This is a genomic window from Azonexus hydrophilus, assembly GCF_038368255.1.
Lineage (GTDB): Bacteria > Pseudomonadota > Gammaproteobacteria > Burkholderiales > Rhodocyclaceae > Azonexus > Azonexus hydrophilus.
The window spans coordinates 3217212-3330583 of sequence record NZ_CP151406.1; the positions used below are offsets into that span (position 1 = coordinate 3217212).

Here is a 113372-nt window from a genome sequence, read left to right on the forward strand (position 1 = left end):
AGCGGGTGACGCCCAACGGGGCCTGGGCGGATTCGGCGAAGCTGACCAGTTCCCAGGCGTCCTGCTGTTGCAGCAAGGCGCGCGCCAGCTGATTGTTCAGCGCATGGCCGCCCTTGTGCGACGAATACGCGGCGAGCAGCGGATGGCCGAGCAGGTAGAGGTCACCGACGGCGTCGAGAATCTTGTGTTTGACGAACTCGTCGCCATAACGCAATCCGTCCTGGTTGAGAACGCGGAATTCGTCGAGGACGATTGCATTTTCAAGACCACCGCCCAGCGCCAGGCCGTTCTCGCGCAGGTATTCGACTTCCTGCATGAAGCCGAAGGTACGTGCCCGCGACACTTCACGGACATAGGACTGCTCGGCGAAATCAACCACCGCCTGCTGCGCCGACTTGTCGATGGCAGGGTGATTGAAGACGATGGAAAAACTCAGGCGATAGCCGTCATACGGCTCGAAACGCGCCCACTTGTCGCCGTCCTTGACCTCGATCGGCCGGGTGACGCGGATGAATTTCTTGGCGGCATTCTGTTCTTCGATGCCAGCCGACTGGATCAGGAACACGAAGGGCGCCGCCGAGCCGTCAAGAATGGGCACTTCCGGGGCGTCGATGTCGATCCAGGCATTGTCGATGCCGAGGCCACAAAGGGCCGACATCAGGTGTTCGATGGTGCCGACCTTGACCCCGTCGCGCTCCAGGCAGGAACACATGCGGGTGTCGCCGATCAGGACCGCTTGCGCGGGAATATCGACAGGTTCGGGCAGGTCAACGCGACGGAAGACGATACCGGTATCCGGTGCGGCCGGCCGCAAGGTCAGATTGACCTTGACGCCGCCATGCAGACCGACGCCCGAGGCGTGGATCACAGTCTTCAGCGTACGTTGCTTGAGCATTATTGTTTTAAGTCTTTGAATGATTGGGGAAGGCGGCGCATTTTAACACAATGCGCCGCCGCCCTTTTTCAGAGAGAGTTTTTGTTACAGATCAATCGGCCTGCTTTCTCAGGAAAGCCGGGATGTCGTAACGATCAACACCGCTATTGGCCAGCGCTTCGACGGTAACGTTGCGCTTGCGCACGACGGCCGGGACGTCGGCAATCTGGTTGTAGTCGATGGCCGGACCGCTGTTGAAGGCGACGGCATCGTGGGTACCGGTGGCCACCGCTTCGACCATCGGCGTGTTGATGACTTCGAAGGTCTGACGCTTGGCGGCTGCCTGGCCGAGACCGGTGGCGACCACGGTGACACGCAGCGCATCGCCCATCAGTTCGTCGTACACCGCACCGAAGATGATGTGTGCGTCGTCGGCAGCGAAGGCCTTGACGGTGTTCATCACTTCGTTGACTTCCTTCATCTTCAGGTTGCCCTTGGCGGCGGTGATATTCACCAGCACGCCGCGCGCACCGGACAGGTTCACGCCTTCGAGCAGCGGCGAAGCAACCGCCTGTTCGGCGGCGATGCGCGCGCGATCGACGCCGGCAGCGGCAGCCGAACCCATCATCGCGCGACCCATTTCACCCATCACCGTGCGCACGTCTTCGAAGTCGACGTTGACCAGGCCCGGGTAGGTAATGATTTCGGCAATCCCGCCAACGGCGTTGCGGAGCACGTCATCGGCGGCCTTGAAGCAGTCGTCGACATCGGCATCGTCACCCATGACTTCCATCAGCTTGTCGTTGAGGATGACGATCAGCGAATCGACATGCTTGGAAAACTCGATGATGCCGGCTTCGGCCGACTTCATCCGCTTGCCGCCTTCGAAGCTGAACGGCTTGGTCACCACGCCGACGGTCAGGATGCCCATTTCACGGGCGATCTCGGCGACCACCGGCGCGGCGCCGGTACCCGTGCCGCCGCCCATGCCGGCGGTGATGAAGGCCATGTGCGAGCCTTCCAGCGCCGCGCGGATCTCGTCACGGTGCGCATCGGCGGCCATCTTGCCGGCTTCCGGCTTGGCCCCGGCACCGAGGCCGGTCTTGCCCAGCGACAGCTTCGACGATGCAGCATTGCGTGCCAGCGCCTGGGCGTCGGTATTGGCGGCGATGAATTCGACGCCGTTCACCCCTTCACGGATCATGTGCTCGATGGCATTGCCGCCGGCACCGCCCACCCCGAACACCTTGATGATGGTGCCGAGCTCTTCTTCCTTCTCGATGATTTCAAACATGACGACCTCCTCTGAAAAAACTGTTCAATGACAAATCAAAAATTCTTGGAAAACCATTGCTTCATGCTGGAGAAGACATCCTTGATGCCCTGCTTCTCCTGAATCTTCTGCCCCCGCTTGCGCTGCGCCTGCGCTTCCAGCAGCAGGCCGTAGGCCGTCGAGAAGCGCGGGTTCTGGACGACGTCGGACAGGCTGCCGTCGTACTTGGGATTACCCAGGCGCACCGGCATGTGGAAGATTTCCTCGCCCAGTTCGACCATGCCCGGCATGGCGCTGGCGCCGCCGGTGAGGACGATGCCGGACGACAGGACTTCCTCGAAGCCGGCGCGGCGCAGTTCGTGCTGGATCAGCTCGAATAATTCCTCGACCCGCGGCTGGATCACGTCGGCCAGCGCCCGGCGGCTCAACTTGCGGCTGGGCCGGTCGTCGACGCCAGCGACATCGAGGTTTTCCGAAATCTCGGCCAGTTGCGCCAGGGCGCAGCCGTACTTGCACTTGATGTCCTCGGCTTCACGCGTCGGCGTGCGCAAGGCCATGGCGATGTCGTTGGTGATCTGGTCGCCGGCGATGGGAATCACCGAGGTGTGGCGAATCGCGCCCTGCGTCCACACGGCGATGTCGGTGGTACCGCCACCGATGTCGATCAGGCAGACGCCGAGGTCCTTCTCGTCCTCGGACAGCGTCGCATAGCTCGAAGCCAGCGGCTGCAGCACCAGGTCATTGACCTCCAGACCGCAGCGACGCACGCACTTGACGATGTTCTGCGCCGCCGACACGGCGCCGGTGACGATGTGCGTCTTCACTTCCAGGCGCATGCCGCTCATGCCGATCGGCTCGCGGATACCGTCCTGGCCGTCGATGACGAATTCCTGGGTAAGGATGTGCAGGATTTCCTGCTCGGCCGGAATCGGCATCGCCCGCGCCGTCTCGATCACGCGCTCGACATCGGCCTGGGTGACTTCCTTGTCCTTGATCGCCACCATGCCGTTCGAGTTGAAACTCTTGATGTGGCTGCCGGCAATCCCCGTGTACACATGGCTGACCTTGCAGTCGGCCATCAGCTCGACTTCCTGGATGACGCGGCTGATCGTGTGCACCGTTTCCTCGATGTTGACCACGACCCCCTTCTTCAGCCCGCGCGAATCCTGCGAACCCATGCCGATCACGCTCAGCCGTCCTTCGTGGTCGAGATCGGCGACCAGCGCGACGATCTTCGACGTTCCGATATCCAGGCCAACCACCAGATCCTTGTTGTCCCTGCTCATAGTCTTACTTTCCCTTCCCCTCGCCCGCGACCTTCATCGCGAAACCGTTCGGATACCTCAAATCCACGACCGTCGGCAGCACCGGCAAACCGGCCACCATCGACGGATACACCGCCACGAAACGCTCCAGGCGCGGCCCGACCGGCGACTTCGGATGCTCCCGCCCGATTTCCACCCGCATGCCGTTTTCCAGCTTCAACTGCCAGGCCAGACGCGGCGACAGCGACAACTGGACAGCCCGCTCGCCCACCCCGGCCAGCGCCTCGTTGAATGCGGCAAAGCGCTCCAGCACTTCCCGCCCCGTCCCCGGTGGGCCGGACAGCAAGGGCAAGGCGCGCATCTCGCTTTCCGGCAGCAGGGCGGCAAAAACCTCGCCATGGCTGTTCACCATTTCCGCGTAGCCCTCGCCCCAGCGTGCCACCGCCTTGTGCTCCTCGACCGCCACTTCGACCGTCGCCGGCCACACCCGGCGTACCTGCACCCGCCGCACCCAGGGCAGTTGCTCCAGCGCCAGGCGTACCGCTTCGAGATCCAGACTGAAGAAATTGCCACGCAGCGCCGACGGCAAAACCTGCTCCACCTCGCCGCGGCGTACATGCTCCAGCGGCGCCACGAACACCACCTGCTTGACCGGCAACGACGGCACGCGCACCAGCCAGACCGCCCCGGCGGCCAGCAAGGCGGCGGCGGCGACCAGCATCAGCAGGTCGGCCAGCGCGGTCAGCAGTTGGGGTTTGTGCCACATTCATCGTCTCAGTCGTTGGCCGCCAGTTCGAGGACGCGACGCACCAGTGCCGGGTAGTCCATGCCGGCCGCCCGGGCGCCCATCGGCACCAGCGAGTGATCGGTCATGCCCGGCGCGGTGTTCACTTCCAGGAAGTAGTGATTGCCGTCCTCGTCCATCAGAAAATCGACGCGCCCCCAGCCGCGGCCGCCCAACATGCGGAACGCTTCCAGCGCCTGGGCGCGGATCTGCATTTCCTTGGCTTCCGGCAGGCCACAGGGGCACAGGTATTGGGTGTCGTCGCGGTTGTACTTGGCTTCGTAGTCGTACCACTCCGTCGCCGGCTCGATCTTGATGATCGGCAGCACTTCGTCGCCGACGATGCCGACCGTGTATTCGCCGCCCATCACGCCCTTCTCGGCGATCACCAGCGGATCGTGGCGGGCCGCTTCTTCGTAGGCAGCCTTCAGTGCGCCCGGCGTCTTGACCTTGGTCACGCCGATCGACGAACCTTCGCGCGCCGGCTTGACGAACAGCGGCAGGCCGAGTTCTTCCTCGATGTCGGCGAAATCGGAATCGGCTCTGAGCAGTGCGTATTCCGGAATCGGCAGACCGGCGGCCTGCCACATCAGCTTGGTGCGGAACTTGTCCATGGCCAGCGCCGAGGCGAGCACGCCGGAGCCGGTATAGGGGATGTGCATGACTTCGAGCGCGCCCTGGATCGTGCCGTCCTCACCGTGGCGGCCGTGCAGCGCGATGAAGGCGCGGTCATAGCCCTTCAGTGCATCAAGCGGCTGCTCGGCCGGATCGAAGGCGTGGGCATCGATGCCCTGGCCCAGCAGGGCGGCCAGCACGCGCGAACCGCTGTTCAGGGAAACCTCGCGTTCGGCGGAAGTTCCGCCGAAGAGGACTGCGACCTTGCCGAAACCGCTCATTTGCCTTCCACCAGTTTGCCGGGCACCGCACCGATGGAACCGGCACCCATGGTCAGTACCACATCGCCATCGCGGGCGACATCCATGATCGTTTGCGGCATTGCCGCGATATCTTCAACAAATACCGGCTCGACCTTGCCGCCGACGCGCAAGGCGCGCGCCAGCGAACGGCCGTCGGCGGCGACGATGGGCGCTTCGCCGGCGGCGTAGATTTCGGCCAGGCACAAGGCATCGACCGTCGACAACACTTTGACGAAATCCTCGAAGCAGTCGCGGGTGCGCGTGTAGCGGTGCGGCTGGAAGGCCAGCAGCAGGCGGCGACCGGGGAAGGCGCCGCGAGCGGCAGCGAGCGTTGCCGCCATCTCGACCGGGTGGTGGCCGTAATCGTCGACCAGCGTGAAGCTGCCACCGGCCGGCAAGGCGACTTCGCCGTAACGCTGAAAGCGCCGGCCGACGCCCTTGAACTCGGCCAGTGCCTTGACGATGGCCGCGTCTGCGACGCCGACTTCGGTGGCGACGGCAATCGCCGCCAGCGCATTGAGCACGTTGTGCATGCCCGGCGTGTTCAGCGTGATCTCGAGACGCGAGGTCGTGCCATTGACGCGGACGCAGGTGAAGCGCATCTGGCCGCCGTCGGCGACGACGTTCTCGGCGTAGAAATTGGATTCCGGGCTCAGCCCGTAGGTGACGATCTGCTTGGCCACCTGCGGCATGATCGCGCGCACGTTGGCGTCGTCAGCGCAGAGCACGGCGACGCCGTAGAACGGCAGGCGATTCAGGAAATCGACGAAGGCGCCCTTGAGCCGCTCGAAATCGTGGCCGTAGGTCTCCATGTGGTCGGCGTCGATGTTGGTAACCACCGAGATCACCGGCGACAGGAACAGGAAGGATGCATCCGACTCGTCGGCCTCGGCCACCAGGAAATCGCCGCTGCCCAGGCGGGCGTTGGCGCCGGCGGCATTCAGGCGGCCACCGATGACGAAAGTCGGATCGATGCCGCCTTCGGCCAGAATGCTGGTGACCAGGCTGGTCGTCGTCGTCTTGCCGTGGGTGCCGGCGATGGCGATACCGCGCTTCAGACGCATCAGTTCGGCCAGCATCTGGGCGCGCGGGACGACCGGGATGTGCCGGGCACGCGCCGCCATCACTTCCGGGTTGTCTTCCTTGACCGCCGTCGACACGACCACGGCGTCAGCGCCGGCAATGTTCTCTTCGGCGTGGCCGATGGTCACGCGCACGCCCTCGCCTTCGAGGCGGCGCGTCGTCGCGCTGGCGGCGATATCGGAGCCCGTCACCGTGTAGTCGAGGTGGGCAAGCACTTCGGCGATGCCGCTCATGCCCGAACCGCCGACGCCGACGAAGTGGATGTGTTTGACCTTGTGCTTCATTTGGCAATTTCCGTACAGAGATTGACCACGTCCAGCGTGGCCTCCGGCTTGGCCAGGCTGCGGGCCTTTTCCGCCATTTCCTGAAGCTGGCCGCGCGAGTAGTTGCGGATCAGGGCGATGGCTTCCGGCGTCAGTTCGCTTTGTGGCAGCAGGAAGGCGCCGCCGACATTGACCAGGAAACGGGCATTGCCGGTCTGGTGGTCGTCAACCGCATGCGGGAAGGGGACCAGGATGCTGGCCACGCCGACCGCTGCCAGTTCCGCCACAGTCAGCGCCCCGGCCCGGCAGATGACCAGATCGGCCCACTCGTAGGCGCCGGCCATGTCCTCGATGAACGGCACGCAGTGCGCCTGCACCCCGGCCGCCGCGTAGGCCGCCTTGAGCGCGTCGATATGCTTTTCGCCGGCCTGGTGGACGATCTGCGGCAACTGGTCGGCCGCGAGCAGCGACATGCCCTTGGGCACCGCCTCGTTGAGCGCCTGGGCGCCCAGACTGCCGCCGATGATCAGCACACGCAGCGCGCCCTCGCGCTCGGCAAAGCGCTCGGCTGGCGGTTTCACGGCGGCGATTTCCGGACGCACCGGATTGCCCAGCCAGATGCCCTTCTTCAGCACCTCCGGGAAACCGGTGGCGATACGCTCGGCAACACCGGCGAGCACCTTGTTGGCCAGCCCGGCGACCGAATTCTGCTCGTGCAGCACTAGCGGCACGCCCGCGAGCGCCGCCATCATGCCGCCCGGGAAGGTGATGTAGCCGCCCATGCCGAGGACCACATCCGGCCTGACCTGACGGATCGCCTGCCAGCCCTGCCAGAAGCCGCGCAGCAGGTTGACCGGCAGCAGCAGCTTGCGCAGCAGGCCCTTGCCGCGCAGGGCGGAGAACTTGACCCAGACCATCTCGAAACCATGCTGCGGCACCAGACGGGCCTCCATACCCTCGGGATTACCCAGCCAGACGACCCGCCAGCCGGCGTCGCGCATCTTGTGGGCGACGGCCAGCGCCGGGAAGATGTGGCCGCCGGTGCCGCCGGCCATGATCATGATGGTTTTGCTCATAGTTTTCCTCCCCGCATGAGTTGCCTGTTCTCCCAGTCAACCCGAAGCAGGATCGCCAATGCCACGCAGTTGGCGAGGATGCCCGAGCCGCCGAAGCTCATCAGCGGCAGGGTGAGGCCCTTGGTCGGCAGCAGGCCGACGTTGACGCCCATGTTGATGAAGGACTGCACGCCCAGCCAGATGCCGATGCCCATGGCGACCAGCGCCGGGTACAGGCGGTCGAGCTGCACGCACTGACGACCGATGGCGAAGGCGCGCTGGACCAGCACAGCGAACAAGGCGATTACGGTCAGGACGCCGACGAAACCCAGTTCCTCGCCGATCACGGCAAGCAGGAAGTCGGTATGCGCTTCCGGCAGGTAGAACAGTTTCTCGACACTGGCGCCGAGTCCAACGCCGAACAATTCACCGCGACCGAAGGCGATCAGCGAATGCGACAACTGGTAGCCGCGACCGAAGGCATCGGCCCACGGGTCCATGAAGCCGAAGATGCGGTCGCGCCGGTAGGGCGAAACGATGATCATGATCGCGAAGGCGATCAGCAGGCCGACGATCAGCAGCGCGAACATGCGCGCCTTCAGCCCACCGAGGAAGAGGATGCCCATGGCGATCGAAATGATCACGACGAAGGCCCCGAAATCCGGCTCCTTGAGCAGCAGGATGCCGACCAGCGCCATCGCGCCGAACATGGGCAGGAAGGCCTGCTTCAGATCGTGCATGACATTGATCTTGCGGATCGTGTAGTCGGCCGCGTAGAGCACGGCGAACAGCTTCATCAACTCGGACGGCTGCAGGTTGGCGAAGCCGAGCGGCAGCCAGCGGCGGGCACCATTGACGTCCTTGCCGATGCCGGGAATGAGCACGATCGCCAGCAGCACGACGCCGATCATGAACAGCACCGGCGCATATTTCTGCCACACCGTCAGCGGCAACTGGAAGGCGACCGCGCCGGCGACCAGGCCGATGCACAGGAAAATCGTGTGCCGGATCAGGTAATAGGCCGGCTGGTTGTTGGTGAAGCGGCCGGCCTCGGCAATCGCGATTGATGCCGAATAGACCATCACCAGCCCGCCGAGCAGGAGCAGCAGTGCCGACCACAGCAGGGCGTGGTCGATTTCGGCCAGTTGCTGGCGCGGCGAGTCGAGCGCGGACAGCATCATGGCTTCAGCCCTCCGACCGCATCGATGAAGGCTTGCGCGCGGTGCGCGTAGCTGCGGTACATGTCGAGGCTGGCGCAGGCCGGCGACAGCAGCACGCAATCGCCGGATTCGGCGCGGGCGGTCAGCCAGCGCACGGCGGCTTCCATGTCGCCGACGATGCAGGTCGGCACGCCGCAGCCTTCGACGGCCATGCCGATCGCCGCAGCGTCGCGGCCGATCAGCGCGACCGCGCGGCCGTGCTCGGCCAGTGCCGCCTTGAGCGGCGAGAAATCCTGGCCTTTTCCGTCGCCGCCGAGGACGATGGCGACCTTGCGCCCCATGCCCTCGATCGCCGCCAGCGTGGCACCGACGTTGGTGCCCTTGGAATCGTCGACATACAGCACGCCGCCGATCTCGGCGACGGTTTCAACCCGGTGCGGCAGGCCGCGGAATGCCTTCAGCGGTTCGATCAGGCGCTGCGGCACGACACCGACAGCCTCGCACAAGGCCAGCGCGGCCATCGCGTTGGCGGCGTTGTGCAGACCGCTCAGTTGCAGGTCGGCGAGCGCGACCAGCGCCTCGCCGCCGCGCACGATACTGCCGTCGGCCAGTCCGAAATCGGTCCCGCGCGGCGCCGCATTGAGGCCGAAAGTGATCATCTTGCGACCGCAGCGACCGTTGGCCATCGACCAGTCGTCGTCGCGGTTGAGGATCATCGCGCCCTTACCCTGGAAGACGCGCGACTTGGCCGCCGCGTACTCGGCCAGGCTGCCGTTGTAACGATCGAGATGATCTTCCGAGAGGTTGAGCACGGTTGCCGCGGCGGCATTCAGGTGATGCGTGGTTTCCAGCTGGAAGCTCGACAGTTCGACCACCCAGACCGCAGGCAGATTGCCGGCGTCCTGCGCATCCATCAGCGCGTCGAGCGCCGACGGCGAGATGTTGCCGCAAGCGATGGCCGGCACACCGGCGCCATTGAGCAGGTGGGCGGTCAGTGCCGTCGTCGTGGTCTTGCCGTTGCTGCCGGTGATGGCGACGATCTGCGAGCCCGCCACCTGCGCGCGCACGCCGGCAGCGAACAGTTCGATTTCCGAGATCAGCGGCAGGCCGCAGCCGGCTATCGCCGGCGTCGCCTTGGCCACGCCCGGCGACAGGGCGACGACTTCGCAGCCGGCGAAGGTGGCAGCCGAGAAAGCGCCGGCGAGCAGCTCGGCGCCCGGGGCGACGGCCTGCAGCGCATCGACGTTGGGCGGGTTGTCGCGCGAGTCGGCGACCCGGACGCACGCGCCCTGGCGATGCAGCCATTTGGCCATCGCCAGTCCGGACTCACCGAGCCCGATCACCAGAACGCGTTTGCCCTTGAGTTCCATTTAGCGCAGCTTCAAGGTCGCCAGCCCGATCAGGACCAGCATGATGGTGATGATCCAGAAGCGGACGACAACCTGCGTCTCCTTCCAGCCCGTTTGTTCAAAGTGGTGGTGCAGCGGCGCCATGCGCAGTATTCGCCGGCCCTCGCCGAAACGTTTCTTGGTGTACTTGAACCACGACACCTGCAGCATCACCGACAGCGTCTCGACGACGAAGACGCCGCCCATGATCAGCAGCACGATTTCCTGGCGGACGATGACGGCGACGGTACCGAGCGCAGCGCCGAGCGCCAGCGCGCCGACGTCGCCCATGAAGACTTCGGCCGGGTAGGCGTTGAACCACAGGAAACCGAGCCCGGCGCCGGCAATCGCGCCAAGCAGGATGCATAGTTCGCCAGCGCCCGGCACGTAGGGAATCAGCAGGTACTTGGCATACACCGCGTTACCGGTGACATAGGCGAAGATCGCCAGCGCGGCGGCGATCATCACCGTCGGCATGATCGCCAGACCGTCCAGGCCATCGGTCAGGTTGACCGCGTTGCTGGTGCCGACGATGACGAAATAGGTCAGCGTGATGAAGCCGACGATGCCGAGCGGATAGGCAACGCTCTTGAAGAAGGGCACGATCAGTTCGGTCTGCGCCGTCGACGTCGCCGAGAAGGCCAGGAACAGGGCCGCGCCGGCGCCGAGCACCGACTGCCAGAAAAACTTCCAGCGGCTGGCCAGACCGTTCGGATCACGGTAAACGACCTTCTTCCAGTCGTCGTACCAGCCGATGATGCCGAAGCCGAGCGTGACGACCAGCACGGTCCACACATACTTGTTGGACAGGTCGCCCCACAGCAGCGTGGTGATGCCGATGGCGATCAGGATCAGCACGCCGCCCATGGTCGGCGTCCCCGACTTGACCAGATGCGTCTGCGGACCGTCGGTGCGCACCGCCTGACCGATCTTCTTGGCGGCCAGCCAGCGGATCACGCGCGGGCCGGCGGCGAATGAGATGAGCAAGGCGGTCATCGTCGCCAACACGGTACGCAGCGTGATGTAGTTGAAGACATTGAAAAAGCGAATGTCCTGCGCGAGCCATTGGGCTAAGGCCAGAAGCATCAGCGGTCCTCCCCGGAAGCAACGGCCAGCGCGTCGGCCACCCGTTCCATTTTCATGAAGCGCGAGCCCTTGACCAGTACGGTGGTGTCCGGACCCAGTTCCTTGTCGACCGCGCCGATCAGCTTGTCGACATTGCAGAAGTGACGGGCGCCGTCGCCGAAGTTGCGCACGGCCTGCTGGCTGGCGTCGCCGAGCGCGAACAGACGGTCGATGCCCTGGCTCTTGGCGTAGCCGCCGATCTCGTCGTGGTACTGGCCGCTGGCCTCGCCGATTTCGCCCATGTCGCCGAGCACCAGCACCTTGCGGCCGATGGTCGCGGCGAGCACGTCGATACCGGCGCGCACCGAATCCGGATTGGCGTTGTAGGTGTCGTCGAGGATCTGCGCGCCGTTACGGCCCTGGCGCAATTGCAGCCGCCCCTTGACGCCAGCGAAGGCGGCCAGGCCTTCGGCCACCGCCGACAGCGGCAGGCCGGCGGCGAGACAGGCGGCAGCGGCAGCAAGCGCGTTGCAGGCATTGTGGCGACCGGGAATGGCCAGCGTGAATTTGACCTCACCTTCCGCCGCATTCAGCGTCACTGCGGTTTCCAGGCCGTGCTGGCGCACGCTGGCGCGGACGTCGGCCGGCTGGTCGATGCCGAAGCTGCGCACCGGCTGCTCACCGACCTGCTCGCGCCAGAAGCCGGCATAGGCGTCGTCAGCGTTGATCACCGCAACACCGTCGGCCGGCAGGCCGGCAAAGATCGTACCCTTCTCGCGGGCCACCTCGTCAAGGCCGCCCATGCCTTCGAGGTGGGCACGCTGGGCGTTGGTCACCAGCGCCACCGTCGGTGCGCCGATGCGCGTCAGGTAGCCGATCTCGCCGGGATGGTTCATGCCCATCTCGATCACCGCGGCGCGATGCGTGGCGTCGAGACCGAGCAAGGTCAGCGGCAAGCCGATGTCGTTGTTGAAATTTCCGCGCGTGGCCAGCACCGCATCACCGAATGCCGCCTTGAGGACGGCGGCGATCATTTCCTTGGTCGTGGTCTTGCCGTTCGAACCGGTCACCGCGATCACCGGCAGCGAAAACTGACTGCGCCAGGCCGCCGCCAGGCGACCAAGCGCCAGCCGGGTGTCGTCGACAAGCACGGCCGATGCGCCGGCCGGAACACGAGCAGCATCGGCAACGAGCAGCGCGGCGGCGCCCGCAGTCACAGCTGTCTCCAGAAAATCGTGGGCGTCGAAACGCTCGCCACGCAAGGCGATGAACAGTTGACCGGGCGCCACCGCCCGGGTGTCGGTGGAAACGCCGGCGATCCGGCGATCGGCACCGAGCAGACGACCGCCGACGGCAGCGGCGACTTGCGAGAGTTGCCAGGCGATCATGCGGCCACCTCAGTTCCTTGGCGACGCAGGTTCAATGCCGCCTGCGCTTCGGCCATGTCGGAGAATGGCAGGCGCTGACCGCCGACCTCCTGATAGTCCTCATGCCCTTTACCGGCCAGCAGGATCACGTCGGCATCGGCAGCTTCGCCGATGGCGCGGCGGATCGCCTGCGCGCGGTCGGGCTCGACCTCGGCGTGTACCATGCCGCCCAGGATGGCTTCGATGATTTCTGCCGGCGATTCGCTGCGCGGGTTGTCGCTGGTAACCATGACGCGATCAGCACCGGCTTCGGCGACACCACCCATCTGCGGGCGCTTGCCCTTGTCGCGATCGCCACCACAACCGAAAACCACCGCCAGCTTGCCACCGCGCACGTCAGCCAGCGGCCGCAGCGCCCCCAGTGCATTGGCCAGGGCATCTGGCGTGTGCGCGTAATCGACGACCACCAGCGGCTCACCGACACCGCCCAGACGCTCCATGCGCCCCGGCGGCGGCGTCAGCTCGGACAGACGGCGACCGATCTCGGCCGGCATCACGCCGGCGTCGTGCAGCACGGCGGCGCAGGCGAGCAGGTTGGAGACGTTGTAGCGACCGACCAGCGCCGTATCGACCATGGCCCGGCCGTTCGGCAGCACGATCTCGAAACGCTGGCCGAAAGGCGTATCGACAATGTTCTCGGCCCGCACCAGCGCCGGAAAATCGCGACGCGGCGGCTGCGCCGAATAACCGATGGCGCGCATGGCCGTCGTTTCACGCATCAGATGCACGCCGAAATCGTCGTCCAGGTTGATCACTGCGGTACGCAGACGCGGCCACAAAAAGAGCTTTTCCTTGGCGGCGGCATAGGCTTCCATGCTGCCGTGGTAATCGAGGTGATCGCGGGTCAGGTTGGTAAACACCGCGACATCGACACGCAGACCGTTCATCCGCCCTTCCTCGATGCCGATCGAACTCGCTTCAAGCGCGCAGGCTGCGGCCTTGCGGGCGCGGAAATCGGCCAGGTAACGCATCAGCGTCGTCGCTTCCGGGGTGGTGAAACCGGTCGTCGTCAATTCCTCCGGGAAACCCGCACCCAGCGTGCCGATCACCGCGCAGGGACGCGGATAAACTCGACCAAGGCACTGGCTGACCGTGGTCTTGCCATTGGTGCCGGTAATCGCGATCAGCGACATGCCCTCGCTCGGGTGCGCGTAGATCGCGTGCGCCAGCGGACCGGCCAATGGCCGCAGGGCCTCGGCGGCAAAGTTGGGCACCGCCCACGCCGGATTCCAGACGAATTCGCCGCCCGGCTGCCAGACCACGGCCCGCGCCCCGCGCGCCAGCGCGTCGGCGATATAGGCACGACCGTCGGCCAGATCGCCGGGATAGGCCAGGAACACGTCGCCCGGACGCACTTGCCGGCTGTCGTCGGCAATGCCGGTCGGCTCGATGCCGAGACTTTCCAGACGATCGAGAATTTCACGCGGCGTCATCACATCCGCCCCTTGTCTTCATTCAATGCAGCCACCTGGACCGGCGCATCGGGCGCGACGCCGAGCGTACGCAAGGCTCCACCCATCACGCTGGAAAACACCGGACCAGCGATCTGGCCACCGTAGTACTGCCCCGCCGACGGCTCGTCGATCATCACGGCGACCACCAGGCGGGGATTGGAAATCGGCGCGATGCCGACAAACGAGGCGATGTACTTGTTGGCGTACACGCCACCTTCGAGCTTGTGCGCGGTGCCGGTCTTGCCGCCGACCCGGTAGCCCGGCACGGCAGCCTTCAGCGCGGTACCGCCCGGCATCACGACCAGTTCCAGCATGGCCCGCAATTCCCGTGCGGTCTGCGCGGAAAACACCGGCTGACCGCGAACCACCGGCGCATCGACGCGCAGCAACGAGGCCGGCACGATGTCGCCGTCACGCGCAAACACGGTATAAGCGCGCGCCAACTGGATCAGGCTCATCGAAATGCCGTGACCGTAGGACATGGTCGCCTGCTCGATCGGCCGCCAGTTCTTCCACGCCCGCAGACGACCGCCGACCTCGCCCGGGAAACCCAGTTGCGGCGACTTGCCGAAGCCAAGATTGTCGAACATCTCCCACATCGCCTCGGGCGGCATGCTCAGGGCCATCTTGGTGGTGCCGACGTTCGAGGACTTCTGGACGATCTGCGCCACCGTCAATTCCTTGTGCGGATGGATGTCGCTGATCACCGCACGGCCGACGGTGATCCGGCCCGGCGACACATCGACCACGGTGTCGTAGCGGTATTTGCCCTTTTCCAGGCCAAGGGCCACGGTGAACGGCTTCAGCGTCGACCCCGGCTCGAAGGTATCGGTCACCGCGCGGTTGCGCAGTTGCTCGCCGGACAGGCGGGCGCGGTTGTTCGGGTTGTAGGTCGGCCAGTTAACCAGCGCCAGGATCTCGCCGGTGCGGGTATCGAGCACCACGACCCCGCCGCCCTTGGCCTTGCTCTCGGTCACCGTCGCCTTCAGGTGGCTATAGGCCAGATACTGGATCTTGGAATCGATGGCCAGCACGACATCGCTGCCGTCGCGCGGCGGGCGGGTCGCGCCGACATCCTCGATGATGTTGCCGCGCCGGTCGCGAATCACCGTGCGCGCCCCGGCACGGCCCAGCAAGGCTTGCTGGAAGGCCAGTTCGACGCCTTCCAGACCCTTGTCGTCCACGCCGGTAAAGCCGACCAGATGGGCGGTCATCTCGCCGGCCGGATAGAAGCGGCGGTATTCCTTTTCCTGGTGGACGCCGGGCAGCTTGAGCGCCGCGATCTGCTCGGCGACCTGCGGCGGCACTTGGCGTTTGACGAAGACGAAATTCTTTTCCGAAGCCAGGCGCGCATCGAGTTCGCGCGGTTTCAGTTCGACCAGTTCGGCCAACTGGCGCTTCTGCTCGCCACTCATGGTCCGCGCATCGGACGGGATCGCCCAGATCGAGCGCATCGGCGTCGACACCGCGAGCATGTCGCCATTGCGGTCAGTCACCTTGCCGCGCGAAGCGGAAATCTCGATGTCGCGCAGATAGCGGGAATCGCCTTTTTCCTGCAGGAAATCGTTGTTGATCACCTGCAGATAGAAGGCGCGCATCAGCAGCACCAGGAAGGCTGCCATCAGCAGCAGGCCGACCATGCGCGAACGCCAGCCCTGCAGGGCCAGCGCCAGGATCGGGCTTTCCGTGTAGCGATGCCCGCGCTGCGGACGGCGGCGCACGACCATCAGCGCACCTCCCCGACCGGTACTGGCCGCGACACCTGGTGCAGCGGGGGCACCACCATGCGCAGCCGCTCGCGGGCAATCTTCTCGACCCGCGGGTGCGTCGCCCAAGTCGACATCTCGATCTGCAGCTGGCCAAACTCGATATCGAGCTGGCGCACCTTCTCCTGTTCCGCCTCGAGGGCCTGGAACAGCTTGCGACCGCGATGCTGCGAGGTGACCACGGCCAGCGCACAGAACACGACGACGAGCAGGAGAAAGAGATTGAGACGGAACATCAGACCTTCTCCGCGACCCGCATCACCGCGCTACGCGCGCGCGGGTTTGCCGCGACCTCGGCGGCACCCGGCTTGATTGCCTTGCCGATCAGGCGCAGCTTGGGCTGCGGCAACTGGTCGGCGCGCAACGGCAGCCCCTTGGGCAGGGAATCTGCAGTCGACTGGGCTCGCATGAAGTTTTTCACGATGCGGTCTTCGAGCGAATGGAAGGAAATGACGACCAGCCGGCCACCGGGCTTGAGTAGTTCAAGCGCCTGCGGCAGGACTACCTCCAGCTGGCGGAGCTCTTGATTGATATGAATCCGTAGAGCTTGAAAGCTGCGCGTCGCCGGGTCCTGCCCTGGCTCACGGGTGCGCACGGTCTCGCGTACGAGGGCCGCGAACTGAGCTGTTGTGACAATTGGTTGTTCGCCCCGAGCAGCCACAACCTTCTTTGCAATCTGGAAAGCAAACCGTTCTTCGCCATAATTTTTGATGACCTCCGTAATTTCCCTCAATTCGGCCCGCGCCAGCCATTCGGCCGCCGTCTCGCCCTGCGTCGTATCCATACGCATGTCGAGCGGCGCGTCATAGCGGAAGCTGAAGCCACGCTCCCCGTCGTCGATTTGCGGCGACGACACCCCTACGTCCAACAGAATTCCATCGACCGACGCCACGCCGGCCTCGGCCGCCGCCTCGGCCAGTTCGCCGAAGGCCCGGTGCACCAGCTGAAAGCGCCGGTCAGCCACGGCCGCCCCGGCAGCAATCGCCTGCGGATCGCGATCGAGCGCAACCAGACGACCGCCATCGCCAAGCGCCGACAGAATGCGCCGGCTGTGGCCGCCCCGCCCGAAGGTGGCGTCCACGTAAACACCGTCTTGTTTGATTGCCAGGGAATCCACCGCCTCGTCGAGCAGCACCGTGACATGGGCGCCGCCGGAACTCACAGCACAAGGTCCCCGAGACCGGCCGGCAGGTCGCCCGTCAGCGCCTCAGCCGCGAGATCGTTCTGTTGCTGCCAGCCCGTCTCGCTCCAGATTTCGAAATGACTGCCCATACCGACCAGGTACACGGTCTTCTCGAACTGGGCATAAGTGCGCAACTCCGGCGCAATCAGCAGACGACCGGCGGAATCAGGCGCTTCGGTACGAGCATTACCGACCATCACGCGCTTGATCGCTGCCGCCCGCGGATCGAGGCTGGACGCCTTCAGGATCTGGTCGCGGATCGGCTGCCAGGCGGGCGCGGGGTAGAGCAACAGGCAGCGATGCGGGTGCGCGGTCAGTACCAGCGAGCCCTCACCGGCCGCGAGCAGGACGTCACGATGCCTTGCCGGTATGGCAAGCCGTCCTTTCGCATCCAGATTGAGTGCCGCAGCCCCCTCGAACATCCCCGTTTACCCACTTTTCAACACGTTTACCCACTTTAGAACAACAAAGCAGGCGCGTCAATAGAAAAACCGGGAATTTTTTCTTACACAACAATGACTTAGCGGGGTTTCCGGAGAGATTTTTGTAATCAAAAAACCCTTAAAAATCAATACAAGGAAAACACTAGTTAAAGTGAAACATCAGGAGTTTTGCACAGCCGACCGCAACCCGCATGACATGGCGGCCAGAGGTTTTTTGTGGGGAAAAAGAAACGGCATGCGCCGTTCCCGAGGAACGGACACATGCCGCCGATGCGAACCCCGAAGGGTTGAAAAAAACTTACTTCTGCTGCTTCAGCTTCTGCTCCAGCACATTGAGCGGTACCGCACCGGGCACCCGCTCGCCGTCGGCGAAGAACAGGGTCGGCGTACCGGTGATATTCAGACGCCGCGCGTACTCCTGGTTACGCGTGATCGCCGTGGTATCGCAATTATCGCGGCCGCCCGGTGTCTTGCCGTCGAGAATCCAGTCATTCCAGGCCTTGAGGCGATCAGCGGAACACCAGATCTGACGCGACTTCTTCAGCGAATCCTCGGACAGGATGGGCAACAGGAAGGTGTAAATGGTCACGTTCTCGAGTTTCTGCAGATCCTTGGCCAGACGCTTGCAGTAACCACAATTGGGGTCCTCGAAGGTGGCCAGCACGCGCTTGCCGTCGCCCTTGACCTGCTTGATCGCCTGCTCCAGCGGCAGATCGGAGAACTTGATCGCGGTCAGTTGACGCAAACGTTCATCGGTCACATTGCGATTGTTCTTCAGATCGATCAGGTTCATCGCATGCGGCGAACGGATCACATCGCCACCGATCAGCATCGCCGTCACCTTGTCGTCGGTATAGAACAGGTTACCGTCGGCGTAGATCTCGTACAGGCCGAAATAGCCGGAACGGGTGACGCTTTCAACCTTGATTCCCAGCTTGGCTTCCACCGCCTTGCGGATCTCGGCTTCGTTGGCATTGGCCGAGCAGCCGATGGCCAGCAGCGACAAGAGGAAGGCAGACAGGGTTTTGACCAGCATTCGATTCTCCTAAATGGCCCCAAGGGCATAACGGACCAGAAAACTCTTGGCCACGGGCAGACGGTCAGTCAATCCCAGGCCCAGGTTGCGCAAGGGGCGCAGTACCGGCGACCGACTGGCGAACAGCCGGCGCAAAGTGTCGGTTGTCGTCTGCAACAGATGGATTTCCTCGCGCCGGGCGCGCTGATATCCCTGCAGGAAACGCAACTGACCGATATCTTCCCATGGCCCCGCAGCCAGCAAGCGATCAGCCAGCTCGCGGGCATCCTGGAAGCCCAGGTTGATGCCATGGCCGGACAGCGGATGAATTCCGTGCCCGGCGTCGCCGACCAGGGCCAGCCTCGGCGCGACGACTTCCGGCACCCGCATCAGGCGTAACGGGAAAGCTGCCGGCGGCGTGACCAGCTCCAGCGCCCCGAGCACATGACCGCCGGCTTCGGCAACACGCTGCGCGAAAGCCTCGGCAGGCAGGGCACACAAGGCATCCGCCGCTTCGTCCGGGGTAGACCAGACGATGGAAATACGGTTCCCGGGCAGCGGCAGCCAGGCCAGCACGCCGTCGTCCCGGAACCACTGCCAGGCGATGTTCCGGTGATTTTTTTCGGTCGAAAAATTGGCGACCACGCCTTTTTCGCCGTAATGACTATTGATCGCCGACAACCCGGCGCTTTCACGCACCCAGGAGTCGCGACCATCGGCGCCGACGAGCAGCGGCGCGGCAAGAACCTGGCCGTCCTCAAGGCGCAGCAGCGCCGCTTCCTCGCGAAACTCGAGCGCCGCCGGACGCTGCCCGACGAACAGTTGCAGATTGGCCTGGCGCTTGAGGTTCTCCCACAGCTCACAAGCCATCAACGACGACTCGAGGATGGTGCCGAGATCGGGCACCCCGGTCTGGAATGCCGAAAACTCGAGCGAGCCCCCGGCATCGCCGCGTATCTGCATGGCGCTGATCGGCGCCACGCGTGCCGGATCGAGGTGTTTCCAGACGCCGATTCCATCCAGGAATTCGGCATTGGCCGGGCTGATCGCGTAGATGCGCGCATCCCAGCCCTCTGGACGCTGCGGCGGCCGCGTCTCGACCAGGGCAATGCGCAAGCGACTGTTGCGCAAGGCAACGGCGAGGCTGGCACCGGCCAGACCACCGCCGACGATGATCAGATCAAAGTGTTGCATGCCGTACCCGGCCGAGGCGTATTCGCGGCTCAGGCCGCTTCGCCGGCACCACCGCCGGGCTTGCCACCCTGACGCGGACGACGATTGTTCTTGGTCCGCGGACGATGCTTCTTCTGCTGCGCGCCGGCTGCCGGACCGGCATTGCCGCCACCGACGTGGCCACCACCGGGCTTGTTGCCATGCCGCGGCTGGTTGTGACGCGGCTGCCCACCGCCGCCAGACTGCGATTCACCGCCGGAAATGCGGTTCCCCGGGGCCAGCTGGATTTCCAGCTCGATGATTTCGTCCCACACTTCGTCGCTGCGGTCCCGTTCCGGAACCGAAAGCAGTTCGCGGAGCCGGCGACGCATGTCCAGCGGCTGGAATTCCGGCTGCTGCACCTCGACGGGCGGGTTTTCGGTCGACTCGGCCTCAGCCGGCGTGTCTTCGATCTGGATGTCGCTGTTCGGATTGTTCATTGCAAAGTAAAAAGCGGAGTCCGTCGATGACGGCCCCCGCATTGGTTAAAACTGCGATTATTTCTTCTTGGCAGCGCTTTTCTTGGGTGCGACGGCTGCTTTGAATGCCGTCCCTGCCGTGAACTTCGGCACTGTCGTGGCCGGAATCTTCAACGTTGCCCCCGTCTTCGGGTTCTTGCCGGTGCGGGCAGCGCGCGGTGCGGACTTGAAAGTACCGAAACCGACGAGCGTCACCGACTCGCCCTTGGACACGGCCTTGACGACCGCGCCGATGATGGCCGACAGCGCTTTGTCTGCGGCGGCCTTGGTAATACCAGCTTCTTGTGCAGCAACTTCGACCAGCTCGGATTTATTCATCTAAGTGCCTCCTGTTACTTCAATCAAGTTAAGAAAACTGGCCGTTCTAACGGCAGCGGGATAAAAGTAGCACACCTTTTCGGGTTCGTGTTGGCCCTTCTGCCCCTATCCACGCCATTCAGCGGGTTTTTTTGCGTCCCGGACAATCCGCAGTTGCCTTAACGATTGACAAAAATAGCCCTCAACTATGTACCATATTTAAGCAATCAATTGGATCAATAAGGTTTGCCATCCTAATATTGCTTCCGTTGCAAAACCCAACCCACACAGGAGAAACCGAATGTCGCTCATCAACACGCAAGTTCAACCGTTCAAGGCCCAGGCTTTCCACAATGGCAAGTTCATCGAAGTGACCGAAGCCAGCCTGCAGGGCAAGTGGTCCGTCCTGATTTTCATGCCGGCAGCCTTCACCTTCAACTGCCCGACCGAAATCGAAGACGCTGCCAACAACTACGCCGAGTTCCAGAAGGCCGGCGCTGAAGTCTACATCGTCACCACCGATACGCATTTCTCGCACAAGGTCTGGCACGAAACCTCGCCGGCCGTCGGCAAGGCCCAGTTCCCGCTCGTCGGCGACCCGACGCACCAGCTGACCAACGCTTTCGGCGTGCACATCCCGGAAGCCGGCCTGGCCCTGCGCGGCACCTTCGTGATCAACCCGGACGGCGTGATCAAGACCATGGAAGTGCACGACAACGCCATCGCTCGCGATGTTGCCGAAACCCTGCGCAAGCTGAAGGCTGCCCAGTACGTCGCCGCCCACCCGGCTGAAGTCTGCCCGGCCAAGTGGAAGGAAGGCGAGAAGACCCTGGCTCCGTCCCTGGACCTGGTCGGCAAGATCTAAGCCAAGCCCCACGAAAACCCGCCGCGCCTCCGGGCGCGGCGCGGATTTCACCGCAAAGCAGCCACCCGGCTGCTTTCCAGTGCAGTCCATAAAATACGAATCAGGGAGAACACCATGCTCGACGCCGCCATCAAGGGCCAGTTGAAGGCCTACCTCGAACGCCTGCAACGCCCGATCGAGCTGGTCGCCACGCTGGACGACAGCGCCAAGAGCGCCGAAATGCGCGCCCTGCTCAACGACATCCTCGACTGCTCGGCCAAGGTCAGCCTGCGCGAAGACAACGGCAGTCAGCTGTGCCCGTCCTTCGCCGTCGGCATTCCCGGCGAAGCGCCGCGGATCCGCTTCGCCGGCCTGCCGATGGGCCACGAATTCACCTCGCTGGTGCTGGCCCTGCTGCAGACCGGCGGTCATCCGCCCAAGGTCGAGCAGGCGGTCATCGACCAGATCAAGGGCCTGGAAGGCCATTTCAATTTCGAGACCTTCATCTCGCTGTCCTGCCACAACTGCCCGGACGTCGTTCAGGCGCTCAACCTGATGGCCGTGCTCAACCCGAACGTCACCAGCACGATGATCGATGGCGCACTGTTCCAGGACCGGGTCAATGAACTGCAAATCATGGCCGTGCCGACGACCTACCTGAACGGCGAGGAGTTCGGTGCCGGGCGCATGCTGATCGAGGAAATCCTGGCCAAGGTCGATACCGGTGCCGCCGCCCGCGCCGCCGAAGAACTGGCCGCCAAGGCAGCCTTCGACGTGCTCGTCGTCGGTGGTGGTCCGGCTGGTTCGGCCGCGGCCATCTACGCCGCCCGCAAGGGCATCCGCACCGGCGTGCTGGCCGAGCGTTTCGGCGGCCAGGTGATGGATACGCTGGGCATCGAAAACTTCATCTCGGTCAAGGAAACCGAAGGACCGAAGCTGGTCGCCGCGCTGGAGCAGCACGTCAAGGCCTACGAGGTCGACGTGATGAACCTGCAGCGCGCCGCCAAGCTGATCCCGGCGGCCGAAGAAGGCGGTCTGGTCGAAGTGCAACTGGAGAACGGCGCGTCGCTCAAGTCGAAGTCGGTGATCCTGGCCACCGGCGCCCGCTGGCGCGAAATGAACGTGCCCGGCGAGAAGGAATACAAGGCCAAGGGCGTATGCTTCTGCCCGCACTGCGACGGCCCGTTGTTCAAGGGCAAGCGTGTGGCGGTGATCGGCGGCGGCAACTCCGGCGTTGAAGCGGCGATCGATCTGGCCGGCATCGTCGGCCACGTCACCCTGCTCGAATTCGGCGACGCGCTGCGCGCCGACGCCGTATTGCAGAAGAAGCTGTACAGCCTGGCCAACGTCACCGTGATCAAGTCGGCGCAAACCACCGAAGTCACCGGCGACGGCCAGAAGGTCAACGGGCTGGTGTACAAGGATCGCGTCAGCGGTGAGGAAAAGCGCGTCGAACTCGAAGGCATCTTCGTCCAGATCGGCCTGTTGCCGAATACTGACTGGCTGAAGGAGACGGTCGAGTTGTCGAAGTTCGGCGAGATCGTCATCGACGCCAAGGGCCACACCTCGGTCCCCGGCGTATTCGCCGCCGGCGACTGCACGACGGTGCCGTACAAGCAGATCATCATCGCCATGGGCGCTGGCGCGACGGCTTCGCTCAGCGCCTTCGATCACCTGATCCGCAACTGACCGGCTAATCGCCGGAAGCGAACGGCCGACTGAGCAGTCGGCCGTTTTTCATTGCGCGGCGAGCCGCCACAGGGAAGTGATTTCCCGCGCCCGCGCGGCGTGCAGCGGATCGCTACGGTCCTGCGCCTTGCCATGCGTCGGCCGGGTATCGATGCGATCAAGCACGCGCAGGCCGGCCCGACCGATCCAGTGCAGCAAGTCGTCGCGGCTGCGCAGCCCGAGGGGCTCGGCAAGATCCGACATGATCAGCCAACCCTCGCCGCCTGGCGCCAGGTGTGCCGCCAGGCCGTCGAGGAAGCCGCGCAACATGTGCGAATCGGGGTCGTAGACCGCGTATTCGACTGGCGAACTCGGCTGTGCCGGCAGCCACGGCGGATTGCAGACGACCAGCGGCGCCCGGCCATCGGGAAAGAGATCGGCCTCGACAACGCTGACTTTCTCAGCCAGGCCGAGTCTTTCGATGTTTTCCGTGGCGCAGGCCAGCGCCCGCGGCGCCATGTCGGTGGCGACGACATTCAGGCCACGACGGGCAAGCACGGCGGCGAGGACGCCGGAACCGGTGCCGATGTCAAAAGCCAGATCGCAACCCGGCGGCAACGGCGCCTGCGCGACCAGGTCGACGTATTCGCCGCGCACCGGCGAGAAGACGCCGTAATGCGGGTGGATGCTGCCGCCGACGGCGGCCACCGGCACGCCCTTCTTGCGCCATTCATGGGCGCTGATCACCGCCAGCAGTTCGCGTAGCGCAAGCACGCTGTTGCTGCCATCGGGCTTGCCCCAGGCTTCGCGGCAGGCCGGCCGAACGTCCTGGGCACGACGCAGCGGCAGCTTGTAATCGGGGCCAAGCGGCACCAGCAGACGGGCGAGCAAAGCGGCACGCTGCCCCTGGCGCTGGCGGTGCGCGGCAAAACTGCGCTCGTCACCCGCCTTGAAAGCGAAATGGCGGTCGGCGCGGCGAGTCAGTTCCTGTATCAGTCGCCGGCCATTCATCCAGTCGCCGCGCCAGAGCAAGGCACAACCGTCGCGCAGGGCAGCAAACGCCGCATCGGCGGTCAGGCTGTCGTCGACAACTTCCAGCAACTGTGGCGGCGCCAGGCCGGCTTCGGAGCGCCAACGGGCGCGGCGGGTCTGGCCGTTCTCCGGCCATTCGATGAGGGGATTCATGGACAGCATTGTAAGTGGTGGAAAGCCGGCCGATAAGCCGGGTTCTGTTCCCCTCTTGCGAGGTTCGGCAATCATTCCTCTAGGCCTGCCGTCACCGACAGGCTCAAGCAACCTACCCGGAAGCAGCGCGGGCCACGCCTCAGCTTCCCTATTTGGTCTTGCTCCGGATGGGGTTTACCAAGCCGTCCGCCGTTACCGTGGACGCGGTGAGCTCTTACCTCGCCGTTTCACCCTTACCTGTGCCCATGGCGCGGGTTTCCCCGCCCCATTTAAGGACTTTGCCGCCGCAAGCGGCGTCAAAGCCCAGGGGCCATCGGCGGTCTGTTCTCTGTTGCACTTTCCGTTGCCTTCGTCTTGCGACTTATAGCACCCAGCCGTTAGCTGGCATCCTGCCCAATGGAGCCCGGACTTTCCTCCCGACACTTGCGTGTCCAGCGATTGCCTGGCCGACTTTCCGGGGCGGATTATACGCGCCGCAGAGCGTTCAATACGGCAGCAGGCGATAAAGGCGTAATTCTATGCATTGCGGTGGATTGCCGTCGGCCTCGCGCCGGGTTTCCAGGCGGCGCTCCGAATGCGCCAGATCAATGGCAAAGCGGGCGCGGTACAACTGGGTGATCTCGCTGGAGATTTCAGGAAAGCGGTCGTCGGTTTCGCCTTCTTCCGGGTCTTCTGCGGTCAGCAGGAAAACCGGGCAATTTTCCGGCGTCAGCCGGCGCAGGTGTTCGACATAGTCGCAGCGCGCGCTTTCCGGCAGCGCAGTCAGTGCGGCGCGGTCGTAGACGGCGGCGATGGTACCGAGATGTTCTGGCGTTAGCGCAAAAAAATCGCCGCAGTAGATGCGGATGGCGCCGTGCTGCCACAGCGTCAGCGGCCCGAGCGCTGTCTGCGTCGGCGTCAGGCCCAGTTGGCCGAAGAAATCTCTGACGGCAACCGGGCTCAATTCGCAGCCGATCACCTGGTGCCCCTGTTCGGCCAGCCAGACCAGATCGAGACTGCGCCCGCACAGTGGCACGAAAACCGTACCCCCTGGCGGCAGGCCGAGGCTGGACCAGTAATGCGCGAGCAGCGGATTGACTGCCGCCTGGTGAAAAGCCATCCGGCCATCGCGCCAGGATTGCTGCCAGAGTTCGTTGTCGGGGCTGCTCATGGCGGTCCTTGGCGGGAAACCCTGAGACTAACACCGTTTCACGGGTCACCCGACCCGATCAGGCGAAGTCGAGCGGCAGCGCGGTGCGGTCGACCACCTTGCGCAGCACGAAACTGGTGTGCACGCCGGTGACGCCCTGGATGCGGGTGATCTTGTTGAGCAGCAGATCCTGGTAGGCGTCCATGTCGCGAACCACCACCTTCAACTGGTAGTCCGACTGCTGGCCGGTGATCAGCAGGCATTCGAGCACTTCCGGGATTTCACTGATCGCCGCTTCGAGGTTGGCGAAGCGCTCCGGCGTGTGCTGGTCCATCGAGATGCCGATCAGCGCCATCAGCGTCAGGCCGAGCTTCTTTGCGTCGAGCAGGGCGCGGTAGCCGGCGATCAACCCGGCCTCTTCCAGCGTACGCACCCGGCGCAGGCAGGGCGACGGCGACAGGCCGATGCGGTCGGCCAATTCCTGGTTGCTGATCCGCCCATCCTGCTGCAGGACGGCGAGAATTTGCCGGTCGTAACGATCGATCGTTAATTGATTGCCCATGATTTTTGATTCGCGCAATTTTCTGCCAATTTGGTTGCAAATCATGCCACAAAACGCAAGCACCTGCCGGGCGCTTTTGCTTAATATTTCGCCATCGCAACAGTTTTCCGGAGCCGCTCCATGTCGCAGCAGAAATCGTCCAAATACACGTCCTTCCCGCCGGTCGGCCTCATCGACCGCCAGTGGCCGAGCCGTGTCATTGACCAAGCACCAATCTGGATGAGCACCGATCTGCGCGACGGCAACCAGGCCTTGTTCGAGCCGATGAACGCCGACAAGAAGATGCAGATGTTCAAGACGCTCTGCCAGATCGGTTTCAAACAGATCGAGATCGCCTTCCCATCGGCCTCCGAAACCGAGTTCGGCTTCGTCCGCCGGCTCATCGAGGAAAAGCACATTCCCGACGACGTCACCATCGAAGTCCTCACCCAGGCGCGCGAGCACCTCATCCGCCGCACTTTCGAATCATTGAAAGGCGCGAAACAGGCCATCGTGCACGTCTACAACGCGACCTGCCCGACCTTCCGCGACTTCGTCTTCGGCATGAGCAAGGCCGAAGTGGTGAATATGGCGGTCGACGCGGTCAAGTTGATCAAAACGCTCGCCGAGCAGATGCCGGAAACGAAGATCACCCTCGAATACAGCCCGGAATTGTTCACCGCCACCGAACTCGACTTCGCCAAGGAAGTCTGCGACGCGGTCACCGCCGCCTGGGGCGCGACGCCGGACAACAAGGTCATTCTCAACCTCCCGACCACGGTCGAGATCGCCACACCCAACATCTACGCCGACCAGATCGAGTGGATGCACCGCAACCTCGAACGCCGCGACAGCGTGATCATCAGCCTCCACCCGCACAACGACCGCGGCACCGCCGTCGCCGCCGCCGAACTCGGCTTGATGGCCGGCGCCGACCGTGTCGAGGGCTGCCTCTTCGGCAACGGCGAGCGCACCGGCAACGTCGATCTCGTCACCCTCGCGCTCAACATGCACACCCAGGGCGTCGATCCCCTGCTCGACTTCTCCGACATCAACGCCGTCGCCCGCACCTACGAACACTGCACCCAGCTCCCGATCCATCCGCGCCACCCGTACGTCGGGGATCTCGTTTTCACGGCCTTCTCCGGCTCCCACCAGGACGCCATCAAGAAGGGGTTTGCCGCTCAAAAGGCGGATGAGACTTGGTCAGTGCCTTATCTCCCGATCGACCCGGCCGACGTCGGTCGCTCCTACGATTCGGTGATCCGCGTCAACAGCCAGTCGGGCAAGGGCGGCATCGCCTACCTGATGGAGACCGAGCACGGCGTGGTCATGCCGCGCCGCCTCCAGGTCGAGTTCTCCGGCGTCGTCCAGCGGCACACCGACACCCACGGCGGCGAAGTCAGCGCCGACGACATCTGGAATCTCTTCAGCCAGACTTACCTCGACGCCGGCGACAGCATCCGCTACCGCGAACACCATTTGTTCGAGCACGGTCCGCAACAGGGCATCCGCCTCACCGTTGATATCGGCGGCACCACGCACGTGCTCAGCGGCGAAGGCAACGGCCCGATCAATGCCGCCATGCACGCCCTGGCGAGCGCTGGCATCCAGGCCCAGGTACGCAGCTACGAGGAACGCTCGATGGTGCCGATGGGCGAGGATGGCAACGCCCGCGCCTGCGCCTTCATCGAAATGGCCGCCAGCGGCCGCGGCGAATGCTACGGTGCCGGCATCGACGGCAACATCGTCACCGCGTCGATCAAGGCCTTGATCAGCGGCATCAACCGGCTTGGCGTCAGCGCCCTCGACGCCGCCGCCTGAAGCCCCCGGGCGCTTGCCGAGGCTTCGGCAAGCGCCTGAATTACCGGGTTTTTCTTGCCAAAGCCCGGCTCAGCGCGTAAGATACGGCCACTTTACGACGCCACGCTGGCGTCAACGTCATCGTTCTGCTGCGCCAAATGCTGTCCCCCTGCCGCCCTCGCCTAGCGCGATCCCGGTAAGCCGAACCGCCCATTTCTCCGTTGCATAGCGCCGTCCCACCGCCCGTTTCCGTAGCCTGACCCGGCCTGCGCGACGCGCTGCACATTCTGGAATTGCATGGTTCGCATACAGTTTGCGATCGACCTCAACTACGCACTGAACTCCCCCGGCGCCGATTTCGTTTTCAACATCCACGCCGCCCAGACCGCCAGTCAGCACATCGTCAGCGAAGACCTGCAGATCAATCCGCAGCTCATCCCGGCGATCCAGACCGAGCCGCAGACCTGCGCCCGCTTTCTGCGCCTCAACGTCGCCACCGGCCCGCTCCATGTCGCCTACCGGGCCATCCTCGACATTGACCAACACATCGGCAACCCCGACGAAATTCCCGAAACGCCGGTCGACCGCCTGCCACTGTCGGCGCTGACCTACATTTACCCCAGCCGCTACTGCCAGTCGGACCGCCTGGCGACGCTGGCCATGACCGAATTCGGCCACCTGCCCAAGGGCTATCGTCGGGTCGAAGCCATCTGTGCCTGGGTCAATCGCCAGGTTGCCTTCCGCCCCGCCAGCACCAGTTCGACGACGTCGGCGATCGACACGATGGTCGACCGCGTCGGCGTCTGCCGCGACTTCGCCCATCTGATGATCGCCATCTGCCGCGCGCTCAGCATCCCGGCGCGGTTCACCACCGGCATCGACTACGGCGCCGACCCGGCGCTCGGACCGACCGACTTTCACGCCTACGTTGAAGTCTTTCTCGATGGCCACTGGTACATCTTCGACCCGTCGGGCACCGCGATTCCGATGGGTTTCGTGCGTATCGGCACCGGCCGCGATGCCGCCGACGTGTCCTACGCCACCATTTTTGGCAGCGTCAGCTCGCCGCCGCCGCTGATCTCGATCAGCGCCATCACCGAAAACGGACGTCCGTGGGAAATACCGCGCCGCCGCCCCGAAGCCCTATCCACCGATGCCACGGTCGACCGGCAAGCGAAATCCCCAATCAATCTCTGAAGGAGCAGCACACATGGCCAAAGAAGAACTACTCGAAATGATGGGCGTCGTCGAAGACGTCCTGCCCGATGGACGCTTTCGCGTCACGCTGGAAAATGGACACCAGATGATCGCTTACACCGCCGGCAAGATGAAGAAGCACCACATCCGCATCCTGCTCGGCGACAAGGTCAGCCTGGAGCTGTCGCCTTACGATCTGACCAAGGGCCGGATCACCTTCCGTCACCTGGAAACGCGCAGCGGCAGCACGCCGCCCCCGCCGCGCCGCCGTCACTGAGCGACATCACTCGTCCTTGTCGGCCGACGCTTCGGGCGTTTCGGCAGCAAAGACGAGTTCGCCGTTGCGCACGCGGAAAACGCCGCGCAATTCGCCCATGCCCTCTGCCGGTTCCTCGTCCAGCCGGGCCCAGGCGGTACAGGTCTGCGATTCGGTCGCGTACATGCGCTTGCCGACCTTGGCGATGAACGCCCCCGACGGCACCTGCCAGATTTCCACGCGCGTGTTCTCGGTCCCGGCCCCCAGGCTGTGCCGGCGCAGGCAGGCCGGCATGCGCGAGACGACCAGCCAGAGATTGACCTTCTTGTCCCAGAACAGCGGCTGCTCGCGAACCAGCGCCAGGTAATGCTCACGCGTGCCGTCGATGTCCATCGCCGCGCGGTCATCCACACAGGCATTCAGCAGGGGGATGGCCAGCAGCAGGGTGAGCAGGGCACGCAGACGCATGATCTTTTTCCTCAGCGCATTTTCCAGGTCAGCGACTCACCCGCACGCAGCGGGACGATGTCGTCGGTCGAGACATAAGGATAGCTCGCCGGCACCGTCCATGTCTCCTTCATCAAGGTGACGGTGTCGGTATTGCGCGGCAGGCCGTACCAGTCCGGACCGTTGAAGCTGGCAAAAGCTTCCAGCTTGTCGAGCGCCCCGGCATTCTCGAAGGCCTCGGCATACAGTTCGATGGCGGCGTAGGCCGTGTAGCAGCCGGCACAGCCGCAGGCAGCTTCCTTGGCACCCTTGGCGTGCGGCGCCGAATCGGTGCCGAGGAAGAATTTCGGATTGCCGGAAATCGCCGCCGCCACCAGTGCCTCGCGATGCGTCTCGCGCTTGAGTACCGGCAGGCAGTACCAGTGCGGGCGCACGCCGCCCTGGAAGATGGCGTTGCGGTTGTAGAGCAGGTGGTGGGCGGTGATCGTCGCCGCGACGTTGGCCGCGGACGAGGCCACGAATTCGGCGGCGTCCTTGGTGGTGATGTGCTCCATCACCACCTTCAGCTTCGGAAAACGCTGCGTCAGCGGCAACAGCACGGTATCGATGAAGACCTTCTCGCGGTCGAACAGGTCGACCGCCGGATCGGTGACTTCGCCATGCACCAGCAGCGGCAGACCGACGCGCTCCATTTCGGCGAGCGTCGCATCGGCCTTGCGGATGTCGATCAGACCGGCATCGGAATTGGTCGTCGCACCGGCCGGATACAGCTTGACCGCCTTGACGAAACCGGACGCCGCCGCCTTGGCGATTTCCGCCGGCTGCATGTTGTCGGTGAGGTAAAGCGTCATCAGCGGCTCGAAAGCCATGCCGGCCGGCAGTGCGGCCAGGATGCGGTCACGGTAGGCGGCTGCCAACTCGACCGTCGTCACCGGCGGCTTGAGGTTGGGCATGACGATGGCCCGGCCGAACTGGCGGGCGGTATGGGGCAGCACGGCGGCCAGCGCTTCGCCGTCGCGCAGGTGGAGGTGCCAGTCGTCGGGGCGGGTCAGGGTGATTTGCATGAGGTCTCTCGCTTTTTATTTCCCGGATTTTATCAGCCCAAGGCCGCCGCTACCGCGCGAAAACTGGCCAGCCCGGCTTCCAGGTTCTCGATGATCTCGCCGGCCAGTTCATCCGGTTCCGGCAGATTATCGAGGTCGGCCAGGCTCTTGTCCTTCAACCAGAAAATATCGAGGCTGGTCTTGTCGCGGGCAAGAATCTGCTCGTAAGTGAACTTGCGCCAGCGCCCTTCCGGATTGTCCATCTCGTGCCAGGTTTCGCTGCGCTCGTAGCGGTTCAGCGGGTGGTAGCAAGCCACAAAATCCTGCAAATCTTCAAAGCGCAGCGGCTTCTTTTTCAGCGTGTGGTGGATGTTGGTCCGGTAGTCATAGACCCACACTTCCTTCGTCCACGGCTCGGCGCGCGCCGGCTGGTTGTCGAAGAACAGCACGTTGGCCTTGACGCCATTGGCGTAGAAAATCCCGGTCGGCAGGCGCAGGATGGTGTGCAACTCGGTGGTTTCCAGCAACTTCCGGCGGACCGTCTCGCCCGCGCCGCCCTCGAACAAGACGTTGTCCGGCACCACCACGGCGGCACGGCCGGTCGTCTTCAACAGGCTACGGATGTGCTGCACGAAATTGAGCTGCTTGTTCGAGGTCGTCGCCCAGAAATCCTGGCGGTTGTAGGTCAGGTCGTCGCGGTCCAGCTCGCCGTCCTCGTTGGTGAACACCATGCTGCTCTTCTTGCCGAAGGGCGGGTTGGCCAACACGTAGTCGTAGCTCTCCGGCGGCGGCGCGATCAGCGCGTCGTTCGGCGAAATCGGGCTGTCACCGTCGATCTCGCCGATGTTGTGCAGGAACATGTTCATCAGCGCCAGCCGGCGCGTGCCGGCGACGATCTCGTTGCCGAAGAAAGTGTCGTGCTTGAGGAAAGCCCGCTGCTCGCTGTCCATGCCGGGATAGGTATCGACCAGGAAATCGTAGGCAGCGAGGAAGAAACCGCCCGTGCCGCAGGCCGGATCGGCGATGGTCTTGTTCGGCAACGGCCGCACACACTCGACCATCGCCCGGATCAACGGCCGCGGCGTGAAATACTGCCCAGCGCCCGACTTCGTATCCTCGGCGTTGCGCTCCAGCAAGCCTTCGTAGATGTCGCCCTTGACGTCCGCCCCCAGGGTCACCCAATTGGTCTCATCGACCATGTCGATCAGGCGCGACAACTTGGCCGGGTCCTGAATCTTGTTCTGCGCCTTGGTGAAAATCTGCCCGAGCAGCCCCGGCTTGTTGCCCAGCTCGCGCAGCACCGTCACGTAATGCACCTCCAGCGCCGCCCCGCGCACCGCCTTCAGGCTGCTCCAGCCCAGGTTTTCGGGAATGCCGATCTTGCGGTTGTACGGCGGTCGACCGTACTCGTCGGCCATCTTCAGGAAGATCAGGTAAGTCAGCTGTTCGAGGTAATCCCCATAGCCGACCCCGTCGTCGCGCAGCGTGGTACAGAAGCTCCAGACACGGGAGACGATGGTTGCGGTTGCGTTCATCAGAAAAAAACCTTCATGAATCAAGAGTTTTTACGGAGCAAAAACAAGCTAACCAATTGATTTTTTTGCAATCAATACCAAACAGTTGCGTATTCCTGCGCCACAGAATCAAAACACGATCAAGAAACTAAGCCCACCCTGGAACATAGCCTGCTCTCGGATGCTCAGGATCGGCAACCCGGATCAGATTCGCCTCCTGTGCATGTTTGATCACCGCGCTTGCCTGTGCTGCGTTCTTGCTGGCAATTCCCAAGCGAGCGCACAGTGTGGCGTTTTTCATCTTGTCACCGCTCAGGAATTTGAACACCGCGTGGAAGTAACACGCTCGAACGCGCTCGTCAGGCGACATGTCAGCAAACATTCGCGGTCCATACAGAACGACCTGCGTCGCGTGGTTTTCGGCACGGAACCATGGTGCTGGAAGCTGGTGCAATTCGACCAGCTCAATCACCTTGTCCAAACCGCTCCCCTGCTCCTCACAGAAATTCATCCGCCGCATCAAACTGGCCAGCGCCTCGTTGCGTGAACGTGGCGGCAAATCCACCATCCGGTCAGTTTGAACCAGCGGAATCCCCGGATTGCTGATCTCCATCCGGTCGCTGAACAACTCGATCAGCGGCCCCGCCCCGGTAATCGTCATATCCTGGTGAATCATGGCGTTGGCGACAAGCTCACGTATCGCCAACTCGGGAAACATCGAATGCGACTCCCGTAGCGCAGCTCCGATGTGCTCGTTCTTCGGTTGCAGATCATTCAGGTAAGCAACCAGCCCCTCGAAGCCCACCGCATAGCCCTTTTGACCATCATGGCGATGCTTGACCGTCGTCGCCCGTGTCTTGCCTTCGTAGGCCACAAAACGGATCGCCTTGCGGGAAATCCCATCGTCGAACTCCGACAAGCGATTGGCGAACAGAATGGCCCCCAGATTGGTGATATTCCAACGCTCACCCACATCCTTCGCCACCAGCCGATCTGCCACCAACTTCTCGAAAATACCCTGCCGGTTATCCGGCAACGGCTGCTTGGTCAGACGGAAATACTGGCTGTAGTCCAGTAGCGCCAGCACATCGTCGCCCGAAACATACTGGCGTGCGATGCCGCCCTCCCAGCGATAGGGGCGCATGCGATCAATCAGTGCTTGGTAACGCTCGGGGTAATCCGTCAGCTTGGGCGTTGCGCTACCGATCCGGATGTAAGGCGTTCCGTTGAAGCAGACTGGCGCCCCGGTCGCGGCCGGGATCTCCAGCAGAACGACCCTGCCGTCGGGATGGCTGATCTCTCTGAACGTAAAGGCAATGCTGGGCTGCAAACGTTGCGCCAGCCAGAGCTGCAAGGGCTGTTTCCCGATTTTCTCCGACTCGGGGCGAAAGCTCGTACCCATCACCCGATGACTACCATCCTCGATCCCCCACAGCATGAAGGCCGTCTCCCGTCCCACCATACGGGCCGCATTGGATAGCGCGGAACAACGCAAGCCGATCATCTCCGGATCGGCATTGTTCGCCTTGAACTCCAGCCACTCCATTTCGTCGGGCTGGGCACGGAGTTCATTCACAAGATCTATATCACGAGCGCTTTGCATGGATCGTCTTCCGTCTTAAACCCACTGGCCGGCAGTTCGTGCAAATTTTGCACACACTGTGTGCAAAATCTCCAAATTCAGAACCCGGCTCATCGTTGGCTGCTGGCAGAATGGCCACGGCGGGCCGGTTTTTCGGTGCCACGCGCGGCGCGGATGCGTTCGAGCAGGGCGGTGGCGGGTTCGTCGTTTTTGTCCTGTTTGACCAGTTGACCGCAGAAAGCCTTTTTCAGGATGGACTGGCGCAGCGCGTCGGCCTGTTGTAGCGCGGTGGCGAGGGTTTGGTCGAGTTGGTCGGCTTCGGAGAGTTTGGATTCGAGAACCCGAACAATCTGCTCCTGCTCAGTGAGCGAGCAGAGCGGAACAGGAAAACCTTGAATGTCATCAAGCCCCAAACCGGCTTTGACAGCCCCTTTTGTTTGTTTCCCCAAATGGTGCAAGCCGCCACTTTGTGAAGTGACGTAATAGCCAAAGTACTTTGGTGAATAGCCCTTAGTTGGTCTCACAAGAGCAATATGCTGATTCACATACGCTTCGGCCAGACGAGGTGCGATTGCAAACATTCCCAAATAACCAGTGATGGAAAATAAGAAATCACCTTCTTGGACTTTAGTTCTTAACCCTTCGGCGCCCAACGGAGGGCGCACAAACTGAATTTTTTCCGGCGCAAGATCCAAAGCCAAAGAATCGAAATCCAGATTCGTTATTCGCAAAAATAACGCGCCAGAGTCAGAGTAGTAAGGAGCCCACCCCCTTGAGCCGCTGGTGACGAACTCGAACAAATATCCCGACTTGATCCACTCCCATCCCTCCGGCAATTCAGGCAACTCGGCGAGTTCTTCGGGGGTGAGCGGTGGCAGGGGCTTGGGGGGTTTGGGTTTGGGGCCTGCTTGGCCGGCGGTTTGCCAGTCGGCGAGTTGTTGCTGGTAACGGACCTGGCGTTCGCGGGCGATGCGTTGTTGCAGGGCGGCGGCGGTTTCGAGCTGGTCTGCGTGGGCGGCGCGCCAGGCGGCGGTCAACTTGCCTTCGAAGGCATTTTTGAGCAGCGACTGGCGATAGACCTTGAGCTGTTCGCGGGCGGTTTTCAGGCTGGCCACGCCCTGATCGAGTTCGGAAAACAGTTCCTCGATCTTTGCGACGATGCGGTGTTGTTCGGGGAGCGGAGGAATCGGCAGCAACGATTTCGCAAGATGCTGGTAGTGCCGTGCGTAGCCGTTGTTTGGAATCTTGGTAACGAGATAGCGGACAAAATGTTCCAGCAGCTTTGGCAAAATACAGGAGCTCGGCTGAAGAACCTTTACACCGTCGGCACCCGGAGCAAACGCTGTGTTGACCAATTTCACTACGCGAGTGTGGTCCCCAAATACGATGGCTGGCAGCTCGCAATCAACCACCATCGCAGCATCATCGGTGTAACCGCCAACGTAGTCTTGCCCTTGGTCGAAAACGGGAAATTTTCCGTTCGGAAGATAGTTTTTCTGCGGGATTTTCTTGTCCGTAAGGGTGACGTTACGGACGGCCTCGCTGACTGGCAGCAACACCCATGAGGCTGGAAATTCCCCCATCACGCCACCAACGCCTCATTCAGCTCATCCAGCAACGGGTCCATGCCCTCGCCGAACAGTTGCCACATTTTCCCCAGCCCGCCCTGGGCGTCGAAGGGGCTGTAGTCGAGGTCGCTGCGGTCGACGTGGCAGGAGTGGGCAATATGGTCGCGGAGCATGCGTAGCCAGTTCATCTGTTCTTCGTTGAATTTATCGGCGCCGCCGGCGTGGTGCTGCATGATCCAGGTCTGGAAGTTCTTGCGCACAGTGTCGGCGAACGGGGTGATCTTTTCATCCAGCCCGCAGACGCGGCGGATCAGGGCGACCAGCGCGGTCAGTTCCTGTTCGGGCGGGGCGCCATTGTAGCTGTCCAGTTGGCCGTAGGCTTGCCAGATGCGCAGCGGGGCGAGTCTGGGTTTGTCGGCCTTGAGCTTGTCGAGCACCTGGCGCACGAGCTTCAGCGTGACTTCGCGCCGTCGCCAGGGCTGGGCGAAGAAGATGCTCAACGCTTCAATCTCGTCCCGATTCGCGGCCAGCCAGTCGGCGAACTCGCCGGTCAGAGCTTCGGCCTGGGCGGCGCTGTCCTGGCTCCAGCCGGCGTAGGTGACGGTATCCAGGGTGTCGTGGTCGATGGTCTGTTCTTTTTCGCGGCGGATGGTGTCGATCAGTTCGATGAATTCGCCGTTCAGCAGCGCCGCCGCTTCGCCGACCAGTTGCTGCTGGGCTTTGTCGCGCAGCGTGTCGCCGGGGTCGTTGCCGATGGGTAATCCTGCCAGTTCAAGGGCGCGGGCTTCGATCAGGTCGCCGTCGATGGCGTTGAACAGTTTGCTGACCAAGTGACTGAGTTCGACGCCGCCGGCCGCTTCGCGCAGACGGCGCTGGTCGTCGGCATCGAGTTGTTTGTTGAGCCGGGCCAGCCGGCCGGCCAGCGAGGAGACGCTATCGGTGTCGCAGGCGCCCATCAGGATGCCCATGGCGAGGTCTTTGAGCGGCACGCCGGGCTTGGTGATGAGTGGCTGGCTGGCGGTTTTGAGCGATCTGGTGACGCCGATGGCGTCGACGATGACGTAGTGAGTCTTGGCGGTTTTGGCGCTGGGGGTGACCTTCTTGAGGTCGTCCATGTCCAGCGTGCGGGTGCCGCGGCCTTTCATCTGCTCGAAGTAGTTGCGGCTTTTGACGTCGCGCATGAAGAGCAGGCATTCGAGCGGCTTCACATCGGTGCCGGTGGCGATCATGTCGACGGTGACGGCGATGCGCGGGTGGTATTCGTTGCGGAACTGGGCGAGGATGGATTTGGGGTCCTCACCTTCCAGCACGCTGCCGTCGGCGAGCTTTTTGTCCTGCGCGGCGCGGTAGGTGACTTTCTTGCAGAAGGCGTTGCCTTCGCCGAACTCCTCGCGCACGGTCTGGATGATGTCGTCGGCGTGGCTGTCGGTCTTGGCGAAGATCAGGGTCTTGGGCACTTCATCGCGGCCGGGGAAGATGGTCGGCAGATTGTCGCGGAAGGCGCGGACGACAGTGCGGATCTGGTCCGGGTTGACGATGTCGCGGTCGAGTTGTTTGGCGGTGTAGGCGGCGTCTTCGTCCTGCTGTTCCCAACGCTTCTTGCGGGTCAGGCGTTCGCGCTTTTCGACCTGCTGCTGGGCAGCGAGGATGCCGCCTTGCTGGCTGACCTGGGTGTCGATCAGGTAGATTTCGTTGCCGACATTCACCCCGTCGGCGACGGCTTTTTCATGGCTGTAGTCGCTGACCACGTTCTTCTTGAAGAAGCCGTAGGTGCGGTTGTCGGGCGTGGCGGTGAGGCCGATCAGGCTGGCATCGAAGTAGTCGAGCACCTGCTGCCAGAGGTTGTAGATGCTGCGGTGGCATTCGTCGATGAAGATGAAATCGAAGAACTCGGGCGGGATTTTGGCGTTGTAGGCGACGGGCGGCGGGGCTTTCGGCTGCGTCAGCTCGGCCGGGTTGATCTCTTCGGCGGCTTCGTCGAGTTCCTTGTCCTGTAGCAGCGAGTAGAGGCGCTGGATGGTCGATATGCAGACGTCGGCGCCCTTGTCGACGAAGCTGCTCTTCAACCGCTGGACGCTGTAAAGCTCGGTGAATTTGCGGTTATCGTCGATGGGCACGTAGGCCATCATTTCCTGCTCGGCTTGCTCACCGAGGTTTTTGGTATCGACCAGGAAGAGCACGCGTTTGGCGTCAGCGTGCTTGAGCAGGCGGTAGATGCTGGTGATCGCCGTATAAGTTTTGCCGGCGCCGGTGGCCATCTGGATCAGCGCGCGCGGCCGGGCTTCGCGGAAGGATTGCTCCAGATTCGTGATGGCGGTTTCCTGGCAGTCGCGCAGGCGGAGTTCTTTTGCGGGCTGGTGCCCGGGGTTGAGCGGCGGCAGTTCGGCGAGGCGGGCGCGCAGGCTTTTGCCTTCATTCAGCCAGTCGCTCAGGGTTTCCGGGCGGTGGAAACTGAAAATTTCCCGCGAGCGCGGCTTGGGGTCGCGGGCGTCGGTAAAGCGGGTAATGGCGCCGGTAGCTTCGTAAAGAAATGGCAGCGGCGCTTTGTTGTTCACCCACTTCAGTTTGGCTGCCGCATAGCCTTCGGTCTGGCTTTCGTGCACGGTGAGATGCTGGCCTTCTTCCTCACGCTTGGCTTCGATGACGCCGACCGCCTGCTTGTCGATGAAGAGCACGTAGTCGGCGGGGCCGACGTCGGTTTGCCATTCGCGTACGGCAACCCCGCTAGCAGCGCTGAAATTGACCTTGCTCTTCGCCTGAACGACCCAGCCGGCGGCGCGCAGTTGTGCGTCGATACGGTCGCGGGCCTGTTGCTCGGGGTTCTGGTTCTCGGTCATGCGCAAGTGGCGGATTCGGGCAATACCCGCATCATAACCGAGCTCATGGGCTCAATCTGCCGACTTCAGCGCCAGGGCGCGCTCGTACAGCGCATTCTTCGCTTCGCCGCTGATCGCTGCCGCCAGTTTGGCCGCTTGTTTGGTGCCCAGGCCTTCGTCGAGCAGCAGCTTGAGTACGCGCTCACCTTCGCCGCTGGCGGCATCGGCGGGCGCACCGGAAACGATCAGGACGAATTCGCCGCGCTGGCGATTGGGGTCGGCCTTGAACCATTCGAGCGCACCGTTCAGCGGCAGGGCGTCGATGTTTTCAAACAGCTTGGTCAGTTCGCGGGCGACCACCAGCGTGCGTTCGCCAAACACTTCCGCCATCTCGGCGACAGTGTCGAGCACGCGGTGCGGCGCCTCGTAGAAGACCAGTGCGTAGGCATGCCCCGCCAGCGCTTCAAGCGCCTGCCGGCGCTGCCCGGCCTTGCTCGGCAGGAAGCCGTAGAACAGGAAGTGCTCGTCGGTGAGGCCGGCGGCGGACAGCGCAGTGGTCGCCGCGCAGGCGCCGGGCAGCGGCACGACCTGGCAACCGGCAGCACGGACGGCAGCGACGATGCGCGCGCCGGGGTCGGAGATCCCCGGCGTACCAGCGTCGGAAATCAGCGCAACAGCTTCGCCGGCCTGCAGCTTGTCGACGATGCGGGCAGCCGCTTCGTGTTCGTTGTGTTGGTGCGCTGGCAGGGTTCTGGCGCGGGCGCCGAGCTGCTTGAGCAGTGGCGCACTGTGTCGGGTGTCCTCGCAGGCGACCCAGGGCACGGCGCGCAGGACGTCCTCAGCCCGGCGGGTCAGATCGGCGAGGTTCCCCAGCGGCGTCGGCACGACGTACAATGCCGCAATCAATTCATTTGTCATTTTCTGCGATGCGGACAAAAACCAACGATACCACCGTGGCGCGCGGTCGCGAAGCCGAAACACTGGCCGCAGCGTATCTCGAAGGCTGCGGCCTGCGCCTCATCGCGCGTAATTTCCGGGTGCGCGGCGGCGAGATCGACCTGATCATGCGCGACCGCGCAACCCTGGTCTTCGTCGAAGTCCGCCAGCGCAGCCGCAGCGATTTCGGCGGCGCCGGCGCCAGCATCACCGCCGCCAAGCGACGCCGCATCGTGCTCGCCGCCCGCCACTGGCTGGCCTGGCGGGGCGATTGCGCCTGCCGCTTCGACTGCGTGCTGATCGACGGCGAACGTCTGGAATGGCTACGCGATGCGTTTACTGGCGACGCTTAGTCTCGCGCTCTGGCTAACTGTCGCCGAAGCGCAGTCCATCCGCCTGCTGATCCAGGCCTCGCCGCTGGCCGGCAGCCAGTACTATGCGCTCGGCACCTTCTGGTCGCAGATCCGCGTCGGTGACGAACTGGACCTGGTCCGCGAAGCCGACAACCGTCACGATGCCCGCGCCATCCGCGTCGACTGGCAGGGCCACCAGCTTGGCTATCTGCCCCGGGTCCAGAACCGGGCGCTGTCGGCAGCGATGGACAAGGGCGAGCGCCTGCGCGGGCGTGTCGCCAGCCTGACCGAGCATCCCGACCCGTGGCGGCGCGTCATCGTCGAGGTCTACCTCGAGCTGTGATGTAGAATCATGCACTCCCCATCACGAAGACCCCGTTCCATGGATTTGATTGCCCGCGTCGCCCAGCATTTCGAAGACAGCGCCCAGACCAAGCTCAATGCCGTCGATGCGATGTCGGCACCGATTGCCGCCGCCATCGAGACGATGACCGCCTGCCTGCTCAACGGCAGCAAGATCCTGGCTTGCGGCAATGGCGGCTCGGCCGCCGACGCCCAGCATTTCGCCGCTGAACTGGTCGGCCGTTTCGAGGCCGAGCGCCAGGAACTGGCGGCCATCGCCCTGACCACCGACTCGTCCATCCTGACCGCAGTCGGCAACGATTACGGCTTCGCCCACGTCTTTTCCCGCCAGGTCCGCGCCCTCGGCCACGCCGGTGACGTGCTGCTGGCCATCTCGACCTCAGGCAATTCCGGCAACGTCATCGAAGCGATCAAGGCCGCCCACGAACACGACATGCGCATCATCGCGCTGACCGGCAAGGGCGGCGGCGAGATCGGCGAAATGCTGCGCGACGACGACATCCACCTGTGCGTCCCGGCCGACCGCACCGCGCGCATCCAGGAAACGCATCTTCTGATCATCCACTGCCTGTGCGACGGTATCGACGCACTGCTACTTGGAGTCGAATGACATGAAAAACCGCCTCAGCCTTTCCCTGATCGTTCTTGCCCTCGCCATGCCAGCCCTGCAGGGCTGCTTTCCGGCCGTCGTCGCCGGTGCGGCCGTGGGCGTGATGAGCATCCACGATCGCCGCTCGACCGGCACCCAGGCCGACGACGAAACCACCGAATGGCGCGCCCGCGCACGTATTCCCGCGCAATACAAAGAGACATCACGGGTCAATTTCACCTCCTACAACCGTCGGCTGCTGATCACCGGCGAAGTTCCCAACGAGGACGCAAAATCGACCATCGAAGCAGAAGCGCGCAGGATCGAGGGCGTCCGCGAGGTATACAACGAACTGGTGGTTGGCCCGATCTCGACCTTGGGGCAACGCAGCAACGACTCCTTCATCGACTCCAAGGTCAAGGCCCGCCTGGTCGACAGCAACCAGATTTCGGCCAATCACATCAAGGTTGTCACCGAGCGTGGCGCTACCTACCTGATGGGCGTGGTCAACGAGCGTGAGGCCAAGGTGGCGATTTCCGTCGCCCGCACCACGGCCGGCGTGCGCAAGGTGGTCAACATCCTGGAAGTACTGTCGGACGAAGACATTCGCCGCCTCGACGAACAGGCACTCGGCGCCCGCAAGACGGCCCCGCTGACGGCACCAGTCGAAGCCCGCTGATCTGGAGCAATCACCAGCATGAATCTGGAAAAAGTCGTTTTCGGTTTCTTCATCGTCCTCGCGGCGACCCTGAACTTCGGCTTTTTCCTCGGCGACATCGACCGCCCGGAATTGCACCACGTCTATGAACTGGCGGCGGCACTGGTCGTCAGCCTGATCGCCACCGCGCTCAAGTTCGGCGACCGCACGCAGATCGGCGCCATCCACCTGGCCACCAGCCTGGTCGCCGACCTGCAACTGATCGCCGCCGCCGTCACCTGGGGCGTTGCCGTGCATGTCACCGGCGAGGGCATGACCGCCTCGGTCACGTCCAGCGTCGTCTCGCTGTCCGGCGGCGCGCTGTTCGCCAACGTCGTGTCGGTCATCCTGCTGATTGTGGAAACCGTGATGCTGCGCCGCTGACGCGGAGCCAACGGTGGTCAACAGCACCTTCTTCCTGGTCCTGCGGCGCATGCGTGCGCCGATCATCCTGCTGATCGTTCTCTACGCGATCTCGGTCTTCGGCCTGACGCTGGTCCCCGGCGTCGACGGCGACGGCAATCCGGCACCGCCGCTATCCTTCTTCCACGCTTTCTACTTCATCAGCTATACGGCGACGACCATCGGCTTCGGCGAAATCCCGAATGCCTTCTCCGACGCCCAGCGACTGTGGGTCATCGTCTGCATCTACCTATCGGTGGTCGGCTGGTCATACGCGCTGATCACGCTGATCGCGCTGCTCCAGGACAAAGGCTTCCAGAACACGCTGACCACCAGCCGCTTCCAGCGCCGCGTCCGCCGGCTCAAGGAACCCTTCTACCTGGTCTGCGGTTGCGGCGAGACCGGCGGGCTGATCTGCCGCAACTTCGACCGCCTCGGCCAGGCCTTCGTGGTGCTGGAAAAGGACGAACTGCGCGTCGAGGAACTCGACCTGCTCGACTTCAAGACCGACACCCCGGCGCTGGCCGCCGATGCCAGCCTACCCGACAACCTGCTGCTGGCCGGGCTGCAACACCCGAAATGCCGTGGCGTACTGGCCGTCACCAATGACGAACACGCCAACCTGGCGATTGCCATCGCCGTCCACCTGCTCGCGCCCAAGCTGCCGATCATCGCCCGCGCACGCAGCCCGTCGGTGACCGCCAACATGGCGTCGTTCAACACCGACCACATCATCAACCCCTTTGAGCGTTTCGCCGAGCACCTGGCACTGGCGGTCACCGCGCCCGAACGTTTCCGCCTGATCGAGTTGCTGACCAGCCTGCCGGACTCGCCGATCCCGGCCCCGCACCGGCCGCCGCACGGCCACTGGATACTCTGCGGTTACGGCCGCTTCGGCCAGGCCGTCGGCGAGCGCCTGCAGGCTGCCGGTATTCGCCTGAGCATCATTGACCCGACAGCGCCCGGCGGCGACGAACGCATCGTCGGCGACGGCACCGAAGCCAGAACCCTGATCGCCGCCGGTATTGCCGACGCCTCCGGCATCATTGCCGGCAGCGACAACGACGTGAACAACCTGTCGATCGCCGTCACCGCCACCGAACTCAAGCCCGATCTGTTCGTCGTCACGCGCCAGAACCAGGCCGCCAACAGCGCGCTGTTCCAGGCCTACGGCCCGGAATTTGCGATGGTGCCAAGCCACATCGTTGCCCACGAGTGCATCGCCATCCTGACCACCCCGCTGCTCGCCCGTTTCCTCAACGAATTGAGCAAGCGCGACGAAAGCTGGTGCCATGCGCTGGTCGAACGCTTGCAAGGTCTGTGTAACGGCCTGACCCCGACGGTCTGGAGCATCCGCCTGAACGCCTCGGAAGCCCCTGCCGCCCGGCTGTCGTTGATGCGCGGCCGGGCCTTCAACCTGGCCGAAATCCTGCGCGACGACAGCGACCGCAGCCGGCAATTGCCCGTCATTCCGCTACTGGTCGAGCGCAGCGACCGGATTCACCTGCTGCCCGACGACGACTTCGAGCTGGCCGCCGGCGACCAGTTGCTGTTCGCCAGTTCGCTGCCCACCCTCAACCGCCTCAAGCTGACGCTGCAGAACGCCAACGAAATCGACTACGTGCTCGACGGCAAGACCCATTCGGGTAGCTGGCTGTGGGAGAAGATCGAAGCCTGGCTTGCGCCTCAGAAGCCGGCCACCGAAGGTAGCCAGGTCGCCAGGAAAGGCAGCAGCGAGATGGTCAACACCCCGAGGAAAATCGCCAGCGCCGCCGGCAGCACCGACACCGCCACCTCGCGCAGCGACTTGCCGAACATCGCCGACGAGAAGTAGAGGTTCATGCCCGACGGCGGCGTCAGGTAGGCGAGTTCCAGATTGGCCAGGAAGATGATGCCGAAATGCACCGGGTCGATGCCGTAGGCCAGCGCGATCGGCAGCAGCAGTGGCACCAGGACGACGATGGCGGCGTAGATTTCCATCAGCGCACCGGCCAGCAGCAGGAACAGGTTGAGCGCGATCAGGAAGGTCCATTTGTTGGGCAGCACCGACTGCACCCAGTCGATGGCGCGGTCCGGGATGCCGGCATCGACCAGGAAATTGGTCAGCCCCAGCGCCATGCCGAGGATCAGCATGATGCCGCCGATCACCTGCGCGCAATCGACCAGCGCGCGCAGCACGCCGCGAAAATCGATCTCGCGGTGCAGCAGCGATTGGGTCAGCAAGGCATAGGCCGCCGTCAGCGCCGCGCTCTCGGTCGGCGTGGCAAAGCCGCCGACCAGCGAACCCACCGCCACCACCGGCGCCAGGATTTCCCATTTGGCCGCCCAGGCGGCGCGACGGGCGACAGCGAAATCGGGGCGTGATGGCGGTACCGCCGCCCGCTGTTCGCCACGGCGCAGGAAGCCGCCGACGACCAGCAGGAAGAAGATCATCACCAGCGCCGGCAGGATGCCGGCCAGGAACATGGTGTTGATCGGCACGCGGGCGATGATCGCGTACATGATCAGGGGCACCGACGGCGCCAGCAGCACGCCCAGCGCGCTGGCACTGGTCACCAGACCGATGCCGCGGCGCTCCGGGAAACCCGCTTTCATCAGTAGCGGCAGCAACAGGCCGCCGAGCGCCAGGATGGTCACACCGCTGCCGCCGGTCAGCGCGGTGAAGCAGGAGCAGAGTACGGCGGCGGCCAGGGCCGTGCCGAGCACGCCGCCGCCGAACAACGCGGTGAACAGCGCGCCGAGGCGGGCAGCGGCGCCGGTACGGGCAAACACCAGACCAGCGAGAGTGAACAGCGGCAAGGCCGGCAGCGAGGGATTCACCGTGATCTGGTAATGACTGAGCGGCACCGCCGCCAGCGGCTGACCCTCGCTCCAGAACAGGGCCAGCGCCAGCCCGCCGAGCACGGTGAACACCGGCGCGCCGCACAGCAACAGGAGCAGCAGACCGACGGCGAAGGGCCACAGCGCCAACATCTGGCCGTCGTACTGCTGGGCGAACAACCAGCCGATGGCAGGCAGCGCCAGCAGCGCAGCGATCCGCCATGGCAGGCCAGCCTCCAGGCGCCAGCCGAAGCGCGCACCGAGCAGCAGAAAACCCAGCGGCATGGCGAGCATGAACCACCAGCCGGCAATGCCGTGGGCGATGTCGCGCGGCATCTCCATTTCGGCCAGGACAAAGGTCGCGCTGGCCTGCGCCAGCATGCCGCAGAGCACGGCCGAACCGGCCCGGGCGTAACGCCCGGCCCAGCGGCGCAGGCGTTCATCGCGGGCGGCGGCGAAACCGGCGCCAAGCGAAGTCAGGTGGTTGCCGCGCTCAGCGACCAGCGCACCGAACATGGCCAGCACCAGGCCGGCGTGCTGGACGAAGGACGGCGCGTTGGCGATGCCGACGCCGAACAGCGGCCGAAGGACGATCTCGACCAGCGGCATGGCCAGCATCAGCGCCAGCGCGGCGGCCGCGAGAACAGCGTCGAACGACGCCAGACGAGCCAGCGCCTTCATCGCTCAGCGCTTGCCGGCACGGAAATCCTTGAGATGTCCGACGACCTCGTCGAAGGTCGCCGCCGGCACCAGGCGACCGCGAATCTGCGGGTAGAGGCGTTCGGCCAGCGTGTTCCAGGCCTGCATCTGGGCAGCGTCGGGGGCATTCACGGTCAGCCCGCGCTTCTGCATCGCCGCCACCGCCTCGTCGACTTCCTTGCGCGCCTGGGCACGGATTTCGGCACCGGCTTTGGCGCCGGCTTCGCGCACCGCCTGCTGGGTGGCCGGGCTCATCGCGTCCCACGACTTTCTGGTGACGATCAGCGCGCCGACGATGGGCGCCCAGTTGAGGTCGAGCATGTTGCCGGCGGTGTTGTAGATCTGCGTCGCCAGCGCGAAATAGGGCGTGGACGGAACGGCGTCGATCATCCCGGTCTGGATCGCCGGCAGGATGTCGGCGGTTTCCAGCGGCACCGGCGTGTAGCCGAGGCGCTTCATGATTTCCTGCTGCTCGGCCTCGCCGCCCCAGGCGAAGAACTTCATCGACTTGTAATCGTCGGGATGGCGCGCCGGCTTCTTCGAGAAGAAGCGCACCCAGCCGGCGTCGCCCCAGGCGAGCACGACGAAACCCTGATCGAGGAATTTCTTCTCCATCGCCGGGCGCATCTTCTCGCGCACGTAATCGACCTCTTCCCAGCTACGGAACATCAGCGGCATCGCCTGCAAGGCGGCAATCGACGGCTCGATCTCGCGCAGGCCGACCACCGACATCAGCGCTCCCTGCAACTGGCCGATGCGCATGCGCCGCACCATGTCGGTCTCGCCACCCTGGCTGCCGTCGGGATAGACCAGGTAACGACCGCCGCCCTGAGCCTTGCGCCAGGCTTCGCCCAGGCCCATCAACTGGCGGTGGTAGAGCGAATTTTTCGGCGCCAGCGTGCCGATGCGCAGTTGCTGCTCCTGGGCGGAAGCGACAGGCGCCAGCAGCGACAACAGGCTCCCCAGGCAGAGGACGGCAAGCAGTTTCTTCATGATTTCTCCGGGTCAGAACAGGTCGGGCGCCTGTTCGAGCAGCCAGGCCGCACGGCGGCGCATGACTTCGTTTTGCAGCGTCAGCGGGCTGCCGGCCGTGTCGCGCACGGCCAGCGCCTGGCGCAACAGGGTTTCAAAGCTTTCGCGCTGGCCCGCCGGCAGGGCGATGCTCTCCGCCTTGGCGACGAAAACGGCGGCGCTGCCACCAGCCGCCCGCGCGATGGCGGCGTCGAACCAGCGCGCCGCCAGCGCCCGGTCGCCGCCCGGACGCGCCGCTTCCAGCGTCGCCCGCAGGCTGGTCAGGGCGCCGTTACCCCAGTCGGGGTCGGCGGCCTCGGCCACGGCGGCGAGGCGGACGACCAGCGGCAAGTCGGCAACGATTTCAGGATCGTCCTTGGCCAGCGCGATCCAGCTGCCCCAGGCGGCGGCAGCCCAGTAGGCGAGACCGGTATCGCTTGCCGGCAGCGTCACGCTCGCCGACGGATCGGCCAGCGCTACAGCGAAGCCGGGATGGCGAATTTCCAGCGCGCGCAATGCGTGCCGGCTGGCCCGCTGGTAGAGGCCGGCAGCCCGGCGGCGTAAATGGTCGGCAGCGGCCAGGTCGTCGCGCTCGACGCGGTCGGCCTCGAAAGCGACGAAAGCGTAGGCGTATTCGGTCATGCGCGCGGCCAGGCCTTCGGCCAGTGCGGCATGGCCAGGCTGTTGCGCGAGCACGGCTTCGGACAACTTGAGGTAGAAAGGTGCGGCATCGCGCGCCAGTTCGGGGTCGTTTTCCGCCCCCTGGCTTTGCCCGGCAAGCTCGTCGGCCAGGCTGGTGATCACCAGCGCGCGCGGCGAACAGGCGCTCAGGGCAATCGCCGCCAGCAGGCAGAGGCAAGTTAGCGACAGGGAACGGGCGGCGATGATCATCGCGACAGCTTAGCCGGGCGATGTTACGGCGCCGTTACCACTGTAACAATGCGTACCCATTCGGCAATTCGCCGCCGATCCGGGGCACAATGAAGGCCTTGCCTCACCTCCAGCCGCGATGACCCAGATTCTCCCCCTCACCGCCCTGCTCCTCGGTGTCGCCCTGCTGCTGCTCGGCAGCGGCCTGCTCGGCACGCTGCTCGCCGTGCGCGGCGGCATCGAAGGTTTCGACAGCCAGACGCTGGGCAGCATCGGCGCCATGTACTTTGTCGGCTTTCTGGCCGGTACCTATCTCGGGCCGATGATGATCCGCCGCGTCGGCCATGTGCGTGCCTTCGCCTTCTTTACCGCCGCCATCGCCTGCGCCGCCCTGCTCCACGAACTGCTCGCCAACCCCTGGGTGTGGGGGCTGCTGCGCCTGATCACCGGGATGGGCATGGTCGGTCTTTACACGACCATCGAAAGCTGGCTCAACAGCCATGCGGCACCGGCCCAGCGCAACCGCATCTTCGCCACCTACATGGCGGTCAATCTCGGTTCGCTGGCGCTGGCGCAGCAATTGCTGCACTGGAGCGACCCGGCCGGGCACGTGCTGTTCGCGCTGGCGGCGCTGTCGATCTGCGCTGCCGTGATGCCGGTCGCAGCGACGCGGCTGGCTCAGCCGGTGGTCGAGGAAGTTCACGGCATCGCCCTGCGCACGCTCTTCCAGCGCGCGCCGGTCGCCTGTGCCGCCGGCCTGCTCTCCGGTTTCGCCCAGGGCGCCTTCTGGGGCCTGGCGCCAGTCTGGGCCGATACCAGTGGCCTCGGCCACAACGGCGTCGCCTGGTTCATGACCGTCGCCATCATCGGCGGCGCCGCTTTCCAGTGGCCGATCGGCATCGTCACCAACCACCTGGATCGCGGCCACGTGATCAGCATCATCGCGCTGATCGCCGCCGTACTCGCTGGCGGCCTGTTGCTGGCGTCGGCCCACGGCCTGTTCTGGATACTGCTGGCGGTTTTCGCCTACGGCGGTTTTGCCTTCGCCATGTACCCGCTGGCCGTCGCCCGCATGATGGATCGCCTGGAAAAACCGGAAATCATCGCCGGCTGCGCCAGCCTCTTGCTATTGCATGGCGTTGGCGCCAGCATCAGTCCCTTCCTTGCTGGCACATTGATGCATCACTTCGGTCCGGCCGCCCTGCCGGCCTGGTTTGTCGGCACCCAGTGCCTGCTGGCCGGCACCGCCTGGTGGCTATCGGCCAGAGCGCCGGCTGATATCGAACATCAGACCCCGATGACGCCGATGGTGCGCACCACCCCGGCGGTCATCGAGATGCTGGAGCCGGTACCGACTGCGGCGGAGCGCTGAGCGACTCATCACCCGGCAGCAGATGCAGGGTGCGAGTCGGGAAGGCGATTTCGGCGCCGTGCGCGCTGACGATGTCGGCAATCTTGAGCAGCACGTCCTGCTTGATTTCGTGATACGCGATCCAGTTCGTGGTCCGGGTGAAGGTGTAGACCAGGATGTCGACCGACGAAGGTCCGAAAGTATCGAGATTGACGATCATCGTCTGCGTTTGCTCGATTTCCGGATGCGCCCGCAACATGACCTTGATGTCATCCACGATGCGGGCGACAACACCCATGTCATCGTAGCGTACGCCAATGTACTCCTTGATCCGGCGGTGGCTCATGCGCGACGGGTTTTCGACCGCGATCTGGGTGAAAATCGAATTCGGCACGTACAGCGGACGCTTGTCGAAGGTACGGATGCGCGTCAACCGCCAGCCTATGTCCTCGACCGTACCCTCGATCGCCTTGTCCGGCGAACGAATCCAGTCGCCAACGGCAAATGGCCGGTCAAGATAAACCATCAAGCCGCCAAAGAAATTGGCCAGCAGATCCTTCGCCGCAAAACCGACGGCGATGCCGCCGATCCCGCCGAAGGCCAGCACGCCGGAAATCGAGAATCCCAGACTCTGCAGGCCGACCAGCGTGGCCGTGATCAGCACCGATACCCGCAGCAGTTTGCCGATCGCGTCGACGGTCGTCCGGTCGACCGCCTCGCCACGCTCAAGCTGACGCTGCATGATGGCCGCCTGCATGTTGGCGATCAGGCGAACCAGGAACCAGGTCAGACAACCGATGACGCCAATCGTACGCAGCGGACCGACGGCCTCGAACACGGGGGCATCGGCTTCGCTCTGGACGATGCGCGCGGCGAACGCAAGGCCGACAATCCAGGCCAGCAGCGGCAAGGGCCGGCGCGCTGCATTAACCAGCGCCTCATCCCAGGGATTGGCCGTCTGGGCGGTACGGGCGGCCAGTCGGTCAAGCAGGCGGCGGAGCAGGAAATTGCCGACCACGACCACCGAAACCACCAGGAAAACCTGCACGACGAGCGTCAGTGTCGCGTCGCCGCCGGTCAGGCGGCTCAGCCAAGCGTCGAGTTGTTGCATGAACGGGAGACCTTGATACGAAACAGGCGCAGTTTACCTGCGCCGGATGAACGGAAAATGAAGACTCAACTATTGCCTGGTACCGCAGCAACCGCATCAAGGAACTCTCGCCCCCAGCGATCGATGTCGTTGTTACAGACAATCTCGTTCAAACCGCGTAGCCGGGAATCACGCTCGACCGGGTCCATTTCGATGGCCTGGCGCAAGCGCTCGCGCAGGTCGGCCGGATCGTGCGGATTGGTCAACAGGGCGCCGTGCAGTTCGGCGGCGGCACCGGCAAACTCCGACAGCACCAGCACGCCGCGCCCACCGGTCTGCCCCTGAGTGGCGACATATTCCTTGCACACCAGGTTGAGGCCGTCGCGTAGCGGGGTGATCCACATCACGTCGCTTTCCGCATACCAGGCGACCACTTCCTCGAAGGGCAGCGGCCGGAAGAAGAAGCGGATCGGCGACCAGCCGACTTCAGCGTAGTGGCCGTTGACCCGGCCGACCGCCTGTTCGATCTGCACCTGTAGTTCGTCGTAGATGGTCATTTCCTTGGCCGCCGGCACGCAGACCACGACCAGCGAGACTTTCCCGCGCATTTCCGGATTGCGTTCGAGCAGATCGCCGAAAGCCCGGATCTTCTCCAGCGTGCCCTTGGTGTAGTCGAGGCGCTCGACCGACAGGACCAGACGTTTGCCGGCAAATTCGTTACGGATCGCCGCCCGCCGACCCGGTGTCTTCGGATGTTGCAGCGATTGCCGGATACGGCCGAGATCGAGACCGACCGGATGCGCCCCCAGGCCGATCTGCCGGCCATGCACCTCGATCCGCGTGGTCATCGTCTCCAGACCGACGGCGCAGCCATAAGTCAGGTAGCGCGGCGCGCAGGCGCGGCGTTCGAGAATCTGCAGCGAAGCGACACCGGCGGCGACATCGACGAAGTTCTCCGCCTGGCGCGGAATGTGGAATCCGATGTAGTCGCACTGTAGCAGGCTGCCGACGATTTCGCGGCGCCAAGGCAGGACGTTGAAGGCATCGGCCGACGGGAAATAAGTGTGGTGGAAGAAGGCGATCTTCACATCCGGGCGCAGCTCGCGCAGCACCGCCGGCACCATCCACAGGTTGTAGTCATGTAACCAGATGGTCGCGCCCTCGGCCGCTTCCGCGGCGGCGCGCTCGGCGAACTTGCGGTTCACGGCGAGGAAGACCTGCCAGTCTTCCTCACGGAATACGGCGCGCTCCCAGAAGGTATGGAGCGTCGGCCAGAAGGCTTCCTTGGAAAAACGCTTGTAGAAGACGTCGACCTCATCCTTGCTCAAGGCCACCCGCGCCGCCAGCAGCCCCGGGTAGGCTTTGGCGTCAACGGTGGTATGCACCTCGAACGGCGGATCGTTTGCCTCGTCGTGGATACTCCACGCAACCCAGGAACCGCGCCGCCCCGCCCCAAAAAAGGAAAGCAGAGTGGGAATGATGCCGTTCGGTGACTTCGGCCGGCGCTGCACAATCCGCCCGTTGATCCGGTGCTCCTCGTAGGGCAGGCGGTGATAGACCATGACCAGTTCGGCCGGGCCGCGCTCGGCGCTGACCGTCGCCGCGTCGAGATAACCCGGCTGGAGCAGCGAGAAATGGACAATCGCTTCCAGGATGCCACCGCACCCTGGCTCGCTCGCATGCAGCGTCTTTGGCAGATCGGCGGTGGCCGCCAGCAGGGCCGGTTCCGAATCGCCGACGCAGACACCCTGGAAACCGGCTTCGTACATTGCCAGATCGTTGAGCGTGTCACCGGCCACCAGTACCTGATCATCGGCGACGCCAAGCTGGGCGACCAGCGCGCGCAGGCTGCTGCCCTTGTTTACGCCGGCCGGCAACAGGTCGAGATAGCGGCTGGCCGAATAGAGCACTTCGCAATCGAGCGCGCGCGCCACCTCGATCAAGGCGGGAGTCACCGCATCCTGGTGACAGAAATAGGAACAGCGCCGCTGCTGCGGTACTTCCTGACGCTCCAGCTCGGGAAACTGCGCCATCGCCTCGGCCACCGCCCGTTCACCGGGCCAGCGCAGGTCGATATCGGCCTGCAACGGCTGCACCGGCTGCAGCGAAGCGCCTTCGACGATGGTGCCGCCGACATCGCAGATGATGTAGTCGGGTGTCGGCACCAGCGGGTCGGCGAGCAGCGGCATCACCGCCTCCAGCCCGCGCCCGGTGACAAACACCAGCTGGATGTCCTGGCTGCCGGCAATCAGTTGATAAAGGGTCTGGCGGTGTTCCGCCGAACCGCCGAGAAAGGTTCCGTCAAGGTCGGTGGCCAATAGCATTGCGTCACTCCCGGACGCCCCCCGGAGCGGCGAAACCACAGGACATCAACAGCAAAAAAACCGTCGCACCCTGAGGTGCGACACGAACAAATTACATTGATAACCAATGCAATTTGCCGCCGCGTCAAACATTGTAACAAGCCATCTATATGATTCAAAATATAATTTAAACAAAATCCTATTTATACAACGCAAACTTGATTTGAAAATCAACCAATAAACCAAGCAAACAGGAGAACAACATGCTACCCAGCGACCCGGGGTCACTACACAATCTGCTCCAGCAATTCGCCACCCCGCTGCGGATTGCCACCATCTTCACGCTGGCCCTGTTCTTTCAATACCTGATCAACCGCACAGCGCCAAAATTCCGCGAACTGATCGCCAGCCGTCAGGAAAACTTTGAGGGAGCGCAGCGGGTTCGCACGCTATCGCGCGTACTCCGTTACGCCCTGACGGTGATCCTGAGCGTGGTCACCGGTCTACTGATGCTGGGCGAACTCGGCATTTCGGTCGCGCCGCTGCTCGGCGCCGCCGGTGTCGCCGGCATTGCCATCGGTTTCGGCGCGCAGAGCCTGGTCAAGGATTACTTCACCGGCTTCTTCCTGCTGCTGGAAAACCAGATCCGCATTGGCGACGTCATCGAAGCCGGCGGCAAGACCGGCGCCGTCGAGGAATTGACCCTGCGTTACCTGCGCCTGCGCGACTATGGCGGCAACGTCCATTTCGTCCCCAACGGGCAGATCACCGTCGTCACCAATATGTGCCAGGGTTTCGCCCATGCGGTGATCGATCTTGGCGTCGGCTACGGTGAAAATGTGGACCGAGTCATCGCCGTCATGCAGGACATTGGTGACGAATTGAGCAACGACCCGGCGTACGCCAGCAAGATACTGGCGCCGCTGGAGATCGCTGGCGTCGACCAATGGGCTGCTTCGTCCATCGTCATCCGCGGCCGCTTCCGGGTCGCCCCGGGCGAGCAATGGGGGGTGCGCCGCGAATACCTGCGCCGGGCCAAACTGGCTTTCGACCGACTGGGCATCGAGATACCCTTCCCGCACGTCAAGGTGGTCGACGGCGGCAAACCTGCCGTCGCCTGAATCAGGCCGCCAGCATCCGGCGCAGCCCGCGCCACAGGCCGCCCATCAGCGGCAGCTTCATGTACAACTCCTCGCCGGTGTCCCAGTAATCGCGATGGTGGCTGACCTTGCCGGCGGCGTCGAACTTGAGGTGGGAGACGCCGCGCATCAGTTGCGTCTCGCCTTTGCCCCAGAGCCGCACGCGGAAACTGAATTCCCACACCAGCATGGCACCACCGGCATCGCTGACAGTTTCAGTGACGACGAAGCGCGGCTCGCCGACCTGGGTGAACATGTGGCGGAAGATGCGTTCGATGGCCGGCAGGCCGCGCACCTCGTTGAACGGGTCCTTGAACCAGGCGTCGTCGGCGTAGAACTCGGCGAAGCGGCCGACGGTCTCCGGGGTCAGCGTATGGTAGAAGTCGATCAGGGCATCCAGCTTCATGTCAGCCTCCGGTGAAACGACGGATGAGGGGGAAATACCAGCGGTCGGGCAGCAGCGAGAGCAGCTTGAGGACGCGGGTGAAGCGCTTCGGGTAGTGGATTTCGAAAGCGCCGCCGGCCAGGCCATCGAGCGTTGCCTGCGCCGCCGCCTCCGGCGTGAGCAGCGCCGGCATGGCGAAATCGTTCTGCGCCGTCAGGCGGGTGGCGACGAAGCCGGGATTGATCGCCCAGACACCGATGCCGCGCGGCGCCAGGTCGAGGTACAGGCATTCGGCGAAGTGGATCAGCGCCGCCTTGCCCGGACCGTAAGCCAGCGCCTTGGGCAGGCCGCGGTAGCCGGCAACGCTGGCGACGAAGGCGATACCACCGCCCGGGCGCAGTTCGGGCAGGACGGCGGCGCTCAGGCGCAGGGCGCCATTGAAGTTGACCTCAAGCAGACGCTCGGCCGCCGCCAGGTCGAAGTTGTCGGCGCCCATCGGCAGGTAGTCGCCGGCCAGGTAGACGACCAGGTCGATGCCGCCCCACTCGCGGCAAAGCTCGGCGGTGGCGGCAGCCAGGGCAGCGGCGTCGGTGACGTCGCAGGGCAGGCAGCGGGCGCTGGGGATGGCCAGCGCCGCCAGCGCCTCGGCGCGCCGGCCGCTGAGCGCCAGGCGGGCGCCGTGCGCCGCCAGCAACTTCGCCAGCGCAGCACCGATGCCGGTCGAGGCGCCGAGCAGCCAGACCCGCTTGCCCGACCAGTCCTTGATTCGCGGATTACCTGCCATGTCGCGGCTCAACGCTTGGTGAAACTCAGCGTGACTTCGCCGAGGTGGAAACCCCACTTCGACATGCGCGAGCGGTTGAGCATCACCTTGTCGTCGATCAGGAACATCCAGTCGTCGAAATCGACGTGGTACACCTTGCCGTCGACCGGCAGCGCCAGCACGTAGCGCCAGCGCAGCGCATTGCCCGAGACTTCGCCGATGGCCTCGCCGACGACGTCGTCGGCGGTGCCGATGTAGCGGCCGTCGGGCTGCCGGCGCAGCGTCCACACCCGGCGCGAAGTGCTGCCGTCGGACCAGGTGAAATGCTCGTCGAGCACACCGGTATCGCCCTGCCAGCTGGCATCGATGACGACATGGAAGCGCTTCTGCACGGCGCCGTCACGGCCCTGGAACATGCCCCAGGCGTCGAGCTTGCCGGAGAAATACTGTTCGAGGACCAGGCGCGGTTGCTCGGCCCGGTAATGTTCGACGCCGGGCGTGGCGCAGGCGGCCAGACCCAGCGACAACAAGGCAGCAGCCAGTAGTTTCATGATTCGACCTCCAGTGAATTGCGCCAGCGCCACAACAGGATGGCGGCCAGCGCCTTGAACAGCAGCGGCAGCAAGGCATAGGCCAGGATCAGGGCGGTTTGCCCCTGATCGCTGCCCGGCCGGTAATCGAAGACGCCGAGCAGCGGCAGGGCGATGCCGGCGGCCAGCGCCAGATTGAGCTTGGCGAAGAAGTTCCACACCCCGAAACAGGCACCCGAACGCCCCTGGCGCTCGCCAAGGTCGGCCGCCAGCGCCGCCGGCAGGGCCAGGTCGGCGCCTAGCGCCAGCCCCGACGCCACACAGACGACGGCGAACAGCGCGACATCGCCCGGCCCGAGCAGGCCGGCGCAGGCAAAGGCGAGCATGGCCAGACCCATCGCCAGCAACCAGGCGCGCGGCCGGCCGATGCGCGTCGACAGCTTCAGCCACAGTGGCAGCGACGCCGCCCCGGCCAGGAAGTAGGCAGCCAGCAGCGGACCGCTGGCGCTCTCCGCCTGCAGGATGTCGGCGACGAAGAACAGGAATAGCGTCGCCGGAATCGCCGCGGCGAAGCCGTTGCAGATGAAGACCAGCAACAGCCGGCGGAAGGCGGTATCGCGCAGCACCGCGCGCAGTGCCGGCAGCAAGGCGCTGCTGACCGCCACCCGTGGATCACCTTCGCCAACCCGGGCCAGGGTGACGCCGCCGGCAAGCACCAGCAGCACTGGCAGGACCCAGGCCAGACGGGCGATGCCGTCGTTGAGCGCGGCCGCCAGCAGGGCCGGCAGGGCGGCGGCGACGAGCACGCCGAGCAGGCCGAAAGCCTCGCGCGAAGCGACCAGCCGGGTGCGCTCCGGCGCGTCGTTGCCGACCGCCGCACCCCAGGCCTGGTAGGCGACGGTGGCGGCTGAGAAGCCGGCGTAAGTCAGTAGCAGGCTGGCCAGCAGCCACGGCGCAGCGTGCTCTACCGGCGGGTTGAGCAAGGCAACGAAGCCGAGACCAAAAGGCAGCAAGGACAAGGCCACCATGCGCCGACGCGACACCCGGTCGGCCAGCCAGCCCAGCCAGGGATCGATGCCGGCGTCGAGCAGGCGGGCAAGCAGCAGGATGCCGCCGAGCAGACCGAGATCGAGACCGGTGACATTGGCGTAGAAGGCCGGCACATGGACATACAGCGGCAGCGCGGCGAATGCCAGGGGCAGTGCCAGCAGGCCGTAGGCCAGGGTCGGCAGCGGACGCATCTCAGCCCCGGCCGAGCAAGGCGGCGCGCAGGGCCGGGGCGCTGCTGCGCGGATCAAGCCAGATGCCGAAGAAGGCACGGGCGAAGGCCGGATCGCGCACGGCACCGATCAGGGCATCGTTCTGATAGAAATAGGCGCCGTCATCGCGCCACACGCCGAGCAGGTGATCACCATCACGCACGTCGGGGAAAATCCGGCGCATGGCCTGATCCCAGACGGACAACTGCGCCTCGTCGGCAACCAGGCGGCGCATCTCGGTCGTACTGGCGTCGGCGATGGCCAGACCGGAGAGCTTGCGCCGATAATCCAGGCGCAGCGCCAGTGGCGGGCCGTCGGGAACCTCACCGGTCCACAGGGTGGCGTCGTAGACGTGAAAGCCGAAGCGGCGGAAACTGCCCTGACCGCGCGGACGCAAGCCCTGCATCGGGCTGGCAGTGCCGAGCAGCGGCCAGCACAGTGCCGCCAGCCCGGCCAGGAGCAGACTACGCCGGCGCATGGCCGAGCTCGAACTGGACGACATCGATGTTGCCGGCCAGGAAACCGGCCTCGCAATAAGCCAGGTAGAAACGCCACAGGCGACGGAAACGCTCGTCGAAGCCCTGCTGGCGGATGGCCGGCCAGTTGTGCTCAAAGGCCTGGCGCCACTCGGCCAGGGTACGCGCATAGTCGCGACCGAAGGCAAATTCGTCGTTCACCACCAGCCCCTGCCGGGCTGCGGCGGCACGGAAAGCGGTGCGCGAGGGCAGCATGCCGCCGGGGAAAATGTACTGCTGGATGAAGTCCGTTCCCTTGCGGTAGTCGGCGAACAGGTCGTCGGCGATGGTGATGCTCTGGACCACGGCTTTTCCGCCGGGCTTGAGCGCGCCGGCCAGTTTGGCGAAATAGGTCGGCCACCAGCGTTCGCCGACCGCCTCGAACATCTCGATCGAGACGACGTGATCGAAGCGCTCGTTCAGATCGCGGTAATCCTGCAGGCGCAGGTCGGCTTCCGGCACCCGGTTCTGCGCCCAGGCCAGTTGCGCCGGCGACAGCGTCAGCCCGGTGAGCGCCAGTCCGTCGTTGCAGGCCATATGGGCGAAGCCACCCCAGCCGCAGCCGATTTCCAGAATTTGCTGGCCCGGCTGCGCCTGCAGGCGGTCGAGGATGCGCCGGTACTTGGCCCGTTGGGCGCATTCCAGGCTGCCATCGTCGGCGTCGCGGTAAATCGCCGCCGAATAGCTCATCGTGCGGTCCAGCCACAGGCGGTAGAAATCGTTGCCCAGATCGTAGTGGGCGAGGATGTTGCGCCGGCTACCGCTGCGGCTGTTACGGTTGAGCAGATGACGAATTCGGGCCATCAGCAAGGCGCCCCAGGAGCCGTAGACGGCTTTGCGCAACGTCTCCCGGTTGCCGGCCAGCAGCGCCAGCACGCCGCTCAGGTCGGGGCTGTCCCAGTGGCCGTCAAGATAGGCTTCGGCCAGGCCGATGTCGCCACGGGCAAGTACCCGGCTGAACATCGCTTCGTCGTGCACCTGCAGGCTGACGCCGCTGTCGCCGTCGCCGAACAGGGTATTGCTGCCGTCCGCCAGGCGGATTTCGAGCAGGCCACCGCGCAGGCCGGCGAGCAGCTCGAATACGGTGCGGGTGTCGCGGGCCGGCCGGCGGCCGCCGCGCAGGGTCAGGGTTTCGTTCATTTGCTTGTCTCCTGAAGTAGCGGGCCCTTGCTGCCCGGGTTGGCGCCGACGAAGGGCACGCCCTTCAGCCACAATTTGAGCGCCTGCCAGTGAATGCGGAAAATGACGCCGGCCGTGAGCAGCGGCATGCGCAGGAAGTTGCGCAACAGGCTGCCCGCCCGCCAGCCCTGCGGGCGGCCGGAAATCGAGGTGAGCAGCAGGTCGCCGTCGGCGTCGGCGTAGTCGATGCGGGCCACCTGGGTATCCCGGTCAAGGCGGAAACGAAAGAGGTAGCTGCCTTCGACCTCGCAGAACGGCGAGACGTGGAAGATTTTGGCGGCGTGCAGTTCGGCACCGTCGGCCAGCGGCCGGCCGTGGTCGTGCAGCAGGTAGCTGTGATGACCGCCGAAGGTGTTGTTCACTTCGGCGAGGACAGCGATCAGCGCGCCGGCGCGGTCGCGGCAGTACCAGAAGCTGACCGGATTGAAGACGTAACCGAAAACGCGCGGGAAGGTCTGCAGCACGATCTCGCCGTCGTCGGGCAGGCCGTGCTCGCGCAACACCCCTGTGATCCACGGCAGCAGCGGCGAACCGTCGCGCGGACCGTAGTCCGCGCTGCGCAGCGACAGGATGTTGCGGCGGTCGACCGAGAAGATGCCGCAGTCGCACTCGCCCAGTCGGCGCACCGGCAACTGGAGGTAGAACACCGGATAGACGAAGGCGTTCACCGCCGGTCGCAGGCGCCGGTGCATGACGTGGCCGAGGAAGAGTTCGGGCGAGCCGCGCATGATGACCTCAGGCCGTCTCCGTTTCGGCCAGCATTTCGGCGACGCTACCCTGCCAGGGCGCCTGGACGCCGAGCGCATTGGCAACGCGCAAGGCCGACTTGAGGCCGTCCTCGTGGAAGCCGTAGCTGCCCCAGGCGCCGGCCAGCCAGATGCCGTTCTCGCCCTGGACCTCGGGCAGCCTTTCCTGGGCGGCGATGGCGGCGGCGTCGAACACCGGGTGGGCATAATCGAACTCGGCCAGCACTTTGTCCGGCGCCGGCTCGCTGACCGGGTTGAGGGTCACCACCACCGGCGTCGAGAAAGGCAGCGGCTGCAGCTTGTTGATCAGGTAGGAAACGCCGACCGGCTGCTCGCCCGGCGCGCCTTCGCCGGCAAAATAGTTCCACGCCGACCACAGCGAACGCTGGCGCGGCAGCAGGGCCGGATCGGTATGCAGGATGGCCCGGTTCGGCTGGTAGCGGATCGCCGCCAGCACCTCGCGCTGGGCGTCGCTGGCGGTGTAGCCGAGAATGGCCAACGACTGGTCGCTGTGGCAGGCCATCACCACCTGGTCGTAATGGTCGCTGCCGTGCGCATGCGTCACCCTCAGGCCGGCGGCTTCTCGCGTCACGGCGCTGACCGGGCAGGCGACACGGACGTCGGCGAGCTGTTCGGCGAGCTTGCGCACATAGGTCCGGGCGCCGCCGCTGACGGTGCGCCAGGCCGGCCGGTCGAAAATCTGCAGCAGGCCGTGGTTGTTGCAGAAACGGACGAAGGGCCCGAGCGGCATGGCGCGCATCTGGCCGGTCGGACAGGACCAGATGGCGGCCGCCATCGGCAGCAGGTACCAGTCGGCGAATTCGCGCGAATAGCCGCCGGCGTCGAGAAACTCGCCCAGGCTGCGCGAATCGCCGGGATGCGACAACAGCCAGGCGGTGCTCTCGCGGTTGAAGCGCAGGATGTCGCCGAGCATGCGCCAGAAGGCCGGGCGCAGCAGATTGCGCTTCTGGCCGAAGACCGTGGCCAGGTTGCTGCCCGCCCATTCGAGTTCGGGCTTGCGCAGGCTGACCGCGAACGACATCTCGGTCGCCACCGAATCGACCCCGAGCAGGGCAAACATGGCGATCAGGTTGGGATAGGTACGCTCGTTGAAAACCAGGAAACCGGTATCGACCGGATGCGTGAAACCATCCACGGTGACGTCTACGGTATTGGTGTGACCGCCGAGGTAATCACCCGCCTCGAACAGGGTCACGTCGTAGCGGCGCGACAGCAGCCAGGCGCTGGCCAGTCCGGAAATGCCGGCGCCGACGACGGCGATACGCTGACGGTTCATCCTGTCCATGATCGCTCCTCAGGCATTGCTGCCGTGCAGTTCCGCGTAGGCGGAGTGGTTGTGGATCGACTCGAAATTCTCGGAAATCACCCGCCAGGATGCGACCCGCGGTTCCTTCATCAGGCGCAGGGCGATGTCGCGCACCAGGTCCTCGACGAACTTCGGGTTGTCGTAGGCGCGTTCGGTTACCCATTTCTCGTCCGGCCGCTTGAGCAGACCGAACACCTCGCAGGACGCCTCTTCCTCGGCGATGCGCACCAGTTCGTCCAGCGACATCAGGGCGCGTAAATTGACCGACAGGGTGATGTGCGAGCGCTGGTTGTGCGCACCGTAATCGGAAATCTTCTTCGAGCAGGGGCAGAGGCTGGTCACCGGCGCGGTGATTTCCATGCTCAGGGTCGGGTAGCGCCCTTCCTGCTTGTCGACGATGAAAGCCGCGTCGTAGTCGAGCAGGCTCTCGGCGCCGGAAACCGGTGCCGCCTTGCGGATGAACCAGGGGAAACGCATTTCGATGCGGCCACTGCTGGCCTCAAGGCGCATCAACATTTCTTCGAGCATGCGGAACAGGCCGTCCTGGCTGACCACGCCACGCCCGGCTTCGAGCAGCTCGACGAAGCGCGACATATGGGTTCCCTTGACGTCGGCAGCCAGACCGACGGTCATGGCTATGGTCGCCACGGTGGCCAGCACCGAACCATCGGCCGACTGGAACTGGATCGGATAGCGCAAGCCCTTGACGCCGACGTTCTGGATCGCCAGAAAACGGGTATCCGGGCTGGACTGGACATCGGGCAGGAAGATTTTTTCCGGGGCGTTCATGCGTTTTCTCCAAATGGGTCGCAAGGGTGAACAAAAACTGGGGCTAACCGCTATTTTGTCCTGGACAAAAACAAGCTTTGTTCGTAAGATAGTCAGCAAATCGATCAATGTCAACTGTTTGCCTAACATTTGTTCAGGACAAAACAATGAACTCCCCGAATTTCAATATTGCCGCCGTCGAACGCGAAACCGGACTTTCCAAGGATGTCCTGCGCGTCTGGGAACGCCGTTACGGCTTTCCGTCACCGGAACGCGACAGCACCGGCGAACGCCAGTACAGCGCCGAGCAGGTGGACCGCCTGTGCCAGATAAAACGCCTGATGGACCGCGGCCACCGGCCCGGCAAGCTGATTGCGCTACCGACCGAGGAACTCGCCGTCCTCGCCCCGCGCCACGCGAATGTTGCCGGTGAACCGGCGGCGAACGCCGACGCCGACGACCTGGCCGCGCTGATTGAGCTGATCCGCCGCCACGACGCGACCGGCTTCACCCAGGCCATGCAACAGCGCGTAGCCCGCCAGGGCCTGCAGCGTTTTGTCCAGGACACCATTGCCCCGCTGTCCTGGCAGATCGGCCAGGCCTGGGAAAGCGGTCGCATCGAAGTTTTCGAGGAACACCTGTTCACCGAACTGAGCAAGCGCCTGCTGCGCCAAAACATCGCCGCGCTGCCGGCCGGCCGGGGCCATCCCCGCATCCTGCTGACCACGGTGCCCGAGGAACAGCATGTGCTCGGCCTGCTGATGGCCGAGGCCCTGTTCTGCCTCGAAGGCGCGGAATGCATCCCGCTGGGCACGCAGATGCCGCTGATGGAGATCGTCCGCGCCAGCGAGGCGCACGCCGCCGACATCGTTGCCCTGTCCTTCTCCAGCGCCTTCCCCGCACGCCAGGTCGCTCCGTTGCTGCAACAACTGCGTGCCCTGCTGCCCAGCGAAATCTGTCTGTGGGCCGGCGGCGCCGGGGTACAACGGACCGCCGCCATCCCCGGCGTCAGTCTGCTGCTCAGCCTGGACGACGCGCTGCAAGCCCTGCACAGCCGACAGCAAATGGGCGTTTGAAACCCGACATCGTGTCGCATCGCCCACGGAGAAAATCCGACAAATAGACTGCCACAGTCGCCGAATCCCGCACCCGGCAAGGCATTGAATTATCGGTACATTCTTTGCTTATTCATGCTTTCCTAAAAAAATGCGCCCAGCCCGGGCGCATCAAAACGAGGAGGCAATCGGGATGGCGCTTTACAAGGGAATCGAGATCGACCCGTCGCTGAGCGGCTGCGTGCGTCACATGCAGGGGGTCGAGGACTATCGCGAAGTACTCGGCGGCCTGCAGGCGACCTGGGACACGCTCGGCCTGCTCGGCCAGCTGACCGGCGCCGCCACCGAAATGGCCGGCACCCGCGAAGCCTTCCAGCAGCTGACCGGTGACCTGCTCAACCACCTCGGCCGCGAGACCCTGCGCAAATCGGTGGCCGAACTGCGGGCCAAGGCCCAGACCAGCATCGACATCCTGGTCCGCAACCTGTTCGAGCGCACCGCCGACATCGGCTTCCTGTCAGCCGACGACGACATCCGCAATTTCCTGCTCGGCGAAGACGCCAGCCCCGCCCCGCTGCAGACCCGTTTTCGCGAATATGTCGAGAAATACTCGGTCTATGCCGACATTGTCCTGTTCGCCCCCGATGGCCGCATCCGCGCCCGGCTCAACGAACATCCGGGCGAGACTTCCTGCCATCCGCTGATCAGCGAAGCACGATCGACACCGGCCAGTTATGTCGAATATTTCGGCGAGACCGATTTCCTGCCGGCCGGCAAGCAACTGATCTACGCCTACCGGGTCGAGGACGACGGCGGTAACTGCCTCGGCGTGCTGGCGCTTGCCTTCCGGCTCGCCGACGAAATGCAGGGTATTTTTGCCAACCTGCTCGACGACGGCGACCTGAGCCTGCTGGCGACGGTGGACACCAGTGGCGAAGTGGTCGCCAGCTCGTCGCCGATCCAGTTGCCGCCGGGCACCCGCCTCGAACAACGTCTGCTCGACGCCGGAGGCGAAATCATCCGTCTGGCTGGCCGCGAATACCTGGCCTTTGCCCGCCCGGCGCACGCCTACCAGGGCTACCCCGGCCCGGGCTGGCTGGGTCTGGCGCTGATTCCGCTGGAGTTCGCCTTCGAGCGCAATGAAACCAAATTGCTGCAACACATCGACAGCCAGACGCTGGCCAACGTCACCCGTCACCCCAGCCTGTTTTCCGAAGCCTTGCAGACCATCCCGGCCCGCGCCGAGCGCATCCAGGAAGACCTCAACCGCTCGGTCTGGAACGGTTCGGTCCGCCAGGTCGACGCCAGCCAGGGCAATGCCGCTTTCGCCAAAACCCTGCTCTGGGAAATTTCCAATACCGGGCGCAAAACCCAGTCCATCTTCGAGCAATCGATCGGCAACCTGCACCAGACGGTGGTTGCCGCGCTGCTGCAGAACGGCGTGTCGCGGGCGGCGTTTGCCATCGACGTGATGGACCGCAATCTCTACGAGCGCGCCAACGACTGTCGCTGGTGGGCGCTCAACGCCAGCTTCCGCCAAATACTCTCCGAACCCGCGCTGAGCCCGGCGCAGAGTGCACAATGCTCGGAAATACTGCGTTACATCAATGGCTTGTACACCGTGTACACCAACCTCATCCTGTTCAACACGCAGGGCCAGGTGGTTGCCAGTTCGGCCGACGACAGCGAGTCCCTGGTCGGCAGCCGGCTGCACGAGGAATGGGTCGGCCGCTGCCTGGCCATCGACAACTCGCGCGCCTACGTCTTCTCGCATTTCGCGCCGAGCGCGCTTTACGCCAACCGGCCGACCTACATCTACGCCGCTGCCATCCGCGATCCCGGCAACAGCAAGGTGGTCGGCGGCATCGGCATCGTTTTCGACGGCGCCCCGCAGTTTTCCGCGATGCTCCACGATGCCCTGCCCCGCGACGCCAGCGGCCAGATCGTCGACGGGGCCTTCTCGGCCTTCGTCCGCGAGGATGGGCGCGTGATTTCCTGCACCGATCCGCGTTACCCGGCGAACAGCCTGTTCCCGCTCTCCCCGATGCAGCGCAAGCTCGGCCGGGGCGGCCGCTGCGCCGACATCGTCAACATCGACGCGCAGTATTACGCCGTCGGCACCGCCCAATCGGCCGGCTACCGCGAGTACAAGACCAGCGACGGGCAGGTGGACGACATCCTGGCCATTTCGGCCTTCCCGCTCGGCAGCGTCGCTGTCGGTGAGGCCGCCCCCACCCGGAGCAGTCGCAACAGTACCCAGGGCCGCACACGGCGCGTCGGCAACGGCAACGACCTGCTCGAAATCGCCACTTTCTACATCGGCAAGCAATGGCTCGGCATCCCGACCAACGATGTGGTCGAGGCCATCGACACCGAGGAACTGACACCGGTCTTCGGCGGCAAGAGCGACCTGGTCGCTGGCGTCCGCATGTACCGCGGCAACCTGATCTCGGTGCTACACCTCGAACGCCTGCTGACACCCGGCGCCGACATCCCCGAGCGGGCGCGCCAGATCATCGTGGTCCGTACCCATGGCAAGAGCTGCCTCGGCCTGCTGGTCGACGAACTGGGCGAAATTCCCGAAGTGGCCCGCGAGGAAATCCAGCCGGTCAGCCACATGGCAGCCGCCGGAGACACCCTGACCATCGGCGTGGTCGAAGGCATGCGCCGGGCCGGCGACCGTCACGGCATGCTGTCGATCATCGGCGTTGACCGACTCTGTCGGCGCATCGGCTGCCACTGCCCGGAACAGGAACCGGCCCGCCTGGTTGCGCTGCCGGGCGGCTGAGCGGGGGTACAATGCCGGCCTCAGCCGAACATTGTCCGCCATGAACTACTCGTCCCCCGCCTTCGAAAACAAGATCTGCCCGCCCGATGAACTGGCGCAGCGCTGCGCCGAACTGGCCCGGCCGCTGGTATTCACCAACGGCTGCTTCGACATCCTGCACCGCGGCCACGTCACTTACCTGGCGCAGGCCGCAGCCTTGGGAACGAGCATGGTGGTGGCGCTCAATACCGACGCCTCGGTCAAGCGACTGGGTAAAGGCGACGACCGCCCGGTCAATGCGCTGGCCGACCGGCTGGCAGTCATGGCGGCGCTCGAATGCGTCAGCCTGGTCACCTGGTTCGACGAGGACACGCCCTTGCAGCGCATTGTCGACTGTCGTCCCGACATCCTGGTCAAGGGCGGCGACTGGCCGGTGGACAAGATCGTTGGCTGCAACGAAGTACGCGGCTGGGGCGGGACGGTGCATTCCATCCCGTTCATCCATCAGAAATCGACGACGGCGCTGCTCGAGAAGATCCGCCGCCTGTAGCCGGCGTCTTACTGAACGACCTGGCCGCCACGGCCAAGCATGGCGAAGTCGACGTAGGTCGAGCCAGTGCGGTCGCTGGCCGAAAAATCGAGGCTGTAACCGCCGAGATCAAGCTTGCGGATCGCCGCCACCGCCTTGCCGGCTTCGGCTCCGCTGGCGGCCCCCTTGCGCAACGCAGCAACCAGCACCTTGGCGGCGATGAAGCCCTCCATCGAACGGGCGCCGAGGTCGGCGTGCTTGCCCTGCCCCTTCAGCTTGGCATACTCGCGCACCAGCGGCAGTACCGACTTGCTTTCCGGCGGCACCACCTGCGAGAAGGCGAAGCCGCGAGCAACTTCTGGCCCGAGCTTGTCGAGCAGGACTTTCGAATCGATGATGGAAAGACCGTAGATCGTCGCAATACCACCGCGCTCGCGGTACTGACGCACAAATTCGACCGCCGCCAGCGTCGTCGCCCCGAGGAAAATCGACGCCGGATTGGCCTTCAGCATCGACTCGACAGCGCCCTCGACCTGGGTCGTATTGCGCTCGTAACCGGCACGCGCAACCAGTTCGATGCCCCACTTGCCCGCCTCGGCTTCGGCGCCAGCGAGCACGTCGTCACCCAGTGCATCCTTCTGGAAAACCAGACCGACACGCTTCTGGCCGACCTGGCCAAGCTGCTGGAAGAGGCGCGAAATCTCGGCCCGATAACCGGCCTTGACGATGAAAATTGACGGTTTCCCGGTCACCGAGCTGGCGCCGGACACGGCACCGACCAGGGGCGTGCCACTACGCGCCAGCGCGCCGTCACGTACCAGGGCTTCAACGTTATTGGTACCGACACTGCCGATGAAGGCGACCGGCGCCTCGCGCTCCAGACTTTCGCGGACCAGGCGAACCGTGGTTTCGGGATTCTGGCCATCATCGCGGCTGACAAAGCGCAGCTTGGCACCGTTGATACCGCCAGTGGCATTGACGTGATCGAAATAGAGCCGGGCGCCAGCGCCAATGGCGCGGCCGGTGACCCCCTGTGGGCCGCTCAGCGGCGCAACCTGGACCACCAGAAGATCCTTGGCGGCTGCAACCTGAGCACCTGACAGCAGAAAGAATTGTGCAGCGACAAGCCGCACGAGGAAGACGAAGGCACGCATGGAGTTTTCTCGGGCAACTCACCGCGATTGCGGCGAGCTATCCCGATGACGGGAAAAATGACCCGGTAATTATCCACGCCAAGAGTTACCAGCCAATTACGGAAACCACCTAGGACGCCCAGCCATTGCGCGTAGGCTTGAACAGTTTCCCAACGGCGACCGGCAGCAGGCTTATGCGCCCAACGCCTTCTTCAGCGAAGCGACTTCCTCTTCCGATTCCTCGACGATGGAAGCCAGGGTGTCGGCGTCGAACAGGGTGTCGAGCATCGAGGTGTCGACCGGCGCGTCGTAGGCCGGATCGCGCCAGCAGGACGTCCGGTTGGCGATCTTGTTGGCCACGTAGAGGACGTCGGACAAGGTCCGGATGTCCTTGATCTCGCGATCGTTTTCGTGCTCCTGCACGGCCAGCAGTACCGACTCCGGCGAGCCTAGCGCCGACAGCAGGGCATGGCCGATGTTGTCGTGCCAGCCGACCAGCAGGGCGTGCAGTTCGGCCTTGTCGGCGATCAGTTCCGGGAAGCCGGCGGCGCGCGACATCAGGTAGAAGACACCGATGTCGTGCACCAGGCCGGTGAACATCGCCTCGTCGCCGTTGATCTTGGCCATCTTGCGTGCCAGCACCCGGGACAGCGCGGCCACATGCGCGGTGTGTTCCCACAGGCGCTTCGAGATTTCCTCGAACGGCTGCATCTGCTTGGATTTGAGCAACTGCTCCATGGCCACGGCAAACGACACCGTACGCACCGCCTCCATGCCGACCCGGATGATGCCGTTCTTGACGTCGGCGATCTCGCGTCCGGACGGATTGAGCGCCACCGAATTGGCCATGCGGATGATCTTGGTACTCATCAGCGGCTCGGCACCGACCAGCTTGGCCAGCTGGTCGACGTTCAGGTTCGGATCCTTCAGTGCAGTACGCACCTGGAAGGTGATGTCGAGGAAGGTCGGGAAGGTGATCTCGTCGCCAGACAAATCCTTGGCGATGTCTTCGAGAACCTTGAAGGTGATGGCTTTGCTCATGGAGAGGCCTCGTTGCTGGGGCTCAGAACGGGATGTCGTCACCCAGATCGTCGAAGGAGGGTTTCGGCTTGTTCTTCGGCGGCGCCGGGGAGTAATCGGTCGGCTCGTCGTAACCGCCGCCACCGCCCTGCGAAGCCGGCGCGCCCATGCCCTGGCGCGAGCCCAGCATCTGCATTTCGGTACATTCGATTTCGGTGGTGTAACGGTCCTGGCCGTCCTTGTCCTGCCACTTGCGGGTCTTGATGCGGCCTTCCAGATACACCTGCGAGCCCTTGCGCAGGTACTGACCGGCGATTTCGGCAAGCTTGCGGTAGAAGACCACGCGATGCCATTCGGTGATTTCGCGCTTCTCGCCGCTGTTCTTGTCCTTCCAGCTTTCCGTCGTCGCCAGGCGGATGTTGCAAACGGCGTCGCCGCTGGCCGTGTAGCGGGTTTCGGGATCGGCACCGAGATTGCCGACGAGAATCACCTTGTTGACCGAGGCCATGTTCCTGTCTCCTAAGCAGTTTGTCCCGCCGGCGCCGGGCGCCGCTGCGGAAAATTCATCGTACCGGCAACGACCAGCCAGATCAGGGCGAGGACGGTGCAGGCGGAAAACACCGCATTATCACCGAAATGCTGCGCAATGGTGCCCCCGGCTGCTCCGCCGATGAACAGGCCGATCGCCTGAGTGGTGTTGTACACGCCCAGCGCCGCGCCTTTGGCGGCCGGCGGCGCGGTGCGCGAGACCAGCGACGGCAGCGTGGCTTCGAGGATGTTGAAGGCGACGAAGAACAGCAGCAGCCACAGGCCCAGCGCCCACAAGCTGGCACTGAACAGGAACAGGCCGAGCTGGACGCAGGCGGTCAGGGCAATGGCGGCGAGGAAGATCGGCCGCATCTTGTCCTTCTTTTCGGCGGCGATGATCGCCGGCACCATGATCGCGAACGAGGCCAGCACGGCCGGCAGGTAAACCTTCCAGTGTTCCGGGGCGGCCAGGCCACCCCGGCTGAGCAACGCGTGCGGCAGGACGACGAACATCGCCATCTGGATCATGTGCAGCGTGCCGATGCCGAGATTGAGCTTGAGCAGGTCCGGATTGGTCAGCACGGTGCGCAGCGGCAGCTTCTGCTGGCCGACCGGTTTCGCCACCGCCGGCACGGCCTTGAGCAGCAGGACGATGGCCGCCAGCGCCAGCACGCCGGTCAGCGTGAACAACCCGCCCATGCCGACCCAGCCGTAGAGCAGCGGCGCGCCGACCAGCGACAGCGCGAAGACCAGGCCGATCGACGAACCGATCATCGCCATCACCTTGGTCCGGTGTTCCTCACGCGTCAGGTCGGCGGCCAGCGCCGTCACCGCCGCCGAGATCGCGCCCATGCCCTGGAGCACGCGGCCGGCAATCATCCAGTGCATGTCCGGCGCCCAGGCGGCAATGAAGCTGCCCAGGGCGAATATCAGCAGACCGGCGATGATCACCGGCTTGCGCCCGACGCGATCCGAGGCCATGCCGAAGGGAATCTGGAATACCGCCTGGGTCAGGCCGTAGGCGCCGAGCGCCAGACCGACCAGCATCAGGTTTTCGCCGCCGGGCATGGTCGCCGCGTGCACGGAAAACACCGGCAGGATGAGGAACAGGCCGAGCATGCGCAAGGCGAAGATGGAAGCCAGCGAGGCGCCGACACGGCGTTCCTGCGGACTCATGCGATCGGAAGGGGAAGACATCGTTATAGGTGTTGTTGCATCGCAGCGAAGCGGCAATATTAGCAGGTTTGCCGAAGCCACCCCGAGCGGCGGCCGGGTTATAGTTGCGTCTATCGTTTCGTCATTTCCCCGTTTTGAACAAGGAGTGCATATGGCAGACAACAACGACGCCTTCCGTCAGGGCATGGCCGCCGGCCTGGTCGCCCTGAGTCTGGGCACCGCCGGCTGCAGCCACACGATGTCGGCAATTTTCGATGCCCCGGAACCGCCGCCGATGGTCGAGGAAGCAGGCGCACCGGCACCATCCGTCGCCCCGCAGTCAGTGGAAGCGACGCCCGCCGCCCCAGCGCCCGCGCCGGTCGCAGACCCCGCGCCACCGCCCGACAACAGCCTGGCGCTTTTCCTCACCGGCTGGCGTGACGCCTGGGCCGGCCGCGATGTCGCCGCCTACCTGGCGTACTACCACCCCGATTTCAAAGGCAACATGGTCAGCCCGGCGCAGTGGCGCAGCGCCCGCCAACGCATCATCGGCCGCGCCGGCCAGATCGAACTCGAACTCGGCCAGCCGGAAATCCGCCGCGAAGGCGCCGACCGTGCCTGGCTGACCTTTGACCAGCGCTATCGCTCGCAGGCGCTGAGCGACCAGGGAATCAAGCAGTTGCAACTACGTCGGATCGACGGTCGCTGGCTGATCGAGCAGGAAGTCTTCACCCCGCGCCAGCGCTGAGCCCACGGAAGGCTGTACATCCATACAGCCTTCCGTGCAAAACACGCCGCTTTTGCGTATAGTTGCCGCTCCCCAACCCACGCAAAAAAGACGGCGATGGAAACCCTGCGCATCCGCGGCGCCCGCACCCACAATCTCAAGAACATCAACCTCGACCTGCCGCGCGATCAACTGATCGTGATCACCGGCCTGTCCGGTTCCGGCAAGTCCTCGCTGGCGTTCGACACGCTTTACGCCGAGGGCCAGCGGCGCTACGTCGAATCGCTGTCGGCCTACGCCCGGCAGTTCCTGCAGTTGATGGAAAAGCCCGATGTCGACCTGATCGAAGGTTTGAGCCCGGCGATTTCCATCGAGCAGAAGGCGACCAGCCACAACCCGCGCTCGACCGTCGGCACCGTCACCGAGATCCACGACTATCTGCGCCTGCTCTACGCGCGCGCCGGCACGCCCTACTGCCCCGACCACGACAAGCCGCTGGAAGCGCAGACCGTGTCGCAGATGGTCGATCACGTGCTGGCGCTGCCGGCCGAAACCAAGCTGATGATCCTGGCGCCGGTCGTCGCCAACCGTAAAGGCGAACAGCTCGACCTGTTCGCCGAACTGCGCGCCCAGGGCTTTGCCCGCGTGCGCGTCGACGGCACCGTGTACGAACTCGACGCCGTGCCCAAGCTGGCCAAGTCGCAGAAGCACAACGTCGATGTCGTCGTCGACCGCCTGAAGGTGCGCGACGACATGCGCCAGCGCCTGGCCGAATCCTTCGAGACCGCGCTGCGCCACGCCGAGGGCCGGGCCATCGCGCTGGAGATGGATTCCGGCCAGGAACACCTGTTCTCGGCCAAGTTCGCCTGCCCGGTCTGCTCGTACGCGCTGCAGGAACTCGAACCGCGCCTGTTCTCGTTCAACAACCCGATGGGCGCCTGCCCGAAGTGCGACGGCCTCGGCGTCATCCAGTTCTTCGACCCCAAGCGCGTGGTCACGGCGCCGCACCTGTCGCTGGCCGCCGGCGCGATTCGCGGCTGGGACAAGAAGAACCAGTTCTATTTCCAGATCATCGAATCGCTGGCCGAGCACTATGATTTCACGGTCGACACGCCGTTCGAGCAACTTTCCGACGACGTCCGCCAGATCATCCTCTACGGCTCCGGCAGCACCGCCATCAACTTCCGCTACGCCAACGAGAAAGGCACGCGCTTCGACCGCAGCCACAGCTTCGAGGGCATCATCCCCAACCTCGAACGGCGTTACCGGGCGAGCGACTCCAACGCCGTGCGCGAGGAGCTGTCGAAGTACATCAGCAATTCGACCTGCCCGACCTGCAACGGCACCCGCCTGCGCGTCGAGGCCCGCCACGTGCGCGTCGGCGACAAGACGCTGCACGAGATCAGCCGCCTGCCGCTGGGCGAGGCGCGCAACTACTTCAACTGCCTGCAGCTGCCCGGCCATAAAGCGCAGATCGCCGACAAGATCCTCAAGGAAATCACCGCCCGGCTGACTTTCCTGATCGACGTCGGCCTCGATTACCTGTGCCTCGAACGCTCGGCCGAGACGCTGTCCGGCGGCGAGGCGCAGCGCATCCGCCTGGCTTCGCAGATCGGCTCCGGCCTGACCGGCGTCATGTACGTGCTCGACGAGCCGTCGATCGGCCTGCACCAGCGCGACAACGACCGCCTGCTGCAGACGCTGCGCAACCTGCGCGACATGGGCAACACCGTGCTCGTCGTCGAACACGACGAGGACGCCATCCGCACCGCCGACTACGTCATCGACATCGGCCCCGGCGCCGGCGTGCACGGCGGCTCGGTGGTCGCCGAAGGCACGCCGGCGCAGGTCGCCGCCAACCCGGCCTCGCTGACCGGCGCCTACCTGTCCGGTGTACGCGAAATCGCCGTGCCGCAGAAACGCCGGCCGCCAAACCCGGACAAGCAACTGCAGGTGGTCGGCGCCTACGGCCACAACCTGCGCGACGTCACGCTGGAGATTCCCGGCGGGCTGTTCACCTGCATCACCGGCGTCTCCGGCTCGGGCAAATCGACGCTGATCAACGACACGCTCTACGCCGCTGCCGCCAGGCACCTCTACGGTTCGACCACGGAACCCGCGCCGCACAAGGAAATCCTCGGTCTCGACCTGTTCGACAAGGTGATCAACGTCGACCAGTCGCCGATCGGCCGCACGCCGCGCTCCAACCCGGCGACCTACACCGGCCTGCTGACGCCGATCCGCGAACTGTTCTCGCAGGTGCCGGAATCCCGGGCGCGCGGCTACGGCCCGGGCCGCTTCAGCTTCAACGTCAAGGGCGGCCGCTGCGAAGCCTGCCAGGGCGACGGCATGATCAAGGTCGAGATGCACTTCCTGCCCGACATCTACGTGCCCTGCGACGTCTGCCACGGCAAGCGCTACAACCGCGAGACGCTGGAGATCCAGTACAAGGGCAAGAACATCCACGACATCCTCGGCATGACCGTCGAGCAGGCACGCGAATTCTTTGACCCGGTCCCGGTCGTCGCCCGCAAGCTGCAGACCCTGGTCGATGTCGGGCTCTCCTACATCACCCTCGGCCAGGCGGCGACCACGCTGTCCGGCGGCGAGGCGCAGCGGGTCAAGCTGGCGCTCGAACTGTCCAAGCGCGACACCGGCCGCACCCTGTACATCCTCGACGAACCGACCACCGGCCTGCACTTCGCCGACATCGAACTGTTGCTGAAAGTGCTGCACCGCCTGGCCGACCACGGCAACACCATCGTCGTCATCGAGCACAACCTCGACGTGATCAAGACCGCCGACTGGATCGTCGACCTCGGCCCCGAAGGCGGCGGCGGCGGCGGCCGCATCCTGGTCGCCGGCACGCCGGAACAGGTGGCGAAATGCAAAGCCAGCCATACCGGCCGCTTCCTCAAGCCGCTGCTGGAAAAGAAAAAGTGAGCGATTACAGGGAATTCAAGGGCAAGCAGGGTCTCGTCCGGCTGTTCAACGCGCTGGGCTACTCGCGCGACGGCCTGACCGCCGCCTGGAAGAACGAGGCCGCCTTCCGCGAGGAAACCTTGCTCGCCATCGTCGCCATCCCGCTCGCCGTTTTTCTCGGCGAAACCGGCGTCGACCGGGCGCTGATGATCGGCAGCATCCTGCTCATCCTGATCGTCGAAATCCTCAACTCCGGCCTCGAAGCCGTGGTCGACAAGGCCTCGCCGGAAAAGCACGAACTCGCCAAGCGCGCCAAGGACATGGGCAGCGCCGCCGTGCTGCTGTCGCTGGTCAATGCAGCGACAGTCTGGGCCTGCGTGCTGTGGCCTTAACCCTCGGCTGACGCCGCCTCGTCGCTTGGCTCAGCAGCGGCAAGCAGCCGGGCGACGACGAGTTTTGCGTCGGCGTAGATGTCCTGCGGGCCGAAGCGTTTTTCCAACCGCTCGATTCCCCGGCTCAACGACGGCGCCAGCCGAACGCCGATTTCTTCCAGGCTCAAGCCGGAGCGATCCAGCGACAACAACAGATCGCGGGACGAAACGTCCCGAACGCCATTTTCCAGCAGCGCGTAAAAGACACTACGCGAGATGCCGAAATGCGCCGCCACCCGGTTGCCGACGGCATGTCCCGAAGTCGGTCCATATTGCCGCCAGAAGAAGACGATCAAGCCAATCACGGCCACTAGGCCAAGCACACCGGGAAAGTAACCCAAAGTCAGACTCCTTGTGAATCACGCAGATTGGCAATCTGCTGCTGGGGAAAGTATATGTCAGGAGATGCGGCGCGCCTAAGCGGTGGGAGACAGCACCACCAACCGCCCCTGCAGCACGAACCACACCGCCAGCTTGAGCGGCTGCGGCTCGTCGGCGAACAGCGCGGCGTAACGTTCGAGCTGCGGGCGGAAGCTTTCGGCACGGTCAGCGAGTTCTTCCGGCGCGGCGCGCACGGTCTTGTAGTCGACGATCCAGCGCACGCCGTCAGCGATGAATACGCGGTCGATCACGTGCTTGATGGTCAGTTCGCCATCGCGGCTGGTCCATGCCTGTTCGGCGGCGCCGCCGGGATGGTCGGCGAGCAGCCAGCGGCCGGTGGCGGAGGTCAGCGTCGTTTGCAGCGCGCTCAGCGCTTCGTCGGCGCCGGCTTTGGCCTGGCTGGCGTCCAGGCCCTGGGCGCTTAGCCAGCGCTGCCAGCCGTCGACCAATCCGGGCAAACGCTCGGGGGGCCAGGCGGCGAGGCCTTGGCGGACGATCAGTTCGAGGCAGCGATGCACCAGCGTGCCGACTGCTGCTTCCGGCGTGGCGGCGGTTGCGGCGTCGGCCGTGTCGATGCGGTTGGCAGCCGGGCGTGACGGGGGTCGCGCCAGTTCGGCCGGTATCGCCGGCTCGGCCAGGCGCAACAGCGGCGGAACGAAGGTCGAGCCATCCTCGGCCGGGACGATGTCGGCCGGCGCATCGCCGGCCAGCGCTGCGGCGAAAACGGCCTGGCCGACGACCGGCCAGAGCAGGCGCAAGAAGCTGCCGGACGGCGGCTGACGCAGGCCGTCGTCGCTCTTGTCGCTGAGTTCGGCGACGCCAACCAGATGCAGGCGGCGGATCGCCCGGGTGGCGGCGACGTAGAGCAGGCGCTCGGTTTCGTGCGCGGCGCGGGCGTTTTCCAGGCGGCGCAGGGTGTCGTAGACGGTCGGCTCGTCGGCGCGTTCGCCGCGCGCGCGCAGCGGCGCGACCAGCAGGCGCTCGCGGCCGTCGGCGCCGAGCACTTCGTCCCAGAGCAGCAGCGGGCTGTCGTTGTTGCCGGTGTCGCGATGCAGGCCGGGCACGATCACCGTTTCGAACTCCAGCCCCTTGGCCTTGTGGATGGTCATCATCTGCACCGCGTCGCCGAGCGGGTCGGCCGGCGCGTAGAGTTCGCCGACACGCGCGGCGAGCGTCTCGGGGTCAAGGCGGTGGGCGGCGGCAAGCTGTTCGACCAGGGCGAAGAAGGCCTCCACATCGGCCAGCGCCGCCGGCGCTTCCAGGCAGCGCGGGCCGCCGAGCATCAGCCAGACGCCTTCGAGCCAGCGCCGCGGCGGCTGGCGGTCACGCTCGGCCAACGCCAGGCCGACGACCTCGCGCAGATGCTGCAGGCGTTGGCGACCGTCGGCGCTGAGCGCGGCCAGCCGCGCCTCGTCGTTGATCAATTGCCAGACGGTGCGCTGTCGGTCGTTGCCGGCGAGCGCGTGCAGGTCGGCCAGGGTCAGCCCACACCACGGCGCGCGCAGGATCGCCAGCCAGTGCACGCGGTCGGCGCGGTGGCTGAGCGCACGGTAGAGGCTGAGCAGGTCCTGGATGTGCTGGCGCTCGGCCAGGCCTTCAATCTCGACCGCCTGGAAGCGCAGTTCCGGCGACTGACGGCGGATCGCCTCGACCAGGCCGTCGAGGTGGCGGCGGGCGCGCACCAGCACGGCGATGCGGCCCTGCGGGTCGGCCGCCCGGGCGGCGCGGATCAGTTCGAGCGTCAGCGCCGCCTCGGCGGCAGCGCCGTCGCCGCGCTCGAACACCGGGTGCAGGACGACGCCGCTGTCGGCAACCGCCGTCTTGGTCGCCGTCGATTCGGCGTAGCAGACGGCGCCGGCGGCCGGGTCGTCGGCCGGCGGAAAAATCGCCGGGAAGGCGCCATTGACCCAATCGACGATGGCCGGGTGGGAGCGGTTGTTGCGGTACAGGCGCAGGTGTTCGAGGCGCAGGTCGCCGATGCCGCGGGCGCGGACGTTGAGGAAGAGCCCGACGTCGGCCTTGCGGAAACGGTAGATCGACTGCATCGGGTCGCCGACGACGAACAGCGTGCGTCCGTCGTCCGGCGTCCAGCCGCGCATCAGCCGGGCGATCAGGGCGACCTGGCCGGGGCTGGTGTCCTGGAACTCGTCGACCAGCAGGTGACGGATGCGGTAGTCGAGCGCCTGGGCGAGGTCGGTCGGCGCCTCGTCGTCGCCAAGCGCCAGCCCGGCGCGGGCGGCAATCTCGATGAAATCGACTTCGCCGGCTTCCTGGAAGGCCAGCCACAACTGGCCGGCGGCGAGCCGGAGCAGGCGCGAGAAGTCTTCGACGGTCGACCACTCGGCGTCGCTCAGCACCGGTGCCGGCAGCCCGCCGATACCAGCGAGCGCGGCTTCCAGCCCGGGCACGTCGGCCAGTTCGGCGAGCAGGCCGGCCATCGCCGTTTTCTGCTCGGCGAATTCCTTGCCGGCCGGGAAACCGACGTTCTTGTTCAACGCCTTGCGGAAACCGCCGTCGGCGGTCAGCAGCAGGCCGGCCAGCGCGCGCCAGGCGGCGAGGTCGGCACTGTGCGGGCATAAAGGCTGCTGCCAGTCGAGCAGCGGCGCCAGCACTTCCGGCGCGTTGGCGGCGGCGAAGCGGGCCAGCGGCGCCAGCCGCGCCTGCCAGGCGGCGTCGAGCAAGGCGGCGGCGCGCGCCAGCTCGCGCTCGACCAGCGCGGCGAAACCAGCTTCGACCTCGTCGCGCAGGACGCCGCCGTCGACGCGGGCGGCGTGCTGCAGCCACTGGTCACGCCGGCCGAGCATGCTCACCAGCAGGCGTTCGAGACGACCGGCGTCGTTGTCCATGAAGGCCAGCGCTGCGGCGACGACGGCGGCGTCGGGCGTGTCGGCCTCGACCATGGCCAGCGTCCGCCGCGCCGCCGTCGCGTAGTGCGCCTCGGCATCGTCGGTAACCGCCGGCTGAGCGCCGAAGCGGGAGAGGAAAGGCATCTGCCGGGCCAGCCCGGCGCACAGCGCGTCGAGCGTGGTGACGCGCAGCCGGCCGGGATGCGCCAGCAGGTTCCAGCCCAGCTCGCGGTCGCGGGCCAGGACAGCGAGCGCCCACTTGCGCGTTTCAAGCTTGTGCGGCGCCAGCTCGCCGGCGTCGCAGGTGGCCGCTTCGAGGCTGCCGAGGATGCGGTCGCGCATCTCGGTCGCCGCCTTGTTGGTGAAGGTCAGCGCCAGCACTTCTTCCGGTGCGTCGACGATGGCCAGCAGGCGCAGCGTGCGCTGGGTCAGCAGCTCGGTCTTGCCGGCGCCGGCCGGCGCTTCGACGATGAAGGAAGCGAGCTCGAGTGCGCGCCGGCGGGCTGCGGCGTCCTCTTGCAGGCGATCAGCGATCAGGTCGCTGCTCATCTCAGCGCTTTCCCGGCAGCGCCTGCAGCGTCATCTGCGTTTGCGCACGAACGTCGCCGAGCCGGCGCGACCAGGGTTTGCCGGCGCGCAGGGCCGCCGGCAATTCCGGCATCGCCCGGCGGGCCGCAGCGACATCGGCAAAGCGCCCGTAAAGCAGCGCGTACCAACGCTGCCCGTCGCGCTCGAAGGTCAGCAAGGCCAGCTCACGCTGCCAGGGATGACGCCGGGCGACAGCCCGCGTCTCGGTCTGGCTGATCGAGGCAAAAACCTGGATCGTTGCCGCGTCGACGGGTGCAGCCAACCAGGCGGCGGTGGCCGGATCGCCGGCCGGTGGCACCGGCTGAGCCGAGATCCGTTCGGGTTCGGGCGGTGGGTTCACCGGTGCTTCAACGACCGTTGGCGGGGCGCTGACTGCAGCCATTTTCGGTTCTGCCGGCGGCACCTTGAGCTCGGCGGCCGGCGGCGGCGCGTCGGCGACAAACCCCAGCGCAGCCGCCCGCTGGTAGTAACTTGCCGCACTTTCACCGGCTTGCGCCGGAACCAGTTCGGCGGCCAGCAGTTCGGCGAGGTTGAACAGGGCCGCCGGATGATCCTGGCGACCGGCCAGTCGCCACCAGTGGGCCGCGCCGGCGTAATCGGCCTGGAACATGTTGAGGTAGTTGCCCAGGTTGAACTGCGCCTCGGCATGGCCGGCCTCGGCCGCCTTGCGCAGGTATTCGAGTCCGCGCGCATTGTCGGGCGCAACGCCCTCGCCGGCAAAATATCGCAAGGCCATCCGGTAATCCGCGCCCGGGTCGGCGACCACGCTGAGACGCGGCGTCTCGGCCCCGGCGGGCAAAGCCAGCCCCTGCGCCAGCGCGAAAGCCGGCAACAGGCCGACGAAGAAAAACAGGGTGCGGATGATGGCCATCGAAACTCTCCGTGGATTCGGCCGGTATTCTAAAGCCCGTTGGCGCCAGCGGCGCGCTTTTGCATGCCTTTGTCTTTTCTCGGGGAAGCGGGCACGGCGGCAAAACCCGGTGCTACAATCTGCTGCACCGCACCAAACCCTTGCCCCGAGACGGTCATGCACCCGCGCCTGATACTCGCCGAACTGGAAGAACACCCGCTCCGCCAGCGCCTGAACAACGAGTTCCACGCTCGTCCATCGACCGCGCTGAGCGGCGCCGTACTCGTCTCGCACCTGGTCTTCAAGCACGCGGCGACGACCGCCGAGGCGGAACGGGCCAACCTGTCGAAGCTGTGCCAGGGCCACGTCTGCAACTCGATCGACAGCTCTGACTCGCACCTGATGATCGAAACCGGCGCCTTCCGCATGCGCTGGGAGTTGCACACCGAGTTCTCAACCTACACCTTCTATCGCGAACTGACGCCGGGCGAGACGCTGCACCCCGACGTCACCGCCTTCGACGCGGTGCATCCGGAGTGGTTGGGCGGCATCCCGGGCAAGCTGATGGTAGCAACCCATGTCGAGCTGCGATCGACCGCCGAAATCAGCCCGGAATCGGTCCTCGCCGGTCTCTCGCCGAGCGGTCGGGCGCTCGGTGGCGCCCGCGTCGCCGACGACGCGGCCTGGGTGTTCACCGATTTCAAGATCGACAACGGCTTCTCGCGCTTCCTCGTCCTCAACGACGGCATGACTCAGCGCCAGGCCGGCCGCACCGTGCAACGCCTGGTCGAGATCGAGACCTACCGGATGATGGCGCTGCTCGGCCTGCCGGTGGCCAAGGAAGTGGGCGCCTGGCTGTACACCGGCGAGAAGAAGCTGGCCGAGCTGATGGAACGCATCGGCGAGGCCAAGAATCCGGAGGACGAGCGCAGCGTTCTCGCCGCACTGTCGGCGCTGGCTGCCGACGTCGAGAACTCGGTCGCCCGCACCACCTTCCGCTTCGGCGCCTCGCGCGCCTACCACGGGCTGGTCGCGCAACGCATCGAGGAACTGCGCGAGACGCGCATCCCCGGCCTGCCGACGCTCTACGAATTCATGCAGCGCCGCCTGCTGCCGGCGATGAAGACCTGCGAGGCGATCAGCCGCCGTCAGGAAGAACTGTCGGCGCGCGTCGCGCGCAACAGCCAGTTGCTGCGCACCCGTGTGGACATCGAACTCGAGCGCCAGAACCAGGAACTGCTGACCCAGATGAACAGCCGCGCCAAACTGCAGTTGCGCCTGCAGGAAACGGTCGAAGGCCTGTCGGTGGTGGTGCTCACCTACTACGGATCGCAACTGGTGCAGTACCTGGCCAAGGGCAGCAAGGACCTGCACCACCTCAACACCGACGTGATCACCGCCGTTTCGATCCCAGTCATCGCCGGCCTGGTCGCCTGGGGCACCCGGCGCATGCGCCGCAAGCTCGCCGCCGAGGAAACCGGCGGCCACTGAGTCGATTCAGCCCGCCGGTTTGGCTGCTGCCATCGCGGCCGGCAGGTCGGCCAGGGTCAAGGCCACCAAATCCGCATCGACCCGTCCCTGGTCCACCAGTTCCTGCATGAATGCCGCAACTTTTTCCGCCGGCAGGCCGGTGCGATACGGACGGTCCTGGGCCATCGCCTGAAAGATGTCGGCGACGCGCAGTATCCGGGCTTCCAGGCACAGGCGCTCGGCGCTCACCCGGAAGGGGTAACCGTCGCCGCCGGGTGACTCGTGGTGATACGCCGCCCACAGCGCAATCTCGTCAAAGCCGGGAATCGGCTTGAGTATCTGGTAGGTCTCGAAGCTGTGCGCATTCATCACCTTGCGCTCGCGCTCGTCGAGTTTGGCCGGCTTGTCGAGGATTTCGTCCGGCACCCTCAGCTTGCCGATATCGTGCAGCAGACCGGCAATTTCCAGCTGCTCGCAACGCGCCACCGGCAGGTCGCAACGTTCGCCCAGCCAGCGGGCAAGCCGGGCGACACCGAGCGAATGTTCGGCGGTGAACGGGCTCTTGGCGTCGACGATGCGCGAGAAGATGGTCGCCAGTTGTTTCAGCTCACCGATGTTCATCACATGGCGGCGCCCGCGCGTGCGCATGTCGTTGAGGTAGGTCTGGATGCTGCGCGGCTCCAGGTTCAGCCAGAAGGATTCCGAGCGCGACGCTTCAAGGAACAGATCGACCAGTTCAGGCGCGAAAAAACTGCCCGAGCGCGCACTGATTTCACCCCGGATACGCTCGGTATGCATCAACAGGCTGCCGTCAGCGTAATGCGGCGCGGACAGCGCATCGACCCGGTCGACGAGGTAGATCAAGTTGGCCTGCAGGAGCACCTGCCGGTCGTGGTCGCGCTGGACCAGGTCGGCCCAGTGCGTGTGGTGCAGACGAACGGGCTGCGCCATGTCGGCCAGCGGCGCGAAATCACGCAGCAGTTCGTAGCCGGTCAGACAATGCTTCTGCGAGCTCTCCCAGTCGAATTCCTTGACCAGATGACCATGGGTAACCGTAGACGAGACACCGATATCGTGCAGCAGGCCAAGGTCGAAGATGAAACGCGTTTCCTCATCGCTCACCCCCTGGCTACGCAAACACTCGGCGGCCATGATGCCGACGCGCTTGCCGTGCGCCAGATCGTCGATACCGACCAGATCGAGGGCATCGGACAGGGCGTAGATGACGGAACGGAGATCGGCGCCAAGGAGCGCGTGAGGGTGGTGTGTGCTCATGGGAAGATTATGCATCAATCGCTGCCCGGTGCCTTGGCCGCGCCCCTCCCTTATAATTCGCCCTTTGATCTTTCGGGACCACGACCGTGACCGCTCCGCTTTTCGAATCTTCCATCACCAGCCTGCCGCTCCTGTCCAAGGGCAAGGTCCGCGACATCTACGCGGTCGACGCCGACAAGCTGCTGATCGTCACCACCGACCGCCTGTCGGCCTTCGACGTCATCCTGCCGGACCCGATTCCGAAGAAGGGCGAAGTCCTGCAGGCCGTCGCCAATTTCTGGTTCGACAAGCTCGGTCACATCGTTCCCAACCAGCTCACCGGCGTCGATCCGGAATCGGTGGTGGCTGAGAACGAACGCGATCAGGTGCGTGGCCGTGCCGTCGTCGTCAAGCGCCTGAAGCCGCTGCCGATCGAAGCCGTGGTCCGTGGCTACGTGATCGGCTCCGGCTGGAAGGATTACCAGCAGACCGGCGCCATCTGCGGCATCGCGCTGCCGGCCGGCCTGAAGATGGCGCAGAAGCTGCCGCAGCCGATCTTCACGCCGGCAACCAAGGCGGAAGTCGGCGATCACGACGAAAACGTGTCCTTCGATCAAGCTGCCGCCAACTGCGACGCGACGCTCAACGACATGCTCAAGGGTACCGGCAAGACCGGCGCCCAGCTCTGCGCCGAAGCGCGCGACGCGGCCATCCGCCTGTACCAGGAAGCGTCCGACTACGCGGCGACGCGCGGCATCATCATTGCCGACACAAAGTTCGAGTTCGGCATCGACGCCGCCGGCACGCTGCACCTGATCGACGAAGCGCTGACCCCGGATTCGTCGCGTTTCTGGCCGGCCGACCAGTACGCCGAAGGCAGCAACCCGCCGTCCTACGACAAGCAGTACGTCCGCGATTACCTGGAAACGCTGGACTGGGGCAAGGTTGCTCCCGGGCCGAAGCTGCCGGCCGAAGTCGTCGCCCGGACCAGCGCCAAGTACATTGAGGCCTACGAAAAGCTGACCGGTAAAACACTGTAACAAAGCGCCGGGAACCGTTCCCGGCCGCCGCAGTCCGACAGGTGTGTCTGATTCGACCGAGGAGTCCAGCCATGCACACCGTCTTTTCCACCCCTGGCGACAGCGCTGTCGCCATCCGCCGCATTGATGCCCGTGCCCCCAGCCGCTGGCTGGAGGCCGCCTGGCAGGACATCCGGCACAACCCCCTGCCCTCGCTGGCCTACGGCCTGCTGTTCGCGCTCGGCGGCGACCTGATCCTGCTCTCGCTGGTCAGCCATCCACACCTGCTGACTTTCGCCATTTCCGGTTTCTTCCTGGTCGCCCCGCTACTCGCCGGCGGCCTGTACGAACTCAGCCGGGCCCGCGAACAGGGCGAGAAACCGCTGTTCATCGAATCGCTGCGCGCCTTCCGGCGCAACGGCCAGTCGCTGGCGCTGTTCGGCCTGCTGCTGGCGTTGACCGCGCTACTGTGGGAACGCTTCACGGCGATTGCCTTCGCCCTGCTCAGCGGCGGCGGCGCCTTTGCCGGCAGCGCGCTACTCAGTGAAATCCTGATCGGCGGCGAACACCTGGCCTTTGTCGCCACCTGGGCTATCGTCGGTGCCCTGCTCGCCGCCTTCGTCTTTTCGCTGGCCGTCGTCTCGGTACCGATGATCATGGACCGGAACTGCGATCCGGTCACCGCCATGACCACCAGCCTGCGCGCGGTCGCCGCCAACCCCGGCCCGCTGGCACTGTGGGCGGTGTTGATCGTGATCCTGACACTGACCGGCTTCGCCACGCTGCTGTTCGGCCTGATCGTATTGATGCCGATGCTCGGTCATGCGTCGTGGCACGCTTACCGCGAGCTAGTAGAATAGGACGCTGACGCCAATAACCCGGGGCGGCCACGACCGCCCCTTTTTCTTGCCCCCGGACCATCATGACGACCACCAATCCCCTGCTCGATTTCACCGACCTGCCCCGTTTCGACCTGATCCAGCCGGAACACGTCAAACCGGCGATCACGCAATTGCTGGCCGACGGCCGCGCCCTGGTCGAACGCCTGACCGCCGACGGCACACCCGCCACCTGGGCCGACTTCGCCGGGGCCCTGAGCGAAGGCCTGGAAGGTTTCGGCCGCGCCTGGGGTGTCGTCGGCCACCTGCATTCGGTCAACGACGTGCCGGCCTGGCGCGAGGCGTACAACGAGATGCTGCCGGAAGTCTCGCGCTTCTACACCGAACTCGGCCAGAACCTGAAGCTGTTCGACAAGTACCGGGCACTCAAGCAGAGCCCGGAATACGCCACGCTCTCCGCCGAGCGCAAGAAGATCGTCGATAACGAGATCCGCGATTTCCGTCTCGGCGGCGCCGAACTGCCGGAAGACCAGAAACCGCGCTTCCAGGCGATCATGGAAGAGTTGTCGCAGCTTTCCGCCAAATTCTCGGAAAACCTGCTCGACGCGACCAATGCCTTCGCCGAGATCGTCACCGATGAAGCCCTGCTCGCCGGCCTGCCCGACTACGCCAGGGATGCCGCCCGCGAAGCCGCCGAGAAAGCCGGTGTCGAGGGCTGGAAATTCACCCTGCACGCGCCGTCCTACGGCCCGCTGATGCAATACGCCGAAAACCGCGAGCTGCGCGCGCGCATGTACCGCGCCTACGCCACCCGCGCCGCCGAGATCGACAACGGCTACTCGAAGCCGGAATGGGACAACGGCCCGCTGATCAAGCGCATCCTCGAACTTAAGGCCGAGGACGCGGCCATGCTCGGCTTCAACAACTTCGCCGAGGTCTCGCTGTATACCAAGATGGCCGATACGCCGGCGCAGGTGCTCGACTTCCTGCGCGACATGGCGAAGAAAGCCAAGCCCTTCGCCGAGAAGGACATCGCCGAACTGAAGGCCTTCGCCCGCGACGAGTTGGGCCTGGCCGACTTCCAGCCCTGGGACGCCGCCTACGCTTCCGAAAAGCTGATGCAGGCGCGCTACGCCTTCTCCGAACAGGAAGTGAAGCAGTACTTCACCGAACCCAAGGTGATCGCCGGCCTGTTCCAGGTCATCGAAAGTCTGTTCACGGTCAAGGTCAAGGAAGACAAGGCGCCGGTGTGGCACGAGGACGTGCGCTTCTACCGCATCGAGACGCCGGCCGGCGACCTGGTCGGCCAGTTCTACCTGGACCTCTACGCCCGCGAAACCAAGCGCGGCGGCGCCTGGATGGACGAGGCGCGCTCGCGCAAGCGGGCGGGCGGCGGCATCCAGAAGCCGATCGCCTACCTCAACTGCAACTTCGCCCGCCCGGTTGGCGGTAAACCCGCGACCTTCACGCACGACGAAGTCATCACCCTGTTCCACGAAACCGGCCACGGCCTGCATCACCTGCTGGCGCGCGGCGAGGAGCTGGGCGTTTCCGGCATCCACGGCGTCGAGTGGGATGCCGTCGAGCTACCGTCGCAGTTCATGGAAAACTACTGCTGGGAATGGGACGTGCTGCAGGGCATGACCGCCCATGTGGAAACCGGCGAACCGCTGCCGCGCGCGCTCTACGACAAGATGCTGGCAGCGAAGAATTTCCAGAGCGGCATGATGACCGTGCGCCAGATCGAATTCTCGATCTTCGACATGCGCCTGCATTACGAATTCGACCCCAAGGGCGACAAGACGGTGATGGATGTCATCGACGAAGTCCGCCGCGAAGTCGCCGTGCTCATTCCGCCCGAGTGGCACCGTTTCCCGAACAGCTTCTCGCACATCTTCGGCGGCGGCTACGCGGCCGGCTACTACAGCTACAAGTGGGCGGAAGTGCTGTCGGCCGACTGCTACGCGGCCTTCGAGGAGGCGGGCGACCCGTTCGACCCGGTGGTCGGCAAGCGTTTCCTCGAGGAAATCCTGTCGCGCGGCGGCGAACGGCCAGCGCTCGACAACTTCAAGGCTTTCCGCGGCCGCGAGCCCAGCCCCGACGCACTGTTGCGCCATAGCGGTATGATTGCCGCCTAAGTTCGCTCAGGGAGAAAACCATGCAACGACTGCTCGTCCTCTGCCTGGCGCTGTGCTGCGGTCTGGCACAGGCCCAGACCTACCGGTGGACCGATGCCAACGGCCGCACCATCGTCTCCGACACACCGCCGCCCGGCCAGGCACGCAATGTCGCCAAGGCCGGCGGCAAGGCCCAGCCCGATGACGGCCTGCCCTTCGCCACCCGCCTGGCCGCCGAAAAGCACCCGGTGCTGTTGTACACCGCCGCCGAGTGCGTGGCGGAATGCCAGCAGGCGCGCGAACTGCTCAAGACCCGCAACATTCCCTACAGCGAAAAGATGGTGAAGACGCCGGAAGAATTCGACGAATTGAAGCGGCTGATCGGCGACGTCTTCGTGCCGACGATGAAGGTCGGCCGCGAATTCCATCGCGGTTTTTCGCGTACCGCCTACGACAACCTGCTCGACCTCGCCGGCTACCCGAAAGCCGCAGGAGGCAAGCCTTGAAGATCGCTGCCTGGAACGTCAATTCGCTGAAGGTCCGCCTGCCGCATCTGCTCGACTGGCTGGCCGAAGCCACGCCCGACGTCGTCTGCCTGCAGGAGCTGAAGCTCGAGGACCACAACTTCCCGTGCGCCGAAATCGAGGCTGCCGGTTACCACGTCGCCTTCTCCGGGCAGAAGACCTACAACGGCGTCGCCCTGCTGGCACGCTCGCCGATCGCCGATGTCGTCTGCGGCAATCCGCTGTTTCCGGATGAGCAGAAACGCCTGATCTCCGGCACCGTCGATGGCATTCGCGTCGTCTGCGCCTACATGCCCAACGGCCAGGAAGTCGGCTGCGACAAATACGAATACAAGTTGCGCTGGCTCGATGCGCTGGCCGAATGGCTGGACGGTGAACTGCGGCAGTACCCGCAACTGGCGCTGTGCGGCGATTACAACATCGCCCCCGACGACCGCGATGTACACGACCCCAAGCGCTGGCAGGACTGCATCCTGGTCTCCGCGCCGGAACGCGCCGCCTTCCGCCGCCTGCTGGCACTCGGCCTGTCCGACAGCTTCCGCCTGTTCGAGCAGCCGGAAAAGACCTTCTCGTGGTGGGATTACCGCATGCTCGGCTTCCAGAAGAACCTCGGCCTGCGCATCGATCACATCCTGCTCTCCGGCCCGCTCGCCGAGCGGTGCACCGCAGCCGGCGTCGACCGCGGCCCGCGCAAGCGCGAACGACCGTCCGACCATGCCCCGGTGTGGGCAACGCTGAGCTGAAACGATGCCGATCCTGCTTGATCGCGAGCAATTGCTGACGCTCTACCCGGCACTTGCCGGCCTGCCCGAAGCGCGCATCGCACAACTGCTGCAGGCGCCGACCGCGAATCTGCCAGCCGGCACCACGGTGTTCTCCGAAAACCAGCCCTGCGCGGGGTTTCCACTACTGCTGGCAGGCAGCATCAAGGTCGTCAAGCAGGCCGCCAGCGGCCGCGAACTGATGCTCTACCGGGTCGTCCCCGGCGGCTCGTGCATCATTTCCTCATCCTGCCTGCTCGGCCGCAGCGACTATAACGCCCGCGGCATCGCCGAAACACCGTTGTCGCTGCTGCTTCTGCCGGTCGGCGAATTCGCCCGGCTGCTGGTCGACCACGCACCTTTCCGCGATTTCGTCTTCCACCTATTCGCCGAACGCATCGGCGAACTGATGCAACTGGTCGAGGAAGTCGCCTTCGCTCGTCTCGACCAGCGCCTGGCCAAGCTGATCCTGGCCCGCCAGAGCGACACCCTGAACGTCACCCACCAGCAACTGGCCGACGAACTGGGCAGCGTGCGCGAGATCGTCAGCCGACTGCTCAAGGGCTTCGCCGCGCAGGGCCTGGTATCGCTCGGTCGCGAGCACCTGACCGTGACCGACCGCGACGGCCTGAACAAACTTGCCGCTGTGTGACCCAGGTTACATACTGAACGGCGCGCCGCGCTTACATTGGCGTCGTCATTCAATCACTGGAGAACACATCATGAAAAGCAATGTTGGCGGCATCGACAAAATCCTGCGCATCGTGGCCGGCATCGCCCTGATCGCCTGGGCACTCACCGGCGGCCCGGTCTGGGCGTGGATCGGCATCGTCCCCCTGGCCACCGGTCTGATGGGCTGGTGCCCGCTGTATCCGCTGATCGGGTTGAATACCTGCCCGCTGAAGAAGGACTGAGCAGCCTCGCTCCGACAAAAACCCGCTGCGGCGGGTTTTTTTATTGTGCAGGACGACTAGGCCCTGCTTGTCACTGGTTGGACATATTAACTGCGTAGACTGCGGCGAATTCCAGCAACGCTAAGCCCACGGAACGCCGACCTTGGACATACCGACCCACCGCCTGCCCGATTACCGTCCACGTTTCCAGCAGCCAAGCGCTGCGGATCTTTGCGTCCCGACGCCGTCTGTGACCGCTGAAGACAGTAACGAACGGGTCATGGAGATTTTCTCCAAATACCGCGATCTGACCAGTCTACCGGTGACTGACAATGGCAAGCCAATCGGCCTGATCAACCGCGGGATTTTCCTGACGCAGATGAACAAGCCCTTCCACAAAGAGGTATACAGCCGCAAGAGCTCGATCGCCTTCATGGACAAGGAACCCCTGGTGGTTGAAGCCGACATGGACATCGAGACGCTGACCTTCAGGGCAGTGAATTATGGAGAAAAGGCCTTGGGTGACGGCTTCATCATCACCGATAACGGTCGTTTTACAGGCATCGGTCACGGCTTGCAATTAATGCGAGTGGTGGCCGACATGCAGGCTGCCCGCAATCGCCAGATCATGCACAGCATCGAATACGCGAGTGTGATTCAGCGCTCCATGCTGCGCACCTCCCGTGACACCATGCAGCACACGCTGAACGATGCTGATCTGGTGTGGGAACCGCGCGATGTCGTTGGGGGCGACTTCTATTACTTCGTTGCACGACACGATGGCTGGTTCGGCACGGTGGCCGATTGCACTGGCCACGGCGTTCCCGGCGCATTCATGACCTTGATTGCCTCCAGTTGCCTGGGCCAGGCCATTGATCAACATGGACCGACCGACCCGTCGTTATTGCTGTGCAGTGTCAACCGGGGAATCAAGCAGATGCTTGGCCAGGTCAACGGACAGGACGAAACGCCTGAATCCGATGACGGCATGGATGCCGCATGCTTCTGGTACGACGCCAGCACCCGCCAATTGCTGTTCGCCGGGGCAAAAACCAGCCTGTTCGTGCTGCATCCGGGCGCCGATGGCGTGGAGATGGTGGACGGCGACCGAGAATGTGTCGGCTACGTCGACAGCGGCCTGGATTTCACTTGGCAGAAGCGGACGGTGCAGATGCATGCCGGTAGCCTTGTTTTCGTCACCACCGATGGCCTGATCGACCAGATTGGCGGCCCCAAGTCGATCGCTTTCGGCAAGCGCCGCATTCGCGACCTGATTCTGTCCAAACGCGATCGCCCGTGCAACGAAATCAACCGCGCCATGCAGCAGGCACTGAACGACTGGCAGGGCCACAACCATCGCCGTGACGATGTTACCTTTTTCTGCTTCCGGGTACAGGAACCCCAATGAACACGCTCCACCTCGCCAAAGATTTCAGCGCCTCCTTCGAACTTGCATGCCAGCAACGGGTAATTTTCTACTACGTTGGCTACTTCTCGCAGAACGTCGTAGCCGCCATGGCCGATGCCGTCAGACTGCAACTGGAGATGAGCGGGGTAAACAGCTCGACCCGCCGCAAACTGTTTTCGTCTTTCGTCGAGATGGCACAAAACATCATCCATTATTCGGCTGATTCGCTAACCCCAAGCGATCAGGACAATCACGAAATGCGTCACGGCTCAGTGTGCATCTGCGAAAAGGAAGGGCAATACCTGCTGCAATGTGCAAATCCGATTGATGCTGCAGCCGCAGAAGGGCTGCGTGAGCGCCTGCAGTCACTGCGCAGCATGACTCTGGAAGAAATCAAGCAAGCATGCAGAGCGTCGCTGCGTGCCGAGACGCCCGAAGGAAGCAAGGGTGCCGGCCTGGGCTTCCTGACGGTGGCACGCGACTCGAGCGAGCCCCTGGAATTCGATTTCCAACCCTTGGAGGCGCACCCAGGGACGGTAATGTTCAATCTCAAGGCCACTGTCTGAGCACAGATACGACAATAGCGAGAAATTAGAATGGAAACCTTGTATATCGGCGCCACACCGAGCTCCCCGGAAGTGAATTTCGACTTTGCCAAACACCACCTCAGCATACGCGGCGAGTCCTACCCCGAAAATGCCGCCGCCTTTTATGGCGAAATCATCAAGCGCCTGCGTGAATACCTGGGCAATTGCAGCCAGACCCGCATCACCGTCGACATCTCCCTGGCCTACTTCAATAGTTCCAGCACCAAAATGCTGTTCAACATTTTCGAAGCATTCAACAGTGCGGTAACTGCGGGCAATGAGATCGTGCTCAACTGGTACCACGACGAAGAGGACGACACGATCCTTGAATTTGGCCAGGAGTTGCATATCGATTTCCCCCTGATCACCTTCTTTGATCATCCAGAGAAAACCGCCTAGCACGACCATGTCTCAGTCAAATCCGGATCTGTTCGACCAGGAGAACTGCGCCCTGATGTCCGCCCGTGCGGTGTACAACGTTGAAGCTGGCGAGACAGACATCTACCGTACTGCGCTTGGCGAATTGGTCGGCCACTACGATCAACTGCTGCGGCAAACCCGCCGGTTGATCCGCCACAGCGACCGCCAGGAGCTGGAAATGAACCGGCTCAACCATCGACTCGCCGATCTGGCCAGGGAACTGGAATATCGAGCGACTCACGACTCGCTTTCCGGTGCGCTGAACCGCGCAGCCGTCATCGAGCGCGGCGAACGCTTCCTGGCTCGGAACGAGATGGCAATGATCGTGCTCGACATCGACCACTTCAAGCAAGTCAACGATAGGTTCGGCCACCCAGTCGGGGACGCTGTCATCTGCGGAGTGGTCGATTGCCTGCAGCGAACCTTGGAAATCCCCGGCGAAATCGGTCGGGTAGGCGGCGAAGAATTCACGGTGATCCTGCCGCAACAGAATTACCTGCAGGCGCAAGAAATTGCTGAGCGCATGCGCAGCATGATCGCCAACCATGATTTTTCATTGCCCGATGCCAGTCGGATCACTGCCAGCTTCGGCGTCAGCTGGATGCCGGCCGGAGCCGCCTTCGCAACCGCCTACAACGAGGCCGACGCAGCCATGTACGAGGCGAAGCGCAACGGCCGCAACCGGGTAATCCGCGCCGACCACCTTCTTTGCGCTTAGCCGGGCAGGATCACCTGCCAGGAACGGATCAGTTCGTCAGGTAGTTGGCGATGCGCACGTAATCCTCGACCGGCAGGTCTTCCGGGCGCAGCGTCGGGGCGATGTCGAGCGCGGCAAACCCGGCATCGTCGAGGATGCCCTTGAGGTTGTTGCGCAGCATCTTGCGGCGCTGGGCGAAAGCGGCCTGGACCAGCGCCGAAAGACGCTCCGGATCGCGGGCATTGAGCTGTTCCGGCGGTTTTGGAATCAGGCGGACGACCGCCGAATCGACCTTGGGCGGCGGATCGAAGCTCTCCGGCGGCACGTCGATCAGCCATTCCAGCCAGAAGCTGTACTGCAGCATCACCGACAGCCGGCCGTAGTCGGCGCAGCCGGGTTCGGCGACCATGCGCTCGACGACTTCCTTCTGCAGCATGAAGTGCATGTCGCGCACCTGCTGGCCATAGCTGGCAAGGTGGAAGAGCAGCGGCGTCGAGATGTTGTACGGCAGGTTGCCGACCAGGCGCAGGTCGCTGCCGATGCTGGCGAAGTCGAAAGCCAGCGCATCGCCTTCGTGGATGCTCAGGCGCTCGGGTGTATGCTGTTTTTTCAGGCGAGCGATCAGGTCGCGGTCGATCTCGACAACGTGCAGACGGTCGACGCGCTCGAGCAGCGGGATGGTGATGGCGCCAAGACCGGGGCCGATCTCGACGACGGTGTCGGTGCGCGCCGGATTGATCGCCGAAACGATGGCGCCGATGATGCCCTGATCAATCAGGAAATTCTGACCAAACCGCTTACGGGCGACGTGTCCCTTCATGCTTGCTTCCTTGCAGTTGCCCGTTGCGCCATTCTGGCCGCTTCGCTGACCGCGGCGAACAGGCTGCCGGCATCGGCCTGGCCGGTACCGGCGAGGGCCAGTGCGGTGCCGTGATCGACCGAGGTGCGGATGATCGGCAGGCCGAGCGTGACGTTGATGCCGTTGCCGAAGGTGGCGTACTTGAGCGCGGTCAGGCCCTGGTCGTGGTACATCGCCAGCACCGCGTCGCCGCCGGCGAGCACCGGCGGGGTGAACATGGTGTCGGCGGGATGCGGGCCGGAGAGTTGCAGGCCTTCGCCGCGCAGCCGGGCCAGCGCCGGTTCGATGATGTCGATTTCCTCGCGGCCGAGATAACCGCCCTCGCCGGCATGCGGATTCAACCCGGCGACCAGAATGCGCGGTTCGGCGATGCCATACTTGCCGCTCAGATCGGCGTCGACGATGCGCAGCGTGCGTTCCAGCAGTTCGCCGGTAATCGCTGCCGGCACGTCCTTGAGCGGCAGGTGCGTGGTCGCCAGCGCGACGCGCAGCGGGCCGCGTTCGGTATCGCCGGCGAGCATCATCACCACCAGCGGCGTATCGGTCTTGTCGGCCAGGTATTCGGTGTGGCCGGTGAAGGCGACGCCGGCGTCGTTGATCACGCCCTTGTGCACCGGCGCCGTTGCCATCGCGGCGAATTCGCCGGACTGGCAGCCGGCCAGCGCGCGGTCGAGCAGCGCCAGCACGTAAGGCCCGTTGGCGGCATCAAGGATACTGGCTTCGGCCGGCTTGGCGAGCGGCAAATGAATGATGTCGAGCGTGCCGGGCGCGGCCGGAACGGCGGGCAAATAGTCGCGCAGGACGATGTCGAGGCCAAGCATGGCGGCACGCTGAGCGAGCAGCTCGCGGTCGCCGAGAACGACCGGACGCCCTTCGCCGGACCAGCCGGCAAGCTCGAGACAGAGTTCGGGACCGATGCCGGCCGGCTCGCCGCTGGTAACGGCGATCACCGGTGCGGTCATTGCTGCTCCAGGCGGTTTTCGACGTAGGTGCGGTCGCGCAACTGACGCAGCCAGTCCTGGTAGGCATCGTCGAGCTTGCGCTCGCGGATCGCCTGACGGGCGACCGAGCGCTGACGTTCGGCCGAGACATCGCGCTCACGACGTTCGATGACCTGGATCAGGTGCATGCCGAACGGCGACTGGACGACCGGGCTGAGTTCGCCCGGCTTCAGGGCATCCATCGCCCGCTCGAAATCGGGCACGGTGTCGCCCGGATTCAACCAGCCGAGGTCGCCGCCCTTGGCCGCAGAGCCATCCTGCGAGAAAAGCCGCGCCTGCTCGGCGAAATCCATGCCGTTGACGATGCGCTCACGGACGGCTTCGAGGCGGTGACGGGCATCGGCTTCGGACACAACCTCGTTGACCCGGATCAGGACATGACGGGCATTGGTCTGCATGACCGAAGCCGGCGCATTGCCGCCGCGCTTGTCGAGCAGTTTGACGATGTGGAAACCGGCCGATGAGCGCAGCAAGTCGCTGACGCCGCCGGCCTGCAGACGCGCAGCTGCTTCGGCATACAGTTGCGGCAAACGATCCAGCTTCCGCCAGCCGAGCTCCCCGCCTTGCAGAGCATCGGGGGCATCGGAGTAGACTGCCGTCAATTCGGCAAAATTCTCGCCGGCACGCGCCCGGGCCTGCGCCTGTTCGCCACGTTGACGCAACTTGGCTAGTTGCTCCGGCGTCACCGATTCCGGCGCCCGCAACAGGATGTGAGCCAGTCGGTATTCGTCGCCGCCACCACTGGCTGCCTGATTGGCCAGGTAGTTGTCGATTTCGCTGTCCGAAACCACGAGACGGCTCTCTACCTCACGCTCACGCAAGCGCGCCATGATCATCTCGCCGCGGATTTCCTCGCGAAATTCGCTGTAGCCGATGCCGTCCTTTTGCAGTGCGGCACGGAACTGCGCCAAGCTCATGTTGTTGTTGGCCGCAATCCGACCAATTGCCTGATCGAGCTGCACGTCATCGATGCGCAATCCGCTCTCTTTGGCATAGGCAAATTGCGCACTGTCCATGATCATGCGTTCGAGCATCTGCCGTTCGAGAACATCCTGGGGGGGCAGGGGCGTCCCCTGTCGCTCCAGTTGCTTCAGGGCTACGGCCAGGCGTGCCCGCAACTCGTTACGGGTAATGACACCGTCACCAACCACGGCGACGATGTAATCGGCTTCGACCGGCTCCTGGGCCTGAACGGAAGAGGCGAACAGGCTGCACATGAAAACGAACAGGATTGCGAAAGTTTTTTGCATGGGTATCACTGGTTGGATATCAGACTGCGATCATTGGGCAATTCGTTGGTTTTACCATAGCCGGGAATGCTGCGCCGGAGCAAACCGAGGGGATTCGAGCCAATGCTGGTGAAATCCTGCAACTCCAATTGCAGGAAGAAACTGGTATTCGGCGAACCCGAGGTTGCTGCCAGGCGTTGCACGACCCCGCGCACCGCCCAGCAGCCGGCGTTGTATTCCAGGCCGCCGATGGTCTCAAGCGCCTGTTTGTCGCGCAGAGAATAGTTGAAACGGCCTATCCCGTACCACTGAGCGGCAAGCGGCCACTGACCTGCCAGATCGATCTGATCGACCACTGACTTGTTGGTCAGGGGATCCCGGGTATAGCGGTAACTAGCCGAGAGCACCTTGCCGTAGTCCGGCTGGAAGCGAACCCCGGCGGAGAAACGATCGCTGGCATGCTGATCATGGTTGTACTCCCAGGTCCCTTCTGCATAGGTTTTGGGCGCCACCAGACCGCTGACCGAGGCAATCAGGTTGGAAAACTTTTCCGGACGAGAAGTCTCATTTTTCAGGGCAACCCGCTGCCCGGAGAAATAATAGCGCTGGCCAACCATGGCCTTGAAACGCTCGGCCCCCGTGGCCTCATCAATCACCCGGCTGGTCAGGGCGACGGTCAATTGATCGGCGTCGTTGATCCGGTCCTGGCCGCTGTAGCGATTTTCCGAGAAAACCTGGGCAAAATTGAAATCGCTGAGCGCCGTATCGAATTCCGGAATCCGGCTCTGATCCTTGTACGGAATGCGTACGTAGTAAATTCTCGGCTCCAGCGTCTGCAAGTAGGTACGGCCAAACGCCGTACCCTGGCGCTCGAAAACCACCGTCGAATCCAGGGAAAAAATCGGCAGCGTGCGGGAAATCCGCTCCTGCCCACCACCATTCAGCGTCGCGCGGTCGATCGCATAGCTGCTCATGTGCAAGCCCAGCTTCGGCGTCAACTGAAAGGCGGAGCTGACGATCGGCAGGCTGATCTGCGGATAGAGCACCAAACGGTCCCCCCTGTCCTTGTTGGCGACATCGTCGTGCGTGAAGCGCGAGTACTGGCCAAGCATGGTGAAGTCCATGCCCGCCAGGTTCGGACGATAGGCGACCAGATTGAGTTGCGGCTCAAGGAAATAAGGACGCTCGACCGGATTGGATGCATCCGGTTGCAAGGTCTGGTAACGCAACAACTGCAACGAGGTCTGCAGCCAGGGACTGGGTACATAGTTGAGCGCCAGCCGACGCTCCAACTGAACCTGCGAAGTCTGCAACAGGCGCGACGACATGTCCTCCCAGTAAGTATCGTCGGAGACGCCATTCCAGTTGAGCGCAGCCGAAACCGCCTCGCTCAACTGGTGCTGATGGCGGACTGTATAAGCGTAGCGCTGACGACGCGCACTGGTGTCATTACCGATGTATTCAGCACGGATATCGCCGGCAAACGACTCGTCCAGATAGCGCGTCTCGATACCCAGCTGAGTACCACGCTTGCTCATGTAGCGCGGATAGAAAGTCGCATCGTAATTGGGTGCAATGTTCCAATAGATGGGTAAGGCAACATCGAAGCCGGTTTTCGTGGATTGTTTCAGCGAAGGACTGAGCAAACCGGAACGACGTTCACTGCTGATCGGGAACCAGGCTTTCGGCGCATAGAACAGGGGAACGCCCTTGAACCACAGCGAGGCATCGTCGGCACGACCGAAATCGCTATCATAATCAAGATCGAGAACCCCGGCCTTCAGGTACCAATCGGGCGACGACGGCTTGCAGGTGGAAAAGGTCCCCTGATTCAGGCGCATGTGGTTCTCGCCGAGAAAATCGATCCGCTCGGCGACTCCCGAGGCAGAAATCTCCCGCGGCGAAGGGGCGTCGGTCGGCAAGCCATATACGCGTGGGACATTCAGCATCATCGGCGCGCCACTGTTGCCGGCACCAGTCACCGTGACGACCGCCTGCGAGGTATCCTGATAGAACCTGCTGCTGACTTCCTTGCTGACCGAGTAGCGGGCCTTGTCGGCAAAACCCAGCTGTTCGCTCAGCTTCATCTTCAGGTAATCGGCCTCGATCTCGGCCGCTCCCCGAGTCAAACGAACCGCGCCAATCGCTTCGATCTCGTCGTCAGCGTGTTGATACGTCAGCCGATCCGTCTGCAGGGTCATGCCCGACTTGCGCAATTCGACGTTCCCTTCCGCCACCAGACGCTGGTCGGCCGCACCTTCCATCCGGTCGGCAACCAGGAATAGCGGAAGCTCCTCAGCACCGGTGAGCGGCAAGATGCTACCGACGGAAGCCAGCTTGGGTGCTGAACGCTTCCTCTCGCTGCCAACCAGCCTGCGCTCCAGTCTCAGCGGAACGACAACCTCGTCCTGAACAGCTCCGCGCCCCTCCGTTGCCAGAGAGGCAGGGTCTCCCACAGCCGCATGCACCCCCTGCGTGCCGGCAAACAGGCAGCAAACCAGCACGGCGATCGGACGTCGGGAGAAACCTGTCATCGGAGCATTCTGGGCGAGCCGGGACCGGAAAGGCCGATGCCCGGGTGTTAAAATCGCGCCATTTTACAACGAACCGTCCACTACTCGATGTCGCGCGATCAACTTGTTACCGACTGGGTTGCCAGTCGCTTCCCCGAACAGTCCGTTTCCATCACGCCAGCGTCCGCCGACGCCAGCTTCCGCCGCTATTTCCGCCTGACCTGGCCGGACGGCAGCACGCGCATCCTGATGGACGCACCACCCGAAAAAGAAGACTGCAAACCCTTCATCAAGGTCGCCGGCCTGCTCGCCAGGGCCGACCTGGCGGCACCGCGCATCCTCGACCAGGACCTCGACAACGGCTTCCTGGTGCTCACCGACCTCGGCCGCATCGGCTACCTCGACGCGCTCAACGCCGACTTGTCGCTGGCCGACACGCTGATCCGCCCGGTGCTCGACGTGCTCGTCAAATGGCAGCTATCGTCGACCGCCGCGACGCTGCCGCCCTACGACGCAACCCTGCTGCGCCGCGAACTCGACCTCTTCCCCGAATGGTTTGTCGGCCGCCACCTCGGCGTCCAGCTCGACACCAGCGAGTTGCTGATGCTCGACCGGACCTTCAAGTTCCTGATCAATTCGGCGCTCAACCAGCCCAAGGTCTTCGTCCATCGCGACTTCATGCCGCGCAACCTGATGGTCGTCGAAAGCGCGCAGACGCTGACGCCGGGCATCATCGACTTTCAGGACGCAGTCTATGGCCCGATCACCTACGACGTCGTCTCGCTGTTCCGCGACGCCTTCATCTCCTGGGAAGAAGAACAGGAAATCGACTGGGTCGTCCGCTACTGGGAAAAGGCCCGCGCCGCCGGCCTGCCGGTGCGCAACGACTTCGGCGATTTCTGGCGCGACTACGAGCTGATGGGCCTGCAGCGCCACCTCAAGGTGCTCGGCATCTTCTGCCGCCTCAAGTACCGCGACGGCAAGGAAAAATACAGCGAGGACCTGCCGCGCTTCATGAACTACGCGCGCAAGACGGCCAGCCGCTACATCCCGCTCAAGCCGCTGCTCAACCTGCTCGACAAGCTCGAAGGCAACACCGAGCAGATCGGCTACCGCCGCTAGGCCGCGATGAAAGCGATGATCCTCGCCGCCGGCCGCGGCGAACGCATGCGGCCGCTGACCGACCACACGCCGAAGCCGCTGCTTGAAGCCGGCGGCAAGCCGCTGATCGTCTGGCACCTGGAGAAACTGGCCGCCGCCGGTTTCAGCGAGGTCGTCATCAACCACGCCCACCTCGGTGAGAAGATCGAGGCCGTGCTGGGCGACGGATCGAAGTGGGGACTCAGCATCGCCTATTCTCCGGAACCGCCGGGCGCGCTGGAAACCGCCGGCGGCATCGCCCGCGCCTTGCCGCGACTCGGCGACGCGCCCTTCCTGGTGATCAATGGCGACGTCTACTGCGACGTCGATTTCCCAACTTTCGCCGCGCGCGGCTGCCCGCCCGGCGGCGCCCGCCTGCTGCTGGTCGACAACCCCGCCCACCACGGCGGCGGCGACTTCTCGCTGGCCGACGAACGGATCGTTCCCGCCAGCGGTGAGCAAACGCTCACCTACGCCGGCATCGGCGTCTTTTCCCCGGCCATGTTTGACCATGTGCCGGCCAACCAGCCGATGAAGCTGCGCCCGCTGCTCGACGCGGCGATTGCCGCCGGCACGCTGACCGGGGAACATCACGCCGGCCGCTGGGTCGACGTGGGTACGCCACAACGGCTCGCCGAATTGGATGCCGAATTGCGCGCAGCACAGGCAGGTTAAATTCCAATAGCATGGCGCTTTCAACCCCTGGAGGAATGCAGCGATGACCGACTCACCCGTTTCCCGCCAGCACCATGCCAGCTTTGAAGGCCTGCGCCAACTTGACGACGCCGGCAACGAATACTGGCTGGCCCGCAAACTGGCAACAGCACTGGATTATTCGCAATACCGACACTTTCTTCCCGCCATCGAACGCGCTAGGATAGCCTGTGAACAAAGCGGCCAAGCTGTTTCCGACCATTTTGAGGATGTCCTCACAATGGTCGACATCGGCTCGGGGGCAAAACGGCAGATCGAAGACATCCGCCTCTCCCGCTACGCCTGCTACCTGATCGTCCAGAACGGCGACCCCTCGAAGCCGGTCATTGCCAACGGCCAGACTTACTTTGCCATCCAGACCCGCCGCCAGGAACTGGCGAACGACACCGCCTTCGGGCAACTGAGCGAAGACGAGAAGCGGCTCGCCATCCGCAACGAACTCGCACAACACAACAAATACCTTGCTGCCGCTGCCGCCGAGGCCGGCGTCGAAAGTGGCCTCGACTTCGCCGTTTTCCAGGACCACGGCTATCGCGGCCTGTACGGCGGCCTGGGGGCCAAGGCCATCCACGCCCGCAAGGGCTTGAAGAAAAGCCAGAAAATCCTCGACCACATGGGCAGCACCGAACTGGCCGCCAACCTGTTCCGCGCCACGCAAACCGAGGAGAAATTGCGCCGCGACGGGGTCAAAGGCAAGCAGGAGGCGAACCTGACCCACCTCGCCGTCGGCCGAAAAGTGCGCGAGACGATCAAGGAACTCGGCGGTACCATGCCGGAAGACCTGCCGACGCCCGAGCGCAGCATCCGGCAGATCGAACATGCGCAGCAACGAATCGAGAAGAAAGACACCGACTGAATGACTCACGCCCATTACCTCACCCGCCGCCGACGCCTGCTCAAAACCATAAGCGACGGCGTCGCCATCATCCCGACGGCACCGGAGGTCGTGCGCAACCGCGACGCGCACTATCCCTACCGTTTCGACAGCTATTTCTGGTACCTGTCGGGCTTCCCCGAGCCGGAGGCAGTGGTCGTGCTGGTCGGCGGCAATAAACCGAAGTCCATCCTGTTCTGCCGCGACAAGCACGAAGAACGCGAAATCTGGGACGGCTACCGCTATGGTCCGAAAGCCGCGAAAAGCGCCTTCGGCTTCGACGCCGCATACTCGATCGAACAACTGGACAAAAAACTGCCCGAACTGCTGGTCGACCGCGACACGCTGTGGCATGCCGTCGGCCACGACGAGGCCTGGGATGCGCGCATCGCCAGGGCCTTGAACGAAGTCCGCGCCCAGGCCCGCGCCGGCAAGCGCGCGCCGCGCGCGATCCACGACCTGCGCGCCGAACTCGACGCCATGCGCCTGATCAAGGACAAGGCCGAACTGGCCACCATGCAGCGCGCCGCCGACATCGCCAGCGCCGGCCACGCCCGCGCCATGCACGCCTGCCGCCCGGGCATGGCCGAATACGAGCTGGAAGCCGAACTGTCCTACGAATTCCGCAAACGCGGCGCCGACGGCCACGCCTACACACCCATCGTCGCCGGCGGCGCCAACGCCTGCGTGCTGCATTACGTCGAGAACAACAAGCTCTTGAACGACCACACGCTGGTGCTGATCGACGCCGGCTGCGAAGTCGAAGGCTACGCCGCCGACATCACCCGCACTTTCCCGGTCAATGGCCGCTTCACGCCGGCACAGAAGGATGTGTACGAGATCGTGCTGGCCGCCCAGGCCGCCGCCATCGCCGCCACGGCGCCCGGCCGCCACTTCATGGAAGCGCACGACGCCGCCGTGCGCGTGCTGACGCAGGGCCTGGTCGACCTGAAACTGCTGACCGGCAGCGTCGACACCCTGATCGAGAAGGGCGACTTCCGCCGTTTCTACATGCACCGCACCGGCCACTGGCTCGGCCTGGACGTGCACGACGCCGGCGAATACAAGATCGGCAACGACTGGACGACGCTGCAACCGGGCATGACCATCACCGTCGAACCCGGCCTGTACATCCGCCCGGGCGCCGACGTGCCCACCGAACTGGCCGGCATCGGCATCCGCATCGAGGACGACGTGCGCGTCACGACCGACGGCTGCGATGTCTATACGACAGCGCCGAAGACGGTGGCCGAAATCGAGGAAGTGATGCGCCATGACTGAAGCTGTTGAAAACGTCGACATCCTGATCGTCGGCGCCGGCCCGGTCGGCATGACACTGCACCTGGCACTGGCAGCCGGCGGCCAGCAGTCGCTGCTCGTCGACCGGCGCCCACCGGCCGCGCTGCAAGCCGACCCTCGCGCCCTGGCGCTGTCGCACGGCGCCCGCGAACTGCTCGAACAACTCGGCGGCTGGCCGACGCGGGCAGCGACGCCGATCGAGACCATCCACGTCTCGCAGAAAGGCGGCTTCGGCCGCACGCTGATCGACCGCAGCGACTACAAGCTGCCGGCGCTCGGCTACGTCGTCCGCTACCGCGACCTCGCCGCCGCACTGGCCGCCCGGCTGGCCGACGACGCGCGGCTGACCGAGGCGGAAATCATCGACATCACCGCCGACAGCGACGGCGCCACCGTCGCCCTGCGCCACGCCGGCAAGCTGCGCCGTATCCGTTGCCGCCTGCTGGTCCATGCCGAAGGCACGCCGGGCGATGAAGCCGGCGTCACGGTCAGCGACTACGTCCAGCACGCGGTCATCTGCGAAGTCACGCCGACGCCGGGGAATGCCCGCCGCGCCTGGGAACGCTTCACCCCGGACGGCCCGCTGGCGCTGCTGCCGTTGGGCGACGAATACTCGATCGTGTTCACGCTGCCGCCGGCCAAGGCCGACGCCGTCATGGCGCTAGACGACGACGCGTTCGTCGCCGCGCTGAGCGCCCAGTTCGGCCGCAGCATGCGCTTCGCCAAGCCTGGCAAGCGCAGCCGTTTCCCGCTCGCCCTGCGCCTGCGCGACCAGTTGCACCGGGGCCGCGAAGTGTGGATCGGCAACACCGCACAGACCTTGCACCCGGTTTCCGGCCAGGGGTTCAACCTCGGCCTGCGCGACGCCTGGCAACTCGCCGACCAACTCCTTAAAGACGGCGTCGCCGGCATCGACCTTGCTGCCTACGCCGCCAGCCGCCGGCTCGACCGCGAAGGCGGCGCCTTCTTCACCGACAAGGTGGTCAAGGCCTTCTCCAACGACTGCGCGCCGCTCAGACTGGCCCGCGGCCTCGGCCTGCTGGCGCTCGACGTCTTCCCGCCGGCCCGCCATTTCGTTGCCAAACGCATGATCTGGGGCGCCCGCGCTTGGCCTTGATCCAAACCAAGGCGAATGCGCGAAGCCTAAGCTAATGTCGCACCATTCGCCCCCGGTCTGCACCAAATGAAGAAAAGCACCGCCTGGCTCCTCGCCTGCCGCCCGAAGACCCTGACTGTCTCGCTATCGCCAGTGATCGTCGGCACCGCCATCGCTTGGCAGCAGAACGGCCAACTGCTCTGGTTACCATTACTGCTAGCGCTTTTCGGCGCGGCGCTGATCCAGATTGGCACCAACCTGTTCAACGATGTCGGCGATTTCCTGCGCGGCACTGACCAACCAGGCCGCATCGGGCCACCGCGCGCCACCGCCGAAGGCTGGCTGACGCCGGCAGCAGTCCGCACCGGCGCCTTGACCAGCTTCGCCCTGGCTTTCGCCTGCGGCATCTATCTGGCCAGCCACGGCGGCTGGCCCATCGTCGCCATCGGCCTGTGCTCGCTGGCCGCCGGCTGGGCCTATACCGGCGGCCCGAGGCCGATTGCCTACGGACCGCTGGGCGAACTCTTCGTGATCGCCTTCTTCGGCGTGGTCGCCGTCGGCGGCAGCTACTACCTGCAAACCCTGGCGCTGAGCCCGGCGGCGCTGCTGGCCGGCCTTCAACTGGGCCTGCTGGCGGCGGCGGTGATCACCGTCAACAATTACCGCGACCTCGACAGCGATGCCACCAGCGGTAAGCGCACGCTGGCCGTACGCCTCGGCCGGCCGGCGACACGCTGGCTGTACGCCGGCGAACTCCTTTCGCCCTACCTGCTGCTGCTCGGCGGCACCGTCTGGCCACTGCTGTCGCTGCCGCTTGCGCTGTGGCTGATCCGCCGTTTCTGGCGGGAAACGCCGGGCCCAGGCTTCAACGGCTTGCTGGCAGCAACCGCCGGCCTGCAACTGGTGTTCGCATTGCTGTTAACCCTGAGTCTGACGATTTGACTATTTTTTAGGCGCCGGATCAGGTAGAATTCACGGCTTCCCCTGATCTGCCCGGCGCCGCTGTTGCGCCCATTCGTCGCCCATGGAATTTGCCGGTTTTACCTTGCGAAACAACCTCTTCGTTGCACCGATGGCGGGCGTGACCGATCGTCCTTTCCGCCAATTGTGCAAGAAGTTGGGCGCCGGGTTGGCCGTCTCCGAGATGGTCACCTCGAACTCGCTGCTCTACGGCAGCGCCAAGACGCTGCGCCGCGCCAACCACGTCGGCGAAGTGGCGCCGATCTCGGTGCAGATTGCCGGTGCCGACCCCAGGATGATGGCCGAAGCGGCCCGTCACAACGTCGATAACGGCGCTCAGATCATCGACATCAACATGGGCTGCCCGGCCAAGAAGGTCTGCAACGTGATGGCCGGTTCGGCGCTGATGCAGGACGAGGCCCTAGTCGGCCGCATCCTCGACGCCGTCGTCGGCGCCGTCCCGGACACCCCGGTGACGCTGAAATTCCGCACCGGCTGGAACCTGGCCAACCGCAACGCGCCGACCATCGCCCGCATCGCCGAGAGCGCCGGCGTGCGCGCCGTCGCCATCCACGGCCGGACGCGCTGCCAGCAATACACCGGCGAGGCCGAATACGACACCATCGCCATGGTCAAGACGCTGATCCGCATTCCGGTGATCGCCAACGGCGACATCACGACGCCGGAAAAAGCCAAACATGTGCTCGACCACACCGGTGCCGACGGCATCATGATCGGCCGCGCCGCCCAGGGCCGGCCGTGGCTGTTCCGCGAGATCGAACATTATCTGAAGACCGGCGAAAAAATGGCGCCGGCACCGGTTTCCGAGATCCACGCGATCCTGCTTGCGCATCTCGAAGACCTCTACGATTTCTACGGCCTGGACACGGGGGTCAAGGTCGCCAGAAAGCACATCTCCTGGTACACCAAGGGCCTGGTCGGCTCGGCGGCGTTCCGCAAGATGATGAACACGCTGCCGACCGTCGAGGCGCAGCGGGAAGCCGTTGACCAGTTCTTCCAGCAATACGCGGAAGAACACGATCATCTGCAATACGAAGAAAACAAGACACTAGAGGAGGCGTTGGCAGCATGAGCCAACATGACTTGGGGCGGTGCGTGATCAACGCACTGGAGCAGTATTTCCGGGACCTCGACGGCGAAAAGCCGGCGGCAATCTACGACATGGTCCTGAAGAGCGTGGAAAAACCGATGCTGGAACTGGTCCTGGCCAAGGCCGGCACCAACCAGACGCTGGCTGCGGAGATGCTCGGCATCAACCGCAACACGCTGCGCAAGAAGCTTACCGAACATCAACTACTGTAAATCCGGACCACCATGACCATCAAGCAAGCGCTGATTTCCGTCTCCGACAAGACGGGTGTACTCGAATTCGCCCAAGGCCTGGCCGCCCAGGGTGTCAAGTTGCTGTCCACCGGCGGCACCGCCAAGATGCTGCGCGACGCCGGCCTGGCCGTCACCGAAATCGGCGACTACACCGGCTTCCCGGAAATGCTCGACGGCCGCGTCAAGACCCTGCATCCGAAGGTGCACGGCGGCATCCTCGCCCGTCGCGACCTGCCGGAACACCTGGCGACCATCGAAGAACACGGCATCCCGACCATCGACCTGGTCTGCGTGAACCTCTACCCCTTCGCCGCCACCATCGCCAAGACCGGCGTGACGCTGGCCGACGCCATCGAGAACATCGACATCGGCGGTCCGGCCATGGTCCGCTCGTCGGCCAAGAACTACGCCGGCGTCGCCATCGTCACCGATCCGACCGACTACCAGCCGCTGCTCGACGAAATGAAGGCCAACGGCGGCGCCCTGCAACTGGGCACCCGCTTCAACCTGGCCAAGAAGGCGTTCACCCACACCGCCCGCTACGACAGCATGATCGCCAACTGGCTGACCGGCCTCGACGACGGCGCTGAAGCCCAGCCTGAAGCCGCCGCACCGGTGCCGTCACTGTTCCCGGCCAAGCTGCAACTGGCCTTCGACCGCACCGAAATCCTGCGCTACGGCGAGAATTCCCATCAGCAAGCTGCCTTCTACCGCGACACCACGCCGCTGGCCGGCAGCATTGCCGCCTACACCCAACTGCAGGGCAAGGAACTGTCGTACAACAACATCGCCGACTCCGATGCCGCCTGGGAATGCGTCAAGGCCTTCGACGCCCCGGCCTGCGTCATCATCAAGCACGCCAACCCGTGCGGCGTGGCGGTCGACAGCGCCCTGGTGCGCGCCTACGAAAAAGCCTTCCTGACCGATTCGACCTCGGCCTTCGGCGGCATCATCGCCTTCAACGGCGAAGTCGGCATCGACATCGTCAACGCCATGAATGAACGCAAGCACTTCGTCGAAGTGCTGATCGCCCCGTCCTTCACCGCTGAAGCCAAGGCTGCGCTGGCGGCCAAGGCCAACCTGCGCGTGCTGGTGGTACCGCTCGGCCGCGAACTGAACAAACTCGAACTCAAGCGCGTCGGCGGTGGTCTGCTGGTGCAGACGGCCGACGACTTCACCGCCCAGGTCAAGGATCTGAAGGTGGTCACCAAGGTCCAGCCGACCCTGCGCCAGATCGAAGACCTGCTCTTCGCCGAGCGCGTCGCCAAGTTCGTCAAGTCCAACGCCATCGTCTTCTGTGGCGACGGCATGACCCTGGGTGTCGGCGCCGGCCAGATGAGCCGCGTCGATTCGACCAAGATCGCCTGTATCAAGGCGCAGAACGCCGGCCTCGAACTCAAGGGTTCGGTCGTCGCCTCCGACGCCTTCTTCCCGTTCCGTGACGGCCTCGACGTGCTGGCTGAAGCCGGCGCCGTCGCCGTCATCCAGCCGGGCGGCTCGATGCGCGACGAGGAAGTCATCGCCGCCGCCGACGAACACGGCATCGCCATGGTGTTCACGGGTGCGCGTCATTTCAGGCATTAACAAGGAATAAAGCATGAAACTCCTCGTCATCGGTTCCGGCGGTCGTGAACACGCCATGGCCTGGCGCCTGGCCAAGACGCCGGGCCTGCAGAAGGTCTATGTCGCGCCGGGCAACGCCGGCACGGCGCGCGAGCACGAGCTGGAAAACCTGAACCTCACCGACCCGCAGGCGCTCGCCGACTTTGCCGAAGAAAACAAGATCCACCTGACCCTGGTCGGTCCGGAAGCGCCGCTGGCGGCTGGCGTCGTCGACGTCTTCCGCGCCCGCGGCCTGAAGATATTCGGCCCGACCAAGGCAGCGGCGCAGCTCGAATCCTCCAAGGATTTCGCCAAGCGCTTCATGGCTCGCCACAACATCCCGACGGCCGAATTCGAGACCTTCTCCGACGTCGCCGCCGCCCACGCCTACATCGACAAGAAGGGCGCGCCCATCGTCATCAAGGCCGACGGCCTCGCCGCCGGCAAGGGCGTCGTCGTTGCCATGACACTCGAGGAAGCGCACGCCGCCATCGACGACATGCTGTCCGGCAACAAGCTGGGCGATGCCGGTGCCCGCGTCGTCATCGAGGAATTCCTCGATGGCGAGGAAGCCAGCTTCATCGTCATGGTCGACGGCAAGAACGTCCTGCCGCTGGCCTCCAGCCAGGACCACAAGCGCATCTTCGACGGCGACCAGGGCCCGAACACCGGCGGTATGGGCGCCTATTCGCCGGCGCCCTGCGTCACCCCGGAAATCCACGCCAAGGCGATGCGCGAGATCATCCTGCCGACGGTGCGCGGCATGGCGGCCGACGGCATTCCGTTCTCCGGCTTCCTCTACGCCGGCCTGATGATCAGCAAGGACGGCTCGGTCAAGACCCTGGAATTCAACTGCCGCATGGGCGACCCGGAAACCCAGCCGATCCTGATGCGCCTCAAGTCCGACTTCGTCAAACTGCTCGAACACGGCATCGCCGGCACGCTCGACCAGGTCGAGGCCGAATGGGACCGTCGCGTCGCGCTCGGCGTCGTTCTCGCTGCCGCCAACTACCCGGAAACGCCGAAAAAGGGCGACGCCATCATCGGCCTCCCGGCCGGCAACAGCTTTGGCGAAGATGCGCACGTCTTCCACGCCGGCACGGCCGACAAGGACGGCCAGGTGGTCACCGCCGGCGGTCGCGTCCTCTGCGTCACGGCGCTGGGCGAGAACGTCAAGCTGGCGCAGAAGGCGGCCTACGAGGCTGCCGTCCAGATCAGCTGGGACGGCATGCAGTACCGCAAAGACATCGGTTACCGGGCAATCAACCGCTAAGTACGGCCTGAACCCCATGACGACGGGCGGCTCATTCCAGCCAATGAGCCGCCCGTTTTTTTACCCCACGGAGACAAGATGGACACCACCCGCCTCAAGGATTACTTCACCGGCCTGCAGGCCCGCATCGTCGGCGAGCTCGAAGCGTTCGACGGCCAGCCCTTTCGCACCGATTCCTGGGTCCGCCCGGAAGGCGGCGGTGGCATTTCCCGACTGATCGAGGAAGGCGCCTTCTTCGAACGCGGCGGTGTCAATTTCTCGCACGTCACCGGCAAGTCGCTGCCGGCTTCGGCCACCGCCGTGCGCCCGCAACTGGCCGGCCGCGCCTGGGAAGCGATGGGCGTGTCGCTGGTGCTGCACCCGCGCAATCCCTACTGCCCGACGGCGCACATGAACGTGCGCTGCTTCGTCGCCACCAAGGAAGGCGAGGACGATGTCTGGTGGTTCGGCGGCGGCATGGACATGACGCCCTATTACGGCCAGCGCGAGGATGTGCAGCACTTCCACCGCACCTGCCGTGATGCCCTCGCACCCTTCGGCGACGAGGTCTATCCGAAATACAAGACATGGTGCGACGAGTATTTCTTCCTCAAGCACCGCAACGAACCACGCGGTGTCGGCGGCGTCTTTTTCGACGACCTCAACGAGGGCGGTTTCGAACGTTGTTTCAGCCTGACCCAGGCCGTCGGCAATGCCTTCACCCAGGCCTATCTGCCGGTGCTGGCCAAGCGCCGCGACACGCCCTACGGCGAGCGCGAGCGCGACTTCCAGGCCTACCGGCGCGGTCGTTATGTCGAATTCAATCTGGTCTGGGACCGGGGCACGCTGTTCGGCCTGCAATCCGGCGGCCGCACCGAATCCATCCTGATGTCACTACCGCCCATCGTCAAATGGCGCTACGACTGGCAGCCGGAAGCCGGCACGCCCGAGGCCGAACTCTACGCAGTCTTCCTGCAGCCGCAGGACTGGGCGTAAGCCTTACTTCAGCTTGCCCTTGACGACCCGGACGCGCACCGGGTCCTTGATCTCGAGCTTGCCGCCGCCGCCCTGCAGATTGCCGCAGGCGCAGGCGGCCTTGATGTGCGGCACGGAATTGACGATCACCGTGCAATCCAGGCATTCGTAGTAGATATCGCCGCCAGTGGGCAAGGCATCGGGCGCGGGTGCCGGCTCGACAGGGTAAAAGTTGTAGATCTTGCGCATGTCGATATTCAGCACTTCCCACTCCTCCGCGTTTTATTTTTCGCCATTGTCCGGCCGTACCGCGGCGCGGTAATGCCGGTTGGCCTCGTCGACCCGTTCGAGCTGATCGCCCAGACGCGCCAGTTCCAGATGCCCCGCCTGCGTCTCCTCGACCGACAGCGATGCTTCCAGGTAACTCTGCGCCTTGCCCCACAAGCGCTGACGGACGCACATCCGCCCCAGCGCCAGCAATAATCCGGCATGATCCGGGCGCTGCCGCAACCAGGTCTCGCCCCGGGCGATGCGCGACATCTGGTCGCCGCCGCCCAGGCGACCGTAGATGGACACCAGCTCGCTCTGCCAGACTTCCTCGTCGTCCTGGTCGAGCATGCCCTCGATCAATCGTTGCGCCTCGTCATCGGCCGCCGCTGCCGCCAGCCCCTTGGCTGCCGCCAGCACGACCTCGACCCCACGCTCGTCGGCCGGCACCTGGCGCAGATAGGCGATCAGGGCATCGCGATCGTCGCCACAACGCGCCAGATTGGCCAGATGGGCCTTGGTCGCCAAGGGCCGGACCATGTCGGCCGGCAGGGCATCGCGCTTGGCCAGCTGGCGCAGCAATTTCAAGGCGCCATCCCAGTCGCCGCTACCCTGGCGGGCACGCAGTTCCAGACGCAAGGCCGCGATATGCCGGCCCTCGCGCTGCTGCAACCGTTGCAGGACCCGCAGCGCCTCGTGAAAACGCCGCGCTTCGTTGAGCATTTCGGCTTCCAGCATCAGCGTCGCCGATTCGTTGCGCGCATCCTGCTGCTTGGCCTTGTCCAGCCATTCCTGCTGACGCTTCGGCTCACCCAGGCGCTGGGCCGCGCGCGCGGCGATCAGGGCGGCCAGCGCCGGCGCCCGGCCGGCCTCGTAGGCTTCACCGGCACGCTTCAGGGCTTGCCCGAAACGGCCTTCGAACAGGAAACGCACGGCATCCTGGAAAATCTGTCCGGATTTTTCCCGCTGGCGCCGCCGACGATACTCGGCCACCCGCTGGGGCATGCCGAAGGTCAGCGACAAGGCGCGCAACAGCGCGTAGAAGACGACAAAGGCCAGCAGCAAGGCCAGCAACAGGAAATTGAGCGAAACCTCGACCCGCCAGGGCGGCAGCACGATCAGCACATAGCCGTCGTTCATGCTGGCGCCGAGCGCGACCGCCACCGCCAGGGCAAACAGCGCGACGACCCAGAACAATCCTCTCACCGCGCCACCTTTTCTTCACGCAGGGTCAGCAGCGCCTGCTGGCTGGCGCGCAGGTCGGGCAGGTCGATGACGATCTCGGCCGCAGACAGCGCCTTGATCTGCTCGATGGCGGCCTGGACGGCACGGTCCTCGGTCGAGAAATACTTTTCCAGCCAGCTGCCGGCAACGGTCAGCTCGTTGCGGAAGGTCCGCTGCTCGCGGGCAAACAGCGCCAGACGAGCGCTGAGCAGGCGCAGCCTGAGGTTTTCGCGCAGGAAGAAGCCCTGCCCCGGCGCCAGCAGGGCCGGCTCCTCGCGGTCGAAGCGCTGGATGCGGATCATGCTGCGCGTTTCCTGCCACAGGTCGGCGAGTACCAGACGCCACCACGGCAGCGCCGACACTTCGTCGGCCGCCGCTTCGGCTGCGGCTTCCACCGGCCGGCCATGGACGGCAAAGGGAAACTTGTCGATGCCGGCGACGATCTGCTCCAGACGCAGGCTGATGCCCGGCACATCGACCAGCGGCAACTCGTTCAGGCGGGCGATGTCGGCAGCCAGGGCCTTGCGCAGCGGCAGATGGCGGGCCTTGTCGAGCCGGGCCAGTTGCGCATCCGCCGAACGCAGGGCAAGCAGCGCGACCGGCACGTTGCCGGCCAGCTGGATCTGCTGAACGGCCAGCGTCACGGCCTGCTCGATTTCGAGCAACTCGGCCTCCTCGCGGCCCTTGGCCACATCCTGGAACAGGGTCTGGAGCACAGCCTCCTGGTCCCGGGTTTCGGCCAGTCGCTGTTCGACGGCAGCCAGTCGCTCGTCAAGCGCCTTGGCCCGCTGCAACAGTTGCTGATCGATCTGAGCATCGTTGCGCGAGGTGACGGCGGCATCGGCCAGTTGGCGCGAGACACCCTGGCGCAGTTCGTTGATCTGCTGACGCGTTTCGAACCAGTGCCAGGCCAGCAGGCCGGCCAGGACGAGCACCGGCAGCACCCAGACGGCAATGCCCTTGCGCGCCCGGGCGGGAACGACAGGCGGGAGATCCGGATCGGAAACGGGAGAGGAAGGAGTTTCGGCGTTCATGCTGACCAATTATAAGCAAGTAATCCTTCAATCAGGCCGCTGTCAGTGGCTGCGGTCAGGATGATGCGTTGCAAACCGAGCACCTGGGCAGTCTCGGCGATCCGCGCATGCGGAACGAACAGCGGCGTTTCCATCAGACAGGCCCGCCCGGCCTCGTCCAGGCCGGCGACCAGATAATGCAGGGCCTCGCTGCTCGACACCACCAGCGCATCCAGTCGCTGGCCGCGCCAGGCTTCGAGCAGGACGTCAAAGCTGCCGGCCGGCCCGCTACGCCGGTAAGCAGTGATGCAATCGACCTGCGCCCCGCGGGCGCGCAAGGTATCGGCCAGCAGCTCGCGCCCGCCGTCGCCGCGGAAGATGGCGATCCGCTGGCCGGCCATTCTGTCGGCGGCCAGTTCGGGGAGTTCGAGCAGCCCCTCGGAATCGTAACGCGCGGCCGGCACCAGACAGTTTGGTACGCCGGCATCGGCCAGCGCAGCGACGGTCCCCGGACCGACAGCCGCCGCCTGTACACCGGCCGGCCAGGCACGACCGACAAGCAGCACAGGCAAGGCATGGCGGACAGCGTTCGGGCTGACGAAAACCGCCAGCGAATATTCCGCAAGTTGCGCCGCCGCCTGGCTCAAACCGCCAGCATCGTCGGCCGGCGCGATTTCCAGCAGGGGAAATAGCAGGGCATTGCCGCCGGCCGCGGCGATCATCTTGGCCAATGGCGCCGCCTGGGCGCGCGGCCGGGTGACGACGATGGTGCGCCCGGCAAGCGGGCCGGACGGGCCCATGCTTACTTGTGACAGGCCAGTGCCGCCAGGATGGCTTCTGCCCCTTGGGCACGCAGGACATCGGCGAGCTGGCGCCCCAGAGCTTCGTCATCGGCAGGATTGCCACGGACTTCGCCGCTGACCATCTGCGTGCCGTCGACGCTGGCGACGAAGCCGCGCAGCCACAACTGGCCGTTGTCGATGATCGCGTAGCCGCCCAGCGGCACCTGGCAGGAACCACCCAGGGCACGGGACAGGGCGCGCTCGGCCTTGACGCAGTGCGCCGTCTCGGCGTCGTTGAGCGGCGCGACGACGGCGGCCATGGCCGCATCGCCGTCGACCAGTTCGATCCCCAGCGCGCCCTGGCCCGGTGCCGGCAGCGACTGTTCCGGCGTCAGAACGGTCTTGATCCGGTCCTTCAGGCCGAGACGGATCAGGCCGGCGGCGGCCAGGATGATCGCATCGTATTCGCCGGCGTCGAGCTTCTTCAGCCGGGTGTCGAGATTGCCGCGCAGGCTCTTGATCACCAGTTGCGGGTATCTGGCGCGCAGGACGGCCTCGCGGCGCAGGCTGGAAGTACCGACGACGGCACCGGCCGGCAACGCGTCGAGGCCGGCATACTTGTTCGAGACGAAAGCGTCACGCGGATTCTCGCGGGCCGAGATGGCGGCCAGGACGAAGCCTTCCGGCATCACCATGGGCACATCCTTCATCGAATGCACGGCCAGGTGCGCCCGGCCTTCCTGCATCGCCACTTCGAGTTCCTTGATGAACAGCCCCTTGCCGCCGATCTCGGCCAGCGGCCGGTCGAGAATCTGATCGCCCTTGGTGGTCATGCCGAGAATGACAACTTCCGCAGCGGGATTTAAACTCGACAGACGATCCCGGACATGCACCGCCTGCCACATGGCCAGACGGGATTCACGGGAGGCGATGATGATTTTCGACGGAGCAGACATGAGGCAATCCTGGAAGTCTTGGAGCGTGCTGTTTGGGGGGCTGATTCTAGCATGCCTGCCCCTGACCGCCCCCGCCGCGCCCCAGCTTGCCCAGGCCAGCCACCTTGACGCCGAAGCCCGCCAGGCGGCGAAGGCCGGCGGCCCGCTGATCATTCTTTACAGCCGGGCCGACTGCAGCTTCTGCAAGACCATCAAGCGCGACTTCCTCGGCCCGCTGGCGGTCGATCCGCGTTACGCCGGGCGGGTGGTCGTCCGTGAGGTCGCCCAGGACAGCAACGCCGCGCTGACCGACTTCGCCGGGCGCGACACCACGCACGCCCGCTTTGCTGCCGCAGAAAAGATCCGCCTGGTGCCGGTCGTCGCCTTTTACGGGCCGGACGGCCGGCAACTCCACGAACCCATCGTCGGCGCTCGCCTGCCGGACTTCTACCAGAGCTACCTCGAAGCGGCCATCGAACAATCGACCCGGGCACTGCAACGCAAGCCATGAGCGAACAGGACAAGGTGCCGGCACAGCGGCCGGAACATCCGGATTTCTGGTGCAAACGCTTCGCTGAAGGGGTCACTCCCTGGGATGCCGGTTGTGTACCGGCGGATTTCGACGCCTTCGTCAGCCCCCGGCAAACCCCGATGAACACGCTGATTCCAGGTTGCGGCAGCGGCTGGGAAGCCGCCCGATTGGCCGCCGCCGGCTGGCCGGTCACCGCCCTCGATTTCTCGCCGGTCGCCGTCGCCCGGGCCCGCGAGGTACTGGCCGGACACGCCGTCGAACTGGTCTGTGCCGATTTCTTCAGCTACGCCCCGGCCACGCCGCCGACGCTGATCTACGAACGCGCCTTCCTCTGCGCCCTGCCGCGCAAGCTGTGGACGGACTGGGCCGGCAAGGTAGCAGCGCTGCTGCCCTCAGGCGGCCTGCTGGCCGGCTATTTCTTCGTCTGCGAGCAATTGAAGGGCCCACCGTTCGGCATCCAGCCGGAGCAGCTCGACACGCTGCTGCTACCGGCGTTCGAGCGCATCGAAGATCGCCCGGTCGCCGATTCGATCCCGGTCTTCGCCGGCCGCGAACGCTGGCAGGTGTGGCGCCGACGTCAGGACGAACGAGGCGCGGACAGGTAACGCAGCAGCATCGCGTACAGCCGCTCGGGCACGACCGGCTTGGCCATGAAATCGTCCATGCCCGCCGCCAGGCAGCGGGCGCGGTCTTCGGCAAAGGCATTGGCGGTCATCGCCAGGATCGGCACCGCCCGGCACGCCGGCAACTCGCGGATACGCCGGGTCGCCTCGATGCCGTCCATGGTCGGCATCTGCATGTCCATCAGGATCAGGTCGTAGGCGCCATTCGCCGCCATGGTCACCGCCTGTCCGCCATCCTCGGCCTGATCGACCGACAGCCCGGCATCCTCAAGCATCAGCAACGCAATTTCGCGGTTGATCGGCTCATCCTCGACCAGCAGCACGCGACGGCCGGCAAAATCCCGGCGCAGGATTTCTTCCGCGTCGTCGACCGGCAGATCGGCCTGCACCTCGGCAGCCTGGTCGCGTTGCAGGCTGACGGTGAACCAGAACAGGCTGCCGACCCCCGGCGTGCTGCGGGCACCAGCATCGCCGCCCATGAGCACGGCCAGCTTGCGGGTAATCGCCAGCCCCAGGCCGGTGCCGCCGTAATGGCGGGTGATCGAGGCATCGGCCTGCTCGAAGGCTGAAAAGAGTCGGCCCAGCGCTTCTTCGCTGATACCGACGCCAGTATCCTCGACTTCGAAACGCAAGCGCACCGACACCCTGCTGTCGTCCTCGACGATTACCCTGATGGCAACCCTGCCGCGCTCGGTGAACTTGACTGAATTGCTGACGTAATTGAGCAGGGCCTGCTGCACCCGCGTGGCGTCGCCAAGCAGGTTACCGGGTATTTCGGCGACCTCGGCATCGAGCACGAGACCCTTGCTGCGCGCTCGCTCCTGCATCATCGACACCACGTTGGCAACCAATGCCGACACCCGCAGCGGCGCCGAATCCAGCGTAAACCGCCCGGCCTCGATCTTGGACAAATCGAGCACGGCGTTGATGATTTCGAGCAGGTGATCGCTGGCCGCCTCCAGCTTACTCATCTGCCCGAGTTGCTCGTCGTTCAATCCCCCCTTGCGGACCAACCGGGCCATGCCCAGAATGGCATTCATCGGCGTGCGGATTTCATGGCTCATGTTGGCCAGGAACGCACTCTTGGCGACACTGGCGCTTTCCGCCAGTTGCTTGGCTTGCGCCAGTTCGGCCGTGCGCCGTTCGACCAGTTGTTCCAGATGCTCACGGTGCGCCGCGAGTTCGGTTTCGATACGTCGACGCTCGGTCATGTCGCGCAGACTACACTGGATCAGCACCCGGTCATCGAGCTTGATTCGCCCCAATATCACTTCGGCGATGAAGGGCTGGCGGTTGTCGATGCGTCGGTGCATCCATTCAAAGCGCGGATTTTCGCCGGCCAGCGCCAGCGCAGTCACTTCTCTGGCCAACACCAACGATGACTGACCATCAGGCTGATTTTCCGGAGAAAAATCAAGTGGCGTACTGCCCAGCAGAGCACTCTGGTCGCTTGCACCGAACAGCGTCGCCGCGGCCGGATTGCAGTCGACGATCCTCAAACCATCAAGGATCAATACCGTTTCCCCGGTCGACTCGAACAAGGTCCGGAAGCGTGCCTCGGACAGTTGCAAGGCCCGCGTCCGTTCGCTGACACGCTGCTCAAGCTCCTGATTGGCCTGCAGCAAGGCTTGGTCGGCGCGCCGCCAGCGACGACTGAAACGGAAGGCGAGCAGCATGCCGATCAGACTGGGCACCAGCACCATCAACGCCACCAGCTGCATGACCCGATAGACCTGCGGCCCGATGGCCGCATTCAGGGAGGCTTCGCTACGTTCCAGGGTCAACACCCAACCGTGGCGCAAGGCGACGGCGAAGCGCAACCAGGCCTCGCCATCGGCGTCGGCCACCCGGACCATGCCGGGCACCACCGGCGGCAAGGCGTGGGTAATCAGCTCCTGCGCCGTACCATGCCGCGAATCTGCCACTCGCCGGCCCTCACGGTCATACAAGGCCGCCCGCTCGAACGGGCTGATCTTGTCGGCAATCAGCAAGCCGCTCAAGCGTGACAGATGCAGGACGCCGCCCAGATGCAGGATGATCTTCCCATCAGCGTCGAGCACCGGCACGTCGATGGCCACCGCCGGCACGCCGTCAGCACCAACAAAGCCGCCGGACACCACGGCTTC

General features: G+C 64.6%; 105 protein-coding genes, 1 other RNA gene and 1 pseudogene (2 of these 107 cut by a window edge). 44 read left to right on the forward strand and 63 right to left on the reverse strand.

Features of this window, described 5'->3' with window-relative positions:
* The 20 genes from lpxC to AADV58_RS15740 form a co-directional block, all read right to left on the reverse strand.
* Nucleotides 1-895 carry the 5' portion of a UDP-3-O-acyl-N-acetylglucosamine deacetylase gene (lpxC, locus tag AADV58_RS15645; RefSeq protein ID WP_341743653.1) on the reverse strand. 20 nt of this gene lie to the left of the window's left edge, so 895 of the gene's 915 nt are visible here — the first part of the coding sequence; the start codon lies at nucleotides 893-895; its stop codon lies beyond the left edge, outside the window.
* Nucleotides 896-986: 91 nt separating this feature from the next.
* Nucleotides 987-2168 (reverse strand): cell division protein FtsZ, encoded by a 1182-nt coding sequence (gene ftsZ, locus AADV58_RS15650; protein ID WP_028994344.1) that lies wholly within the window; start codon nucleotides 2166-2168, stop codon nucleotides 987-989.
* A gap of 35 nt (nucleotides 2169-2203) precedes the next feature.
* Nucleotides 2204-3433 carry a cell division protein FtsA gene (ftsA, locus tag AADV58_RS15655; RefSeq protein WP_028994343.1) on the reverse strand — a complete coding sequence of 410 codons (1230 nt, stop codon included), beginning with the start codon at nucleotides 3431-3433 and terminating at the stop codon, nucleotides 2204-2206.
* Between the two features lie 4 nt (nucleotides 3434-3437).
* The gene (locus AADV58_RS15660; RefSeq protein WP_341743654.1) at nucleotides 3438-4178 is read right to left on the reverse strand and encodes a cell division protein FtsQ/DivIB; all 741 of its coding nucleotides are present in this window, start codon (nucleotides 4176-4178) and stop codon (nucleotides 3438-3440) included.
* 8 nt (nucleotides 4179-4186) lie between these two features.
* Nucleotides 4187-5092: a D-alanine--D-alanine ligase gene (locus AADV58_RS15665; protein ID WP_341743655.1), complete on the reverse strand. Its 906-nt coding sequence runs from the start codon at nucleotides 5090-5092 to the stop codon at nucleotides 4187-4189.
* Nucleotides 5089-6480 (reverse strand): UDP-N-acetylmuramate--L-alanine ligase, encoded by a 1392-nt coding sequence (gene murC, locus AADV58_RS15670; protein WP_341743656.1) that lies wholly within the window; start codon nucleotides 6478-6480, stop codon nucleotides 5089-5091. Before murC ends, AADV58_RS15665 begins: the two co-directional genes overlap by 4 nt.
* Nucleotides 6477-7535, reverse strand: coding sequence for an undecaprenyldiphospho-muramoylpentapeptide beta-N-acetylglucosaminyltransferase (gene murG, locus AADV58_RS15675; protein WP_341743657.1), 1059 nt, complete (start codon nucleotides 7533-7535; stop codon nucleotides 6477-6479). Before murG ends, murC begins: the two co-directional genes overlap by 4 nt.
* Entirely contained in the window at nucleotides 7532-8695 is a 1164-nt protein-coding gene (gene ftsW, locus AADV58_RS15680; protein ID WP_028994338.1) for a putative lipid II flippase FtsW, read from the reverse strand. Before ftsW ends, murG begins: the two co-directional genes overlap by 4 nt.
* A complete protein-coding gene (gene murD, locus AADV58_RS15685) occupies nucleotides 8692-10044 on the reverse strand; it encodes a UDP-N-acetylmuramoyl-L-alanine--D-glutamate ligase (RefSeq protein ID WP_341743658.1) in 1353 nt (450 codons plus the stop codon). The genes ftsW and murD overlap by 4 nt, the downstream gene beginning before the upstream one ends.
* A complete protein-coding gene (mraY, locus tag AADV58_RS15690) occupies nucleotides 10045-11148 on the reverse strand; it encodes a phospho-N-acetylmuramoyl-pentapeptide-transferase (RefSeq protein ID WP_341743659.1) in 1104 nt (367 codons plus the stop codon).
* The gene (locus AADV58_RS15695) at nucleotides 11148-12515 is read right to left on the reverse strand and encodes a UDP-N-acetylmuramoyl-tripeptide--D-alanyl-D-alanine ligase (protein ID WP_341743660.1); all 1368 of its coding nucleotides are present in this window, start codon (nucleotides 12513-12515) and stop codon (nucleotides 11148-11150) included. The genes mraY and AADV58_RS15695 overlap by 1 nt, the downstream gene beginning before the upstream one ends.
* Nucleotides 12512-13987, reverse strand: a complete 1476-nt coding sequence (locus AADV58_RS15700) for a UDP-N-acetylmuramoyl-L-alanyl-D-glutamate--2,6-diaminopimelate ligase (protein WP_281983782.1) — start codon at nucleotides 13985-13987, stop codon at nucleotides 12512-12514. The genes AADV58_RS15695 and AADV58_RS15700 overlap by 4 nt, the downstream gene beginning before the upstream one ends.
* On the reverse strand, nucleotides 13987-15735 hold the full coding sequence (locus AADV58_RS15705) for a peptidoglycan D,D-transpeptidase FtsI family protein (protein WP_281983780.1): 1749 nt from the start codon (nucleotides 15733-15735) through the stop codon (nucleotides 13987-13989). Before AADV58_RS15705 ends, AADV58_RS15700 begins: the two co-directional genes overlap by 1 nt.
* The gene (ftsL, locus tag AADV58_RS15710) at nucleotides 15735-16010 is read right to left on the reverse strand and encodes a cell division protein FtsL (protein ID WP_281983777.1); all 276 of its coding nucleotides are present in this window, start codon (nucleotides 16008-16010) and stop codon (nucleotides 15735-15737) included. Before ftsL ends, AADV58_RS15705 begins: the two co-directional genes overlap by 1 nt.
* Nucleotides 16010-16936 (reverse strand): 16S rRNA (cytosine(1402)-N(4))-methyltransferase RsmH, encoded by a 927-nt coding sequence (gene rsmH / locus AADV58_RS15715; protein WP_341743661.1) that lies wholly within the window; start codon nucleotides 16934-16936, stop codon nucleotides 16010-16012. The genes ftsL and rsmH overlap by 1 nt, the downstream gene beginning before the upstream one ends.
* Nucleotides 16933-17379: a division/cell wall cluster transcriptional repressor MraZ gene (gene mraZ / locus AADV58_RS15720; protein ID WP_028994330.1), complete on the reverse strand. Its 447-nt coding sequence runs from the start codon at nucleotides 17377-17379 to the stop codon at nucleotides 16933-16935. Before mraZ ends, rsmH begins: the two co-directional genes overlap by 4 nt.
* Before the next feature lie 319 nt (nucleotides 17380-17698).
* Entirely contained in the window at nucleotides 17699-18436 is a 738-nt protein-coding gene (locus AADV58_RS15725) for a DsbC family protein (RefSeq protein WP_028994329.1), read from the reverse strand.
* A 9-nt stretch (nucleotides 18437-18445) separates the two neighbouring features.
* The gene (locus AADV58_RS15730; protein WP_341743662.1) at nucleotides 18446-19609 is read right to left on the reverse strand and encodes a UbiH/UbiF family hydroxylase; all 1164 of its coding nucleotides are present in this window, start codon (nucleotides 19607-19609) and stop codon (nucleotides 18446-18448) included.
* A 29-nt stretch (nucleotides 19610-19638) separates the two neighbouring features.
* Complete coding sequence (locus AADV58_RS15735; protein ID WP_043420891.1) at nucleotides 19639-20067, reverse strand: hypothetical protein; 429 nt, start codon at nucleotides 20065-20067, stop codon at nucleotides 19639-19641.
* A gap of 57 nt (nucleotides 20068-20124) precedes the next feature.
* On the reverse strand, nucleotides 20125-20424 hold the full coding sequence (locus AADV58_RS15740; protein ID WP_028994327.1) for an HU family DNA-binding protein: 300 nt from the start codon (nucleotides 20422-20424) through the stop codon (nucleotides 20125-20127).
* A gap of 280 nt (nucleotides 20425-20704) precedes the next feature.
* Here AADV58_RS15740 and ahpC point away from each other — a divergent pair, with 280 nt between their 5' ends.
* Together ahpC and ahpF are read left to right on the forward strand one after the other, a co-directional pair.
* Nucleotides 20705-21268, forward strand: a complete 564-nt coding sequence (gene ahpC / locus AADV58_RS15745) for an alkyl hydroperoxide reductase subunit C (RefSeq protein WP_028994326.1) — start codon at nucleotides 20705-20707, stop codon at nucleotides 21266-21268.
* A gap of 114 nt (nucleotides 21269-21382) precedes the next feature.
* Nucleotides 21383-22936, forward strand: a complete 1554-nt coding sequence (ahpF, locus tag AADV58_RS15750) for an alkyl hydroperoxide reductase subunit F (RefSeq protein ID WP_341743663.1) — start codon at nucleotides 21383-21385, stop codon at nucleotides 22934-22936.
* 48 nt (nucleotides 22937-22984) lie between these two features.
* On the opposite strand, the gene AADV58_RS15755 is transcribed toward ahpF, so the two are convergent.
* The 4 genes from AADV58_RS15755 to AADV58_RS15770 form a co-directional block, all read right to left on the reverse strand.
* Nucleotides 22985-24100, reverse strand: a complete 1116-nt coding sequence (locus AADV58_RS15755; protein WP_341743664.1) for a class I SAM-dependent methyltransferase — start codon at nucleotides 24098-24100, stop codon at nucleotides 22985-22987.
* 17 nt (nucleotides 24101-24117) lie between these two features.
* An RNA gene (gene rnpB / locus AADV58_RS15760) (RNase P RNA component class A) lies at nucleotides 24118-24554 on the reverse strand.
* A 30-nt stretch (nucleotides 24555-24584) separates the two neighbouring features.
* Nucleotides 24585-25250: a thiopurine S-methyltransferase gene (locus AADV58_RS15765; protein ID WP_028994323.1), complete on the reverse strand. Its 666-nt coding sequence runs from the start codon at nucleotides 25248-25250 to the stop codon at nucleotides 24585-24587.
* 58 nt (nucleotides 25251-25308) lie between these two features.
* Nucleotides 25309-25791 carry an Lrp/AsnC family transcriptional regulator gene (locus tag AADV58_RS15770; RefSeq protein WP_028994322.1) on the reverse strand — a complete coding sequence of 161 codons (483 nt, stop codon included), beginning with the start codon at nucleotides 25789-25791 and terminating at the stop codon, nucleotides 25309-25311.
* 120 nt (nucleotides 25792-25911) lie between these two features.
* Between AADV58_RS15770 and leuA the strand changes: the two genes are divergently transcribed.
* From leuA to infA, 3 genes are all read left to right on the forward strand, one after another.
* A complete protein-coding gene (gene leuA, locus AADV58_RS15775; RefSeq protein ID WP_341743665.1) occupies nucleotides 25912-27594 on the forward strand; it encodes a 2-isopropylmalate synthase in 1683 nt (560 codons plus the stop codon).
* A 276-nt stretch (nucleotides 27595-27870) separates the two neighbouring features.
* Nucleotides 27871-28770: a transglutaminase-like domain-containing protein gene (locus tag AADV58_RS15780; protein ID WP_028994320.1), complete on the forward strand. Its 900-nt coding sequence runs from the start codon at nucleotides 27871-27873 to the stop codon at nucleotides 28768-28770.
* Between the two features lie 13 nt (nucleotides 28771-28783).
* Nucleotides 28784-29047, forward strand: a complete 264-nt coding sequence (gene infA / locus AADV58_RS15785; protein ID WP_028994319.1) for a translation initiation factor IF-1 — start codon at nucleotides 28784-28786, stop codon at nucleotides 29045-29047.
* 6 nt (nucleotides 29048-29053) lie between these two features.
* On the opposite strand, the gene AADV58_RS15790 is transcribed toward infA, so the two are convergent.
* The 7 genes from AADV58_RS15790 to rsmI all read right to left on the reverse strand — a co-directional run bounded on the left by AADV58_RS15790 (nucleotide 29054) and on the right by rsmI (nucleotide 38914).
* Entirely contained in the window at nucleotides 29054-29494 is a 441-nt protein-coding gene (locus AADV58_RS15790) for a hypothetical protein (protein WP_051295293.1), read from the reverse strand.
* An 11-nt stretch (nucleotides 29495-29505) separates the two neighbouring features.
* Entirely contained in the window at nucleotides 29506-30537 is a 1032-nt protein-coding gene (pyrC, locus tag AADV58_RS15795) for a dihydroorotase (RefSeq protein WP_341743666.1), read from the reverse strand.
* Between the two features lie 32 nt (nucleotides 30538-30569).
* Complete coding sequence (locus AADV58_RS15800; RefSeq protein WP_341743667.1) at nucleotides 30570-32051, reverse strand: class I SAM-dependent DNA methyltransferase; 1482 nt, start codon at nucleotides 32049-32051, stop codon at nucleotides 30570-30572.
* A 127-nt stretch (nucleotides 32052-32178) separates the two neighbouring features.
* Nucleotides 32179-33633, reverse strand: coding sequence for an ATP-binding protein (locus tag AADV58_RS15805; protein WP_341743668.1), 1455 nt, complete (start codon nucleotides 33631-33633; stop codon nucleotides 32179-32181).
* Nucleotides 33634-33722: 89 nt separating this feature from the next.
* Nucleotides 33723-35195, reverse strand: coding sequence for a restriction endonuclease subunit S (locus AADV58_RS15810; protein ID WP_341744560.1), 1473 nt, complete (start codon nucleotides 35193-35195; stop codon nucleotides 33723-33725).
* Nucleotides 35195-38017 carry a DEAD/DEAH box helicase family protein gene (locus AADV58_RS15815; protein ID WP_341743669.1) on the reverse strand — a complete coding sequence of 941 codons (2823 nt, stop codon included), beginning with the start codon at nucleotides 38015-38017 and terminating at the stop codon, nucleotides 35195-35197. Before AADV58_RS15815 ends, AADV58_RS15810 begins: the two co-directional genes overlap by 1 nt.
* A gap of 51 nt (nucleotides 38018-38068) precedes the next feature.
* On the reverse strand, nucleotides 38069-38914 hold the full coding sequence (gene rsmI, locus AADV58_RS15820; RefSeq protein ID WP_341743670.1) for a 16S rRNA (cytidine(1402)-2'-O)-methyltransferase: 846 nt from the start codon (nucleotides 38912-38914) through the stop codon (nucleotides 38069-38071).
* A gap of 8 nt (nucleotides 38915-38922) precedes the next feature.
* On the opposite strand from rsmI, the gene AADV58_RS15825 reads away from it, so the two are divergent.
* The 6 genes from AADV58_RS15825 to AADV58_RS15850 are packed head-to-tail and all read left to right on the forward strand — an operon-like array spanning nucleotide 38923 to nucleotide 43170.
* Nucleotides 38923-39285 carry a YraN family protein gene (locus AADV58_RS15825; protein ID WP_341743671.1) on the forward strand — a complete coding sequence of 121 codons (363 nt, stop codon included), beginning with the start codon at nucleotides 38923-38925 and terminating at the stop codon, nucleotides 39283-39285.
* On the forward strand, nucleotides 39263-39628 hold the full coding sequence (locus tag AADV58_RS15830) for an HIRAN domain-containing protein (RefSeq protein ID WP_341743672.1): 366 nt from the start codon (nucleotides 39263-39265) through the stop codon (nucleotides 39626-39628). The genes AADV58_RS15825 and AADV58_RS15830 overlap by 23 nt, the downstream gene beginning before the upstream one ends.
* Nucleotides 39629-39667: 39 nt before the next feature.
* Nucleotides 39668-40258, forward strand: coding sequence for a phosphoheptose isomerase (locus tag AADV58_RS15835; RefSeq protein ID WP_341743673.1), 591 nt, complete (start codon nucleotides 39668-39670; stop codon nucleotides 40256-40258).
* Between the two features lies 1 nt (nucleotide 40259).
* Entirely contained in the window at nucleotides 40260-40916 is a 657-nt protein-coding gene (locus AADV58_RS15840; RefSeq protein WP_281982371.1) for a BON domain-containing protein, read from the forward strand.
* An 18-nt stretch (nucleotides 40917-40934) separates the two neighbouring features.
* Nucleotides 40935-41318: a DUF6394 family protein gene (locus AADV58_RS15845; RefSeq protein WP_341743674.1), complete on the forward strand. Its 384-nt coding sequence runs from the start codon at nucleotides 40935-40937 to the stop codon at nucleotides 41316-41318.
* A gap of 13 nt (nucleotides 41319-41331) precedes the next feature.
* On the forward strand, nucleotides 41332-43170 hold the full coding sequence (locus AADV58_RS15850) for a potassium channel family protein (protein WP_341743675.1): 1839 nt from the start codon (nucleotides 41332-41334) through the stop codon (nucleotides 43168-43170).
* On the opposite strand, the pseudogene AADV58_RS15855 reads toward AADV58_RS15850, so the two are convergent.
* From AADV58_RS15855 to AADV58_RS15865, 3 genes and pseudogenes are all read right to left on the reverse strand, one after another.
* A pseudogene (locus tag AADV58_RS15855) lies at nucleotides 43101-44837 on the reverse strand (TRAP transporter large permease subunit); the annotation flags it as partial. The gene AADV58_RS15850 and the pseudogene AADV58_RS15855 overlap by 70 nt on opposite strands.
* 3 nt (nucleotides 44838-44840) lie before the next feature.
* The gene (gene dctP, locus AADV58_RS15860; protein WP_341743676.1) at nucleotides 44841-45848 is read right to left on the reverse strand and encodes a TRAP transporter substrate-binding protein DctP; all 1008 of its coding nucleotides are present in this window, start codon (nucleotides 45846-45848) and stop codon (nucleotides 44841-44843) included.
* Nucleotides 45849-45860: 12 nt separating this feature from the next.
* Nucleotides 45861-46757, reverse strand: a complete 897-nt coding sequence (locus tag AADV58_RS15865) for a TRAP transporter TatT component family protein (protein ID WP_341743677.1) — start codon at nucleotides 46755-46757, stop codon at nucleotides 45861-45863.
* 118 nt (nucleotides 46758-46875) lie between these two features.
* Between AADV58_RS15865 and AADV58_RS15870 the strand changes: the two genes are divergently transcribed.
* Complete coding sequence (locus tag AADV58_RS15870; protein ID WP_341743678.1) at nucleotides 46876-48108, forward strand: MFS transporter; 1233 nt, start codon at nucleotides 46876-46878, stop codon at nucleotides 48106-48108.
* On the opposite strand, the gene AADV58_RS15875 is transcribed toward AADV58_RS15870, so the two are convergent.
* Nucleotides 48065-49198: a mechanosensitive ion channel family protein gene (locus AADV58_RS15875; protein ID WP_341743679.1), complete on the reverse strand. Its 1134-nt coding sequence runs from the start codon at nucleotides 49196-49198 to the stop codon at nucleotides 48065-48067. The two genes, AADV58_RS15870 and AADV58_RS15875, sit on opposite strands and share 44 nt — an antisense overlap.
* A gap of 65 nt (nucleotides 49199-49263) precedes the next feature.
* On the reverse strand, nucleotides 49264-51501 hold the full coding sequence (gene ggpS, locus AADV58_RS15880; RefSeq protein ID WP_341743680.1) for a glucosylglycerol-phosphate synthase: 2238 nt from the start codon (nucleotides 51499-51501) through the stop codon (nucleotides 49264-49266).
* A gap of 242 nt (nucleotides 51502-51743) precedes the next feature.
* On the opposite strand from ggpS, the gene AADV58_RS15885 reads away from it, so the two are divergent.
* Complete coding sequence (locus AADV58_RS15885) at nucleotides 51744-52601, forward strand: mechanosensitive ion channel family protein (protein ID WP_341743681.1); 858 nt, start codon at nucleotides 51744-51746, stop codon at nucleotides 52599-52601.
* A 1-nt stretch (nucleotide 52602) separates the two neighbouring features.
* Here AADV58_RS15885 and AADV58_RS15890 read toward each other — a convergent pair whose 3' ends face one another.
* Genes AADV58_RS15890 through folE2 form a run of 9 tightly spaced genes read right to left on the reverse strand, consistent with a single transcriptional unit; the run spans nucleotide 52603 to nucleotide 60112 of the window.
* Nucleotides 52603-53025, reverse strand: a complete 423-nt coding sequence (locus tag AADV58_RS15890; protein ID WP_028994306.1) for a nuclear transport factor 2 family protein — start codon at nucleotides 53023-53025, stop codon at nucleotides 52603-52605.
* A 1-nt stretch (nucleotide 53026) separates the two neighbouring features.
* Entirely contained in the window at nucleotides 53027-53788 is a 762-nt protein-coding gene (locus AADV58_RS15895) for an SDR family NAD(P)-dependent oxidoreductase (RefSeq protein WP_341743682.1), read from the reverse strand.
* A gap of 8 nt (nucleotides 53789-53796) precedes the next feature.
* Nucleotides 53797-54318, reverse strand: coding sequence for a DUF3833 domain-containing protein (locus AADV58_RS15900; RefSeq protein ID WP_341743683.1), 522 nt, complete (start codon nucleotides 54316-54318; stop codon nucleotides 53797-53799).
* Nucleotides 54315-55538 (reverse strand): MFS transporter, encoded by a 1224-nt coding sequence (locus AADV58_RS15905; RefSeq protein WP_341743684.1) that lies wholly within the window; start codon nucleotides 55536-55538, stop codon nucleotides 54315-54317. The genes AADV58_RS15900 and AADV58_RS15905 overlap by 4 nt, the downstream gene beginning before the upstream one ends.
* A gap of 1 nt (nucleotide 55539) precedes the next feature.
* Entirely contained in the window at nucleotides 55540-56034 is a 495-nt protein-coding gene (locus tag AADV58_RS15910) for a chalcone isomerase family protein (RefSeq protein WP_341743685.1), read from the reverse strand.
* Nucleotides 56021-57211, reverse strand: a complete 1191-nt coding sequence (locus AADV58_RS15915) for a cyclopropane-fatty-acyl-phospholipid synthase family protein (protein ID WP_341743686.1) — start codon at nucleotides 57209-57211, stop codon at nucleotides 56021-56023. The genes AADV58_RS15910 and AADV58_RS15915 overlap by 14 nt, the downstream gene beginning before the upstream one ends.
* Nucleotides 57208-57978, reverse strand: a complete 771-nt coding sequence (locus AADV58_RS15920; RefSeq protein WP_341743687.1) for a DUF1365 domain-containing protein — start codon at nucleotides 57976-57978, stop codon at nucleotides 57208-57210. Before AADV58_RS15920 ends, AADV58_RS15915 begins: the two co-directional genes overlap by 4 nt.
* A gap of 7 nt (nucleotides 57979-57985) precedes the next feature.
* Nucleotides 57986-59302, reverse strand: a complete 1317-nt coding sequence (locus tag AADV58_RS15925; protein ID WP_341743688.1) for an NAD(P)/FAD-dependent oxidoreductase — start codon at nucleotides 59300-59302, stop codon at nucleotides 57986-57988.
* Between the two features lie 9 nt (nucleotides 59303-59311).
* Entirely contained in the window at nucleotides 59312-60112 is an 801-nt protein-coding gene (gene folE2 / locus AADV58_RS15930) for a GTP cyclohydrolase FolE2 (protein WP_341743689.1), read from the reverse strand.
* A 146-nt stretch (nucleotides 60113-60258) separates the two neighbouring features.
* Between folE2 and AADV58_RS15935 the strand changes: the two genes are divergently transcribed.
* The 3 genes from AADV58_RS15935 to rfaE2 all read left to right on the forward strand — a co-directional run bounded on the left by AADV58_RS15935 (nucleotide 60259) and on the right by rfaE2 (nucleotide 64463).
* Nucleotides 60259-61167, forward strand: coding sequence for a MerR family transcriptional regulator (locus AADV58_RS15935; protein WP_281983750.1), 909 nt, complete (start codon nucleotides 60259-60261; stop codon nucleotides 61165-61167).
* A gap of 172 nt (nucleotides 61168-61339) precedes the next feature.
* Nucleotides 61340-63934, forward strand: coding sequence for a chemotaxis protein CheW (locus tag AADV58_RS15940; RefSeq protein ID WP_341743690.1), 2595 nt, complete (start codon nucleotides 61340-61342; stop codon nucleotides 63932-63934).
* Nucleotides 63935-63974: 40 nt separating this feature from the next.
* Entirely contained in the window at nucleotides 63975-64463 is a 489-nt protein-coding gene (rfaE2, locus tag AADV58_RS15945) for a D-glycero-beta-D-manno-heptose 1-phosphate adenylyltransferase (RefSeq protein ID WP_341743691.1), read from the forward strand.
* Between the two features lie 8 nt (nucleotides 64464-64471).
* Here rfaE2 and AADV58_RS15950 read toward each other — a convergent pair whose 3' ends face one another.
* The 4 genes from AADV58_RS15950 to AADV58_RS15965 all read right to left on the reverse strand — a co-directional run bounded on the left by AADV58_RS15950 (nucleotide 64472) and on the right by AADV58_RS15965 (nucleotide 68299).
* Nucleotides 64472-65596: an ABC transporter substrate-binding protein gene (locus AADV58_RS15950; RefSeq protein WP_051295290.1), complete on the reverse strand. Its 1125-nt coding sequence runs from the start codon at nucleotides 65594-65596 to the stop codon at nucleotides 64472-64474.
* Between the two features lie 171 nt (nucleotides 65597-65767).
* A complete protein-coding gene (locus AADV58_RS15955) occupies nucleotides 65768-66616 on the reverse strand; it encodes an HDOD domain-containing protein (RefSeq protein ID WP_341743692.1) in 849 nt (282 codons plus the stop codon).
* Between the two features lie 22 nt (nucleotides 66617-66638).
* Complete coding sequence (gene ssb, locus AADV58_RS15960; RefSeq protein ID WP_028994292.1) at nucleotides 66639-67103, reverse strand: single-stranded DNA-binding protein; 465 nt, start codon at nucleotides 67101-67103, stop codon at nucleotides 66639-66641.
* Nucleotides 67104-67114: 11 nt separating this feature from the next.
* On the reverse strand, nucleotides 67115-68299 hold the full coding sequence (locus AADV58_RS15965; RefSeq protein WP_341743693.1) for an MFS transporter: 1185 nt from the start codon (nucleotides 68297-68299) through the stop codon (nucleotides 67115-67117).
* A 151-nt stretch (nucleotides 68300-68450) separates the two neighbouring features.
* Between AADV58_RS15965 and AADV58_RS15970 the strand changes: the two genes are divergently transcribed.
* From AADV58_RS15970 to AADV58_RS15980, 3 genes are all read left to right on the forward strand, one after another.
* Nucleotides 68451-69026, forward strand: a complete 576-nt coding sequence (locus AADV58_RS15970) for a L,D-transpeptidase Cds6 family protein (protein WP_341743694.1) — start codon at nucleotides 68451-68453, stop codon at nucleotides 69024-69026.
* Nucleotides 69027-69122: 96 nt separating this feature from the next.
* Nucleotides 69123-71948, forward strand: coding sequence for an excinuclease ABC subunit UvrA (gene uvrA / locus AADV58_RS15975; RefSeq protein WP_341743695.1), 2826 nt, complete (start codon nucleotides 69123-69125; stop codon nucleotides 71946-71948).
* Complete coding sequence (locus AADV58_RS15980) at nucleotides 71945-72319, forward strand: diacylglycerol kinase (protein ID WP_341743696.1); 375 nt, start codon at nucleotides 71945-71947, stop codon at nucleotides 72317-72319. Before uvrA ends, AADV58_RS15980 begins: the two co-directional genes overlap by 4 nt.
* Here AADV58_RS15980 and AADV58_RS15985 read toward each other — a convergent pair.
* From AADV58_RS15985 to AADV58_RS15995, 3 genes are all read right to left on the reverse strand, one after another.
* Nucleotides 72316-72699, reverse strand: coding sequence for a hypothetical protein (locus AADV58_RS15985; RefSeq protein ID WP_341743697.1), 384 nt, complete (start codon nucleotides 72697-72699; stop codon nucleotides 72316-72318). The genes AADV58_RS15980 and AADV58_RS15985 overlap by 4 nt on opposite strands.
* Nucleotides 72700-72774: 75 nt before the next feature.
* Complete coding sequence (locus tag AADV58_RS15990; protein WP_341743698.1) at nucleotides 72775-76134, reverse strand: UvrD-helicase domain-containing protein; 3360 nt, start codon at nucleotides 76132-76134, stop codon at nucleotides 72775-72777.
* A 1-nt stretch (nucleotide 76135) separates the two neighbouring features.
* Complete coding sequence (locus AADV58_RS15995; protein WP_341743699.1) at nucleotides 76136-77044, reverse strand: SPOR domain-containing protein; 909 nt, start codon at nucleotides 77042-77044, stop codon at nucleotides 76136-76138.
* Between the two features lie 156 nt (nucleotides 77045-77200).
* Here AADV58_RS15995 and AADV58_RS16000 point away from each other — a divergent pair, with 156 nt between their 5' ends.
* A complete protein-coding gene (locus AADV58_RS16000; protein WP_341743700.1) occupies nucleotides 77201-78514 on the forward strand; it encodes a DUF3422 domain-containing protein in 1314 nt (437 codons plus the stop codon).
* A gap of 6 nt (nucleotides 78515-78520) precedes the next feature.
* Here AADV58_RS16000 and AADV58_RS16005 read toward each other — a convergent pair whose 3' ends face one another.
* Nucleotides 78521-79768, reverse strand: coding sequence for an HD-GYP domain-containing protein (locus tag AADV58_RS16005; RefSeq protein WP_341743701.1), 1248 nt, complete (start codon nucleotides 79766-79768; stop codon nucleotides 78521-78523).
* A gap of 86 nt (nucleotides 79769-79854) precedes the next feature.
* Between AADV58_RS16005 and AADV58_RS16010 the strand changes: the two genes are divergently transcribed.
* From AADV58_RS16010 to AADV58_RS16060, 11 genes are all read left to right on the forward strand, one after another.
* Nucleotides 79855-80787 carry a phosphoribosylaminoimidazolesuccinocarboxamide synthase gene (locus tag AADV58_RS16010; protein WP_028994282.1) on the forward strand — a complete coding sequence of 311 codons (933 nt, stop codon included), beginning with the start codon at nucleotides 79855-79857 and terminating at the stop codon, nucleotides 80785-80787.
* A gap of 71 nt (nucleotides 80788-80858) precedes the next feature.
* Nucleotides 80859-81626 carry a DUF2189 domain-containing protein gene (locus AADV58_RS16015; RefSeq protein ID WP_028994281.1) on the forward strand — a complete coding sequence of 256 codons (768 nt, stop codon included), beginning with the start codon at nucleotides 80859-80861 and terminating at the stop codon, nucleotides 81624-81626.
* Nucleotides 81627-81688: 62 nt separating this feature from the next.
* Complete coding sequence (locus tag AADV58_RS16020) at nucleotides 81689-83743, forward strand: M3 family metallopeptidase (RefSeq protein WP_028994280.1); 2055 nt, start codon at nucleotides 81689-81691, stop codon at nucleotides 83741-83743.
* A gap of 20 nt (nucleotides 83744-83763) precedes the next feature.
* Nucleotides 83764-84228: a glutaredoxin family protein gene (locus tag AADV58_RS16025; protein WP_051295289.1), complete on the forward strand. Its 465-nt coding sequence runs from the start codon at nucleotides 83764-83766 to the stop codon at nucleotides 84226-84228.
* Nucleotides 84225-84989 (forward strand): exodeoxyribonuclease III, encoded by a 765-nt coding sequence (gene xth / locus AADV58_RS16030; protein WP_028994279.1) that lies wholly within the window; start codon nucleotides 84225-84227, stop codon nucleotides 84987-84989. Before AADV58_RS16025 ends, xth begins: the two co-directional genes overlap by 4 nt.
* Nucleotides 84990-84993: 4 nt before the next feature.
* Nucleotides 84994-85659 carry a Crp/Fnr family transcriptional regulator gene (locus AADV58_RS16035; RefSeq protein WP_043420884.1) on the forward strand — a complete coding sequence of 222 codons (666 nt, stop codon included), beginning with the start codon at nucleotides 84994-84996 and terminating at the stop codon, nucleotides 85657-85659.
* 70 nt (nucleotides 85660-85729) lie between these two features.
* Complete coding sequence (locus AADV58_RS16040) at nucleotides 85730-85921, forward strand: YgaP family membrane protein (RefSeq protein WP_028994277.1); 192 nt, start codon at nucleotides 85730-85732, stop codon at nucleotides 85919-85921.
* Between the two features lie 142 nt (nucleotides 85922-86063).
* On the forward strand, nucleotides 86064-87308 hold the full coding sequence (locus tag AADV58_RS16045) for a SpoIIE family protein phosphatase (protein ID WP_028994276.1): 1245 nt from the start codon (nucleotides 86064-86066) through the stop codon (nucleotides 87306-87308).
* Nucleotides 87305-87874, forward strand: coding sequence for a SiaB family protein kinase (locus AADV58_RS16050; protein WP_028994275.1), 570 nt, complete (start codon nucleotides 87305-87307; stop codon nucleotides 87872-87874). The genes AADV58_RS16045 and AADV58_RS16050 overlap by 4 nt, the downstream gene beginning before the upstream one ends.
* A 30-nt stretch (nucleotides 87875-87904) precedes the next feature.
* Nucleotides 87905-88294 (forward strand): DUF1987 domain-containing protein, encoded by a 390-nt coding sequence (locus AADV58_RS16055; RefSeq protein ID WP_341743702.1) that lies wholly within the window; start codon nucleotides 87905-87907, stop codon nucleotides 88292-88294.
* A 7-nt stretch (nucleotides 88295-88301) separates the two neighbouring features.
* Nucleotides 88302-89033 carry a GGDEF domain-containing protein gene (locus AADV58_RS16060; protein ID WP_028994273.1) on the forward strand — a complete coding sequence of 244 codons (732 nt, stop codon included), beginning with the start codon at nucleotides 88302-88304 and terminating at the stop codon, nucleotides 89031-89033.
* Nucleotides 89034-89061: 28 nt separating this feature from the next.
* On the opposite strand, the gene rsmA is transcribed toward AADV58_RS16060, so the two are convergent.
* Genes rsmA through AADV58_RS16080 form a run of 4 tightly spaced genes read right to left on the reverse strand, consistent with a single transcriptional unit; the run spans nucleotide 89062 to nucleotide 94635 of the window.
* Nucleotides 89062-89832: a 16S rRNA (adenine(1518)-N(6)/adenine(1519)-N(6))-dimethyltransferase RsmA gene (rsmA, locus tag AADV58_RS16065; protein WP_341743703.1), complete on the reverse strand. Its 771-nt coding sequence runs from the start codon at nucleotides 89830-89832 to the stop codon at nucleotides 89062-89064.
* The gene (gene pdxA / locus AADV58_RS16070; protein ID WP_028994271.1) at nucleotides 89829-90833 is read right to left on the reverse strand and encodes a 4-hydroxythreonine-4-phosphate dehydrogenase PdxA; all 1005 of its coding nucleotides are present in this window, start codon (nucleotides 90831-90833) and stop codon (nucleotides 89829-89831) included. Before pdxA ends, rsmA begins: the two co-directional genes overlap by 4 nt.
* Nucleotides 90830-92122: a peptidylprolyl isomerase gene (locus AADV58_RS16075; protein ID WP_088177952.1), complete on the reverse strand. Its 1293-nt coding sequence runs from the start codon at nucleotides 92120-92122 to the stop codon at nucleotides 90830-90832. The genes pdxA and AADV58_RS16075 overlap by 4 nt, the downstream gene beginning before the upstream one ends.
* 5 nt (nucleotides 92123-92127) lie before the next feature.
* Complete coding sequence (locus AADV58_RS16080) at nucleotides 92128-94635, reverse strand: LPS-assembly protein LptD (RefSeq protein WP_081700102.1); 2508 nt, start codon at nucleotides 94633-94635, stop codon at nucleotides 92128-92130.
* 87 nt (nucleotides 94636-94722) lie between these two features.
* On the opposite strand from AADV58_RS16080, the gene AADV58_RS16085 reads away from it, so the two are divergent.
* The 11 genes from AADV58_RS16085 to hemF all read left to right on the forward strand — a co-directional run bounded on the left by AADV58_RS16085 (nucleotide 94723) and on the right by hemF (nucleotide 105891).
* Nucleotides 94723-95736: an aminoglycoside phosphotransferase family protein gene (locus AADV58_RS16085; protein WP_028994269.1), complete on the forward strand. Its 1014-nt coding sequence runs from the start codon at nucleotides 94723-94725 to the stop codon at nucleotides 95734-95736.
* 6 nt (nucleotides 95737-95742) lie between these two features.
* Nucleotides 95743-96429, forward strand: a complete 687-nt coding sequence (gene murU / locus AADV58_RS16090; protein WP_245580504.1) for an N-acetylmuramate alpha-1-phosphate uridylyltransferase MurU — start codon at nucleotides 95743-95745, stop codon at nucleotides 96427-96429.
* A 43-nt stretch (nucleotides 96430-96472) separates the two neighbouring features.
* Nucleotides 96473-97324 (forward strand): DNA damage-inducible protein D, encoded by an 852-nt coding sequence (gene dinD / locus AADV58_RS16095; protein ID WP_028994267.1) that lies wholly within the window; start codon nucleotides 96473-96475, stop codon nucleotides 97322-97324.
* On the forward strand, nucleotides 97325-98623 hold the full coding sequence (locus AADV58_RS16100; RefSeq protein WP_028994266.1) for an aminopeptidase P N-terminal domain-containing protein: 1299 nt from the start codon (nucleotides 97325-97327) through the stop codon (nucleotides 98621-98623).
* Nucleotides 98616-99758 carry an FAD-dependent monooxygenase gene (locus AADV58_RS16105; protein ID WP_028994265.1) on the forward strand — a complete coding sequence of 381 codons (1143 nt, stop codon included), beginning with the start codon at nucleotides 98616-98618 and terminating at the stop codon, nucleotides 99756-99758. Before AADV58_RS16100 ends, AADV58_RS16105 begins: the two co-directional genes overlap by 8 nt.
* A gap of 66 nt (nucleotides 99759-99824) precedes the next feature.
* Entirely contained in the window at nucleotides 99825-100679 is an 855-nt protein-coding gene (locus AADV58_RS16110) for a 1,4-dihydroxy-2-naphthoate polyprenyltransferase (RefSeq protein ID WP_028994264.1), read from the forward strand.
* An 82-nt stretch (nucleotides 100680-100761) separates the two neighbouring features.
* The gene (gene dusB, locus AADV58_RS16115) at nucleotides 100762-101790 is read left to right on the forward strand and encodes a tRNA dihydrouridine synthase DusB (RefSeq protein ID WP_028994263.1); all 1029 of its coding nucleotides are present in this window, start codon (nucleotides 100762-100764) and stop codon (nucleotides 101788-101790) included.
* Complete coding sequence (locus AADV58_RS16120) at nucleotides 101787-102020, forward strand: Fis family transcriptional regulator (protein ID WP_028994262.1); 234 nt, start codon at nucleotides 101787-101789, stop codon at nucleotides 102018-102020. The genes dusB and AADV58_RS16120 overlap by 4 nt, the downstream gene beginning before the upstream one ends.
* Before the next feature lie 12 nt (nucleotides 102021-102032).
* Nucleotides 102033-103625: a bifunctional phosphoribosylaminoimidazolecarboxamide formyltransferase/IMP cyclohydrolase gene (purH, locus tag AADV58_RS16125; RefSeq protein WP_028994261.1), complete on the forward strand. Its 1593-nt coding sequence runs from the start codon at nucleotides 102033-102035 to the stop codon at nucleotides 103623-103625.
* Nucleotides 103626-103638: 13 nt separating this feature from the next.
* A complete protein-coding gene (purD, locus tag AADV58_RS16130; RefSeq protein WP_028994260.1) occupies nucleotides 103639-104916 on the forward strand; it encodes a phosphoribosylamine--glycine ligase in 1278 nt (425 codons plus the stop codon).
* Nucleotides 104917-104994: 78 nt separating this feature from the next.
* Nucleotides 104995-105891 carry an oxygen-dependent coproporphyrinogen oxidase gene (gene hemF, locus AADV58_RS16135; protein WP_028994259.1) on the forward strand — a complete coding sequence of 299 codons (897 nt, stop codon included), beginning with the start codon at nucleotides 104995-104997 and terminating at the stop codon, nucleotides 105889-105891.
* Nucleotides 105892-105894: 3 nt separating this feature from the next.
* Here the strand turns inward: hemF and AADV58_RS16140 are convergent, their stop codons facing one another.
* The 5 genes from AADV58_RS16140 to hemC are packed head-to-tail and all read right to left on the reverse strand — an operon-like array spanning nucleotide 105895 to nucleotide 110112.
* The gene (locus tag AADV58_RS16140; RefSeq protein ID WP_028994258.1) at nucleotides 105895-106134 is read right to left on the reverse strand and encodes a hypothetical protein; all 240 of its coding nucleotides are present in this window, start codon (nucleotides 106132-106134) and stop codon (nucleotides 105895-105897) included.
* A gap of 18 nt (nucleotides 106135-106152) precedes the next feature.
* Nucleotides 106153-107343, reverse strand: a complete 1191-nt coding sequence (locus tag AADV58_RS16145) for a heme biosynthesis HemY N-terminal domain-containing protein (protein ID WP_028994257.1) — start codon at nucleotides 107341-107343, stop codon at nucleotides 106153-106155.
* A complete protein-coding gene (locus tag AADV58_RS16150; protein ID WP_051295287.1) occupies nucleotides 107340-108395 on the reverse strand; it encodes a uroporphyrinogen-III C-methyltransferase in 1056 nt (351 codons plus the stop codon). The genes AADV58_RS16145 and AADV58_RS16150 overlap by 4 nt, the downstream gene beginning before the upstream one ends.
* On the reverse strand, nucleotides 108392-109174 hold the full coding sequence (locus AADV58_RS16155; RefSeq protein ID WP_281985747.1) for a uroporphyrinogen-III synthase: 783 nt from the start codon (nucleotides 109172-109174) through the stop codon (nucleotides 108392-108394). Before AADV58_RS16155 ends, AADV58_RS16150 begins: the two co-directional genes overlap by 4 nt.
* Nucleotides 109175-109176: 2 nt before the next feature.
* Nucleotides 109177-110112 (reverse strand): hydroxymethylbilane synthase, encoded by a 936-nt coding sequence (gene hemC, locus AADV58_RS16160; RefSeq protein ID WP_028994255.1) that lies wholly within the window; start codon nucleotides 110110-110112, stop codon nucleotides 109177-109179.
* On the opposite strand from hemC, the gene AADV58_RS16165 reads away from it, so the two are divergent.
* Nucleotides 110111-110602 carry a thioredoxin family protein gene (locus AADV58_RS16165; protein WP_157272445.1) on the forward strand — a complete coding sequence of 164 codons (492 nt, stop codon included), beginning with the start codon at nucleotides 110111-110113 and terminating at the stop codon, nucleotides 110600-110602. The genes hemC and AADV58_RS16165 overlap by 2 nt on opposite strands.
* The gene (locus AADV58_RS16170; RefSeq protein WP_028994253.1) at nucleotides 110599-111228 is read left to right on the forward strand and encodes a methyltransferase domain-containing protein; all 630 of its coding nucleotides are present in this window, start codon (nucleotides 110599-110601) and stop codon (nucleotides 111226-111228) included. Before AADV58_RS16165 ends, AADV58_RS16170 begins: the two co-directional genes overlap by 4 nt.
* Here AADV58_RS16170 and AADV58_RS16175 read toward each other — a convergent pair.
* Nucleotides 111201-113372 carry the 3' portion of a response regulator gene (locus tag AADV58_RS16175; RefSeq protein ID WP_051295285.1) on the reverse strand. It continues 456 nt past the right edge of the window, so only the last 2172 of its 2628 coding nucleotides appear in the window; its start codon lies off the right edge, out of view; the stop codon is at nucleotides 111201-111203. The two genes, AADV58_RS16170 and AADV58_RS16175, sit on opposite strands and share 28 nt — an antisense overlap.

Bases quoted from the DNA above. Each gene is read 5' to 3' on its own strand.
- rfaE2 (WP_341743691.1), top strand. From the start codon at position 63,975: ATGAACTACTCGTCCCCCGCCTTCGAAAACAAGATCTGCCCGCCCGAT.
- AADV58_RS15730 (WP_341743662.1), bottom strand. From the start codon at position 19,609: ATGCAACACTTTGATCTGATCATCGTCGGCGGTGGTCTGGCCGGTGCC.
- purH (WP_028994261.1), top strand. From the start codon at position 102,033: ATGACCATCAAGCAAGCGCTGATTTCCGTCTCCGACAAGACGGGTGTA.
- AADV58_RS15825 (WP_341743671.1), top strand. From the start codon at position 38,923: ATGCGGACAAAAACCAACGATACCACCGTGGCGCGCGGTCGCGAAGCC.
- AADV58_RS15890 (WP_028994306.1), bottom strand. From the start codon at position 53,025: ATGAAGCTGGATGCCCTGATCGACTTCTACCATACGCTGACCCCGGAG.
- AADV58_RS16165 (WP_157272445.1), top strand. From the start codon at position 110,111: ATGAGGCAATCCTGGAAGTCTTGGAGCGTGCTGTTTGGGGGGCTGATT.
- AADV58_RS15870 (WP_341743678.1), top strand. From the start codon at position 46,876: ATGACCCAGATTCTCCCCCTCACCGCCCTGCTCCTCGGTGTCGCCCTG.
- ftsL (WP_281983777.1), bottom strand. From the start codon at position 16,010: ATGTTCCGTCTCAATCTCTTTCTCCTGCTCGTCGTCGTGTTCTGTGCG.
- purD (WP_028994260.1), top strand. From the start codon at position 103,639: ATGAAACTCCTCGTCATCGGTTCCGGCGGTCGTGAACACGCCATGGCC.
- AADV58_RS15955 (WP_341743692.1), bottom strand. From the start codon at position 66,616: ATGAGCAAAGCCATCACCTTCAAGGTTCTCGAAGACATCGCCAAGGAT.
- AADV58_RS15740 (WP_028994327.1), bottom strand. From the start codon at position 20,424: ATGAATAAATCCGAGCTGGTCGAAGTTGCTGCACAAGAAGCTGGTATT.
- AADV58_RS15845 (WP_341743674.1), top strand. From the start codon at position 40,935: ATGAATCTGGAAAAAGTCGTTTTCGGTTTCTTCATCGTCCTCGCGGCG.
- AADV58_RS16120 (WP_028994262.1), top strand. From the start codon at position 101,787: ATGAGCCAACATGACTTGGGGCGGTGCGTGATCAACGCACTGGAGCAG.
- AADV58_RS16020 (WP_028994280.1), top strand. From the start codon at position 81,689: ATGACGACCACCAATCCCCTGCTCGATTTCACCGACCTGCCCCGTTTC.
- AADV58_RS15970 (WP_341743694.1), top strand. From the start codon at position 68,451: ATGGCAGACAACAACGACGCCTTCCGTCAGGGCATGGCCGCCGGCCTG.
- AADV58_RS15755 (WP_341743664.1), bottom strand. From the start codon at position 24,100: ATGAATCCCCTCATCGAATGGCCGGAGAACGGCCAGACCCGCCGCGCC.
- AADV58_RS15835 (WP_341743673.1), top strand. From the start codon at position 39,668: ATGGATTTGATTGCCCGCGTCGCCCAGCATTTCGAAGACAGCGCCCAG.
- AADV58_RS15865 (WP_341743677.1), bottom strand. From the start codon at position 46,757: ATGATCATCGCCGCCCGTTCCCTGTCGCTAACTTGCCTCTGCCTGCTG.
- folE2 (WP_341743689.1), bottom strand. From the start codon at position 60,112: ATGAACGCCCCGGAAAAAATCTTCCTGCCCGATGTCCAGTCCAGCCCG.
- AADV58_RS15990 (WP_341743698.1), bottom strand. From the start codon at position 76,134: ATGAGCAGCGACCTGATCGCTGATCGCCTGCAAGAGGACGCCGCAGCC.
- murU (WP_245580504.1), top strand. From the start codon at position 95,743: ATGAAAGCGATGATCCTCGCCGCCGGCCGCGGCGAACGCATGCGGCCG.
- AADV58_RS15800 (WP_341743667.1), bottom strand. From the start codon at position 32,051: ATGAACGCAACCGCAACCATCGTCTCCCGTGTCTGGAGCTTCTGTACC.
- AADV58_RS16025 (WP_051295289.1), top strand. From the start codon at position 83,764: ATGCAACGACTGCTCGTCCTCTGCCTGGCGCTGTGCTGCGGTCTGGCA.
- ftsZ (WP_028994344.1), bottom strand. From the start codon at position 2,168: ATGTTTGAAATCATCGAGAAGGAAGAAGAGCTCGGCACCATCATCAAG.
- AADV58_RS16110 (WP_028994264.1), top strand. From the start codon at position 99,825: ATGAAGAAAAGCACCGCCTGGCTCCTCGCCTGCCGCCCGAAGACCCTG.
- murG (WP_341743657.1), bottom strand. From the start codon at position 7,535: ATGAGCAAAACCATCATGATCATGGCCGGCGGCACCGGCGGCCACATC.
- AADV58_RS16155 (WP_281985747.1), bottom strand. From the start codon at position 109,174: ATGGGCCCGTCCGGCCCGCTTGCCGGGCGCACCATCGTCGTCACCCGG.
- AADV58_RS16075 (WP_088177952.1), bottom strand. From the start codon at position 92,122: ATGCAAAAAACTTTCGCAATCCTGTTCGTTTTCATGTGCAGCCTGTTC.
- AADV58_RS15940 (WP_341743690.1), top strand. From the start codon at position 61,340: ATGGCGCTTTACAAGGGAATCGAGATCGACCCGTCGCTGAGCGGCTGC.
- hemC (WP_028994255.1), bottom strand. From the start codon at position 110,112: ATGTCTGCTCCGTCGAAAATCATCATCGCCTCCCGTGAATCCCGTCTG.
- pyrC (WP_341743666.1), bottom strand. From the start codon at position 30,537: ATGCAAATCACCCTGACCCGCCCCGACGACTGGCACCTCCACCTGCGC.
- AADV58_RS15660 (WP_341743654.1), bottom strand. From the start codon at position 4,178: ATGTGGCACAAACCCCAACTGCTGACCGCGCTGGCCGACCTGCTGATG.
- hemF (WP_028994259.1), top strand. From the start codon at position 104,995: ATGGACACCACCCGCCTCAAGGATTACTTCACCGGCCTGCAGGCCCGC.
- AADV58_RS15810 (WP_341744560.1), bottom strand. From the start codon at position 35,195: ATGGGGGAATTTCCAGCCTCATGGGTGTTGCTGCCAGTCAGCGAGGCC.
- AADV58_RS16150 (WP_051295287.1), bottom strand. From the start codon at position 108,395: ATGAACGCCGAAACTCCTTCCTCTCCCGTTTCCGATCCGGATCTCCCG.
- uvrA (WP_341743695.1), top strand. From the start codon at position 69,123: ATGGAAACCCTGCGCATCCGCGGCGCCCGCACCCACAATCTCAAGAAC.
- pdxA (WP_028994271.1), bottom strand. From the start codon at position 90,833: ATGACCGCACCGGTGATCGCCGTTACCAGCGGCGAGCCGGCCGGCATC.
- ssb (WP_028994292.1), bottom strand. From the start codon at position 67,103: ATGGCCTCGGTCAACAAGGTGATTCTCGTCGGCAATCTCGGTGCCGAT.
- AADV58_RS15725 (WP_028994329.1), bottom strand. From the start codon at position 18,436: ATGCTGGTCAAAACCCTGTCTGCCTTCCTCTTGTCGCTGCTGGCCATC.
- AADV58_RS15770 (WP_028994322.1), bottom strand. From the start codon at position 25,791: ATGGGCAATCAATTAACGATCGATCGTTACGACCGGCAAATTCTCGCC.
- AADV58_RS16060 (WP_028994273.1), top strand. From the start codon at position 88,302: ATGTCTCAGTCAAATCCGGATCTGTTCGACCAGGAGAACTGCGCCCTG.
- AADV58_RS15920 (WP_341743687.1), bottom strand. From the start codon at position 57,978: ATGCGCGGCTCGCCCGAACTCTTCCTCGGCCACGTCATGCACCGGCGC.
- AADV58_RS15805 (WP_341743668.1), bottom strand. From the start codon at position 33,633: ATGCAAAGCGCTCGTGATATAGATCTTGTGAATGAACTCCGTGCCCAG.
- AADV58_RS15875 (WP_341743679.1), bottom strand. From the start codon at position 49,198: ATGCAACAACTCGACGCTTGGCTGAGCCGCCTGACCGGCGGCGACGCG.
- ahpC (WP_028994326.1), top strand. From the start codon at position 20,705: ATGTCGCTCATCAACACGCAAGTTCAACCGTTCAAGGCCCAGGCTTTC.
- AADV58_RS15735 (WP_043420891.1), bottom strand. From the start codon at position 20,067: ATGAACAATCCGAACAGCGACATCCAGATCGAAGACACGCCGGCTGAG.
- AADV58_RS15840 (WP_281982371.1), top strand. From the start codon at position 40,260: ATGAAAAACCGCCTCAGCCTTTCCCTGATCGTTCTTGCCCTCGCCATG.
- AADV58_RS15950 (WP_051295290.1), bottom strand. From the start codon at position 65,596: ATGCGTGCCTTCGTCTTCCTCGTGCGGCTTGTCGCTGCACAATTCTTT.
- AADV58_RS15885 (WP_341743681.1), top strand. From the start codon at position 51,744: ATGCTACCCAGCGACCCGGGGTCACTACACAATCTGCTCCAGCAATTC.
- AADV58_RS15700 (WP_281983782.1), bottom strand. From the start codon at position 13,987: ATGACGCCGCGTGAAATTCTCGATCGTCTGGAAAGTCTCGGCATCGAG.
- ftsW (WP_028994338.1), bottom strand. From the start codon at position 8,695: ATGATGCTGTCCGCGCTCGACTCGCCGCGCCAGCAACTGGCCGAAATC.
- AADV58_RS15905 (WP_341743684.1), bottom strand. From the start codon at position 55,538: ATGCGTCCGCTGCCGACCCTGGCCTACGGCCTGCTGGCACTGCCCCTG.
- rsmA (WP_341743703.1), bottom strand. From the start codon at position 89,832: ATGAAGGGACACGTCGCCCGTAAGCGGTTTGGTCAGAATTTCCTGATT.
- AADV58_RS16105 (WP_028994265.1), top strand. From the start codon at position 98,616: ATGACTGAAGCTGTTGAAAACGTCGACATCCTGATCGTCGGCGCCGGC.
- AADV58_RS15965 (WP_341743693.1), bottom strand. From the start codon at position 68,299: ATGAGTCCGCAGGAACGCCGTGTCGGCGCCTCGCTGGCTTCCATCTTC.
- mraZ (WP_028994330.1), bottom strand. From the start codon at position 17,379: ATGTTCGAGGGGGCTGCGGCACTCAATCTGGATGCGAAAGGACGGCTT.
- infA (WP_028994319.1), top strand. From the start codon at position 28,784: ATGGCCAAAGAAGAACTACTCGAAATGATGGGCGTCGTCGAAGACGTC.
- ggpS (WP_341743680.1), bottom strand. From the start codon at position 51,501: ATGCTATTGGCCACCGACCTTGACGGAACCTTTCTCGGCGGTTCGGCG.
- AADV58_RS16055 (WP_341743702.1), top strand. From the start codon at position 87,905: ATGGAAACCTTGTATATCGGCGCCACACCGAGCTCCCCGGAAGTGAAT.
- AADV58_RS15705 (WP_281983780.1), bottom strand. From the start codon at position 15,735: ATGGTCGTGCGCCGCCGTCCGCAGCGCGGGCATCGCTACACGGAAAGC.
- murC (WP_341743656.1), bottom strand. From the start codon at position 6,480: ATGAAGCACAAGGTCAAACACATCCACTTCGTCGGCGTCGGCGGTTCG.
- leuA (WP_341743665.1), top strand. From the start codon at position 25,912: ATGTCGCAGCAGAAATCGTCCAAATACACGTCCTTCCCGCCGGTCGGC.
- AADV58_RS15910 (WP_341743685.1), bottom strand. From the start codon at position 56,034: ATGCGCCGGCGTAGTCTGCTCCTGGCCGGGCTGGCGGCACTGTGCTGG.
- mraY (WP_341743659.1), bottom strand. From the start codon at position 11,148: ATGCTTCTGGCCTTAGCCCAATGGCTCGCGCAGGACATTCGCTTTTTC.
- ftsA (WP_028994343.1), bottom strand. From the start codon at position 3,433: ATGAGCAGGGACAACAAGGATCTGGTGGTTGGCCTGGATATCGGAACG.
- AADV58_RS15915 (WP_341743686.1), bottom strand. From the start codon at position 57,211: ATGAACGAAACCCTGACCCTGCGCGGCGGCCGCCGGCCGGCCCGCGAC.
- AADV58_RS15995 (WP_341743699.1), bottom strand. From the start codon at position 77,044: ATGGCCATCATCCGCACCCTGTTTTTCTTCGTCGGCCTGTTGCCGGCT.
- AADV58_RS16040 (WP_028994277.1), top strand. From the start codon at position 85,730: ATGAAAAGCAATGTTGGCGGCATCGACAAAATCCTGCGCATCGTGGCC.
- AADV58_RS16000 (WP_341743700.1), top strand. From the start codon at position 77,201: ATGCACCCGCGCCTGATACTCGCCGAACTGGAAGAACACCCGCTCCGC.
- AADV58_RS16170 (WP_028994253.1), top strand. From the start codon at position 110,599: ATGAGCGAACAGGACAAGGTGCCGGCACAGCGGCCGGAACATCCGGAT.
- AADV58_RS16085 (WP_028994269.1), top strand. From the start codon at position 94,723: ATGTCGCGCGATCAACTTGTTACCGACTGGGTTGCCAGTCGCTTCCCC.
- rsmI (WP_341743670.1), bottom strand. From the start codon at position 38,914: ATGACAAATGAATTGATTGCGGCATTGTACGTCGTGCCGACGCCGCTG.
- AADV58_RS15900 (WP_341743683.1), bottom strand. From the start codon at position 54,318: ATGAAACTACTGGCTGCTGCCTTGTTGTCGCTGGGTCTGGCCGCCTGC.
- AADV58_RS16100 (WP_028994266.1), top strand. From the start codon at position 97,325: ATGACTCACGCCCATTACCTCACCCGCCGCCGACGCCTGCTCAAAACC.
- AADV58_RS15790 (WP_051295293.1), bottom strand. From the start codon at position 29,494: ATGCGTCTGCGTGCCCTGCTCACCCTGCTGCTGGCCATCCCCCTGCTG.
- AADV58_RS16050 (WP_028994275.1), top strand. From the start codon at position 87,305: ATGAACACGCTCCACCTCGCCAAAGATTTCAGCGCCTCCTTCGAACTT.
- AADV58_RS16080 (WP_081700102.1), bottom strand. From the start codon at position 94,635: ATGACAGGTTTCTCCCGACGTCCGATCGCCGTGCTGGTTTGCTGCCTG.
- AADV58_RS15815 (WP_341743669.1), bottom strand. From the start codon at position 38,017: ATGACCGAGAACCAGAACCCCGAGCAACAGGCCCGCGACCGTATCGAC.
- AADV58_RS15765 (WP_028994323.1), bottom strand. From the start codon at position 25,250: ATGAGCAGCCCCGACAACGAACTCTGGCAGCAATCCTGGCGCGATGGC.
- AADV58_RS15665 (WP_341743655.1), bottom strand. From the start codon at position 5,092: ATGAGCGGTTTCGGCAAGGTCGCAGTCCTCTTCGGCGGAACTTCCGCC.
- AADV58_RS16015 (WP_028994281.1), top strand. From the start codon at position 80,859: ATGCACACCGTCTTTTCCACCCCTGGCGACAGCGCTGTCGCCATCCGC.
- AADV58_RS16035 (WP_043420884.1), top strand. From the start codon at position 84,994: ATGCCGATCCTGCTTGATCGCGAGCAATTGCTGACGCTCTACCCGGCA.
- AADV58_RS15695 (WP_341743660.1), bottom strand. From the start codon at position 12,515: ATGATCGCCTGGCAACTCTCGCAAGTCGCCGCTGCCGTCGGCGGTCGT.
- AADV58_RS15830 (WP_341743672.1), top strand. From the start codon at position 39,263: ATGCGTTTACTGGCGACGCTTAGTCTCGCGCTCTGGCTAACTGTCGCC.
- AADV58_RS15895 (WP_341743682.1), bottom strand. From the start codon at position 53,788: ATGGCAGGTAATCCGCGAATCAAGGACTGGTCGGGCAAGCGGGTCTGG.
- AADV58_RS15935 (WP_281983750.1), top strand. From the start codon at position 60,259: ATGAACTCCCCGAATTTCAATATTGCCGCCGTCGAACGCGAAACCGGA.
- ahpF (WP_341743663.1), top strand. From the start codon at position 21,383: ATGCTCGACGCCGCCATCAAGGGCCAGTTGAAGGCCTACCTCGAACGC.
- AADV58_RS15925 (WP_341743688.1), bottom strand. From the start codon at position 59,302: ATGGACAGGATGAACCGTCAGCGTATCGCCGTCGTCGGCGCCGGCATT.
- murD (WP_341743658.1), bottom strand. From the start codon at position 10,044: ATGGAACTCAAGGGCAAACGCGTTCTGGTGATCGGGCTCGGTGAGTCC.
- dusB (WP_028994263.1), top strand. From the start codon at position 100,762: ATGGAATTTGCCGGTTTTACCTTGCGAAACAACCTCTTCGTTGCACCG.
- AADV58_RS16005 (WP_341743701.1), bottom strand. From the start codon at position 79,768: ATGAGCACACACCACCCTCACGCGCTCCTTGGCGCCGATCTCCGTTCC.
- dinD (WP_028994267.1), top strand. From the start codon at position 96,473: ATGACCGACTCACCCGTTTCCCGCCAGCACCATGCCAGCTTTGAAGGC.
- dctP (WP_341743676.1), bottom strand. From the start codon at position 45,848: ATGAAGAAACTGCTTGCCGTCCTCTGCCTGGGGAGCCTGTTGTCGCTG.
- AADV58_RS15780 (WP_028994320.1), top strand. From the start codon at position 27,871: ATGGTTCGCATACAGTTTGCGATCGACCTCAACTACGCACTGAACTCC.